The sequence below is a fragment of the Pseudoalteromonas sp. '520P1 No. 423' genome (assembly GCF_001269985.1).
Taxonomy (GTDB): domain Bacteria; phylum Pseudomonadota; class Gammaproteobacteria; order Enterobacterales; family Alteromonadaceae; genus Pseudoalteromonas.
Genome location: NZ_BBZB01000001.1, coordinates 2,652,891 through 2,768,233, shown reverse-complemented (window position 1 = coordinate 2,768,233; position 115,343 = coordinate 2,652,891). Strand labels below are relative to the sequence as shown.

Annotated in this window: 115 protein-coding genes, 2 tRNA genes and 4 pseudogenes (2 of these 121 cut by a window edge); 66 read left to right on the top strand and 55 right to left on the bottom strand. The window is 35.2% G+C overall.

Annotated elements, in window-relative coordinates; all coding sequences use genetic code 11:
• The 6 genes from PSA_RS12625 to ccoN all read right to left on the bottom strand — a co-directional run.
• A protein-coding gene (locus tag PSA_RS12625; RefSeq protein WP_042144037.1) for a heavy metal translocating P-type ATPase crosses the window boundary here: on the bottom strand, positions 1-1,119 show its start. The gene continues 1,284 nt to the left of window position 1, outside the view; 1,119 of the gene's 2,403 nt are visible here — the first part of the coding sequence; the start codon lies at positions 1,117-1,119; the stop codon falls past the left edge of the window.
• 7 nt (positions 1,120-1,126) lie between these two features.
• Positions 1,127-1,627 carry a FixH family protein gene (locus PSA_RS12620; RefSeq protein WP_042144039.1) on the bottom strand — a complete coding sequence of 167 codons (501 nt, stop codon included), beginning with the start codon at positions 1,625-1,627 and terminating at the stop codon, positions 1,127-1,129.
• A 120-nt stretch (positions 1,628-1,747) separates the two neighbouring features.
• The gene (gene ccoP / locus PSA_RS12615) at positions 1,748-2,713 is read right to left on the bottom strand and encodes a cytochrome-c oxidase, cbb3-type subunit III (RefSeq protein WP_042144041.1); all 966 of its coding nucleotides are present in this window, start codon (positions 2,711-2,713) and stop codon (positions 1,748-1,750) included.
• On the bottom strand, positions 2,710-2,895 hold the full coding sequence (locus PSA_RS12610; protein WP_042144043.1) for a cbb3-type cytochrome c oxidase subunit 3: 186 nt from the start codon (positions 2,893-2,895) through the stop codon (positions 2,710-2,712). The genes ccoP and PSA_RS12610 overlap by 4 nt, the downstream gene beginning before the upstream one ends.
• A gap of 21 nt (positions 2,896-2,916) precedes the next feature.
• Positions 2,917-3,537 carry a cytochrome-c oxidase, cbb3-type subunit II gene (gene ccoO / locus PSA_RS12605; RefSeq protein ID WP_042144045.1) on the bottom strand — a complete coding sequence of 207 codons (621 nt, stop codon included), beginning with the start codon at positions 3,535-3,537 and terminating at the stop codon, positions 2,917-2,919.
• A 10-nt stretch (positions 3,538-3,547) separates the two neighbouring features.
• Entirely contained in the window at positions 3,548-4,972 is a 1,425-nt protein-coding gene (ccoN, locus tag PSA_RS12600) for a cytochrome-c oxidase, cbb3-type subunit I (RefSeq protein WP_042144047.1), read from the bottom strand.
• A gap of 301 nt (positions 4,973-5,273) precedes the next feature.
• Here ccoN and PSA_RS12595 point away from each other — a divergent pair, with 301 nt between their 5' ends.
• The 6 genes and pseudogenes from PSA_RS12595 to PSA_RS12575 all read left to right on the top strand — a co-directional run bounded on the left by PSA_RS12595 (position 5,274) and on the right by PSA_RS12575 (position 9,195).
• Entirely contained in the window at positions 5,274-5,699 is a 426-nt protein-coding gene (locus PSA_RS12595; protein WP_127924087.1) for a hypothetical protein, read from the top strand.
• Between the two features lie 352 nt (positions 5,700-6,051).
• Positions 6,052-6,286: pseudogene (locus PSA_RS27205) on the top strand (TonB-dependent receptor); the annotation flags it as partial.
• Positions 6,282-6,689: pseudogene (locus PSA_RS12590) on the top strand (ISAs1 family transposase); the annotation flags it as partial. The pseudogenes PSA_RS27205 and PSA_RS12590, both read left to right, overlap by 5 nt.
• Positions 6,690-6,908: 219 nt before the next feature.
• Positions 6,909-7,727 carry a glucosaminidase domain-containing protein gene (locus tag PSA_RS12585; protein ID WP_042144051.1) on the top strand — a complete coding sequence of 273 codons (819 nt, stop codon included), beginning with the start codon at positions 6,909-6,911 and terminating at the stop codon, positions 7,725-7,727.
• Positions 7,720-8,388: a DUF2987 domain-containing protein gene (locus tag PSA_RS12580; protein WP_042144054.1), complete on the top strand. Its 669-nt coding sequence runs from the start codon at positions 7,720-7,722 to the stop codon at positions 8,386-8,388. The genes PSA_RS12585 and PSA_RS12580 overlap by 8 nt, the downstream gene beginning before the upstream one ends.
• Positions 8,389-8,517: 129 nt before the next feature.
• Complete coding sequence (locus PSA_RS12575) at positions 8,518-9,195, top strand: UPF0149 family protein (RefSeq protein WP_042144056.1); 678 nt, start codon at positions 8,518-8,520, stop codon at positions 9,193-9,195.
• 3 nt (positions 9,196-9,198) lie between these two features.
• Here the strand turns inward: PSA_RS12575 and PSA_RS12570 are convergent.
• The 3 genes from PSA_RS12570 to PSA_RS12560 form a co-directional block, all read right to left on the bottom strand.
• Positions 9,199-9,274, bottom strand: a tRNA-Val gene (locus tag PSA_RS12570).
• Positions 9,275-9,316: 42 nt separating this feature from the next.
• Positions 9,317-9,392: transfer RNA gene (locus PSA_RS12565), tRNA-Val, on the bottom strand.
• Between the two features lie 161 nt (positions 9,393-9,553).
• On the bottom strand, positions 9,554-10,912 hold the full coding sequence (locus PSA_RS12560; RefSeq protein WP_042144057.1) for an MATE family efflux transporter: 1,359 nt from the start codon (positions 10,910-10,912) through the stop codon (positions 9,554-9,556).
• A 70-nt stretch (positions 10,913-10,982) separates the two neighbouring features.
• On the opposite strand from PSA_RS12560, the gene PSA_RS12555 reads away from it, so the two are divergent.
• Positions 10,983-11,609: a riboflavin synthase gene (locus PSA_RS12555; protein ID WP_042144059.1), complete on the top strand. Its 627-nt coding sequence runs from the start codon at positions 10,983-10,985 to the stop codon at positions 11,607-11,609.
• 25 nt (positions 11,610-11,634) lie between these two features.
• Here the strand turns inward: PSA_RS12555 and PSA_RS12550 are convergent, their stop codons facing one another.
• Together PSA_RS12550 and PSA_RS12545 are read right to left on the bottom strand one after the other, a co-directional pair.
• The gene (locus PSA_RS12550) at positions 11,635-11,829 is read right to left on the bottom strand and encodes a CPXCG motif-containing cysteine-rich protein (protein WP_042144062.1); all 195 of its coding nucleotides are present in this window, start codon (positions 11,827-11,829) and stop codon (positions 11,635-11,637) included.
• A gap of 94 nt (positions 11,830-11,923) precedes the next feature.
• Positions 11,924-12,793: a fructosamine kinase family protein gene (locus PSA_RS12545; protein ID WP_042144063.1), complete on the bottom strand. Its 870-nt coding sequence runs from the start codon at positions 12,791-12,793 to the stop codon at positions 11,924-11,926.
• Between the two features lie 169 nt (positions 12,794-12,962).
• Between PSA_RS12545 and PSA_RS12540 the strand changes: the two genes are divergently transcribed.
• Entirely contained in the window at positions 12,963-13,664 is a 702-nt protein-coding gene (locus PSA_RS12540) for a hypothetical protein (protein ID WP_042144065.1), read from the top strand.
• An 89-nt stretch (positions 13,665-13,753) separates the two neighbouring features.
• Here PSA_RS12540 and cobO read toward each other — a convergent pair whose 3' ends face one another.
• Genes cobO through cobT form a run of 3 tightly spaced genes read right to left on the bottom strand, consistent with a single transcriptional unit; the run spans position 13,754 to position 16,146 of the window.
• Positions 13,754-14,350, bottom strand: a complete 597-nt coding sequence (cobO, locus tag PSA_RS12535; RefSeq protein ID WP_042144067.1) for a cob(I)yrinic acid a,c-diamide adenosyltransferase — start codon at positions 14,348-14,350, stop codon at positions 13,754-13,756.
• A 12-nt stretch (positions 14,351-14,362) separates the two neighbouring features.
• Positions 14,363-15,151: an adenosylcobinamide-GDP ribazoletransferase gene (locus PSA_RS12530; RefSeq protein WP_042144069.1), complete on the bottom strand. Its 789-nt coding sequence runs from the start codon at positions 15,149-15,151 to the stop codon at positions 14,363-14,365.
• Positions 15,148-16,146, bottom strand: coding sequence for a nicotinate-nucleotide--dimethylbenzimidazole phosphoribosyltransferase (gene cobT / locus PSA_RS12525; protein ID WP_042144072.1), 999 nt, complete (start codon positions 16,144-16,146; stop codon positions 15,148-15,150). Before cobT ends, PSA_RS12530 begins: the two co-directional genes overlap by 4 nt.
• 126 nt (positions 16,147-16,272) lie before the next feature.
• Here cobT and cobU point away from each other — a divergent pair, with 126 nt between their 5' ends.
• The 4 genes from cobU (at position 16,273) to PSA_RS12505 (ending at position 20,134) form a co-directional block, all read left to right on the top strand.
• A complete protein-coding gene (cobU, locus tag PSA_RS12520; protein WP_042144075.1) occupies positions 16,273-16,785 on the top strand; it encodes a bifunctional adenosylcobinamide kinase/adenosylcobinamide-phosphate guanylyltransferase in 513 nt (170 codons plus the stop codon).
• Positions 16,778-17,371 carry a histidine phosphatase family protein gene (locus PSA_RS12515; protein WP_042144077.1) on the top strand — a complete coding sequence of 198 codons (594 nt, stop codon included), beginning with the start codon at positions 16,778-16,780 and terminating at the stop codon, positions 17,369-17,371. Before cobU ends, PSA_RS12515 begins: the two co-directional genes overlap by 8 nt.
• A gap of 96 nt (positions 17,372-17,467) precedes the next feature.
• Positions 17,468-18,868 carry an amidohydrolase gene (locus tag PSA_RS12510; protein ID WP_042144078.1) on the top strand — a complete coding sequence of 467 codons (1,401 nt, stop codon included), beginning with the start codon at positions 17,468-17,470 and terminating at the stop codon, positions 18,866-18,868.
• Positions 18,869-18,880: 12 nt separating this feature from the next.
• Positions 18,881-20,134: an amidohydrolase family protein gene (locus PSA_RS12505; protein WP_042144080.1), complete on the top strand. Its 1,254-nt coding sequence runs from the start codon at positions 18,881-18,883 to the stop codon at positions 20,132-20,134.
• Positions 20,135-20,207: 73 nt separating this feature from the next.
• On the opposite strand, the gene PSA_RS12500 is transcribed toward PSA_RS12505, so the two are convergent.
• The 4 genes from PSA_RS12500 to PSA_RS12485 form a co-directional block, all read right to left on the bottom strand.
• Positions 20,208-20,654 (bottom strand): DUF3010 family protein, encoded by a 447-nt coding sequence (locus PSA_RS12500; protein WP_042144082.1) that lies wholly within the window; start codon positions 20,652-20,654, stop codon positions 20,208-20,210.
• 63 nt (positions 20,655-20,717) lie between these two features.
• Positions 20,718-21,737 carry an endonuclease/exonuclease/phosphatase family protein gene (locus tag PSA_RS12495; protein WP_052379892.1) on the bottom strand — a complete coding sequence of 340 codons (1,020 nt, stop codon included), beginning with the start codon at positions 21,735-21,737 and terminating at the stop codon, positions 20,718-20,720.
• 129 nt (positions 21,738-21,866) lie between these two features.
• On the bottom strand, positions 21,867-22,124 hold the full coding sequence (locus PSA_RS12490; RefSeq protein ID WP_052379893.1) for a superinfection immunity protein: 258 nt from the start codon (positions 22,122-22,124) through the stop codon (positions 21,867-21,869).
• 188 nt (positions 22,125-22,312) lie between these two features.
• The gene (locus PSA_RS12485) at positions 22,313-22,720 is read right to left on the bottom strand and encodes a DUF2750 domain-containing protein (RefSeq protein ID WP_059364919.1); all 408 of its coding nucleotides are present in this window, start codon (positions 22,718-22,720) and stop codon (positions 22,313-22,315) included.
• A 171-nt stretch (positions 22,721-22,891) separates the two neighbouring features.
• Between PSA_RS12485 and PSA_RS12480 the strand changes: the two genes are divergently transcribed.
• The 5 genes from PSA_RS12480 to rplT all read left to right on the top strand — a co-directional run bounded on the left by PSA_RS12480 (position 22,892) and on the right by rplT (position 26,713).
• A complete protein-coding gene (locus tag PSA_RS12480; RefSeq protein ID WP_042144084.1) occupies positions 22,892-23,152 on the top strand; it encodes a DUF5062 family protein in 261 nt (86 codons plus the stop codon).
• A gap of 220 nt (positions 23,153-23,372) precedes the next feature.
• Positions 23,373-25,283: a threonine--tRNA ligase gene (thrS, locus tag PSA_RS12475; protein WP_042144086.1), complete on the top strand. Its 1,911-nt coding sequence runs from the start codon at positions 23,373-23,375 to the stop codon at positions 25,281-25,283.
• Positions 25,284-25,348: 65 nt separating this feature from the next.
• Positions 25,349-25,909 carry a translation initiation factor IF-3 gene (gene infC, locus PSA_RS12470; RefSeq protein ID WP_082305722.1) on the top strand — a complete coding sequence of 187 codons (561 nt, stop codon included), beginning with the start codon at positions 25,349-25,351 and terminating at the stop codon, positions 25,907-25,909.
• A gap of 228 nt (positions 25,910-26,137) precedes the next feature.
• Entirely contained in the window at positions 26,138-26,338 is a 201-nt protein-coding gene (gene rpmI / locus PSA_RS12465) for a 50S ribosomal protein L35 (RefSeq protein WP_042144088.1), read from the top strand.
• Positions 26,339-26,353: 15 nt separating this feature from the next.
• Positions 26,354-26,713: a 50S ribosomal protein L20 gene (gene rplT / locus PSA_RS12460; RefSeq protein ID WP_042144090.1), complete on the top strand. Its 360-nt coding sequence runs from the start codon at positions 26,354-26,356 to the stop codon at positions 26,711-26,713.
• Between the two features lie 78 nt (positions 26,714-26,791).
• Here rplT and PSA_RS12455 read toward each other — a convergent pair whose 3' ends face one another.
• Positions 26,792-27,619 carry an SDR family oxidoreductase gene (locus PSA_RS12455; protein ID WP_042144092.1) on the bottom strand — a complete coding sequence of 276 codons (828 nt, stop codon included), beginning with the start codon at positions 27,617-27,619 and terminating at the stop codon, positions 26,792-26,794.
• A gap of 126 nt (positions 27,620-27,745) precedes the next feature.
• On the opposite strand from PSA_RS12455, the gene PSA_RS12450 reads away from it, so the two are divergent.
• The 3 genes from PSA_RS12450 to PSA_RS12440 all read left to right on the top strand — a co-directional run bounded on the left by PSA_RS12450 (position 27,746) and on the right by PSA_RS12440 (position 30,857).
• Positions 27,746-28,471, top strand: a complete 726-nt coding sequence (locus tag PSA_RS12450) for an ABC transporter substrate-binding protein (RefSeq protein ID WP_042144094.1) — start codon at positions 27,746-27,748, stop codon at positions 28,469-28,471.
• Positions 28,472-28,474: 3 nt separating this feature from the next.
• Positions 28,475-30,280, top strand: coding sequence for a M14 family zinc carboxypeptidase (locus PSA_RS12445; RefSeq protein ID WP_042144096.1), 1,806 nt, complete (start codon positions 28,475-28,477; stop codon positions 30,278-30,280).
• A gap of 118 nt (positions 30,281-30,398) precedes the next feature.
• Positions 30,399-30,857, top strand: a complete 459-nt coding sequence (locus tag PSA_RS12440; protein WP_042144098.1) for an Lrp/AsnC family transcriptional regulator — start codon at positions 30,399-30,401, stop codon at positions 30,855-30,857.
• A 48-nt stretch (positions 30,858-30,905) separates the two neighbouring features.
• On the opposite strand, the gene PSA_RS12435 is transcribed toward PSA_RS12440, so the two are convergent.
• Both PSA_RS12435 and PSA_RS12430 read right to left on the bottom strand, forming a co-directional pair.
• Entirely contained in the window at positions 30,906-31,472 is a 567-nt protein-coding gene (locus tag PSA_RS12435; RefSeq protein ID WP_231665250.1) for a peroxiredoxin family protein, read from the bottom strand.
• Between the two features lie 344 nt (positions 31,473-31,816).
• Entirely contained in the window at positions 31,817-32,110 is a 294-nt protein-coding gene (locus PSA_RS12430) for a hypothetical protein (protein WP_042144100.1), read from the bottom strand.
• Between the two features lie 357 nt (positions 32,111-32,467).
• Here PSA_RS12430 and PSA_RS12425 point away from each other — a divergent pair, with 357 nt between their 5' ends.
• The 6 genes and pseudogenes from PSA_RS12425 (at position 32,468) to PSA_RS12400 (ending at position 38,472) form a co-directional block, all read left to right on the top strand.
• Positions 32,468-34,024, top strand: a complete 1,557-nt coding sequence (locus PSA_RS12425) for a SulP family inorganic anion transporter (RefSeq protein ID WP_042144101.1) — start codon at positions 32,468-32,470, stop codon at positions 34,022-34,024.
• 240 nt (positions 34,025-34,264) lie between these two features.
• The gene (locus PSA_RS12420) at positions 34,265-35,353 is read left to right on the top strand and encodes a sensor histidine kinase (RefSeq protein WP_042144103.1); all 1,089 of its coding nucleotides are present in this window, start codon (positions 34,265-34,267) and stop codon (positions 35,351-35,353) included.
• The gene (locus tag PSA_RS12415; protein ID WP_042144105.1) at positions 35,346-36,170 is read left to right on the top strand and encodes a LytTR family DNA-binding domain-containing protein; all 825 of its coding nucleotides are present in this window, start codon (positions 35,346-35,348) and stop codon (positions 36,168-36,170) included. Before PSA_RS12420 ends, PSA_RS12415 begins: the two co-directional genes overlap by 8 nt.
• Positions 36,171-36,246: 76 nt before the next feature.
• A pseudogene (gene zapE / locus PSA_RS12410) lies at positions 36,247-37,346 on the top strand (cell division protein ZapE).
• A gap of 102 nt (positions 37,347-37,448) precedes the next feature.
• Positions 37,449-37,694: a hypothetical protein gene (locus PSA_RS12405; protein ID WP_042144106.1), complete on the top strand. Its 246-nt coding sequence runs from the start codon at positions 37,449-37,451 to the stop codon at positions 37,692-37,694.
• Positions 37,695-38,028: 334 nt separating this feature from the next.
• Positions 38,029-38,472 (top strand): YaiI/YqxD family protein, encoded by a 444-nt coding sequence (locus PSA_RS12400; protein WP_042144108.1) that lies wholly within the window; start codon positions 38,029-38,031, stop codon positions 38,470-38,472.
• 5 nt (positions 38,473-38,477) lie between these two features.
• On the opposite strand, the gene ltaE is transcribed toward PSA_RS12400, so the two are convergent.
• Positions 38,478-39,491 (bottom strand): low-specificity L-threonine aldolase, encoded by a 1,014-nt coding sequence (gene ltaE, locus PSA_RS12395; RefSeq protein ID WP_042144111.1) that lies wholly within the window; start codon positions 39,489-39,491, stop codon positions 38,478-38,480.
• Between the two features lie 2 nt (positions 39,492-39,493).
• On the bottom strand, positions 39,494-40,204 hold the full coding sequence (locus tag PSA_RS12390) for a FadR/GntR family transcriptional regulator (RefSeq protein ID WP_042144440.1): 711 nt from the start codon (positions 40,202-40,204) through the stop codon (positions 39,494-39,496).
• A 387-nt stretch (positions 40,205-40,591) separates the two neighbouring features.
• Here PSA_RS12390 and PSA_RS12385 point away from each other — a divergent pair, with 387 nt between their 5' ends.
• From PSA_RS12385 to PSA_RS12375, 3 genes are all read left to right on the top strand, one after another.
• The gene (locus PSA_RS12385) at positions 40,592-40,882 is read left to right on the top strand and encodes a hypothetical protein (protein WP_052379894.1); all 291 of its coding nucleotides are present in this window, start codon (positions 40,592-40,594) and stop codon (positions 40,880-40,882) included.
• Between the two features lie 21 nt (positions 40,883-40,903).
• A complete protein-coding gene (locus PSA_RS12380) occupies positions 40,904-41,359 on the top strand; it encodes a hypothetical protein (RefSeq protein ID WP_052379895.1) in 456 nt (151 codons plus the stop codon).
• A gap of 69 nt (positions 41,360-41,428) precedes the next feature.
• Positions 41,429-42,139: a TonB-dependent receptor domain-containing protein gene (locus PSA_RS12375; RefSeq protein ID WP_371257858.1), complete on the top strand. Its 711-nt coding sequence runs from the start codon at positions 41,429-41,431 to the stop codon at positions 42,137-42,139.
• Between the two features lie 234 nt (positions 42,140-42,373).
• Here PSA_RS12375 and PSA_RS12370 read toward each other — a convergent pair whose 3' ends face one another.
• Together PSA_RS12370 and PSA_RS12365 are read right to left on the bottom strand one after the other, a co-directional pair.
• The gene (locus tag PSA_RS12370) at positions 42,374-42,751 is read right to left on the bottom strand and encodes an MmcQ/YjbR family DNA-binding protein (protein ID WP_042144114.1); all 378 of its coding nucleotides are present in this window, start codon (positions 42,749-42,751) and stop codon (positions 42,374-42,376) included.
• Between the two features lie 11 nt (positions 42,752-42,762).
• Positions 42,763-44,106 carry a carboxylesterase gene (locus tag PSA_RS12365; RefSeq protein ID WP_042144116.1) on the bottom strand — a complete coding sequence of 448 codons (1,344 nt, stop codon included), beginning with the start codon at positions 44,104-44,106 and terminating at the stop codon, positions 42,763-42,765.
• A 55-nt stretch (positions 44,107-44,161) separates the two neighbouring features.
• On the opposite strand from PSA_RS12365, the gene PSA_RS12360 reads away from it, so the two are divergent.
• Positions 44,162-44,557: a hypothetical protein gene (locus PSA_RS12360; protein ID WP_059364917.1), complete on the top strand. Its 396-nt coding sequence runs from the start codon at positions 44,162-44,164 to the stop codon at positions 44,555-44,557.
• Between the two features lie 21 nt (positions 44,558-44,578).
• Here the strand turns inward: PSA_RS12360 and PSA_RS12355 are convergent, their stop codons facing one another.
• The 3 genes from PSA_RS12355 to PSA_RS12345 all read right to left on the bottom strand — a co-directional run bounded on the left by PSA_RS12355 (position 44,579) and on the right by PSA_RS12345 (position 49,282).
• Complete coding sequence (locus PSA_RS12355; protein WP_042144121.1) at positions 44,579-45,685, bottom strand: acyl-CoA desaturase; 1,107 nt, start codon at positions 45,683-45,685, stop codon at positions 44,579-44,581.
• 2 nt (positions 45,686-45,687) lie between these two features.
• Complete coding sequence (locus tag PSA_RS12350; RefSeq protein WP_042144123.1) at positions 45,688-46,770, bottom strand: flavin reductase family protein; 1,083 nt, start codon at positions 46,768-46,770, stop codon at positions 45,688-45,690.
• A 745-nt stretch (positions 46,771-47,515) separates the two neighbouring features.
• The gene (locus PSA_RS12345; protein WP_042144125.1) at positions 47,516-49,282 is read right to left on the bottom strand and encodes an ABC transporter transmembrane domain-containing protein; all 1,767 of its coding nucleotides are present in this window, start codon (positions 49,280-49,282) and stop codon (positions 47,516-47,518) included.
• Between the two features lie 269 nt (positions 49,283-49,551).
• On the opposite strand from PSA_RS12345, the gene PSA_RS26855 reads away from it, so the two are divergent.
• From PSA_RS26855 to PSA_RS12335, 3 genes are all read left to right on the top strand, one after another.
• A complete protein-coding gene (locus tag PSA_RS26855; RefSeq protein ID WP_269432794.1) occupies positions 49,552-49,686 on the top strand; it encodes a hypothetical protein in 135 nt (44 codons plus the stop codon).
• A gap of 55 nt (positions 49,687-49,741) precedes the next feature.
• Positions 49,742-50,185, top strand: a complete 444-nt coding sequence (locus PSA_RS26330; protein WP_269432831.1) for an enoyl-CoA hydratase-related protein — start codon at positions 49,742-49,744, stop codon at positions 50,183-50,185.
• 86 nt (positions 50,186-50,271) lie between these two features.
• A complete protein-coding gene (locus PSA_RS12335) occupies positions 50,272-52,311 on the top strand; it encodes a sodium:proton antiporter (protein ID WP_042144128.1) in 2,040 nt (679 codons plus the stop codon).
• A gap of 180 nt (positions 52,312-52,491) precedes the next feature.
• Here PSA_RS12335 and PSA_RS12330 read toward each other — a convergent pair whose 3' ends face one another.
• The 4 genes from PSA_RS12330 to PSA_RS12320 all read right to left on the bottom strand — a co-directional run bounded on the left by PSA_RS12330 (position 52,492) and on the right by PSA_RS12320 (position 54,927).
• A complete protein-coding gene (locus PSA_RS12330) occupies positions 52,492-52,977 on the bottom strand; it encodes a GNAT family N-acetyltransferase (protein ID WP_052379897.1) in 486 nt (161 codons plus the stop codon).
• A 675-nt stretch (positions 52,978-53,652) separates the two neighbouring features.
• Positions 53,653-54,096 carry a hypothetical protein gene (locus PSA_RS27200; RefSeq protein ID WP_371257857.1) on the bottom strand — a complete coding sequence of 148 codons (444 nt, stop codon included), beginning with the start codon at positions 54,094-54,096 and terminating at the stop codon, positions 53,653-53,655.
• A 38-nt stretch (positions 54,097-54,134) separates the two neighbouring features.
• Complete coding sequence (locus PSA_RS12325) at positions 54,135-54,557, bottom strand: hypothetical protein (RefSeq protein WP_082305720.1); 423 nt, start codon at positions 54,555-54,557, stop codon at positions 54,135-54,137.
• Between the two features lie 91 nt (positions 54,558-54,648).
• Positions 54,649-54,927, bottom strand: a complete 279-nt coding sequence (locus PSA_RS12320) for a hypothetical protein (RefSeq protein ID WP_042144131.1) — start codon at positions 54,925-54,927, stop codon at positions 54,649-54,651.
• Here PSA_RS12320 and arfA point away from each other — a divergent pair.
• Together arfA and PSA_RS12315 are read left to right on the top strand one after the other, a co-directional pair.
• Positions 54,896-55,069 carry an alternative ribosome rescue factor ArfA gene (gene arfA / locus PSA_RS24595; RefSeq protein WP_231665366.1) on the top strand — a complete coding sequence of 58 codons (174 nt, stop codon included), beginning with the start codon at positions 54,896-54,898 and terminating at the stop codon, positions 55,067-55,069. The genes PSA_RS12320 and arfA overlap by 32 nt on opposite strands.
• 161 nt (positions 55,070-55,230) lie before the next feature.
• Positions 55,231-55,710, top strand: coding sequence for an aminoacyl-tRNA deacylase (locus tag PSA_RS12315; RefSeq protein WP_042144133.1), 480 nt, complete (start codon positions 55,231-55,233; stop codon positions 55,708-55,710).
• Positions 55,711-55,712: 2 nt separating this feature from the next.
• Here PSA_RS12315 and PSA_RS12310 read toward each other — a convergent pair whose 3' ends face one another.
• Positions 55,713-56,426, bottom strand: a complete 714-nt coding sequence (locus tag PSA_RS12310; protein ID WP_042144135.1) for a DUF2982 domain-containing protein — start codon at positions 56,424-56,426, stop codon at positions 55,713-55,715.
• Between the two features lie 288 nt (positions 56,427-56,714).
• Here PSA_RS12310 and radA point away from each other — a divergent pair, with 288 nt between their 5' ends.
• Positions 56,715-58,109 (top strand): DNA repair protein RadA, encoded by a 1,395-nt coding sequence (radA, locus tag PSA_RS12305; protein WP_042144136.1) that lies wholly within the window; start codon positions 56,715-56,717, stop codon positions 58,107-58,109.
• A 28-nt stretch (positions 58,110-58,137) separates the two neighbouring features.
• Here radA and PSA_RS12300 read toward each other — a convergent pair whose 3' ends face one another.
• Positions 58,138-58,827 carry a rhomboid family intramembrane serine protease gene (locus PSA_RS12300; RefSeq protein WP_042144138.1) on the bottom strand — a complete coding sequence of 230 codons (690 nt, stop codon included), beginning with the start codon at positions 58,825-58,827 and terminating at the stop codon, positions 58,138-58,140.
• Between the two features lie 69 nt (positions 58,828-58,896).
• Between PSA_RS12300 and PSA_RS12295 the strand changes: the two genes are divergently transcribed.
• Entirely contained in the window at positions 58,897-59,487 is a 591-nt protein-coding gene (locus tag PSA_RS12295) for a DUF3750 domain-containing protein (RefSeq protein WP_052379898.1), read from the top strand.
• Positions 59,488-59,602: 115 nt separating this feature from the next.
• Here the strand turns inward: PSA_RS12295 and PSA_RS12290 are convergent, their stop codons facing one another.
• Positions 59,603-60,070: a hypothetical protein gene (locus PSA_RS12290; RefSeq protein ID WP_042144142.1), complete on the bottom strand. Its 468-nt coding sequence runs from the start codon at positions 60,068-60,070 to the stop codon at positions 59,603-59,605.
• 352 nt (positions 60,071-60,422) lie between these two features.
• Between PSA_RS12290 and PSA_RS12285 the strand changes: the two genes are divergently transcribed.
• The 9 genes and pseudogenes from PSA_RS12285 to PSA_RS12245 all read left to right on the top strand — a co-directional run bounded on the left by PSA_RS12285 (position 60,423) and on the right by PSA_RS12245 (position 70,583).
• The gene (locus PSA_RS12285) at positions 60,423-62,024 is read left to right on the top strand and encodes a SulP family inorganic anion transporter (RefSeq protein WP_042144144.1); all 1,602 of its coding nucleotides are present in this window, start codon (positions 60,423-60,425) and stop codon (positions 62,022-62,024) included.
• Between the two features lie 153 nt (positions 62,025-62,177).
• Positions 62,178-64,763, top strand: a complete 2,586-nt coding sequence (locus tag PSA_RS12280) for a reprolysin-like metallopeptidase (RefSeq protein WP_052379899.1) — start codon at positions 62,178-62,180, stop codon at positions 64,761-64,763.
• The gene (locus tag PSA_RS12275; RefSeq protein ID WP_127924088.1) at positions 64,760-65,128 is read left to right on the top strand and encodes a hypothetical protein; all 369 of its coding nucleotides are present in this window, start codon (positions 64,760-64,762) and stop codon (positions 65,126-65,128) included. The genes PSA_RS12280 and PSA_RS12275 overlap by 4 nt, the downstream gene beginning before the upstream one ends.
• A 56-nt stretch (positions 65,129-65,184) precedes the next feature.
• Positions 65,185-65,415, top strand: a complete 231-nt coding sequence (locus PSA_RS26325) for a response regulator (RefSeq protein ID WP_231665248.1) — start codon at positions 65,185-65,187, stop codon at positions 65,413-65,415.
• Between the two features lie 194 nt (positions 65,416-65,609).
• Positions 65,610-65,903, top strand: coding sequence for a winged helix-turn-helix domain-containing protein (locus PSA_RS26320; protein ID WP_231665247.1), 294 nt, complete (start codon positions 65,610-65,612; stop codon positions 65,901-65,903).
• 259 nt (positions 65,904-66,162) lie between these two features.
• Positions 66,163-66,465, top strand: coding sequence for a hypothetical protein (locus PSA_RS12265; RefSeq protein ID WP_042144148.1), 303 nt, complete (start codon positions 66,163-66,165; stop codon positions 66,463-66,465).
• A gap of 177 nt (positions 66,466-66,642) precedes the next feature.
• Positions 66,643-67,338 (top strand): DUF4097 family beta strand repeat-containing protein, encoded by a 696-nt coding sequence (locus PSA_RS12260; protein WP_052379900.1) that lies wholly within the window; start codon positions 66,643-66,645, stop codon positions 67,336-67,338.
• A gap of 116 nt (positions 67,339-67,454) precedes the next feature.
• A pseudogene (locus PSA_RS24590) lies at positions 67,455-67,873 on the top strand (alanine:cation symporter family protein); the annotation flags it as partial.
• A gap of 229 nt (positions 67,874-68,102) precedes the next feature.
• Positions 68,103-70,583: a prolyl oligopeptidase family serine peptidase gene (locus tag PSA_RS12245; RefSeq protein WP_042144154.1), complete on the top strand. Its 2,481-nt coding sequence runs from the start codon at positions 68,103-68,105 to the stop codon at positions 70,581-70,583.
• A gap of 59 nt (positions 70,584-70,642) precedes the next feature.
• Here PSA_RS12245 and rrtA read toward each other — a convergent pair whose 3' ends face one another.
• Positions 70,643-71,230 (bottom strand): rhombosortase, encoded by a 588-nt coding sequence (gene rrtA / locus PSA_RS12240; protein ID WP_042144157.1) that lies wholly within the window; start codon positions 71,228-71,230, stop codon positions 70,643-70,645.
• 107 nt (positions 71,231-71,337) lie between these two features.
• Here rrtA and ggt point away from each other — a divergent pair, with 107 nt between their 5' ends.
• On the top strand, positions 71,338-73,089 hold the full coding sequence (gene ggt / locus PSA_RS12235) for a gamma-glutamyltransferase (RefSeq protein WP_052379901.1): 1,752 nt from the start codon (positions 71,338-71,340) through the stop codon (positions 73,087-73,089).
• A 150-nt stretch (positions 73,090-73,239) separates the two neighbouring features.
• Here the strand turns inward: ggt and PSA_RS27195 are convergent, their stop codons facing one another.
• Together PSA_RS27195 and PSA_RS12230 are read right to left on the bottom strand one after the other, a co-directional pair.
• Positions 73,240-73,512, bottom strand: a complete 273-nt coding sequence (locus PSA_RS27195) for an EAL domain-containing protein (protein ID WP_371257856.1) — start codon at positions 73,510-73,512, stop codon at positions 73,240-73,242.
• A 99-nt stretch (positions 73,513-73,611) separates the two neighbouring features.
• A complete protein-coding gene (locus PSA_RS12230; protein WP_157575775.1) occupies positions 73,612-73,782 on the bottom strand; it encodes a hypothetical protein in 171 nt (56 codons plus the stop codon).
• Positions 73,783-74,108: 326 nt separating this feature from the next.
• Here PSA_RS12230 and PSA_RS12225 point away from each other — a divergent pair, with 326 nt between their 5' ends.
• Entirely contained in the window at positions 74,109-75,794 is a 1,686-nt protein-coding gene (locus PSA_RS12225) for an NAD-dependent malic enzyme (protein ID WP_042144162.1), read from the top strand.
• A gap of 71 nt (positions 75,795-75,865) precedes the next feature.
• On the opposite strand, the gene PSA_RS12220 is transcribed toward PSA_RS12225, so the two are convergent.
• The 3 genes from PSA_RS12220 to cspD all read right to left on the bottom strand — a co-directional run bounded on the left by PSA_RS12220 (position 75,866) and on the right by cspD (position 79,376).
• Complete coding sequence (locus PSA_RS12220; protein ID WP_042144164.1) at positions 75,866-76,519, bottom strand: pseudouridine synthase; 654 nt, start codon at positions 76,517-76,519, stop codon at positions 75,866-75,868.
• A 93-nt stretch (positions 76,520-76,612) separates the two neighbouring features.
• Positions 76,613-78,841: an NADP-dependent isocitrate dehydrogenase gene (locus PSA_RS12215; RefSeq protein ID WP_042144166.1), complete on the bottom strand. Its 2,229-nt coding sequence runs from the start codon at positions 78,839-78,841 to the stop codon at positions 76,613-76,615.
• Positions 78,842-79,163: 322 nt separating this feature from the next.
• A complete protein-coding gene (gene cspD, locus PSA_RS12210; protein WP_042144168.1) occupies positions 79,164-79,376 on the bottom strand; it encodes a cold shock domain-containing protein CspD in 213 nt (70 codons plus the stop codon).
• A 356-nt stretch (positions 79,377-79,732) separates the two neighbouring features.
• Here cspD and clpS point away from each other — a divergent pair, with 356 nt between their 5' ends.
• A complete protein-coding gene (clpS, locus tag PSA_RS12205) occupies positions 79,733-80,050 on the top strand; it encodes an ATP-dependent Clp protease adapter ClpS (RefSeq protein ID WP_042144170.1) in 318 nt (105 codons plus the stop codon).
• A gap of 22 nt (positions 80,051-80,072) precedes the next feature.
• Positions 80,073-82,337 (top strand): ATP-dependent Clp protease ATP-binding subunit ClpA, encoded by a 2,265-nt coding sequence (gene clpA, locus PSA_RS12200; RefSeq protein WP_042144172.1) that lies wholly within the window; start codon positions 80,073-80,075, stop codon positions 82,335-82,337.
• A gap of 111 nt (positions 82,338-82,448) precedes the next feature.
• On the opposite strand, the gene infA is transcribed toward clpA, so the two are convergent.
• From infA to PSA_RS12175, 5 genes are all read right to left on the bottom strand, one after another.
• Positions 82,449-82,667 (bottom strand): translation initiation factor IF-1, encoded by a 219-nt coding sequence (gene infA, locus PSA_RS12195; RefSeq protein WP_042144174.1) that lies wholly within the window; start codon positions 82,665-82,667, stop codon positions 82,449-82,451.
• 89 nt (positions 82,668-82,756) lie between these two features.
• Positions 82,757-83,461, bottom strand: coding sequence for an arginyltransferase (locus PSA_RS12190; RefSeq protein WP_042144176.1), 705 nt, complete (start codon positions 83,459-83,461; stop codon positions 82,757-82,759).
• Positions 83,454-84,170: a leucyl/phenylalanyl-tRNA--protein transferase gene (gene aat / locus PSA_RS12185; RefSeq protein ID WP_042144178.1), complete on the bottom strand. Its 717-nt coding sequence runs from the start codon at positions 84,168-84,170 to the stop codon at positions 83,454-83,456. The genes PSA_RS12190 and aat overlap by 8 nt, the downstream gene beginning before the upstream one ends.
• A gap of 65 nt (positions 84,171-84,235) precedes the next feature.
• Complete coding sequence (gene trxB, locus PSA_RS12180) at positions 84,236-85,186, bottom strand: thioredoxin-disulfide reductase (RefSeq protein WP_042144180.1); 951 nt, start codon at positions 85,184-85,186, stop codon at positions 84,236-84,238.
• 159 nt (positions 85,187-85,345) lie between these two features.
• A complete protein-coding gene (locus PSA_RS12175; protein WP_052379902.1) occupies positions 85,346-85,780 on the bottom strand; it encodes a response regulator in 435 nt (144 codons plus the stop codon).
• A 234-nt stretch (positions 85,781-86,014) separates the two neighbouring features.
• Here PSA_RS12175 and PSA_RS12170 point away from each other — a divergent pair, with 234 nt between their 5' ends.
• Complete coding sequence (locus tag PSA_RS12170) at positions 86,015-88,045, top strand: NADPH-dependent 2,4-dienoyl-CoA reductase (RefSeq protein ID WP_042144182.1); 2,031 nt, start codon at positions 86,015-86,017, stop codon at positions 88,043-88,045.
• Between the two features lie 244 nt (positions 88,046-88,289).
• Here the strand turns inward: PSA_RS12170 and PSA_RS12165 are convergent, their stop codons facing one another.
• Positions 88,290-88,895 carry a Crp/Fnr family transcriptional regulator gene (locus PSA_RS12165; protein ID WP_052379903.1) on the bottom strand — a complete coding sequence of 202 codons (606 nt, stop codon included), beginning with the start codon at positions 88,893-88,895 and terminating at the stop codon, positions 88,290-88,292.
• A gap of 140 nt (positions 88,896-89,035) precedes the next feature.
• Here PSA_RS12165 and PSA_RS12160 point away from each other — a divergent pair, with 140 nt between their 5' ends.
• Positions 89,036-89,389: a peptidoglycan-binding protein gene (locus PSA_RS12160; RefSeq protein WP_042144184.1), complete on the top strand. Its 354-nt coding sequence runs from the start codon at positions 89,036-89,038 to the stop codon at positions 89,387-89,389.
• Positions 89,390-89,592: 203 nt separating this feature from the next.
• On the opposite strand, the gene PSA_RS12155 is transcribed toward PSA_RS12160, so the two are convergent.
• From PSA_RS12155 to bioA, 4 genes are all read right to left on the bottom strand, one after another.
• On the bottom strand, positions 89,593-91,314 hold the full coding sequence (locus PSA_RS12155) for a proline--tRNA ligase (protein ID WP_042144186.1): 1,722 nt from the start codon (positions 91,312-91,314) through the stop codon (positions 89,593-89,595).
• 92 nt (positions 91,315-91,406) lie between these two features.
• Complete coding sequence (tsaA, locus tag PSA_RS12150; RefSeq protein WP_042144187.1) at positions 91,407-92,114, bottom strand: tRNA (N6-threonylcarbamoyladenosine(37)-N6)-methyltransferase TrmO; 708 nt, start codon at positions 92,112-92,114, stop codon at positions 91,407-91,409.
• 158 nt (positions 92,115-92,272) lie between these two features.
• A complete protein-coding gene (gene asnS / locus PSA_RS12145) occupies positions 92,273-93,670 on the bottom strand; it encodes an asparagine--tRNA ligase (protein ID WP_042144190.1) in 1,398 nt (465 codons plus the stop codon).
• Positions 93,671-94,246: 576 nt separating this feature from the next.
• Complete coding sequence (bioA, locus tag PSA_RS12140) at positions 94,247-95,539, bottom strand: adenosylmethionine--8-amino-7-oxononanoate transaminase (RefSeq protein WP_042144191.1); 1,293 nt, start codon at positions 95,537-95,539, stop codon at positions 94,247-94,249.
• A 96-nt stretch (positions 95,540-95,635) separates the two neighbouring features.
• Between bioA and bioB the strand changes: the two genes are divergently transcribed.
• The 6 genes from bioB to PSA_RS12110 all read left to right on the top strand — a co-directional run bounded on the left by bioB (position 95,636) and on the right by PSA_RS12110 (position 99,850).
• Complete coding sequence (gene bioB, locus PSA_RS12135; protein ID WP_042144193.1) at positions 95,636-96,667, top strand: biotin synthase BioB; 1,032 nt, start codon at positions 95,636-95,638, stop codon at positions 96,665-96,667.
• 75 nt (positions 96,668-96,742) lie between these two features.
• Entirely contained in the window at positions 96,743-97,891 is a 1,149-nt protein-coding gene (locus PSA_RS12130; protein ID WP_042144195.1) for an 8-amino-7-oxononanoate synthase, read from the top strand.
• Positions 97,888-98,670 carry a methyltransferase domain-containing protein gene (locus tag PSA_RS12125; protein ID WP_042144198.1) on the top strand — a complete coding sequence of 261 codons (783 nt, stop codon included), beginning with the start codon at positions 97,888-97,890 and terminating at the stop codon, positions 98,668-98,670. Before PSA_RS12130 ends, PSA_RS12125 begins: the two co-directional genes overlap by 4 nt.
• A 15-nt stretch (positions 98,671-98,685) precedes the next feature.
• Complete coding sequence (gene bioD, locus PSA_RS12120; protein WP_042144200.1) at positions 98,686-99,384, top strand: dethiobiotin synthase; 699 nt, start codon at positions 98,686-98,688, stop codon at positions 99,382-99,384.
• 17 nt (positions 99,385-99,401) lie between these two features.
• Positions 99,402-99,596 (top strand): YwbE family protein, encoded by a 195-nt coding sequence (locus tag PSA_RS12115; RefSeq protein WP_042144202.1) that lies wholly within the window; start codon positions 99,402-99,404, stop codon positions 99,594-99,596.
• A 74-nt stretch (positions 99,597-99,670) separates the two neighbouring features.
• Positions 99,671-99,850, top strand: a complete 180-nt coding sequence (locus tag PSA_RS12110) for a hypothetical protein (protein WP_042144204.1) — start codon at positions 99,671-99,673, stop codon at positions 99,848-99,850.
• 48 nt (positions 99,851-99,898) lie between these two features.
• On the opposite strand, the gene PSA_RS12105 is transcribed toward PSA_RS12110, so the two are convergent.
• The 4 genes from PSA_RS12105 to PSA_RS12090 form a co-directional block, all read right to left on the bottom strand.
• Positions 99,899-101,956 (bottom strand): TonB-dependent receptor domain-containing protein, encoded by a 2,058-nt coding sequence (locus PSA_RS12105; protein ID WP_042144206.1) that lies wholly within the window; start codon positions 101,954-101,956, stop codon positions 99,899-99,901.
• A gap of 100 nt (positions 101,957-102,056) precedes the next feature.
• Positions 102,057-102,473, bottom strand: coding sequence for a SufE family protein (locus tag PSA_RS12100; RefSeq protein ID WP_042144208.1), 417 nt, complete (start codon positions 102,471-102,473; stop codon positions 102,057-102,059).
• 15 nt (positions 102,474-102,488) lie between these two features.
• On the bottom strand, positions 102,489-103,706 hold the full coding sequence (locus tag PSA_RS12095) for an aminotransferase class V-fold PLP-dependent enzyme (protein ID WP_042144210.1): 1,218 nt from the start codon (positions 103,704-103,706) through the stop codon (positions 102,489-102,491).
• Between the two features lie 136 nt (positions 103,707-103,842).
• Positions 103,843-105,129 carry a citrate synthase gene (locus tag PSA_RS12090; RefSeq protein WP_042144211.1) on the bottom strand — a complete coding sequence of 429 codons (1,287 nt, stop codon included), beginning with the start codon at positions 105,127-105,129 and terminating at the stop codon, positions 103,843-103,845.
• Between the two features lie 417 nt (positions 105,130-105,546).
• Between PSA_RS12090 and sdhC the strand changes: the two genes are divergently transcribed.
• From sdhC to sucD, 8 genes are all read left to right on the top strand, one after another.
• Positions 105,547-105,924 carry a succinate dehydrogenase, cytochrome b556 subunit gene (gene sdhC / locus PSA_RS12085; protein ID WP_042144459.1) on the top strand — a complete coding sequence of 126 codons (378 nt, stop codon included), beginning with the start codon at positions 105,547-105,549 and terminating at the stop codon, positions 105,922-105,924.
• Positions 105,915-106,262 carry a succinate dehydrogenase, hydrophobic membrane anchor protein gene (sdhD, locus tag PSA_RS12080; RefSeq protein ID WP_042144213.1) on the top strand — a complete coding sequence of 116 codons (348 nt, stop codon included), beginning with the start codon at positions 105,915-105,917 and terminating at the stop codon, positions 106,260-106,262. Before sdhC ends, sdhD begins: the two co-directional genes overlap by 10 nt.
• On the top strand, positions 106,263-108,032 hold the full coding sequence (gene sdhA / locus PSA_RS12075) for a succinate dehydrogenase flavoprotein subunit (RefSeq protein ID WP_042144215.1): 1,770 nt from the start codon (positions 106,263-106,265) through the stop codon (positions 108,030-108,032). It begins immediately after the preceding gene.
• A gap of 10 nt (positions 108,033-108,042) precedes the next feature.
• Positions 108,043-108,759 (top strand): succinate dehydrogenase iron-sulfur subunit, encoded by a 717-nt coding sequence (locus PSA_RS12070; RefSeq protein ID WP_042144217.1) that lies wholly within the window; start codon positions 108,043-108,045, stop codon positions 108,757-108,759.
• A gap of 95 nt (positions 108,760-108,854) precedes the next feature.
• Entirely contained in the window at positions 108,855-111,668 is a 2,814-nt protein-coding gene (locus PSA_RS12065; RefSeq protein WP_042144219.1) for a 2-oxoglutarate dehydrogenase E1 component, read from the top strand.
• A 10-nt stretch (positions 111,669-111,678) separates the two neighbouring features.
• Positions 111,679-113,154 carry a 2-oxoglutarate dehydrogenase complex dihydrolipoyllysine-residue succinyltransferase gene (gene odhB, locus PSA_RS12060; RefSeq protein ID WP_042144221.1) on the top strand — a complete coding sequence of 492 codons (1,476 nt, stop codon included), beginning with the start codon at positions 111,679-111,681 and terminating at the stop codon, positions 113,152-113,154.
• Between the two features lie 240 nt (positions 113,155-113,394).
• A complete protein-coding gene (sucC, locus tag PSA_RS12055) occupies positions 113,395-114,561 on the top strand; it encodes an ADP-forming succinate--CoA ligase subunit beta (protein WP_042144224.1) in 1,167 nt (388 codons plus the stop codon).
• Positions 114,561-115,343, top strand: the 5' portion of a protein-coding gene (gene sucD / locus PSA_RS12050; protein ID WP_042144226.1) for a succinate--CoA ligase subunit alpha. The gene runs 90 nt beyond the window's last position; only the first 783 of its 873 coding nucleotides appear in the window; it begins with the start codon at positions 114,561-114,563; its stop codon lies off the right edge, out of view. Before sucC ends, sucD begins: the two co-directional genes overlap by 1 nt.

Here is a 115,343-nt window from a genome sequence, read left to right as displayed (position 1 = left end):
GCCTGTCATCATCGATTCATCAACTGTGGTCTCACCCTCAATCACTACACCATCAGCTGGAATGATTTCACCAGGTTTAACTAAAATGATATCTTTAAGTTTTAGCTTTTTTGCTGCGATTATTTGTTCTTTAAAATTATCTACAATACGTGCTGTTAGTGGTAATAGCTTTTGTAAGTTAGAAGTGAATTCACTGGCTTTTAAACGTGCTCTAAACTCTAAATACTTGCCTAATAATAAAAGGAAAGTGAACATACAAATTGATTCAAAGTAGACTTCACCAGTATTAAAAACTGTTGCCCAAGTGCTTGCAATATATGCCCCAAAAATAGCTAAGGAAACAGGCAAGTCCATATTGAGTTGTTTTACTTTTAGTGCGCGCATGGCACTGGTTAAAAAGGGTAGGGCAGAATAAAGAATTACTGGAGAGGCTAAAACGAAGCTGATCCATCTAAAATATTGCTCAAAGTCATCTTCCATATCGGAAAAAATATCAAAATATAAAGCAAAGGCAAACATCATAACTTGCATTGTCATAATACCTGCAACACCAAGTCGGCGTACATATGACTTGGCAACTTGTTGTTTTTGAGCTTCTTCTACATCTGGCTGAAAAGGGTATACTTTATATCCAATACGCGCCAAACCTTCAATAATAGTACTTAATTTAAGTTGTGATTTATCCCACAAGATCATTGCACGGTGTGTCGATGTATTTACATCGACTCGCGTGATATGACCTAAAGATAATAATTTTTTTTCGATTAACCAAGCACAGGCGGCACAGCTAATGCCTTCAACGCTGAGTAAAACTTCTGATAACTCGCCCGAATGATGTATGAAATCTTCTTGAATATCGTCATCATCATAACTTTTGAACATTAATAATTGCTCAGGGATCAGTTCTTGTACTTTTCCAGCAGCAGTGGTCCTAAATTTATAATAATCAGTCATACCAGAAGAAATGATAGATTCAGCAACAGCTTGGCAACCGATACAGCAAACAGGTTGCGCTTGATTATCGTATTCTACAGTTTGAATAAACCCCAAAGGGATACTTTCAAGACAATGAAAACATTCAGATTGTGAAGAAAAGGCATGTTCTTTGGGGTGTGTCATAGATTACTTATTTTTTATTATATTGTGGTGAGATTTTAAACGCTTGCTCGTAAGGTAACTTAATGGTTTCTTTTAGTTTCCAAACACTGTCAAATGGTTCGATAAATATATTAAAACGACCATCAATAATTTTATCCGTTAAAGCGGTAAATTCACCATTACCATTTTTAGTTAGCATGACTGTAAAATCGTGCGCTTTAATCGTTGTATGGTAAAAAGAGACTTTTAAAGAAGGCACATTATTATTTTCACCTTTAGTGAATTTAAACGACACAGTATCATTATTTATTTTTAAATCGCCATGTAAGTAAAGTGCTTTTGCTTTATCAAATTTGGCTAAATCTAAATTGATTGCTTTACCTTTTTTGTAGTAATCATCAACTACCATATCCGGTGTATTTGAAAATGCGATATATGCAAAAATAGTACATGCAACAACAGTTGCTAATGGAATAAATAGTAAAAACCAAGGCCAGAATTGCTTATACCAGGGAAGAGTTTTTGTCATTTTCTGAAGCGTCTTAATCAAATAAATTTAGGTCGTATTTTACTTGAATTTACGACAAAAGCATAGATTTTAGGCATAAAAAAAGCCTCCAAAAGGAGGCTTTCATCCATTTAAAAATGTTTACTTAGAATTAGATAAACTGTAAACATAAGCACTGATGATATGTACTTTATCTTCACCTAATATATCTTTCCAAGCAGGCATTACACCGGCACGACCTTTAACTAAAGTTTCTTCTACAGCGCGTTGTGAGCCACCATATAACCAAACTTTATCTGTTAAATTTGGTGCGCCAAATGGTAAATTATGAGCGAGTGACCCTTTACCATCTGCACCGTGACAAGCAGAACACATAGCAAACTTAGCTTCGCCTGCTTTAGCGTCTTTTTGATTAACTTTACGACCAGATAAGCTTAAAACAAATGCTGTCATTTCTTTTACGCCTTGTTCGCCAAGTGCATCACCCCAAGGTGGCATTTGAGCGATACGCCCGTTCATTAAAGTCTCTTTTATTTGTGCAGGAGAACCACCATATAACCAATCGTTATCAGTAAGATCTGGAAAACCTTGGTAACCACGTGCATCTGAACCATGACATTGAGCACAGTTTTGCGAAAATAAACGCTGACCGATTTCTAACGCTTGTTCATCAGTTGCAAGATCTTTGATGTCACGTTTAGCGAAAGATTCGAATAAAGGACCAAACTTTTCTTCTGCTTTACGCATTTCAACATCAAGTTGAACCGTTTTACCTGCTGCTTTGGCATCAATTACCGCTTGCTTTGATTCTGCAAGAGATTTAATACCCTGATTTGAACTTGTCCAATTACCTAAACCTTCCCAGTTACCTAAACCTGGGTAAGCAGCTAGATAATAAACAGCCCATATAAATGTTGCGAAGAACATATAAGTCCACCACTTAGGGAGTGGATTATTTAATTCTTCAATGCCATCAAATTCATGGCCACAACTTTCGCCTTCTTCAACCCCAGCATAGTTCGTTAAGTTCCAAACTAATAAGCCAAAAACAATAGCTAAACATGCTAGTGTTAAAACGACGACCCAAATGCTCCAAAAGCTAGTCATTTCTCAGACTCCTTTTCTTTATCGTTGATTGTCGTTTCGTGCTTTTTTTCGTCTTCGAAAATCGCATTAGCAGCTTCGTCAAACTTTGACTTAGTACGCTTGCTAAATGCCCACCAAACGATAACAATAAAAAGTACCATTAAAACCAGAGTAAATATGCCTCTGAATGTTCCGTAATCCATAATTCTTTAACCTATAAAAAATTATTTCAGATGAGTACCAAGCTGTTGTAAATATGCAATCAAGGCTTCCATTTCTGTTTTACCTTTAACTGCAGCTTTAGCACCAGCAATATCTTCATCTGTGTATGGCACACCAAAACCTTTAAAAACTTCTAGTTTTTTAGCGATTAGTTCACCATCAAGTACATTTTCATCTAACCACGGGAAAGCTGGCATATTAGACTCAGGTACTACTGAACGCGGATCCATTAGATGTGCATATTGCCAATCGTCAGAATAGCGACCACCAACACGAGCTAAATCAGGACCTGTACGCTTAGAACCCCATTGGAAAGGGTGGTTCCATACGCTTTCACCTGCAACAGAGTAATGGCCGTAGCGCTCAACTTCATCACGGAATGGTCGGATCATTTGTGAGTGACAGTTATAACAACCTTCGCGCACATAAATATCACGGCCTTCCATTTCTAAAGCTGTTAACGGACGTAATCCATCTACAGGTTCAGTCGTATCTTTTTGGAACATAAGTGGAGTAATTTCAACTAACGCACCAAAACTAATTGCAAAAATCGTTAATATTGCGAATAAACCAACATTTTTTTCAACGATCTCATGCTTATTTTGTGAATTTTTTTGACTCATTATCTACCCCTTATGCCGGATGTACTTCAGCTTCAAGCGAGTCGTTTTTCGCAGAAACTGTTTTAAGTACGTTGTAAAGCATGATCACCATACCTGTAACGATGAATACACCGCCAACAAAACGCATGAAGTAGAACGGGTATGAAGCTTCTAATGACTGTACAAAGCTATACATTAAAGTACCGTCAGAATTAACTGCACGCCACATTAGACCTTGCATTACACCTGAAATCCACATTGCTACGATGTAAAGTACTACACCGATTGTATGTAACCAGAAATGTGTATTGAGTAGCTTAGTGCTATACATACGACCTTGGCTAAATAAATTAGGAACTAAATGATAAACAGCACCAATAGATACCATTGCAACCCAGCCTAAAGCACCTGAATGTACGTGACCAACAGTCCAATCAGTGTAATGCGATAATGCATTTACAGATTTTATTGCCATCATCGGACCTTCAAACGTAGACATACCGTAGAATGAAAGAGATACAACTAAGAAACGTAATACTGGGTCATGACGAAGTTTATGCCATGCACCTGAAAGCGTCATAATACCATTGATCATACCGCCCCAAGATGGAACGAATAAGATAATTGACATAACCATACCTAAAGATTGAGTCCAATCAGGTAAAGCCGTGTAATGTAGATGGTGAGGACCAGCCCAGATGTATAAAGACACAAGTGCCCAAAAGTGAACTACAGATAAACGGTAAGAATAAACTGGACGACCTGCTTGCTTAGGAACAAAGTAATACATCATGCCTAAGAAACCCGCTGTTAATAAAAAACCAACAGCATTATGACCGTACCACCACTGTACCATAGCATCTACTGCACCAGCATAAATCGAGTAAGACTTAGTCAGTGATACAGGGATTGCCATGCTGTTTACAAGATGTAATACAGCAACAGTTAAGATGAAACCACCGTAGAACCAGTTTGCTACATATATATGAGATACTTTACGTTTAATTAAAGTCCCAAAAAATACAACTGCAAATGTAACCCATACTATTGTGATCAATAAATCTATTGGCCATTCAAGTTCTGCGTATTCTTTACCTTGTGTCATACCCAAAGGTAATGTAATAACAGCGAGTACAATAACAAGTTGCCAACCCCAAAAGGTAAATGCAGCTAATTTGTCAGAGAAAAGACGCGTTTGACAAGTACGTTGTACCACATAATATGCGGTAGCAAACAATGCACTAGTACCAAATGCGAATATAACGGCGTTCGTATGTAACGGACGCAGTCGGGAGTATGTTAGCCATGGTGTGTCGAAGTTCAATGCAGGCCAAACTAACTGGGCTGCAATAAGAACACCAACACTCATACCAATAAGGCCCCAAATCACAGTCATGATTGTGAATTGTCGTACAACTTTATAGTTGTATTCTGTTTGTGATGCTACTTGGCTCATTTTCCGGCTTCCGATGCAATAAATTGCATTAAGAAATCAACTTCCTATTCTAAAAGAATAGGCCCTACTTATTTTCATCTAGTTTATTTTTTAAATATTGTAACGTATTTAAGAAACAAACCAGACAAACCCTTATTTTTGCGGGTGAATGATAAATATTTTAGCGATAAAAAGATACCTCAATTGTTCAAAATAATGACCTTAATCAAACTATGGGTATTAACTAGTTATTTTAATCTTAAATTTGTTGTATATTTTGCTATATCATTATAATCACTAGATTAAAAAGTGACCATTTAAATTGAAGATGTTAAAATATAGTACGATTTTAGTATTAGCTAGCTTGCTCTTAGCATGTAACTCTGAGTCAGAAAACAATGCCCTAGATTCTAGCTGCAATGAAAATAAGCCCTGTAATTATAGTGGGGGATATGAAATATCGCTAGCAAATGAATTAATTACCCCTGAAGATGAATTTATTATACAATTTAAAGCGCCTAAACACATTAAAATCAATCAAGCTAAGCTTGAAGGTCTTAATATGTATATGGGTAGTATTCCTTTATTGTTTGAATATAAAAATGGTAATTGGCAAAGTAAAGCGATGGTGGGGGCATGTGCTGAACCTATTATGCAATGGCAATTATCATTAGATTTTATTGACCAAACCTCACCTGAGCATAAAAAGCCTATCACATTAATTTATAATTTAACTTCTCAATATTAATTAGATGTTTTATTTCAATTTAACATGCTGTTGTAGGTATTATTAAATATCTACACGTTAATTCTTTCTAAAACATGACTACATGCCTAGGGTTACATTTAATCACAAAGTACCTGGTTAAATTACATTTTGATAAAAATGCCGTAACTTATTGTTATTTGGTCTTTAATTCAATTTTGAACTGTGTGTTCTTCTTGAGAATAACCTAAATATAACTATAAAATTTCGATTTTCATGATTCAATTTTTTAGGTTCAATTTCTATTCAGTTAAATAATCATAACCTTGCTTTATCGAATTGAAAGGTAACAGTTTCCTTTTGATTTTACATATAAATAAAATAGGGTTTATAAATGAAAAAAACACAATTGAATTTAGCTGTAATTACAACATTTTCTGCTTTGTTGTACCTAACGTTTTTGCACAAAAAGCATTAGTACCACAAGTGGGGACGCACATTGAAAAAATCCAAGTTACAGGTTCTCGCATAAATAGAACTGATATGGAAACTGCAAGCCCAATGACGATAATCTTTCTGACTTTATCGCGAAAAGTGGTTATACACCTGTTCAAGATATTTTAACGACGTTCATTTACTACAAAAGATAGAAAAAGTGCATTACATACAGTCAGTGCATGGCGCTGCCAACATCAATTAGTGCTAGGGCAAACCGCCGTTGATAGCAAAACAAATGAAATCACAGCAATACCTGAGTTACTAACCATGCTGGATATTGAAAACAGTATCATTACGCTTGATGCAATGGGATGCCAACAAGAAATAGCCAAACAAATAATTAAGCAAAAAGCCGATTATATTCTTGCGCTCAAAAGCAACCATTGTGGTATGCAGAGCGAATTAAAAGCTTGGTGGCACAAGAGTGAGCGAAATGGGTTATCCAATAATAATTATAACAAACATACCGAAATAAACTCAGGGCATGGGCGCATTGAAACTAGGACTTGTCAGCAGTTATTTATTAATAAAACCTAGTTAGGCAAAACTTACCAGTGGGCATAGAGCGACGCTTTAACCGCTTAATTCGCATTTTTATACAGATCAGGTATAATATCGCGAAATTTGGTGGGGTTGTGTGATAAAAGGACTTTTTATTTAAGCACGTCTTTGTGATTTTTACATCATAAAGCATAAATAACAACCCTGTATTCGTATCATTATTAACTTGGTACAAACAAAGAGGAATTTTTAATGCTTAAAAACACATTACGTCTTATCGTGATTAGTTTAACTTTGTACGGGATTGTATATCCATTTTTAATTAACCCGCCTGAAAAAACAGAAATAGTAACAGTCACATCTGTTAAAGAAACAAAAGTTGTAAAAGTTAAAGTTGAACAACCTTTACATTCAGTAAAATTACCTGATTTTGCTGTAATAAGGGATATTAAATTAAAAAAGAAAACATTTTTTAATTACATAAAGCCACATGTTAAAGCGGCAAATAAACAAATTCTACAGCAGCGCGCACAATTAGAAATTGCATTAATGATGCTGCAATTTGATGATGTTTTGGAAGATAAACAGTTAAATCAAATGATTGCTATTTTTAAGCAGTACAAAGTTAAACATATTGTTGATGCTGCGGGTATTCGTTTAGCGCTTGAACGTGTTGATATTGTGCCAAGTGAACTTGCATTAATGCAAGCCGCAAATGAGTCTGCTTGGGGAACGTCACGCTTTGCTCGAATAGGCCTGAACTTCTTTGGTCAATGGTGTTATAAAAAAGGCTGTGGCATGGTACCTAAAAGTAGAAATACAGGCGCAAACCATGAAGTCGCGGCTTATAAATCTGTTCGTGCAGCAGTAAATGCATATTTTTATAATATCAATACCAATCGTGCTTATAAATCACTTCGTGATATTAGATCTCAGCAAAGACAGCTTCAACAAACGCCTTCAGCAGAAGGTTTAGCACAAGGTTTACTTGCTTACTCTGAGCGAGGAGAGGCTTATGTTGATGAAATCAGCCATATGATACGTTTAAACCAGGAATATTTTAGTGAATAATTGTTTTTCTACATTCGCATTGAGTGTTGCATTAGTTAGTACCAGTTTTATCACAACAGCTAAAGAGTTTGTTGCATCTTACGATGGTTTTTATGATCGTATGAAAGTTGTAAATAAAGGTGAATTTATCCAAGCAAAGGTAGGCTTTTACTTAAAGGAATTTTCTAGCGGCGAAAGCTGTATCTTATCTAAAGGGCATATTATTACTGAAAAACAAGAGTTCCCTTTGAATTTCTCCCAGAATATGGAATTGTTACTACCATTTGATGAGAAATTAGATAAAGACAAAGCGATGGTTATCGCTTACCCAAAAAATCCTGAACATGAATGTCAATTAGTGATGCAGATTGAAGCACCAACCAACCATCAAACACGCTTTACTAAGTCAGAGCTGTATACGAGCTACACTGAATTAGATGATTTAATTGATGATTTATCTGGTTTTGTCTTAAGCACTATTTTTGGTTTTTTAATGCCTGATATAGTTGGTGTCACTTTAGTATTTGATCAGCGCGTTAATTTGATATCTCAAAGTAATAACGCAGTAAAATGTAGTGATATGAGATGTACAATTACAATGAATTCTGATTGGAAAGACAATTCTGATGAATTGAACTTCTCTATCGCACCTACTAAAATTATTCCTTATATAGAAAAGTAATATTGATATTGGCGGCAAGATAGTGTCGCCAATATTAGCTTGCCCTATTTATCCTAGATATATCTTATATTCTGCAAACTTTATTATCCCAACTATAATTTACATAACTTAATTAATATCTAGATAAGTATGTTAAATAAAAAATCACTATTAACTATGGAATCTTTCTTAACGAGTTCACTGTGCACAAGCCAATTAACGCTAAACCAAATGCTAGGTGCCATGACAAGTTTTATTTCTTGTCCTGAATATATAGAAGAAGCAAACTTAGAAGAATTAATTGTTGGCAATACAGATGAAGGGTTTATTAAAGTGATTGAGCCTGGACCTGTGCATCATGCGTGGATTGATATTTTTAATCAAATTGATTCTGCATTAGAGCATGAGCATTTTTCTTTAACTCGCCATTATCAGATAACTGATTGTATGAATCAGCCTCCTGACCAATTGTCACAATGGTGTGAAGGTTACTTAAAAGGTTCACAGCTTACTCAGAGTATCTGGCAAGAAGACTTTAATTTATTAGATACCATTCCTGATTTTAAAAAAGGACACAATTTAATTTTAGAATGTGATGCGTGTTTAAACTTAATTTCGATGTTTGCTGATTGGGATAGAGCATTAAAGGTCAATAATGACCCAGAACTTTTAAAGTCACAGGTATTAAATATTTGTAGTTCTATAGATCAGGGGGTTGCTTTATTTTATCAGTTAGGGGTTTCATTAAATGAAATTAAAATTGATGCAATTGATTTTGATCTATTGAATATAGAAAATCTGAAAGAGATAGATATGTTGACTAAATAGAAATGGTGCTCGCTACTGGACTTGAACCAGTGACCTACGCCATGTCATGGCGGCACTCTACCAACTGAGTTAAGCGAGCATATAATGCATTTGATGAAAATATTTCGTATAAATTTTAAAATGGTGCTCGCTACTGGACTTGAACCAGTGACCTACGCCATGTCATGGCGGCACTCTACCAACTGAGTTAAGCGAGCAATATATTTTAAGGTAGTAACCTCTCAACAAGCCGCTAATATATAGCGACTTTTAGTTGTGATCAAGTAACATTTGATTTAAATAGTTTGTTTGCTGTTTTTTTATTCGTTACATATACAAACCAGCTAATATTTAAACAAATATTAGTTTTTATATTATTTCAGCTATTTTTATTAAATGGAGCAATCGAAAGACGCCTTTTAACTGTATATAACATCAACAATGAAGCAACTGTTAAGCCAATAATTATACCAAGCCAAAAACCCTGAGCGCCCATTGCTGGGACAATATAATCCGTTTTAGCTAATACATAACCAATACTAAAACCGATTAACCAATATGAAATAAAAGTGATATATGAAATCGGGGCTGTGTACTTTAAGCCTCTTAATACACCATTTGCGGCTACCTGAAGTGCGTCAGGTAATTGATAAAAACAAGCCAGAACTAAAATAGCAGATGCTAAAGCAATAACCTCTGGTACATCAGAATACAAATCGCTGATCCAATTTCTGCCAATAAAAGTAACAGAAGCAACAATGCAGGCAATACCAATAGCTAATAAGAAACTGGTTAAAATCGTACTTCTCAACTTTTCATATTGTGCTTGTCCGTATAAATTACCAACACGGATACAAATTGCCATTGAAAGGCTCAAAGGCATCATAAATAGGACCGTAGAGACACTCGCCGCCACCTGATGGCCCGATACGACAACGGCACCTAAATTAGCAATAAATAATGGGATGCAGGCAAATAGTGTCACTTCAAAAAAGGTTGCTAGCGAAATTGGAATGCCCATTTTAAAAATACTGTATATTTGTGAAAATTTAGGAGGACTAAATTGGCTGAGCAAAAATTTACCATTGAGTTTTTTACTACAATAAGTGTAGATAACTTGGCTAACTGCCATGCACCAAAATACAATGGCTGTTGCGATACCACAGCCTGCACCACCTAAGGCTGGCATACTAAATTCACCATGTATAAATATATAGTTCGTGGGAATATTAACTGCCAAACCAATAATACTGATATAGAGTGCCGGCTTAGTAAGCGTCATGCCTTCAGATACATTTCTAAAAGTACAATAAATTAAAAATGCGGGTAAGCCCCATTTTACGAAATTCAAATAATCAAGTGTCAGTTTTGATACTTGAGGCTCCATTTTTATATAATTAACAGCATAATGGAGTTGGTTGATCAAAAATAATCCGACTACAGATAAAATAAGCGCTAAATAGGATGCTTGATGTAACTGAGTTCTGATTTTAGTGGTTTTTTTTGCGCCATAATGATGTGCAACAATGCCTGTAAGTGCGAGCAGGATCCCTTGTAAACTGAGCAGAATTGGGTTCCATAATCCAGATGCAATAGATAATGCCGCTAAATCATACTGGCTAATTTGACCTGCCATTATAGTATCAACAACACCCATCAGAACGAGTATTACTTGTGCAAAAAAAACGGGAATAGCGAGTCGAAGCAAATATTTTGCTTCCCACGTACAAAATTTCATGCTTGCCTATCGAGTAAAAAATAAGGAGAATCGGATTATATTCTAATTTTATATGTATTAGGGAAATAAAATGTTTACGGGTATTGTTCAAACACAAGCAACTGTGATTTCAGTCAGTGAAGTAGAAGGTATAAAAAGGCTTGTGCTATCAGTTCCGGGTCAATACCTTCAACGATTAGACTTAGGAGCAAGTATATCTATTAATGGCTGTTGCCTTACTGTTGTTCATTTTGAATTGGGAATACGGGATGTCGTTGGGCAAGTTTACTTTGATGTGATTGATGAAACATTACGATTAACTAATTTAGGTGATTTAGTTCAAGGCAAGAAAGTAAACTTTGAACGTTCAGTTTGTTTTGGTACTGAGCTAGGCGGGCATATTGTTTCAGGTCATATTCATACAACAGCGGTATTAAGTGATATAGATTTCAATGGCGATAATTGCAGCTTTAAATTTAAGTTAGCGCCTAAGTGGTTAAAATATGTCATGCATAAAGGATTCATTAGTATTAACGGCGCTAGTTTAACTGTAGGTGACGTAGATGATTCGGGCTTTTATGTACATTTAATCCCTGAAACCTTAAAAATTACAAACTTAGGGGTTTCAAAAATTAACGACTTAATAAACATAGAAGTTGATCAGCAAACTTATACAATAATAGATACGGTTGAACGTTATATGAAAAATAATACTTAACTAAATAGATGACTATGAATAAACTCTATTCATTGTCATTATCTATATGTAACTCTACTTTGTTATATGCGTGATCAATATGCATGTTCAAGTGAATAGGGTTACAACATGCAGCACAATCTTCATAATAGTCCTGATCGCCACTTGTCGTATCAACTTCAACCAAAACATGATAACCACAATGTGGGCAACTGATCCTCTGCATTTTATGGTCTTTCATAACTTACTCACTTAGTTGCTTTTAACGCAATGATTAAAGTATAGTTTGCTATTACATATAAATAAAATAAACATAATTATTTTTGATTACTGATTTATCCTAGATCAAAAATATATTCTATACGTTCCTTAACATCAATAAGATAGCGGCCTTGGAATAAATTTGCATGATTGAGTAAATGATAAAGCTGATAGATATCTTTTCTTAAATGGTAGTCTTTTTGTAATGGATAATGGGATTCATAGGCGGTATAAAAGGCTTCAGGAAATTGACCAAAAAGTTCGGTAAATGCGATATCTGTTTCACGATCTCCATAATAACAAGCAGGATCAAAAATAGCGGGTTGATTATTCACAAATCCAATATTTCCACGCCAAAGATCGCCATGTAATAAACTTGGTAGTACAGTATTATGTCGATGCAGTTTGGTTTTGACCAAAGCTATCACTTCCTCAATATTACAAAAGATAAAGCCTTTTTCTTGTAATAACTGCAATTGCCAACCAATTCTTTGCTCTGAAAAAAAATAACACCAATTTTTGTGCCATTGATTTGGTTGTATTGTATGGCCAATAAAGTTGTCATGTTGCCAACCAAACATAGCTTGATCATGCTTTTTATGCATCTTTGCAAGTAAATCGCCTAGCTTAGACCAATCGTTTGTTACATCTGAGTGTAAATCTAACCATTCTAATACAATATAGCTATGGGATAAGGTTTTACCTGAGCAGATACAATCAGGTATGAAAAACACACTTTCGTTTGTAAGCTCTTTTAAATTGTACGCTTCGCAATCGAAATTATCTTCATTTGATAGAGGTGCTAATTTAATAAAATAATGGTGGGTGCCGTCACTGATCTTAAAATTGGGGTAGTTGATATTTGAACTAATTTGTTGTTTGTTTTGAATTACAAAATTGAAATGTAATTTTTCACTAATATGTTTTGATATTGCGTGCCACATTATTCGCTCACTTTATCAGTTAAAGTTTAAAGTCAGGTCATTTCTTTTATGAGTATGGCAAATAAATATAAATTAAGCATAGTTTTTAAAAATAACAAATTGATAGCTTGTGGCATGCTAAGCATATGATTAAAATCACACAAAAGATTTTATATTTTGGAGTGTGATCTTGAATAAGAGTGTAGTAACTAATTCGTTAGCATTAATTTTAGCATTAGTGGGATTTTTCTCAGGGCAAGCAATCATTTTGTCTGTTGGATTATTTGCATTGTCAGGTGCATTCACTAATTGGTTAGCTGTGCATATGCTTTTTGAAAAAGTACCACTTCTATATGGTTCAGGTGTGATCCCTGCTAATTTTGAACAATTTAAGTCAGCAATTAAAGTGATGATGATGGAGCAGTTTTTCACTAAAGAAAATATTGATAACTTTATGTCAGAGAAAGGTGGTAAAGCGCATCAATTTAAATTATCGCCTATTATAGAAAAAGTTGATTTAGCGCCTGCATTTGATACTTTAGTTGATGTTGTAGAAAAATCGTCTTTTGGCAGTATGCTTGCTATGTTTGGTGGTACTGAAGCATTAATGCCTTTAAAAGATCCTTTTATCGAAAAAATGAAAGGGTCTATGATAGATATCACAGAATCTCAAGCGTTTAGTGAGTTATTACGAGAACAATTAGAACAACCTAGTGTAATCGCTGATATGCAAGACAAAGTATCTGAAATTATAGATATTCGCTTAGCAGAATTAACACCTAAAATGGTTAAAGAGATTATCCAAACCATGATCAAAAAGCATTTAGGCTGGCTAGTTGTATGGGGCGGGGTATTTGGTGGCTTATTTGGTTTAGCCGCAGCGCTTATTTAAGTTGTTTTTGATGTAAACCCTATAATTTATTTATAGGGTTTTATAATGGCTTTAATAGAGAGTAAGCTTTCTATTCAACCCGAGGTTACTTACCAATCAACGCCTTTTAATACTTTAACGCCAGAATCAAAAGCATGTTTAACATTTTTTACTTCTGATACCGTATCAGCTAGCTCAATTAACGCACGGTGTGCTGAGCGACCTGTGATCACAACGCTTTGCATTTTTGGTCTATTTTCAATTGCTTCTATTACTTCATCCAATTCAATGTAGTTATACGACACCATATAAGTAATTTCATCTAATAAAACAACATCTATAGCGTCATCTTTAAGCATGCGCTTACATTCTTGCCAAATAATTTGAGCAGCTGCGGTATCAGTCTCTTTGTTTTGAGTTTCCCAAGTAAAACCCGTTTTCATTACTTGAAATTCAACATCATGTTGCTCTAAAAGGTTACGTTCTCCACAGTCCCATGTCCCTTTAATAAACTGAGCAACGGCACATTTTAAGCCATGCCCTACAGCACGTGCTACGGTACCAAAACCGGCAGTTGATTTACCCTTACCATTGCCTGTAATAACTAATACTAACCCTTTTACTGTTTGTGCATTAGCGATTTTAGTATCGACGGTTTCTTTTAATTTTTGTTGTCTTTCACTATGACGTTCATTTTTATCTGTCATGTTTATCCTTTATTATAAAGCAAGTAGCGTAGCTGATAGTGTGATGTAACCCATAATCTCGGTCGTTTGCTGAGCAAAACCTAAACAGTCACCTGTATAACCTTTTAAATGTTTATAAAACCATTTAATAAGTATGAGACGTGTTAAAGCTAATATAATCATTAATGTCACTGTAGTTTTAAAACTAATATAAAAGATAGCGAAGCCAAATAGTATTAAAACACTGAAACCTAGAATAAATATTAAATCTTTTAAGTTTAAATGTTTGGCTAAAGGTTTAGTTTTTGTGACCGCATCAGAGGTTGCATAATTTAAACTGTAAATAATGCTGGTGGCGACTGCTCTGCTCAGTGTATGCATTAAAATCATCGCATATATAGGCTCATCTAGTGCTGATAATAATGAAAACTTTAATAGTAAAACACTAAATAGGCCCAAACCACCAAAAGTGCCAATAGTTGAATCTTTCATTATTGATAGTTTTTTGTGTATTTGATTATCACCGATACTGGCACCACCAAAACCATCACAGACATCGGCAAGCCCATCTTCATGAAATCCACCTGTGACATAAAATCCAAATATCATGCTTAAAATTATTGCGATATCTTTAGAGAGAAATTGAATCGTAATAAAATACACTAGTGCGCATAAGCAACCAACAAGCATGCCGACTGCAGGAAAGTATCTGGCAGCTTTATTCAGTCTACTTTTTGTAAAATTGACATGGGCTATGGGAATACGCGTTAAAAAACCAATAGCGATAATAAATATAATAAATTGCTCGCGCAGGAAACTCATATTTCTATGCCTAAATCGCTTAAGCTTGCCATATCGTTATAAAAACTGACAGATGATTGTAGTAAAGGTAATACTATTGCGGCGCCACTACCTTCACCTAATCTTAAATTAAGATCTAATAAAGCTGTTACATTAAGGTATTCGAGCACTTTTTTATGGGCTTGCTCTTGTGAGCAATGTGCAAATACCAGAAATTGTTTAATATTTGGATTTATCTTTAAAGCAACTAAAGCAGCTGATGTCACAATAAAACCATCTATGACAATCAGCATGTTGTTTTTTGCAGCAGCTAAAATTGCGCCAACTAATTGCACAATTTCAAATCCACCTAAATTTTGGAGTATTTCAATCACATCTTGGCTGTTAATTCTATCTAATGCCTTTTGAATTAAATTGGACTTTAATATTAATTGTTTATCATTAATACCTGTACCTGTGCCAACGAGTTCAGATGCTGGCTTTTGAAGTATCGCGGCGCAAATCGCAGCGGCAGCTGATGTATTGCCTATTCCCATTTCACCTAAACCAATAGTATTACATCCATCTGAGTGTAATTTATTAATTAAGTTCTCACTATATTTTATTCCAGTTTCAACTTGTTCAAGTGTCATTGCAGGTGAGGTTGAAATATCATGCGTACAATTGCCTAATCGTTGGTTTATTAAATCAGAGTGGGAGAGTTTTGTTAAAATACCGCAGTCAATGATATTTAAATGCCAACCTAAAGTTCGACTTAAACAATTAATAGCTGCGCCACCATGTAAAAAATTTTGCACCATTTGAGTAGTCACTTCACTTGGCGCTATGCTAATACCATGTTTTGCAATACCGTGATCACCAGCGAAAATAAGCATGCTTGCTTTGTTTATTGATATTTTGTCTGTCTGTTGAACTAATGCGATTTGTTTGGCAAGTGATTCAAGTTGTCCTAAAGCGCCAATTGGTTTGGTTTTTAGGTCAATTTTGTTCTGGATTTGTTCATCGGTAAAAAGCATAAAGTCGCAACTGATAAATAATTTTGGCTTATAGTAGTGATAATTTAAATTATCTCAAGTGATCAATTTTAAAGTCCTTTAATTATTTGCTAGGCTTCACTTCATTGATATTAACAAAAATAGTATATGAAACAATTAATTTTGGGTGGTGTGCGTTCTGGAAAAAGTTCCCATGCCGAAAAAGTAGTAAATCAATTGTCAAAAAATGTGATTTACGTTGCAACGGCACAGGAATTTGACGATGAAATGAAAAATCGAATTTCACGTCACCAAACTGATCGCCCCGATCATTGGCAATTGATAGAAGAGCCTTTAGATTTGGAGAGAATCTTGTTAACACACAATCAATTACACCATACTTTATTAATTGATTGTTTAACTTTATGGTTAAATAATTGTTTGTATTATAAAGCGAATGAATGGCAACAGTTTAAAACTAACTTTTTGCATGCTTTATCTCAATCTAAAGCCACTATTATTTTAGTAAGTAACGAAGTTGGCTTTTCAATCACCCCTGATAATGCCCTTGCAAGAGTATTTTGTGATGAGCAAGGTTGGTTAAATCAAGATATTGCGAAAGTATGTGATAGGGTAACCTTAACCGTCGCAGGTATTGCTTTAGAGCTTAAAAATGAATAGTCAACTGTACTTAATGAGACACGGTTTACCTGAAGGAGGTCAAAAGCTCAGAGGTAAAACCGATGACCCTTTAAGCTCTGAGGGCAGGTCACAGATGCAAAAAAGTGCAAGTGAGCTAGATGTTGATATTGTGTTCTCTTCACCACTAAAACGTTGTGCTGAATTTGCATTAGAATTCTCCCAAAGCAAAAAAATTCAATTTATATCTGATGATAAGATAGCAGAAATTGACTTTGGTGATTGGGATGGAAAACCCTATTCTGAACTTTTTAAGCACAGAAATTCGCAGGCTGAGCAGTATTTAAGCGACCCTTGGAATAATTCAATTCCTAATGGAGAATCTCTTAAAGATTTTTCAAACAGAGTAAATACGGCATTGATTGATATTTTATCAAAACATAAGGGGAAAAATATACTTATAGTGACCCATAGCGGCGTGATCAGGCAAATGATAGCTAATATTTTAAATATAAAAAGTCCTAATGCTAACTGCCAGCAAAATATCAAAATTAATTACGCGAGCACTGTAAAATTTTCTATTTTTACTGATATTAAAAATACGCATTTCATCAATTTAGAATTATGACAGTTATCGTTATTCCATGTCGAATTATCGCTTAACAGTTACATTGTAAAACACATTTAGATAAAGTATTGCAAAATCAATCGGAGAATAACAAAAATGCAAAGACTTGCTCCTTCTGTATTAGTGCTAGCTGTGACTGCTTCATTAGTCGGATGTCAAGATTCAGGCCCTCAAGATGCTAAAGTATCTTTTAATAAAAACCCTTACCCAAGCTCTTACCAAGCTATGCCATCAGAAAAAACACTGATTAAAAACGCAACTGTACTTACGGGGACAGGCGAGCGTTTAGATGGAGCCGATGTATTATTGGTTGACGGTAAAATTGATTCAATTGGTAAAAATTTATCAGCATCAGGCGTAAAAACAATTGATGCAAATGGTAAGTGGGTAACACCAGGGATCATTGATGTACATTCACATCTAGGTGCTTATCCAAGCCCATCTGTTGAATCACATCAAGATGGTAATGAGATGACTAACCCTGTGACTGCAGAAGTTTGGGTTGAGCATTCAGTTTGGCCACAAGACCCAGGTTTTAATGCTGCACGTGCTGGTGGTATTACTTCTTTACAAATTTTACCAGGTTCAGGTAATTTAATTGGTGGTCGAGGCGTAACGCTTAAAAATGTACCTTCTCCAACAATGCAAGGTATGAAATATCCAGAAGCACCGTATGGTCTAAAAATGGCATGTGGTGAAAATCCGAAACGCGTTTATGGTAGCCGCAAGGTAACGCCTTCTACCCGTATGGGTAATATGGCTGGTTACAGAAATGCTTGGATTGAAGCAACAGAATATAAGCGCGCTTGGGAAAAATACGAATCTGAGTATGCACAAGGTAAAAACCCTGCTGCACCAGAACGTGATTTAACGCTTGATACCCTAAAAGGTGTATTAGATGGTGATATTAAAATTCACAATCACTGTTATAAAGCTGAAGAAATGGCAATGATGATAGATTTAGGTAAAGAGTTTAACTACGACTCAGGTACCTTCCATCATGCAATTGAAGCATATAAAATTTCTGATTTATTAGCACAAAATGGTAACTGTGCTGCTATGTGGCCAGATTGGTGGGGCTTCAAAATGGAAGCGTATGACATGATCCAAGAGAATGTTGCTGTTGTAAATGCAGTTAAAAACTCTTGTGCTGTTGTGCATTCTGATTCAGATACGACGATTCAGCGTTTAAACCAAGAAGCAGGCAAGGTTATGTATCGTGCTAATGAAAACGGTTTTGAGCTAAAAGAAGAAGATGCCATTGTTTGGATCACTCAAAATGCTGCAAAATCTTTAGGTATTGAAGATAAAACAGGTTCATTAGTAAAAGGTAAACAAGCTGATGTGGTTATTTGGAATCAAAGCCCATTTAGTGTTTATGCTAAAGCTGAACAAGTATTTATAGATGGTGCAAAAGTTTACGATCGTTTTGATGAAAAATATCAAGCAAAAAGTGATTTTATGTTAGGTCAATCAACCGCAGTTAAAACCCATTAAGAGGAGAATATAATGAAAAGATTTAATAAATCAGTACTTAAAAAATCACTTCTAGCGATTGCGTTAACAAGTTGTTCTTCTGCATGGGCTGCATCAACTGCAATTACCAATGCAACAATTTATACAGCAACAGAGCAGGGCGTTTTAGAGAACGCTACGGTTGTTTTTGAAGACGGTAAAATTACGGCTATCAATCCAAATACTGTAAACGCTGATAACCGTTTTGATGCAAAAGGTAAAATTTTAACACCCGGTTTTATTGGTTCTATGAATCAATTAGGGTTAGTTGAAGTTGGTGCAGTATCTCGATCTCGTGATGCGGGTTTTAAAAAAGCAGATATTACTTTTGATCCTAGTCTTGCATTTAATCCAAAATCATCACTTATACCATATGCGCGTAAAGGTGGTATCACCCGAGATGTAATCGTACCAAGTGGTGGCGATAGCATTTTTGCAGGTCTTGCTTCTGTTGTTGATTTGAGCGGTGAATTTAATAGTGTTCAAACAAGCAAAGTGGCTGTTCTAGTTAACTTAGGCTCAGAAAGCAAAGGCTCTCGAGCACATACTTTAAAGCAACTAATAGATAAACTTGAAGGTCAGCAAAAGAAATTAGTAAAAGCAAAGTCGGCTAAAAAAGCAGATGAAAAAGATCCACCTAAAGAAGAAAAGATATTAACTGCCCTATTAAAAGGTGAAAAACCGTTAATTATACGTGCTTCACGTGCTCAAGAGTTATTACAGCTTATTAAGCTTAAAAAGCAATTCTCTTTAAATTTAATCATTGCTGATGCTGGCGATGCGGTAGCTGTTAAAGCGCAACTTGCACAAGCGAAAGTACCTGTAATCATTAGTGCTATGGATAACTTGCCTGGAAGCTTTGATTCTTTAAATGCATCACTTGAAAATGCGGGCATTTTAGAAAAAGCAGGCGTGACAGTTGGTTTAACCATTTCTGGTGATAGCAGCCATAACTTATATCAACTTCGTTTTGATGCAGGTAATGCAGTATCAAATGGTATGAGTAAATCTGGTGCTGTTAAAGCTGTATCTGCAAATATCGCGAATATGTTTGGTATTAATGCAGGTGAAATTGCAGTTGGTAAAGCCGCTGATTTATCTTTATGGAGTGCAGACCCATTTGAGCTAAGTTCAAATGTACAAACACTTTGGATTGGTGGTGAAAAAGTGACTACTGATTCGCGCCAAGATAAACTTCGTGAACGTTATATGAAAAAGTCAGATATGCCGAAAGCATACTCTAAATAATTTCATTTTGATGTAAAAAAGCAGTGATTTAAATCACTGCTTTTTTTCAAAACTAACGATATTTAAAAGAAATTTATTCTTCGTCTTTGTGGTAAGTTTTAATTGTTAAGTCAATATATGCACTAATGAAAGCAGGTTCTTGGAATTTTTTCAAACCCGTTTCTTCAAATTCGATAGGCATAGGATTACGCTTAAGTTGTTCCTTGATTTCAGTTGGGTTTAAAAGGTTTACTTCTAAATCTTGGATCAGCTGGATTGCAGTTTCTAGTTTAAAACCAACAGCACCGCCTGCAAATTTACCTTTATGTGGTCTTTGCTTAATAGCAACGGTATCAACTTGATAATCATGCATTAATTTTGCGAAATCAAACTGAAATTTGCGTACTTCTTCAGTATCATTTGCATTGCTTAATACAAAGCGTGTTTGGCGTACATCTCTGATATCAAAAACGTCATTATCTTTACTTAATAAACATAAAAGGACTTCACTTCCTTTTATTTCAACACCGCATGTTCTCATTGTCGACCCTAATTAATAAATTTCAAGCGCTATTATAAGCTAAAATTATCTGGTCGCACAGTTTTAGCCATCATTTACTGAAAATTGAATATAAATAAAGCCATGATCGCTATTTGTTTTATGTTTATCTAGAGGTGTCGTTTGAATATGTTGATTTAACGTGTGATAACTTAACTCATTGATTTTACAGTCTTTAATAGAGGGGTTGAATTCATTTGACACTAAGATGTAATCTAATACTTTACCATTCCCTTCATAAAATAACGTAAAAGGTTTTTCTGATGTATCAGGGTTACTTGAAATATCAAAAGCATCATTGAAATTTAAATGTGTTGTTTTAGGGTTGTCTTCAGAACTATCAAAAATAACAGATAAGGCGCTGGTATGAAGCTCATCATTAAAGTCACCTAAGATAATACTAGGTAAGGGGTTATTAGCTTGTTCATGAAGCGCATCATGAAAAATTAACATGCCTTCTAAGCACCTTTGCTCTTGTGATACAAAGCGGCCAACAGTATCAGTTAGGGCTTCGCCGTAAAAATCATTTTCAGGTATTTTGTTATTTGCGAAATCAGTTAAATTAGTTGCACGTTTGGATTTTAAATGTAAAACATAGATGCGAATATAACCTAAATTAGGCAGCTTTATCAAAGCCTTGATTGGTTTACGACTAAAAGAAAAGTCTTCAGGTAAACCTAAATGTTTTAATAACGTAATATCTGGTGAAACAGCCTCAACTTGGCTAATAGGATACTTAGATGCCAATGCAACAATAGGTGCGATATAAGTAAACTCACAATTTTTTGCTTTCGTAGCATCATCTACTTTACAAATATGTTGATAACCTAATAAGGCAGTAAACTCAGTTAATGCATCGAAACTAAAAACTTCCTGAAATGCGATAACATCAGCAGATATATGTAATAACTGTGCTTTTAACCAAGCATTTTTGGCTTGCCATTGAGTGCCTGAGTAGTTTTCATCTAATTGATAATAACTATAAGGAGGGCACGCATAGTTAAGTAAGTTAAGCGTTGCAATTTTAAATTGCTTTAATGGACCAGCTTGTTTTTGCGTTGGCATTTGATTCCAATATAGCTTGGTTTTATTCAAGTATGGAACTAAATGATAGCTTGTCAAAAAATATTCTATTAAAGCAATGAAATAATCAAGCTTAATTAACCCATAAATAGATTAATTAAGCTTTAAAACTTAGGCTTGTTTTGTTATTTTTAATTTTTTTAGCAGCTTATCGGATGCATTACCCGTAATAGAAAATATAATGAGCGCAAACCAAATTAACATTGAAAATCCAGCAGGAACATTAGCTATCGCAATTATTTTAAGATTTTGCCTATTGAAGAAATAAGCCAAAATTGTTGGAATAAAATATATGATTAAAAATAACGGTATAAATGTGGCGTATTGAATAAAAGTTAAGTTTTGCAATGTTGTTAGAAATTGTTCCATTTTGAATATCTCCTTAATTGAAGTGGACAAATAATAGGTGCATTCTTTACCTTCAAACTAATAATGTGTTGAACGGTGCAATAAAATGATAAAAGGTGGCAGGGTTTATTAAAAATAAGTATTCGTTATCTTGAACCTATGGCATTTGAATACCATAGGTTAAGTAATAAGCGATATATGCTCTAAAACTAACGTCTTTGATGTTGTTTATTTTTTTTGTTTTGTGATTTAAGCTCAAAGTCTAATTCGTCAGGGAATACAACTAAGCCGTCTTCTTCGAGGTTTGGAAATACAACAATCGCTAAATCATCATCTTCTAAACCATGAGTCCAACGAGAATGCCATGTTTTTAAATCAATTTCTTTTGCTTTACATTCATCCCAATCGCCTGTAGCCCATGCTTGTGCAAATGCTTGATTTGGCCATATTGGTACACAGTCTTCATCGTCAGTATTTAACATCACGCAGCCATGTTCATCAGTTAAAATCCAAATAGATTGGTTTTTAACGACTTCTTTGATCAGATATTTATAACGTTTTTCAATATCATATTGGCTGATAGTGGTAATCATTTCAGGTGTTAAAGCTGTGCTCATAGGGGATCCGTGGTTAACTTTATAAAAACATTGCAATGATAACACGATATATAGGGGGTTCAGGCAGTTTTTTTAACTTGAATGAGTATAAGTATTTACATAGATAATGACATTGAATAAGCTTGAGTGGAAATTAATATTTCCAATCATAATCGACGTAAAGGAATTAAAATGAAAAAGCTTAAAAATGAAACAGCCCTGCTAAAACAAGCGATTATTATTGGTGAAGTATATGCAAATAATCGTGGGTTTAAAAAGTTCTCAGGTACTAATTCTGCTAAAGAAAAAATCGAAAGCCTATATCGCTTACTAGTCAGTGATAAGTTAATACAGCCGCTTAAAGAAGAAGATGAAAATCAACTTAATATGAAGCATAGGCTTGCAGTTTGGATATCTAAACAGCTGCCTAAAGATCATGAACTATTAAAATAGCGTCAGATAACCAAGGTAAACTATTGTATTTTTGTCTCAGGTTTAAGACAATAGGCTTCCTGTGATTTTCACAGACAAATAATAAATAACATAACATAACATTACTTTAATAATGATCTTCATCGTAAGAAAGTTTCACTATTTGAGTTATAAAATCTATTTCAAGTAAAAATTATATGTGATGCATTGTAGGTGTCACCACTGTAATAAAGGATATAAAATGCCAGTAATTACACTTCCAGATGGTAGTCAAAGAACTTTTGAAAACCCAGTTTCAGTTTTAGATGTTGCAAATGATATAGGTCCAGGCCTAGCTAAAGCAACCATCGCAGGTCGTATTGATGGCGAGCGTGTTGACGCTTGTGAAGTTATGACCCAAGATAGCCGTTTGGAAATTATCACCGCTAAAGATGATGATGGTTTAGAAATTATTCGTCACTCATGTGCGCATTTACTTGGACATGCTATTAAGCAAATGTTCCCAGATGTAAAAATGGCGATTGGTCCAACTATTGATAATGGTTTTTACTACGATATCGATCTTGAGCATTCAATCACACAAGACGATTTAGATGAATTACAAAAACGCATGACTAAGCTTGCTAAAACTGGCTATCAAGTAGTTAAGAAAACAGGCACTTGGCAAGATGCGTATGATGCATTTTCAGGGCGTGGCGAAAGTTATAAACTTGAGATCTTAGATGAGAATATCTCTAAAGATGATACGCCAGCACTTTATCATCATGAAGAATATATCGATATGTGTCGTGGTCCTCACGTACCAAACATGAAATTCTGTCAGCACTTTAAAATAATGAAAGTTGCAGGCGCATATTGGCGTGGCGACTCAGATAACAAAATGCTACAACGTGTTTACGGCACAGCATGGGCTGATAAAAAACAATTAAAAGCATATATCCAGCGTTTAGAAGAAGCTGAAAAGCGAGATCACCGTAAAATTGGTAAAGCACTTGATTTATGGCACTGGCAAGAAGAAGCGCCGGGCATGGTATTTTGGCATAACGATGGTTGGAATCTTTACCTAGAGCTTGAAAACTTTGTTCGAGAAAAACTACGTCATTATGATTACGAAGAAGTAAAAGGTCCATTAATGATGGATCGCTCTCTTTGGGAAAAATCAGGTCACTGGGATAAATACTCAGATGCAATGTTTACAACGACATCTGAAAAACGCGAATATGCGATTAAACCTATGAACTGCCCAGGTCATGTTCAGATATTTAATCAAGGTTTAAAATCGTATCGTGATTTACCATTACGTATGGCTGAGTTTGGTTGTTGCCATCGTAACGAGCCATCAGGTGCCTTACATGGACTAATGCGTGTGCGTGGCTTTACGCAAGATGATGCACATGTTTTCTGTACTGAAGAGCAAGTAATGGATGAAGTGTCTACATGTATCAAAATGGTTTACGACACTTATGAAACTTTTGGTTTTGATAATGTAGTCGTTAAATTATCAACTCGCCCTGAAAAGCGTATTGGTGATGATGAAACTTGGGATAAATCAGAAAAAGCACTTGCTGATGCATTAGAAGCAAATGATATTGAATTTGAATATCTACCAGGTGAAGGTGCTTTCTACGGTCCTAAAATTGAATTCACACTTTATGACTGTTTAGGTCGTGCTTGGCAGTGTGGTACTGTACAATTAGATTTTGCATTACCGGGTCGTTTAGGCGCAACCTATGTTGATGAAAATAACGAACGTCAAACACCAGTAATGATCCACAGAGCAATTTTAGGCTCATTAGAGCGTTTTATTGGTATATTAACAGAAGAGTATTCTGGTAAATTCCCGACTTGGTTAGCGCCAAAACAAGTTGTTGTGATGAATATTACCGATAAACAAGCTGATTTTGTGCACGAAACAGTAAAAAAATTGAATAAAATGGGCTTTAGAGCAAAATCGGACTTGAGAAATGAGAAGATAGGCTTTAAAATCCGCGAGCACACTTTAAAACGTATTCCTTACCTGCTTGTTGTTGGTAACAAAGAAGTAGAAGAAAACGAAGTTGCTGTAAGAACTCGTTCAGGTGAAGACTTAGGTAAATTTAAAGTTGACGAATTTATTAATAAATTAAGCGAAGAAGTTAAAAATCGCGCTTAATGCAGTATAATTAGAAAAGTGATGCGGTATCAAAAATAAACATACCGCATTTATTTATATATTTTTTGGAGGAAGGTCCCATTAGAGGCGGCAAAAAAAATCAACAAGCAGCTCAAAAGCATAAGCTAAACGATGATATCACAGCTAGAGAAGTTCGATTAATCGGTTTAGACAACGAAAAAATTGGCATTGTAACGCTTGCAGAAGCATTTGCAAAAGCAGATGAAAGCGGCGTTGATTTAGTTGAAATTAGCCCTAATGCCGAACCACCAGTATGTAGGGTGATGGATTACGGCAAATTCTTGTTCGAAGAGAGCAAAGCTCAAAAAGAACAAAAGAAAAAGCAAAAACAAGTTCAAATAAAAGAAATCAAATTCCGTCCAGGTACTGACGAAGGCGATTACCAGATAAAACTTCGTAACTTAACTAAGTTCCTAGAAGCTGGTGATAAAGCTAAAATTACAATTCGTTTCCGTGGACGTGAAATGGCTCACCAAGACATTGGTATCACTTTATTAAATCGTATTAAAGACGATTTACAAGAGATAGCACAAGTTGAATCATTCCCAAGACGTGCCGAAGGCCGTCAAATGGTCATGATGATGTCTCCAGTAGCTAAAAAGTAATTTTTAAATGTGCAAGCATTTAAACCTAAATTTAAATTAGGTATACAAGTTAAGGTACATTTTTAATGTACCCTCACCTGATTTAACCGGCAACTAAAAGTAATATTGTATCTAGCTTGCTAGATAAATATTCGCCGGAATTCGTAGTAAGTTTGGCCATACAAGTGATGATCTTCGCATTATCCGCCTGCTTACTTTATATAACGCAATACATTTGGAGTTATTGCAATGGGCTATAAGCTTAAAAGCCACAGTGGCGCTGCTAAGCGTTTTAAAAAGACTGCTTCTGGCGGTTTTAAACGTAAACAATCGCATCTTCGTCATATTTTGACTAAGAAATCTTCTAAGCGTAAGGCTCACTTACGTCCTAAGACAATGGTTCATAAAAATGACCATGGTCTTGTTTCACGTATGTTACCATTCGCTTAATAGAGGTTTTTTAAAATGGCAAGAGTTAAACGCGGTGTTATCGCACGTCAACGTCACAAGAAAGTATTAAAACAAGCTAAAGGTTATTACGGAGCACGTTCACGTGTTTACCGCGTAGCTTTTCAGGCAGTAACTAAAGCGGGTCAATACGCTTACCGCGATCGTCGCGCTAAGAAACGTACTTTCCGTCGTCTTTGGATTGCACGTATCAATGCTGCTGCACGTCAAAATGGTCTTTCTTACAGCCGTTTCATCAACGGTCTTAAGAAAACTTCTGTAGAAATCGATCGTAAGATCCTTGCAGATATCGCTGTTTATGACCAAGTTGCTTTCACTGCTTTAGTAAATAAAGCAAAAGAAGGTTTAGCTGCTTAATCTTTTTTGATTAAAAGCTGTTAAAAGGGAGCCTAGGCTCCCTTTTTGTTTTTTAGAATCTGATAAGCCCCTAGCACCTTATTTACTCTTATATAATAATTTATCTAGCATATTGGTTGAAATGAATCGTTTTAAATAACCAAATAAATATGTTGGGAATGTCACATAATATCTGGGTTTCGCCTTTTTATGCTCAATTGCATGATATAAACATTTATAAACCGCTTCTGGCTCTAAGGTAAAAGCACTGCTCTTAGTCTGTTTTTCTAATCTTTGTTGCTGTAATAAATAATTGTCTTTGTGATAGCTATTGGCTACGTCTATATGTTCATTGAATGCTTTTAACGCATTGACTCGAAATTGAGATTTTATTGGGCCAGGCTCTATTAAACTAATTTGTATATTAGTCTCTTTCAGCTCCATTCTTAATGTATCGGTTAAGCCTTCTAATGCGAATTTACTGGCATTATAAGCGCCGCGATAGGGCAGAGCGATTAAACCTAACACGGATGAGTTTTGAATAATGCGACCAGAGTTTGATTGCCTCATATGTTTAAGCGCTAATAATGTCAATTCGTGCCAGCCAAATAAGTTTGTTTCAAACTGGTGCCTTAGTGCATCAGTTGATAAGTCCTCAACAGCACCAGGTTGTCCATATGCACCGTTGTTAAATAATATGTCTAGTTTACCGTTAAGCAGGCTTAAAGCATGTTTGAAACCTTGATTGATACTCTCACTATTGGCCAAATCTAATTGGATACAGGTTAAACCTAGGCTTTTTAACTTATCAACATCACTTTGTTTTCTGCAGCTAGCAATTACATTATAGCCCTGCTCATGGAGTTTTTGAGCACAATATAAACCAATACCCGAAGAGCAGCCTGTAATTAAAATAGATTTTTTCATATGAGCCTTATATTAAAATCAAAATACATCTTTAAACATGAACGAGTATACTCAAAATAAGAAACAAATTCGTATTCATTCTTAATTTGGGTATAGTGAGTTTATTCAGAGCATGAGGTTGTTTATATGTTTAAAAATTTATTATATATTTTTTTACTTTCATCTTTGTCTATTTCAATGAAAGTGCATGCTAAAGATAAGATTACTTTAAGTGTTGATAATTATCCGCCTTATATAGATGGGCGCAAAAATAACAAAGGAAAATTAGCTAAAATAGTCACTGAAATATTTAAGATGCAAGGGTATAAAGTAAAGTATCAATTTATGAGTTGGCCAGAGACTGAGCTTGCTATCACGCAAGGTAATAGTTTTTCATTTATGTGGTATAAAACAGAGCAACGGACAAAGAACTGGATATTCTCCGTTCCCATTACCTCACTCAATACCAGTTTGTTGTATCGTAAAAATACAAAACTTAAACTAGAGCGTATAGATCAACTTCGTCGCTATTCAATTGGTATAACAAAAGGGTACAGCTACGGCGACTATTTTGATGATTACAAATCGCAATTAAAATTAGTTTCGAGTATTTCTGATTATGAAGGGATAAAGAAACTATTAGCGGGAGAAACAGATCTCTTATTAATTGAGCCACTGGTCGCGAAAAGTTTGCTTGAAGACTGGTTTTCTGATGAAGTTGATAATACAAAATTAAGTTATGTTAATTATTTATCGAATCAACCAATCTATTTGGTTTGTAGTCAACAATATGTATCTTGTGGCTATTTAATGCAAAAATTCAATTTTGCGTTGAGAGAATTAAAAGCCAGTAATACATTAATTATAGAGTAGTTTATGTTTTCGTCTTTATTAAAAACACCTTCAGTTGTATTTTCTACCTGTGCACTCGTTTCGTCATTTTCGGCTATCAGTGCTGTTTCAACTGATGCACATTTACCGCCTCTTATAAAATGGCAAGGCCAAAGCGAAAGTCTGATGACAACAAGCGGTGATCTTTTAACAGATTTTGAAAAATCTTTAGGTAAAGTGTCACCTAACTATCAACAAACGATGGTTTATCTAGATAAGCTGGCATTAAGTAACAAAAAACAGTTTTCAATTACAACAATTGGTTTGAGCTCTCAAAACCGCGACATAAAAATGTTGATAGCAAGTGAAAATGGTGATCTTGATAATGATAAACCAACGGTACTATTACAGGCAGGTATTCATTCAGGTGAAATAGACGGTAAAGACGCAAGTTTTATGCTGCTTAGAGATATCAGTGAAGGTAAAAGACATGATATATTAAAGCGCGTTAATATCCTATTTATCCCAATATTGAATGTTGATGGTCATGAGCGTAGTAGTCGGTTTAACCGTATAAACCAAAGAGGCCCAGTTGAAATGGGCTTTAGAACAAATAGCAAAAACCTTAATTTAAACCGAGATTACACTAAACTAGATACCCCAGGTGTCAAAGCGATTGCTGAAGTTGTTAATAAATACAATCCAAATTTATATGTCGATATACACGTCACTGACGGTGCTGATTATCAATACGACATCACGTATGGCTATATGCCAACTTCCGCTAGCGAATCACCGCTTATTTCAAAAGTGTTAGAAGAAAAATTCAAACCATTATTAGATAACAAACTTGCTAAATCAGGTCATATTCCAGGCCCGTTAGTGTTTGTAATGAACAAACGCGATTTTAAACAAGGTTTAGCGGGTTGGGTTGCAACACCAAGATATTCAAACGGTTGGGGCGACTTAAGAAACTTACCGACTATTCTTGTTGAAAATCACTCTTTAAAGCCATACAAACAACGTGTTTTAGGCACATATATATTTATTGATGGCATTATTGATGCCTTATCAAAATATGATACTGAGCTCGCAAGTGCAGTAAAATATGAACAAACACATTTACCTGAACAACTTGTTGTACAAAGAGGTTATAGCAAACAAGCCGATTTAATGTCATTTAAAGGTATTAAATATGAAACATTCCACAGTGAATTAAGTGATCATAAAGAAGTGAGATATATCGGCGAAAAAATTCAATACGATAATTTACCGATTTATTGGCAAAAGGAAGTAAAAGCTAAAGTAAAAGTACCAAAGGCATATTACATTCCATCACAGTACAAAAATATAGTGACTAAACTGAAACTTCAGGGTATTGAAGTAACACAAGTTAACGCTAAACTTGAAGGTTTAAAACAAGCAAGCGTAACAGAGTTTGAATTTGATAAATTGCCATTTGAAGGCAGAATGCGTGTATCTGCCAGTTTTGAATATAAAAAATTGCCGCAAACTCATTTAGATAATTGGTATAAAGTTGAAACAGCACAAGCCTTAGGTAAATTGGCTGTACACTTATTACAACCTGAAGCACCTGACTCATTTTTTCAGTGGGGAGATTTTAATACTATATTTCAACGCACTGAATATGTTGAAAATTATGCTTTAGTACCTTTTGCTAATGATATGCTGGAAGCTAACCCTGAGATAGCTAAAGCGTTTAAGCATAAATTAGCAACAGATAGCGACTTTAATAAAAGTGAAAAAGCACGACTTAATTGGCTTTATCAACAAACGCCTTTTTACGATAAAGGTTATTTAAAATATCCTGTTTTAATACAAAGTAATTAACGGAAATAAATTTAACAAATATTTCTCTTTATACTGAGGTTAATCTGTTTCAGATACTGGTATAAAGAGAAAACTTATGTATAATTTCACCTATTAAAAGTGAAAATAAGAAAAAATCATGTCATTAAATCAAGTGGATCGCCAAATCCTTTCTTTGTTACAACAAGATGCAAGCTTATCTACAGCTGAAATTGCCGACAAAGTAGGTCTATCACAATCACCTTGTTGGCGCCGTATTTCAAGGTTAGAGCAAGAAGGTTTTATTAACGGCAAAGTCGCTTTGCTAGACCCTAAAATGCTTGGTTTTGATATGTTAGTGTATGCCCATGTGCGTTTGTCAGATCATAGCAGCGATAAACTCGCAGAGTTCGAACGCTTGATCATGAGCTACGAGCAAGTAACTGAATGTTACTCTATGGCAGGCACTATGGATTTCATGCTGAGAATAATTTCAAAAGGTATAGAAGGCTATGAGCATTTTGTTCGTGATAATTTATTATGCTTAGACTATGTGCAAGAAGTACATTCGAATGTCACTATGACATGTGTGAAACGTACTACTTCATTACCATTGTAAATACAGTTTATAAAACAAGCGCTATCAGCGCTTGTTGTTTTTATAACATTATAACGTCTTTAAACTGTTATATAATTTAGTAAATTTAACCCGCTTTTTATAACCTTCAAAAAAATGTTTATGTGTTACTTTTCCCTGACTATCGATTACAACAACACCAGGATATGGAATACCGTAATGTGAGCTTCCGGCCTGATATTGCTTATTTAAAATATCGTAATTCTTCATGGTTTTAGCATCAATATCTGATAATAGAGGATAACTAATCTTATGCTCTTTTGAGAAAGTATTAAGCACTCGTGCATTATCGTAAGAAATTGCGGCTAATCCATAGCCTAGACTTTTAAGGTTTTTAGCTTGCTCATTAAATTCTATTAAATGTTTTTGACAAAATGGACACCAATCTGCTGAACGAAAAAATAAGATTATAAGCCCGTTTTCACCAGTTAAAGATTTAGTTGAAACGTGTTGCCCTTTTTTATCTAAAGCGACTAGTAATGGTGCTTTTAAACCAATGTCTGGCCCTATATCAATTGATTCAGCAAAGCTCAAATGCGTAAAAACAACTAAGCTAAGCAAAATGAGCTTTGATGCCATTGTTTGTAATAGTGTCATATAAGATGATCCCTGTATTCATTGTTTATTGAGCAAGTTGCTCATTCAGTGGGAAAAGACCTTGCTAGGGTGCAATAAATTTCAGTGTGGTTAAAAAATATAGGAATAGGCACTGACTTCGTGATTTTCCCTTAATATGATTTGTATAATTTTGAAAAGCTTGATTTGATTTTGTTATTCGGGGTGAATCGTTGTGCAATTAATTTTAAGCCTACTAGCTAGTTTGTGAAGTAGATACAAATAGCAAAAGATGCAGTTACTATTGTAACTCTTGAATTCAACAACTAAGTGCAATTAATAGTTGAATCCAAGAGTGGTATTTATAGATGTTTTTATATTTAAATTTAGTGTTTATTTCTACGTAATTTCAATAACCACGAAGAGTGATTTTTTTCAGCATCGTGGAATACAGCCATTGTGAAAAAAAACATCAAGAGTAAAATAATATGTGCGGCAACACTTATGCCGAAATATATGATGCTGCCGATGTATAACGCAAATGAAAAACTCCATAAAGATGCTAAAATTGTCATTATGTAAAAACGACTCACAGGATCTGGAATATGTCTAAGTGGGTTTTTATTTGAGTTAAATATATATTTGTAATAATCATATATTGAAAGTGCTAATTTTTTCATGATATTCGCTCTTATAAAAAAATAACTTCAAATTACAATACGGTTTTAAGCCTTGTTTAGATCTTTAAATTGGTCATTTAATCTTAATTAATACTTAAACCTTTGAGGTTTCGATAATTATATTTAAAAAAACTTATCTGTGCTTTTTCAGGAAACATCAATTAGTAATAATGTTTAATTAAAATATTATGTGGGTCTAAGTTAACAACTACCTTAATATATAAATCAGACTAAAATAAAGCAGCATAGTTGACTAATTCTATGTACTAAATAATAAATCAATTGTGAAAAGCACGTTAACTTGCTAAAATTCGCGCCCTTTTTTGTAATATATTATTAATGTCTTTGGGGACTTAAATGTTTAATTTGCTGTCAAAAGCTCCAAAATCAGCTAAAAACGATATTTTATCGGGTCTAACTGTTGCACTTGCATTGGTTCCAGAGGCTGTTGCCTTTGCCTTTGTTGCAGGTGTTGAACCTCTTGTAGGTCTATACGCTGCGTTTATCGTAGGTTTAATTGCTGCTATTGTTGGTGGCCGCCCAGGTATGATTTCAGGTGCAACAGGCGCACTTGCAGTAGTGATGGTGAGCTTAGTTGCTGTACATGGTGTTGAATATCTATTTGCGACCGTATTGCTCATGGGTTTATTACAAATTCTGGCTGGTATATTTAAACTCGGTAAGTTTATTCGCATGGTGCCGCATCCAGTTATGCTCGGCTTTGTAAATGGTCTTGCGATTGTCATCTTTTTAGCGCAGTTAGGTCAGTTTAAAGTCATGGATGAAGCAGGCACATTACAGTGGATGCAAGGTGAAGCTTTATACTTAATGTTAGGCTTAATTGCATTAACGATGGCAATTATCCATTTCTTACCAAAGTTAACGACAGCAATTCCATCAACACTTGTTGCCATTGTAGTGGTAACAGGTTTAGTGTTTGGTTTAGACCTTGAATCTCGTACTGTACTTGATTTCTTAAAAGACATGACTGGTGATATGAATGCGACAATCGCTGGTGGTTTACCAACATTCCATATTCCAGTAGTACCATTCACACTTGAAACTTTATATATCATTTTGCCTTATGCATTAATTTTAGCTGCAATTGGTTTAATTGAATCATTATTAACGCTTACTTTAATTGATGAAATTACACAAACACGTGGTAATGGCAACAGAGAATGTATTGGCCAAGGCGCTGCAAATGTAACATGTGGTATGTTTGGTGCGATGGGTGGTTGTGCCATGATTGGACAATCTATGATAAACATTAATTCAGGTGGACGTAGCCGTTTATCGGGTATTAGTGCTGCAATAATCTTACTTGCGTTTATTCTTGTAGGTTCTAGCCTAATTGAAATGATCCCATTAGCTGCGTTAGTGGGTGTAATGTTTATGGTTGTATTAGGCACATTTGAATGGTCAAGTCTCCGTATCATCAAGAAAGTACCAAAGTCAGATGCTTTCGTAATTATTCTAGTGTCAGCAGTGACTGTTGCAACTGATTTAGCCATTGCAGTATGTGTGGGTGTGATTGTATCTGCATTAGTATTTGCTTGGGAACACGCTAAGCACATTTACACAAATTCATATATAGATGAGAATGGTTCTAAAGTTTATGAATTACATGGTCCTATCTTTTTTGGTTCAGTTAATAACTTTTTAGAGCTTTTTGATGTTAAAAATGATCCAAAAGATATCATCATTGAATTCAAATATAGCCGCGTAACAGATCACAGCGCGATTGAAGCAATTGATACTTTAGTTGAACGCTATGCTGCAACAGGTAAAACTTTGCATTTACGCCACTTAAGTGAAGATTGTAAAGAGCTTTTAACAAAAGCGGCAGACTTAGTTGAAGTGAATGTAATTGAAGATCCTAAATATAAAGTGGCAGATAACCGTTTAGGCTAAAATCTTTGCTTCACATATATTTTTGAAAGCCACTATGTTGCCTAATAATAAAGGTATGAAGTTTAAAACTTCATACTTTTTTTTATCTTGAATTTAAAGCATATCTTGAGTTCGTCTTACTTTTCCACCAAGAAGTGGCTTGGGGAATGCGATTAATCGTAATAAAATTAGGATAGCTGACAGTGTTTTTTTTATTGCAGAATTTATAATAATGACAAATGGAATAATAAAATTAAGATTTTGAACTGGCAGCAATTAGTAGATAACCGACAACGATTTTTTTGGGTTTTACAAGTATCTGGTTGGATAGGATATGCCCTATTAAATTACATAGGCTCAAAAGTATTTGAGATGCGGGATATTTATATCTTTGTCATCATACTAAATGCTTATGCGGGCTGTCTGATGACGATTCCTCTTAGATATTTATATCGAAAAGTATGGAATGCCGGCCCTTGGGTATTGATAACAGTCGTATTCACCTCTTCATATATTACAGGAACGCTATGGTCGGTTCTGCAAAAATTCAATCTGTGGGAAATATATAGACATGGCTTTAGGCCTGATGAATGGTTTTATTATTTTCAACAAGGTTTAGACTCTGTATACATCATTCTATGTTGGAGTGGTTTATATTTTGGTATTAAGTACTATCAACTATTGCAAAGTGAAAGACAAAAATCACTTAAAGCATTAAATATGGCGCATGAAGCACAATTAAAGATGCTGCGTTACCAACTAAATCCTCATTTTTTATTTAATACATTAAATGCCATTTCGACTTTAATTTTGATTGAAGAAAACAAAAATGCCAATCAAATGGTATCAAAATTAAGTGGCTTTTTAAGATACACTTTAAATACCGATCCGATTAAAAAAGTACCGCTAGAAAAAGAGCTGTATGCACTGAAACTCTATTTAGAAATAGAAGAAGTCAGATTTGAAGATCGGCTTACCGTTAATGTTGAAATAAGTGATACAGCAAAAGAAGCATTAGTGCCAAGTATGATTTTGCAACCCATTATTGAGAACTCAATTAAATACGCCATTGCAAACACCATAAGCGGTGGCACGATAGAAATTAAAGCCCAAATTTTTGCAAATGAACTATTGTTAGAAGTTGTAGATAATGGTCCAGGTGCAGAAATAGAAGACGGACAATTGACTAAAATATCAGGAGTAGGGATAGCAAATACAAAAGATCGACTAAAGACTCTTTACGAGAACAACTATTCGTTTGTATTATCTAATAATGAACCTTCAGGTTTAAAAGTTAATATCCGTATTCCGTATGAAAGAATTTCTAAAAAGGCAATGCCAAATGAATAGTATCAAAACAATAATTGTTGATGATGAGCCACTTGCACGTAAAGGTTTGGCAGTAAGACTAAAAGATTTTAGCGAAATCGACATCATACAGTTATGTAAAAATGGCAACGAAGCAATTGAAGCTTGCCAATCACAGCAAGTAGATTTGATTTTTTTAGATATTCAAATGCCCGGGAAAAATGGCTTTGAGGTAGTTAAAGCGTTAGTTGAATTTTCAACAAATATGCCAGCAATTGTTTTTGTGACGGCATTTGATCAGTATGCAGTAAATGCATTTGAAAACCATGCTTTAGATTACCTACTAAAACCCGTGGATGATAACAGACTAAAACAGGCGGTAGATAAGGTGCAAAGTTTTTTTAAAACTCAGCAAGATAATGTTCATAAAAATAAATTAGCAAATTTTGTTGCTGGGTTAACTGGTAATAATTATGAAGAGATCTTAGAAAAACTAGCAACTGGAGCAAAAATTGAAGAAAAGCGCTTCCCAGAATCAATTGCTGTAAAAGAGCAAGGTGAAATAGTACGAGTACCCACTGGCACCATACAATGGGTTGATGCCGCAGGTGATTATATGTGTTTACATACCAATGATGGTAAAACACATATCTTACGTAAAACGATGAAAGAACTTGAAGCTGAGCTAGATCCTAAGCTATTCGTACGTGTGCACAGAAGCGCAATCGTTAATACTAAGCAAATTAGCAAGCTAGTGACCCAAGTCAGCGGAGAGTACCAGATAGTTTTAGATAATGGTCAAGAACTAAAGGTAAGTCGAAGCTATCGAGATAAAGTAAAAGCGGCTTTAGCGAGCTAGTTAAAGACAATAAAGTTTTAGCTTTATTAATAAGGGTGATAATATCACCCTTTTTTATTGTCTATTAAAAAATACTATGCGTTTGTCTCCCCAGCAAAAATATCAAGAACAATTAAAACAGCCAAACTATATAATAGATGAACAACAGAGTCTTGCTGTTACAAAATTAGACTTGTTATATCAAGAATTAAATAATTCTCACATACAACAGTCACAAGGTATTTATATTTGGGGTGATGTTGGTCGAGGTAAAACATTTTTAATGGATATGTTTTTTAATAGTTTAGAAAATGAAAAAAAGTTACGTCTGCATTTTCATCATTTTATGGCCAAAATTCATAAAGCCTTATTCCAACAATCCGGCTATAAAAACCCGTTAAAACGCATTGCGCGTGATATTGCAAAAGAATGTCGCGTTATATGCTTTGATGAGTTTTTTGTATCGGATATTGGCGATGCAATGATTTTGGGTCGTTTGTTCGAAGCGCTATTTGATCAAGGCGTCACTTTAGTTGCTACTTCAAATATTCCTATTAATAAACTCTATGAAAATGGCCTGCAGCGTGAGCAGTTTTTACCAACAATCGCCTTATTAAATAAATATACGTCAGAGCTTCATTTAAATGGTAAACAAGATCATAGACTAAGGCATTTGGAATTTTCACAAACATATTTTTTAAATCATGATGACTTTAAAAATATGTATTATCAGATCATAGACAAAAATGAAGAATTAGAGAATATAATAAAGATATTAGGGCGTGATATTAAAGCCGAGTCACATTCAGGCAATACAGCTTGGTTTACTTTTGATGCGTTATGTAATGGACCCCGTTCGCAATTAGACTATATAGAACTGGCATCTAAATATAAAAATATATTTTTAAGTAAAGTGCCTTTACTTGGAGGCCAATGTAGAAGTTGGATCAAAGCCAGAGGCACCGAAGATGGTGCTATGGCCACTGTAACAGATTAAGTTATGCAACACAAGATGACGCAGCTAGGCGCTTTATAAGCCTTGTAGATGAGCTTTACGACCAAAACTCTAACCTTTACATTGCCGCTGAAGTACCTCTTGATGATTTATATGGGGGTGGGGCACTTGATTTTGAGTTTAAGCGTACTTTTAGTCGATTAACTGAAATGCAATCTGTTGAATATTTAGAACAGAAGTGAAAACTGTAAAAAATTAATTCTCTACTATACTGAAAAACATTATCAAAATCAGAACGCTAAATAAAAGTGTTCAGGATATTAAGTTAACAGAGGAATTGATTCATGGTATCAATAAATAAACTTTCAGTTTTAATTATCGCAATTGCAACATTAACTGCTTGCAGTAAGGCTGACCCCGTACCTGTGAGTGAGTGTAAAAAAGTAGTTAGTCATGCTAAAAAAGTGCTCGGTGAGCAAGCACCAAGTAGCAGTAAAATGCTTAAACAATGTAAAGCGGCATCAGATGAAGCCAGAGGCTGTGTTTTAGCTGCTGATAAACCCATGAAAATTTTAAAATGTGACTTTTAAACAAAAAATCTGCTCCGCAGATTTTTTAAGGTCACTTCGTAGCTGCAATTTATACTTTCGAATAGGTGGGGCATATTAAAACCCACCTAACGATATTAATCTCCTTATTTATAAACGATTTATCTTCGCTACAGTACTCTGCATGGTAAAGCATATTTTTAGTGATATAATCCCAGTTCCGGGTCAAGGTAAACCTAAATAATCGTTATTCCCGTAGTGTATTTATCTGGAATCTATTTTAAATTGTACTTAAAAGCATAAATTGAAGAAGATTCTCTGGGTAAAGTTCTTCGAGATAACAAAGAAATATTCAAATAAAAAGTAGAGTAAACACATGAAAATTTGGGTTGATGCAGATGCATGCCCTGTGGTTATTAAAGATATATTATTTAGAGCCGCAGATAGGAAACAAATACAAGTCACTTTAGTTGCAAATCAATATATTAAAACACCCCCATCTCGTTTTATTAATCAAATTCAAGTTTCTTCTGGTTTTGATGTTGCTGATGATGAAATCGTTAAAAGAATGCAAGCCAATGATCTCGTGATCACAGGTGATATTCCATTAGCAGCTGAAGTTATCGAAAAAGAGGGTATTGCACTTAATCCAAGAGGCGAGCTTTATACCACCGAGAATATTAAACAGCGATTAAACATTCGTGATTTTATGGATACTATGCGTTCAAGTGGTATACAAACTGGTGGTCAAGCACCACTTAGTCAAACAGACAGACAAAACTTTGCCAATAATTTAGATAGAATATTGGCAAAGGCTTAATTTAATTAATTTTCTAACAATGTTTTTAATTCTTTAATAAAAATATCTATATCTTGTTTAGTGATATCTAAGTGCGTCACAAGGCGCACTGGATTACCTGTAGTAATTAAAATATTCTTTTCTTTAAGTGTTTGTACAATATTGTTGATAGCTTCTGGTTTATCTAGTTTAAAAAAAACCATATTGGTTTGCACATGTTTTGTATTAACATTTATCCCTTCAATATCTGCTAAAGAATGAGCTAAATACAACGCATTAGCATGATCTTGTTTTAACTTTTCGACATTTTGTATCAAAGCGACTTTAGCCGCAGCAGCTAAAATACCGGCTTGGCGCATGCCACCACCGAGCACTTTTCTCCATCTTCTGGCTTTTGATATGAGTTCTTTTGAACCTAGTAATAATGAACCAATTGGCGCACCTAAACCTTTAGATAAACAAATTGTCATTGAATCAAAATGTTTCGATATTTCAGTAATATTCACATCAAGCGCGATCTTAGCGTTGTAAACTCTCGCACCATCTAGATGTAATTGCAGTTGATGTTTAGTGGTAAACTCACGTGCTTGTGCAAGATAACTAAGCGGAAGTACTTTACCATTAATGGTATTTTCTAAGCTCAGAAGCTTAGTTCTGGCAAAATGGGGATCTAACGGTTTAATATAACTTTCAAGTTTTTTAAAGCATAATGTACCATCGTTTTCATTTTCAACGGGTTGTGGTTGAATTGAACCTAAAACTGCAGCACCACCGCCTTCAAATTTATAATTATGGGCTTGTTGACCACATAAGTATTCATCACCTCGCTCACAATGTGACATTAAAGCGAGTAAATTTGCTTGTGTGCCTGAACTACAAAAAATAGCCGATTCAAATTCATGGGTTGTAGCTGTCCATCGCTCTAACGCATTAACAGTCGGATCATCGCTATAAACATCATCACCCAATTGGGCATCAAACATAGCTTGCTTCATGGAAGTACAAGGGCGAGTAACAGTGTCAGAGCGAAAATCTATCATGATTAATCCTTTAATAGTGCAATTTTTTCATTAATGAGTCTGATGGTTTCTTTTTGTGTTTTCATCGCACAGTCAAAAGCGGCTTGTGCATCTTTATTTTTAATATGGTTTAGAATATCAGCATGGGTTTGATACTCATCTTCAGTGACCGCTCTTAAACGTTGTGTAAAACGAATATTGATTTTAAGTGCAATTTCGATGAAATGTGTTAGCTGACTAAAAAATGGATTATTACTGGCAACTAATACACTTTTATGAAAATCAATATCTGCTTCATGGGTATCATCATAACCTTCATGTGCTTGTTTCATTCTTTTTAAAGCGTTTTCAATCAGTATGATATCGTCAGAAGTTGCATGTTCAGCAGCTAAAAATGCGGCTTCTGGCTCGATTGCCAAACGTAATTGCTGAAAATGTCTCAGCATATATAAATCAGGTTTACCAAGTAAAATCCACTGTAAAATATCAGCATCAAATAGATTCCACTGTTTTATATCCAGTACAGTAATACCTTTTCTGGGTCTAGAGCTAATCAAACCTTTAGCTGTAAGCATCTTAACCGCTTCACGTGTTGCAGTTCTGCTTATATCAAATTCTACACTCAGTTCAGCTTCAGATGGAAAACTACCTCCCACGCTATATTTACCTTGAAGAATTGATTTACCTAATTCTTGTACTAATTGTTGCGTTAAATTGCGATGAGGCTGCTGCATTTTATTATGATTATCTCGGTACAAATAAATAAATGATGATAGAGTTTACCATAAAAAATACTCACTAACGGAGAGTAAAAAGTATATTTTTACAGAAGGGTCTTAATACCTTGAATATATCATTTTCCATCAAACCATATTTAACCATAAAAGTAACAAGTATATAGAAAACCAACCAAAACATCCTCAATTACATTAGATGAAAATGGTACTGTGGTTAAACTTTCTATGGGCAAAGGCAGTAATAGCGACTTTATGGAACGCCAGTCTGAGACTTCAAATACTTTAAAAGCGTTTGGCTTGAATATGGATTAGGATTTCAATGATGATTTAAATTTAAACTTTGATATCAGTTACTCTCAAACAGATTCGGATCCTAAAGCGGGTATGACGGATACGATTGCGTCACGACCAAGTGATTATACATATGATCGTAGTTCTGGATCACAATTACCGGTTTTATCATTTGATCGTTATAATTCAACATCAGGTTTAAAAGCAGGTTGGGGCGATCGTTCTGGTACGATTGTTGAAGACGAAGTATTTGAATATAAAATTGATGGTATTTGGTTATTAGATCAAGGTGTATTAGAAAAAGTTGGCTTTGGTGCAATGATTTCAGATAGAACATTATCTAGCAGATATCAAAGAACAACACGTCCGCTACCTTGGTTATAGGGCGATAATAGTAATGCGATTATGTTACCAGAAAGTCTATTTAATAATTTTGATGCCAATGGATTTTTATCTGGTGCCAGTGGCAATCCTGAACAAAACTGGTTAAGTTTTGATTCTGAGGACTTTTTTGATTACATCACTTCTGATGAAGTTATTGATATGATGGATGACCCTGAACAAGTGCATAAACTATTGGCTGATAACGATGGTCATACTATGCACCAGGTGCCTTGGACTTATGAAGTAAATGAACAACTTAAAGCGATATATGCTGATATTTACCTTGATGGCGAAATAGCTCAAATGCCATGGTCAGTTACAACTGGCTTAAGATATGTTCAAACGACAAGTAAATCGATCGGTTTTGCGATCCCATTGTTAGATTTAGAACCTTCAGAAACAGAAGCAGGTGTTGTTATAGCAATTGAAGGCGATGATTACACCGAATTAACTGTAAAAAATACTTATGATAATTGATTACCAAGCTTGAATGCAAAGCTAGAGTTAACAGATGATATTGTGGCACGTTTTGTGTACTGAACAAGTATCACACGCCCAGAGCTGGATGAAATGTCACCAGAATCTGGTTATGGTGGTGGTCGAGTAGATAATCTAACTGACTGGGGTTCTAATCCTAACCTTGGCCCATTTGAGTCTAAAAATTTAGATTTAGCGCTAGAATGGTATTATGAAGAGGGCAATTATGCTGCTGCAGCCATGTTTAAAAAAGATGTTGATGGCTATTTAGCAACTGAAGAAGTGGATGAAAAAGTAACAGTACCAAGTGGTACTTATGATTATCGTATTTCTCGCCCTGTTAATTCAGAACAAGCTAATATTGAAGGTTATGAAATAGCAGTTCAGCATAAGTTTACAAACTTACCTGAACCACTTGATGGCTTAGGTGTAACCGTAAATAAAACTTTTGTTGATAGGGAATCCACTGCAGATGACCTATCACAACCTCTTCCATTAGTTGGTTTAGGCGATGCATCTAACTTAATTTTATTCTATGAAAAAGATGCTTATCAATTTCGTATCGCACATAACAAACGAGATAGATTTATACAATCTAAACCACGCTCATGGCCTGATGGTCATTACGTAAATGATTATGCGCAAGTGGATATAAGCGGTAGTTATGATGTGAATGAAAATTTAACTGTATTTTTTAAAGGTATAAATATCACAAATGAGTTAACAGTTAAAACTGCACAATACTCTAATCAAAATTTAGGGGATGGCTATGATAACTAAAATCGTTTTTATAATATTACTTTTCCAATAAATGAAAAAAGTATTTATAGATTATTACCCGCCATTTCAAATGTTAAGCCCTAAACCATCAGGCTAAAATATATCTGTTAGCTAAAATACTTAAACGTGAAATAACATATGTTGAAGGTTATAGCTTCTCTATCTTTAATTGAAACCATATTGTTTAAAGTTGAAGTGCTATCGCTTCTCTTTCTTTAATTGAAACCATGTTGTTTAAAGTTGAAGTGCTATTGCTTCTCTATCCTTTGTAGGCATATTATTAACAACGAGCATATAAGAATTATCCATCATACGCTCAATTTCACCTTGTGGGATTGAGCCATTAAGAATTACTGTGTTCCATAACCTTTTATTCATATGATAGCCTGGGATCACAGCATCAAATATATCACGAAGGGCAAGGGCTTCATCAGGGTCACATTTTAAATTAACCCACCAGTCTTGATTTTCACCACTGCCTGCTTTACCAATTGATAGGGTTGCAAACATTTTGTTGCGTACTTTAAAAACAGTCACATCTTCGCCAAAAGGTGTATCAATTTTAGCTTCCGGTTTAGATAGTAAGTAGTTTTTTATAATTTCCATAGTCATAGTCGATATCCCTAATTAAGCAGCGCATTATTTTGTAAAAATTGTTTGATGTCACTGAACATTTGATCAAAATGTGGATTAAATGTAAGTCTAGCCATAGTTTTATTAATTGTCGCAAAATCATGTAGATTCTTTTTATGATTTTCTCCAAAAGTATCTGTTTTTAAACATGATGCGTATAATTTTGGCTCACCTAAGTAATGAACACAATTACGATATACAGAACTTAGCCCATATAAAGGGTTATTGTAAGAGTTCATGATCCCTGTATGTGAAATATCGAGCACCCTTTTGCAATTTATTGCACTAGCGCAAACAGTCCCTTTCGAATTTGTTGTCGAATTTGTATCATATCTTGTTATAACAGATTTTTTTGCGTTACTTTGTTGCTGCCATTTGGCAAATAACTTATAAGAGGTTTCACTGTTTATTGTGTTATCTACATCGCTACTGACTGCATAAAATGGGATGTCAAAAGCCGAATTTAATGGTTCATCTAATAATTCAGTTACATGTTCACTTAAGTTATAAAACTGCGCTGCTGCATTCATTGGAAATGACTCATATTTAGCGAAATCAGTATCAGCGGCTTTATCAACCCAAGTTAAAAATGGCACATAAATAAGATAAGGCGTGTATTTCGCGATTGAAGATTTTGCTTCACTGCCTAATGACCAAAACAATGCCGCTTTTATTTTGTCATTCTTTTTATTGTTTTTTAGATAATCAAAAATAAGTGCGCCACCAGTAGAAAAACCCCCTAATAAAACTTCACTGTATTTATTTTTACTATTTTCAATAATGTATCGTGTTGCAAGCTGCCAATCTTTATAGCTGATTTTAGATAACTCATGTGCTGTTGTAGCATGGCCTGGTAACAATAGTGTTCTCACATCAAATCCCATGTCATAAAATTTTTCAGATAAGTCATGAAAATGATAAGGCGTATCGGTTAAACCGTGTATCAGTACAATCACTTTATCATTACCTTTATGCGATAACTCATAGGGTGCAATTAGATTGACAACATTAGGCTCAAGTGGCGCGGATAAATTATTAAACATTGAAGTTTTATATTTATCACATTTAATAAGCGCTCTAGGATTTGATTGTATTATATGTTTTTTGGCAAATGTAAGGTAATCAGCAAAAGGTGTCTGAGCATCATAATCAAAATTTAAATCTGTGTTTTTATTACGCGTAAAGTGCGCTCTAAAAGTGCCTTTATCTATTAAATTTTGATTGTTGGAAACATTAGCAATAATATTAACACAGCTTTCATTTGCGTGATTAGAATTAGAAAAAGTGAATAATAGGAAATAAAAGCTAAATATAATTGATATTTTAAATTTCATTTTATGTAATAATATTTTGTGATTTCAGTATTTATAACATAAAAGCGAAGTAAAAATGATGAAATCAATGCTATTTTTTATATTACTATTCGTATCAGGCTGCCAAACAACCACTAATAATAAATTAGAAGTCGCACGGTTAGCATTTTATAATGATACTGACTTTGAAATTTATAAGGTGTCTTTGAAAGTTAAAGCTACCGGAGGCATTGTAGCATGCACATTAGTTGAGCCTAAAAGTTATTGTGGTACGGGGTTTCCAATTAAGCATTATCAAGCGGGCGAACTTATAGTAGCTTGGCAAAATCATGCTGGTATAACGCATGCACAAGAGGTAATGCTGCCTTACCCTGATAATTTCAAAGAGCATATTGCATATGTCGCTGTGATTAAATTTGAAAAAAATGTTGGTTTTAAAGGCTTCTTCAGGCAAAAGAAGCCTTTGAGTTAAAAATAAATAATTAAAATATTATTATTCTAACTCATTGTACTTAGGATAAAGTGTTTTGTTGCCCCTTACAGGGAATGAAAAATAAAAAACACGTTTTAAGACTGAAAAATATTGTTTAGCAAATCCACCCGTATTGTAAGGGATACCATATTTTTCTGCGATTTCTTTAACCTCTTTAGACATCGCTACATACCTATGAGCGGGTACATCTGGGAATAAATGATGCTCAACCTGAAAACTTAAATGCCCAGTCAATATATGAAAAACTTTACCACCTGTGATATTCGCTGAACCTAACATCTGACGATAATACCAATGACCCTTGCTTTCATTTTCGCATTCTTTTTCAGTAAAGGTAAAAGAGCCTGAGGTGAAGTGACCGCAGAATATGATCGTTGAAGTCCATAAATTACGAATAATGTTTGCGGCTAAATTTCCAGCAAATACCCAAAGAAAAAATGGGCCGGCTAAAGCGGGGAATAGAATATAGTCTTTTACTATTTGTCGACCGCCTTTACTAAAAAAAGCTTTTTTTAGTTGTTCATCAGATGTTTTGCTTTCTCTGTTATCTTTCTTTTTACCAAAAAATACACGCTCACCTGCCAACTCATGAAAAGAAACACCCCATTGAAATAATACACTTAAAATAAAGTAAATAACTGATTGCCAAAGATTCTTTAAGCGCCAAGGGTAATCATTGCTTAAACGTAATAAACCATAACCAAAATCACGATCTTTGCTAATAATATTTGTATATGTATGGTGTTCATAGTTATGTACTCTGCGCCATGACGCGGCATCACAGGCAATATCCCATTCAAATTTTTGAGAGTTAATATAGGGGTCGTTCATCCAATCATATTGACCATGTAAAACATTATGACCAATCTCCATATTATCTAAAATTTTTGATAATGAGAGAGATATAACACCAAAAACCCAAAGAATAGGGGTAATAAAACCAAGTACAATCAATATACGACCTATAATCTCAGCACTTCTTTGCACTTTAATTAAATTTCGAATGTAATTAGCATCTGTTTGTCCTACTTCAGATAGTTGTTTATCGCGTACCGTATTTAATTCTAATGCTAAGCTGGCCATCTGCTCTTCATTTATTTTGTTCATTGTTACAGTCCTAACGATACATGTGTGACAGGAATACTGATGCACAGTTGAATGTCTTCTTCGCCATTATCTGAATATGTTTGCGTTTTGGTATTAAAAACAATACCAGAGTGTTTTTTACATTTACACTCATGACAGATCCCAATGCCGCAACCATAATTTGCTTTTATATCGTTGCTTTGCGACACAGATAATAAGTTATTTTGCTCTTCTTTAACTTGAGATACAGTTTTATTACTTTTTAGATAATTAATTATGCGATCTTGTTTAAGATTTAAATCAGCGACCTGAATACTCGTGAATTGCTCACTGAATATTTGTGTTCTAGCGACTGAGCTATTAAGTAATAATTGCGTATTGACTGTGATCATGTTTGCAGATCCACATAAATATATATTTCTATTTGTAAAATCATCACAGAATTTATTTAACAGAGCGACAGATAGACGACCTTGCTTGGCTGTGTTTACTTTAACGAGTTTAAAATTCGGATAATTTTGTGCTAATTGCTCAAACTCTTTTACAAATATATGTTTTTCACCACGCTCAAAATACATCAAATTGACTTGTTTAAGCTCTCCTGATGCTAAATGGCTCATAAGTAAGCTTTTAAAAGGTGTAATACCGCTACCAGATGCAATAAACAACATGTCTTTAGCTTTACTCTTTAAAATAAATTCGCCTTTTGCTTGAGAGATTGCGACTGGCGTATTTAATGCAAGGTTTTGTCTTAGCCAAGGCGTCACTTTGCCCGATACTTGCTTTTTAATGGTTAAGTCAATTGTATTGTGCTTTTTAAACTGCTCGATTGATGATGAAATACTAAAGCAACGTTTAATAAAACGGCCATTAATTTCTACTAATAATTCGACGTATTGACCAGGATAAAAATAAAACTTTGAATCAACTTTTAAAGATAAAGTGAATATTTCATCATTATTATCAGAAATATGAGTCACTTTAGCTGCGTGAAAGTCATCAGAACTAGTGTGAGGTAGCGCTTTATTAAATGGGGCAATAAAAGCAGAAAAACTTTCTGTATTGAAGAGTGTTTTAGAGAGTGTTTTTAAAATCGAGCGAGACATTGAGATCTTTGAGTTATGAAATTAAAATTAGCTTACACGTGTTCTCTGAAAATATCAATAAATAGCGAAAAATTGAAATCAACTTTTTAAGTTACTGTTTATTAGGGTTATATCTTTTATTGTAAATTATTTTAAGCGAACAAGTGTTTTTAAAAAGGACGTAACTTTAAGGTGATTATAGAAATTTGTTATGAAAATGGATTATAGAAAATAAAATGAGCTACTAAAGTAGTTCTTGTAAAAATGAGACTAGTTTGAATTAATTATTGTTATTAAGTTGATTGGTAGCTTTCATGGATTCTTCAACAGGCCGAGCAAGGGAGGCTTTTGTCACTTTAAAAATTCCTGGGCATACAATGCGCTACATATTATTTAAATTTGATTCATCTTGTGCTTAATCAGCATCTACTAGTATCACTCCCTAATTATCAGAAGTAATATCAAACCGTATAATATCTATATTACCTTGGTAGGAAATGCCAACTAGAAATAAGCATATCAGCTGCTTTTAATCTCTCCTTTACCGATATGTTTCATTGAGTTCCCAGTACATTATAAAGAGCATGATAGATCCTCCATTTTAATTTTTATATTTTGCAACTTAATTATAGGATTAATTTAGATATTAGATGTGTAGATATATAAATAAAGCTGTGATTGGTGAATTTAAATTTGAATTAATGATGCACGCGCACTTATAAGTACCGAACCCTAACTCATTGTAGGAGTTAGGGTTGAATGTTATTTAACTGGCTGCTTTATCAAATTGAAGTTCGCATAAGCGATTATAAAGAGGCGAGGACTGTAAAAGAGAATTATGAGTACCTGTACCTACAATTTCACCTTTATCCATAACAACAATTAAATCTGCATGTAATACGGTTGCTAATCTGTGCGCTATTATGACTGTGGTTTTATTTTCCATTAACTGATCAAGTGCAGCTTGAACATGGTGTTCGCTTTGTGCATCTAGGGCGCTGGTGGCTTCATCTAATAATAGCACCTCAGGGTCTTTTAATATCGCTCTTGCTAGGGCAATTCTTTGTTTTTGGCCACCAGATAAACGGACACCTTGTTCACCTAAAAAGCTGTCATATCCTTGTGCTAAGTTTTCGATGAATTCATGTGCGTGAGCTTGTTTTGCTGCATTGATCACCTCATCATCTGTCGCATCCGGTTTACCATATCGTATGTTATGCCAAACATCAGTGCTAAATAAAATAGGGTGTTGTGGCACCATGCCCATTGTATGCCTAAGCTCTGTTAATGAAATTTGGGTAATATTTGAATTTTTAAGTTTAATTTCACCTGATTGCGGGTCATAAAACCTTTGTAATAATTCAAACATGGTTGTTTTACCTGCACCTGATGGCCCAACAAGTGCAACGGTTTTACCATTAGGGATCATCAAATTAATATTTTTAAGTGCGGGCGCATCAGGACGTGATGGGTAACTAAAGTTAACATTTTCAAATTCTATATCGGTATGAACAGTTTTACTCACGGTTAATGGCGCTTCGACTATTGAGATATCGCTTTTGACTTTTAATAACTCTAATAAACGCGTTGCAGAGCCTGCCGCACGCTGTAACTCACCATATACTTCAGCAATAGTAGCTACCGACATAGCGACCATTATTGCATAAAATACAAATGCACCTAATTCTCCCCCAGACATTTTGCCTGATAATACATCCATACCGCCAATCCATAACATAAAGCTAATGGCAGAAAATGTAAGGAAAATCACTACGGCTATCAAAAATGAGCGCTGTTTTACGCGTTGCTTTGCAACATTAAAGGCTTTTTCAACTTCTGAACCAAATGCATTTTTTTCTTTTTCTTCATGGTTATAGCTTTGAACAACTTTGATATTTTGAATTATTTCACCCGCATAGGTGCCTATATCAGCTATCGCATCTTGGCTACTAGCTGCGAGTTTTCTTACTTTTTTGCCAAAAATCATCATAGGGATCAAAATTAATGGTACACAGGCTAATACAATTAAAGTGAGTTTTAAATTTGTGAACAGCAACATAATAATGCCACCAATCAGCATTAAAAAACTACGTAATGCCATTGAAAAAGATGAACCAACAATCGATTGTAATAGCGCAGTATCAGTTGTAAGGCGAGACATGATTTCGCCGCTGCGATTTTCTTCAAAATAGCTGGGGTGTAAACTCACAATTTTATTAAATACCGCTTTTCTAATATCTCCGCTAACACGTTCACCCAGCAATGAAATTAAAAAGAATCGGCAAAAGGTGCCTACGGCTAATAAGCTGATCATTGCAATTAAAATCAATATTGCGGAGCTGAGTTGTTCTTGAGAGCCGGCAATAAAACCATTATCTATAACAAACTTTACACCTTGTCCTAAGGATAAATTAACTGCCGCAGTAAGCAGTAAGGCAATCAGTGCACTTGCAACCATTATTTTATATGGTTTTACAAATGCAAAGATCGGCAATAAGCTTGTAAAAGCTTTATCATTTTTTTTGTGTGTCATTATTAAATTCAATTATTGAGCTTTATATATAAATGGATGTGAAAAATATAAATTCAAGTGATAATTACTATGTCGGATTATATGTATCTAAATGTAAATAGAATATGGGAAATTTACCAAAACTGATCGACTGTAATATTTCACTAAATAACAATATCGCACTATTAAGCTTTAACCGGGATGATGTTAAGAAAGCCTTAACAGGCATTGAAATCGTAAATGATATTGTTAAAACGGTTCACTGAATCAATAAAAATCATCAAGTCGCTGTGTTAGTAATTATAGGTGAGGGGGCTGCGTTTTCATCTGAAGGTAATATAAAAGATATGGCAGAGCGTTCAGGCGATTTTGCTGGGTATGTGCAAACCCTAGAAAAAAATACAGAGAAGGCATTCAACAAATGACATTGGCAATAAATAAACTGGAAGTACCAGTAATTGCAGCAATAAATGGCCAGCTATCGGTGCGGGTTTTGATTTAGCTAATATGTGCGATATAAGACTCGCATCCACTAAAGCTAAATTTGGAGAAACTTTTGCTAACTTAGGATTGATACCTAGTGACAGTGGCGCTTGGTTTATGCAACGTATTATTAGTTATCAAAAAGCGGCAGAATTAACATTTACAGGGCGTGTGATAAATGCGAATGAAGCAAAGGAAATTGGCATTGTATTAGACACAGTAGAACCGCTAGATTTAATGATTAAAGCAATGGAATTAGCCTCTGAAATCGCAAACAAACCGATAGCTTGTTTAAGGTTAACAAAAATGTTGATGAAAATGGCTCAGCGAATCGAGTTTAGTGACTTTTTAGGTATATGTGCAGTATTTCAAGGTGTGTGTCATAACAACCCAGAACATTTAGATGCAGTTAATGTACTAATGGAAAAGTTAGCAAAATAAAATGTTTTTATGATTAAAAATAAGTCGATTAAATCGTGATTAACGACTACTTTTAAAAGACTTAACAAGCGTGTTTAGGTGAATTTATGCATACAATCTTACTTTTATTAATGTTTTTTGTGATTTCGATATTATTAGGCATTTTATTAAGGCGACTGTTGCGAAATACAGCCATACCTTATTCGGTTGCTTTGTTATTATTAGGCATGCTTATTGGTAGCATGCTTGATTTCGAATTAACAACTCCTATATTCAATGAAGTAAAAGCATCTTTTTCGCTAGCAAGTCAGTTAGATGCCAACCTGATCATGTTTATTTTCTTGCCAGCTTTGGTTTTTGAGTCTGCTTTTTCTCTTGAAGTACATTTATTTAAACGTATGTTATCGCAAATTGCATTATTGGCTATTCCAGGCTTAATTATTTGTACTTTATTCACTGCAATATTAAGTATGTGGGTATTGCCTTGGGAGTGGACTATTCCAACAGCCTTAATGTTTGGTGCCATTGTTAGTGCTACTGATCCAGTTGCTGTTGTCGCACTTTTAAAGGAGATGTGCTCAAGGGCAAGGTTACAAACATTATTAGAAGGAGAGTCTTTGCTTAATGATGGTACTGCAATTGTTTTATTTACGTTATTTCTCACACTTGCAACGCAAATAAAGCCAGAATTTAATACGTTAGCCGTCATAGTTGAATTTTTTAGAGTGGTAATAATTGGAGTGGTCATAGGTGCTGTTGTTGCTGGTATTAGTTTGGCTTTTATAGGCTCTTTATTTAATGATAGCTTAATAGAAATTGCATTAACTTTAGTGCTACCTTATGTTGTTTTTTATTTATCAGAACACGTATTTCATGCGTCAGGTGTTGTAAGTGTTGTCACTTTAGCATTAATTTATGCGGGACCTGGACGTACGCGTTTTTCACCTGAAGTGATGGAACATATGCATCATTTTTGGCATACCTTATCGTTTTTATTCAATACATTAATTTTCATCTTAGTTGGTTTAGTTATATCAACAAGACTCGGTGTAGCTGATTTAGCAAATTGGGAATACTTAGCAATCATATTCATGGGGATCTTAATTATTAGAACCGTAGTTATCGTTGGCTTAATGCCAATTCTGGCGCGCATCGGTATTGGCCTAACTAAAGAAAAATCAATCGTGCTTATTTGGGGGGGCTTAAGAGGTGCTGTTTCGCTAGCTCTTGCATTAATTGTGGCAACTAATGAGTCTTTAGACATACAACTCAGAGATCAAATCTTATTTTTAACAGCTGGTATTGTGGTTTTAACGATTATTGTTAATGGCTCATCTATGCGTTTTGTTATGGCTAAATTAGGATTAGATAAGTTACCCGTTGCAAAACAAAAAACATTAGCAAAAGTACAAGTTAAAGTTTCAGATGAGATCATAAAAGTAAGAGAGCAATTACAAGGCGACACAAACTTAAAAGCTGTGAATTGGCCTTTAGTTGATTCAAAAGTACATTCTATTAATGTCCCATATGTCGATGAACAAGAAATAGATACTCAAGTGGAGTATCTTCGAAAATTACTTGAATCAGAGCGGCAATTTTATTGGAATCAATTTGCTAAAGGCTTATTAAGTACAGATGCTACTCAGATTTTAGTTCAAGCAATAGAGGAGTCCCTTGATGGTAAACCTAAAATATGGCCTCGGCCTTATATTGTACGGAAGTGGCAAATGCCTAAATGGATAATTAGAAGTCAATCATTACCCATAATGAGTACGTATGCAAAATCTGCAAGTTATAAACAACACGTAATTATTTTTGAAAGCGCGAGAGGATTATTTGAAGCGAGTAGTTATATTTTAAAAATAGCACCTAGTCTATCTCTGGAAGTTGCACAATTAGAGCAAGCCATGATGCAAATGAAAGCTGTAAATGATTTCTCTATTGAAACTTTAAAAAACTTTAGAGAAACATCTCCCCATTTAGTGAAACAGGTTGAATCTTATTTAGCATTACGGATTTTACTCAATACAGAACGTAAAAAGATACAAGAATTATCTCATGAAGGCATGATTTCAGAAATAGATGCCGAAAAATTAATCGAGGAAGTAGAATTTAAAATGCATGAGTGTAAAAAGTTAAATAGTTAATTTATATTTGTATAAACCAAAAAACCGAATTTAATAAGCCTTTTTATTTATAAGGTGATTGATACGGGTATTGGCGCTATTGTTGAGCTAAGTCATACGACGTAGACTCTGGCTGGTTCAACATCCAGATAAGGTGTCGGCTACGCGACACCTCCTTTATTTGTTATGTCTCTAACTCCATTAATTGTGCGTTTTCACCATAACTTGAGCAAACTTCTTTACTAGGGGCATATTTATAAAACCAAATTTAGCCCAAAATTCAGTTGAGTTTTGAACCGCTACTAATTGTATTTTTAAAAAACTCTGAACTTGGGCATTTTCAATTAGGTTCTGCACTAACGCTTTAGCAATATTTTTTCCTCTTCCTTCTAGCACTAATGCGAGATCATGAATAAATAAAGTTGAGCTATGAGTTACAGATATTTTTTCATTTAACTTTGGGGTAATTTCACTTGCCCATGGGTGCGCTAATAAGTAAGCTATCGCTTTACCTTTATGGTTTAAATATACCGCACAGGTTTGAGGTGATGAGTGCCATTTATTTTTTAGAATATTTAGATCTTCAGGGGCGATATCGTTATAGGCTTCTTTCTGTATTTTTACGATATCTGCCCAATAGTTTTCAGTAATGAGACTAATTGAAATGGTATAATCTCCTTGAAACATAGCTAGCTTGTATAGTTATCTAAACGCTATAATAGGGAACTGAGTGAAAGCTTATTGTGTTTTATCTATGCTGAGTCCCTTGCATGCAACTTATTCTACAGGCTCACTTTCAGCTATGATTTCTATAAGGTCTTTGATTACATCATCGCCAATTGAGAAATTTATATTCATGAATTCAGTTGCAGTGTTTTTCATTAAATAATTGCAGAATTCTTTACCCTCTTGTGTCCCATTATTTTCACAGCTCTTTGAGTATTTACCCCAATAATTAATATTAATAAAATTTGAAGATTAAACCTAAATAGGAAAATTGTATTTATTCAAGTAGAAGTCTAATAATTTTAATAGAATACGAGGTTAGTTATTTAAAAACACCATAATAGCGAGGGCCATCATAACTTAACTGGTATGAAAAAAGATAAATCGGTGTATGGCAGGTCACAAAACAGTTCATACACAAATATTGTGTAAATTAACATCTATAAATTACATCAATTTCAAAAATACTGCGTTTTAACCCATAAAATTAATCGTGAATGAAAGCGATATTTAACCCTTAACATCTATCGAGCTTATTTAAATTGATATTAGCTCACTCACTTAACTAATTGATATAAAACAACCGACTAATAAGTCGGTTTTTATTTAAAAAAGTTAAATCAATAATCGTTGAAATTATTTATTCAGGAAAAATCCCTTAATTGCAGAATACATTGAGTAAATATCTACTTTAGAGGCAACCGCATAAGGAGAGTGCATTCCAATAACTGGCACACCAAAATCAATTACATCCATGTTGTTTTCAGATAGTGCACTTGCGATAGTACCGCCAGATGCTTTACCTTTATATGTGCTTGTTTGCCATAAAATATCTGCGTTATCTAAATAGTTATGCGTCCAAGCTATGTATTCAGAGTTGGTATTAAAACCACCCCCATATAGTTTGATATTAATGCCTTCACCTAATTTAGGTGCATTGCCTAATTCCCAAACGCCAGGCCAGTTAGGGTTTACACTAGGGGTAACATCTACTGAGATTACTTTAGTTTTACGTAATGTTTTACGTAATATGTAATCATTATATGTTGTTGGTGATTGTTGATAAAGTAATTGGCTAATTGTATCAACTAGGGCGCTTGAATCTGCGCCTGTATTATTTAAATTACCGACATCTTTGGTTTAACAGCTAGTACTAAAGCAAGTTCAGCAGACACTAAATCAGCGATGTCGATATCATAATTATTTTTTAAGAAATTTGTCACTTCTTGTTTAACCGTTGAGTCTTTACCCGGTTTTGAAGCAATGATAATATCTAATTCTTCTTTTTTGATAACATCTCTGTTAGTACGTTTGCGGTAATCACGGACAACATGTGGTGCTAAATCAGGAATAATTAATATTGGATCGTTTTCATTTAGACCGATATTGATATTAACATGCGTGCCATCTTTTTTATCAACACGACCAATTAAGGCTAATGGAATATTAACCCATTGGTAATTATTCATATCGCCATGAGTATAAGTTTGAAAAAGCGCAAAACCATTTTTTTCATAAAGTGGGCGGCCTTTTAATTCAATAGACGGTTAATCAATATGCGCACCTGCAATGCTAACGCCATCAGATACTGGTTTAGTATCAATAACCATTAATGTCATAGCCCGGTCACGGTTATATGCTATATAACTTAGCACCAGGAACAATTTGACTATAGTCAGTTAGTTGCTTAAAACCTGATTTTTCAACAAGTTTTTTAGTTTCTGTTACAAAAGTCAGCTCAGTGCGGCCTTTATCTATAAGTGATTTATATTCTTCATTATAAGATTGAACTTGTTTTAACTCTGATTGAGATAAGGCTAACCAAGAATTTTTAATCTCTTTTTTGGCTATAGCACTTGAGGTTGTCAGCATTGCTGCGATAGATGCAGCTAATAAAATTTTATTTCGCATTGTCCATTTCAATTATTATTTAGTAGCCTTGGTAACATCTAAAGTGTTTAGAACACAAGTTGTAAAAGCGAAAAAAGGAAAAGGTTCATTTAATAGAAAAGAAAAATATAAAGGGCGAGAGTCCAATTTAATAGCTGCTTAATAGCACTTATCAAATAGGACTTTTGATTGAAAAATTCAGCCTCTGTAAATGTCATTACATACAAATTAAATTACCAATAGCAAGCGTCAAATTCTGAATATCTGTTGAGGTAATGTTTACCTTAACTATACTTAAAGTGATAAACTTTATGGGAGTTGACCATGGCTATTTCACGTAAATTAGAAGACTACTTCAGTAAACAAAATATTTCATTTCAAACTGTTTCTCACTTTTATAGTAATAGTTCAATTGGCAGTGCGATGGCAACCAGCATTCCACCAAAAAATATCGCAAAAGCAGTATTGTTAGTCGACCATGATGGTCATCGGCTTATGGCGGTGTTACCTGCAGATCAAAAAATAAATATAACATCAATTAATGAAAAGCTTCACGCGAGTTTTGAGTTATTAAAAGAAAGAGATGTTTTTAATTTATTTACGGATTGTGCCAAAGGGGCTATTCCACCCGTTGGCGAAGCATTTAATATGTCTATGGTATGTGATGAATCTTTAGATATGTTAGATAATGTATTTATTGAAGCGGGCGATCATGAAACATTATTGAAATTAACGCACCAAGATTTTGAAAATATCATGGGTAGTAGTAAACATTTGAAAATTTGTAAAAATATGCTTCATTAGTTCTAGTCATTAATATTGTTCTGATATAATTTTATATCATTAATGCTCGAAATTGCGCGCTGTTGGTTTTTCTTAAACAAAGAGATTATTTGATCAGCAGGGGAGTTAAAACAATTTATGGGTATGTATAAATCATATCCATAAATTCTACGGAGTATTTTCATCTGGTGAAGCCAAGCTGCTATGGGACCTGTGATTTCTTGGCCACTCGATGTTTTAAAAGGTGCTAAATTAATTTGGGTTTGCTCTACTTCGATTTCATTATTTTGAAAGGCTAAAATTAATAAATTGTTTTGTTCATGCAATAAGTGATTAGCAAGTCTAGGCGATATTGTATTTGTTTCGCAATCATAACTACGTAATTTTATACCGATAAAATTAATATCCCTTTGCTCTAATCCATCATTTCCTTTGGGGTGATGTACTAGCTGAATATTGCTCCAACTAATACTCCATTTTCCCTGTCGATGATAATAAAACAATTTATCATCTGTTAAACCTAGGCAATATTGCGGCTCAAAGTATTTAAAAATACTAATGCTAATTGTTAATACAGAAATCATGCTGAAAATCATGATGTAAATTTGATATTGCTGCCACAAGTAAAATGATGAAATGAAACATGCGAGCCCAATAAACATACCAAAAAGCAACGTAACAAATTGATTACGATGTGCTTGGGATTTGATTAAAATAGGATATTCAATTTCATTCATAAACTAAGTATAGACAAAAATATAAAATAGCTAATTGAATTTACGACAATAATCCGCCATCAATATGAATTGATTGGCCGGTAATATATTTACTTTTATAAATTAATAAATACTGAGCTAAATTTGAATGGTTATGTAAAACAATTTATACATTTTAACGTGAAAAGCACAATTGAATATTTTATACCAAAATAAATAATTCTCCGTTAGTGTTAATTTAAAGTAGGGCGTAAGCCGTTACCTTGGTAGAATTAAATTAGAATCGAACGATAACGATGGAAATAATCAGTGGCTAAAGCAACAAAAGAAAAAATAAAATTCGTATGTTCTGAATGTGGTAATGATCATCCTAGATGGCAAGGCCAATGTGCTAGTTGTAAAGCCTGGAATACGTTAGCCGAATTTAAAGAAGCTAAATTACCAAGTCAGCAAAGAGCGCAAGCAATTCAAGGTGGTTATGCGGGTACTTTAGGTAATGTTGTTAAAAAAATGGATGATGTATCAAGTATTGCACTTGATAAAACAGAGACTGGTATCGGTGAATTAGACCGAGTTTTAGGAAATGGTTTAACGATAGGGTCAATTATTCTTATTTCGGGTGATCCTGGTGCGGGTAAAACAACAATATTAACGCAACTTGCTGCAAACATGAGTCATAAAACAACAGCAATGTACTGTACTGCTGAAGAAAGTTTAGAGCAGTTTAAGGCGCGCGCCACTGAGCGATTAAAAATTAATTATGTACCAGACCAACTACTGTTAATGTCTGAGTATATTATTTCTAATATCATGGAAAAAGCCCTTGAAGCTAAGGTGAAATTTTTAATTATTGACTCAGTTCAAGCACTAGAAAGTGAGCATTCAAATGGCAGTGCGGGTTCTATTGGTCAAGTAAAAGGCTGTGCACAAGAGCTAAGCCGATTTGCGAAAACCCATGGCATAACGCTTATTTTAGTTGGTCATGTAACTAAAGGCAGTGATTTAGCAGGCCCTAAAACATTAGAGCATATTGTAGATACTTTATTACATATTGAAGTAAACGATAGTATTATTCGTACTATGAGGGCAAGTAAAAACCGATTTGGTGATGTTGATCAGGTTGGTATTTTTCAAATGAACTCAAGAGGCATGATTTCGGTTGATAATCCAAGTAAATTATTTTTATCTGGGGCTGATGAAAGAGCTGTAGGCTCAGCGATAACTTGTATACGTGATGGCAGCCGAAACTTATTATTAGAAGTACAAAGCTTAGTATCTGAATGTGAAGGCGAGCATCCGCAAAGAGTGAGTATAGGCCTTAATTTTAACCGTTTAAAGATGATCACTGCGGTATTACGTAAACATGGCAGGATCCAGTTATTTCATGATGTTTATGTTAACTTAGTTGGTGGTTTAAAGTTACCTGATACGGATACCAGTGCTGATTTAGCCCTAGCTGCTGCTTTGGTTAGCTCACTCAATGATATTGAAATGTCGCGTAAATATTGTTTTATGGGTGAAATATCATTGAGTGGTGAAGTAAGACCGATCAGTGGTGGTGTACCTAGAGTAAATGAGGCAATTAAACACGGTTTTGAGCAAATATATATTCCAAAGGCGAATTATCATAAATCTATGGAAGAAGGTAATGCTAAGATTATCGTTATTGAACATATCACTGATTTATTAGAGGCATTAAAATAGCTTTAATGGCGATATTAGATATAAAGACTCAATCATTTGAGTCTTTATTTTCATCACTGCTTAATTCTTTTGAGTCATTTAAGTTTTCACTTTGCCATTCATCGCCAATTAAATCTTCAGAGTCATCGGTTTGCTGCCAGGAATATGTTTTTTCTTTTAATTTTGGGTCCCAATGCCTAAATAAAATTGCTGATAATAGCCCTGCAATTGCGCCAAATAGGTGATACTCAAATGAAATACCTTGTTCTCTGGGTAAGATGGTCATTACCATAGACCCATACATATAAAAGGCTATCATTAACAATACACTTGAGCGCTTATCTCTGCGTAATATGCCTGCGATAAATAAATAGAAAAATAAGCCATGGGTTAACCCGCTTGCACCAAAATGGTAGCTGTCGCGGCCAAATAACCACACACCTAAGCCCGATAATAGCCAAATAATTGCAATTGCCCACCAGTGTGATCTTGGATATCCGTATTTTAGAAAGCCTCCCAGCAAAACTAAGGGTAACGAATTACCTAATACGTGCTCCCAAGAACCATGAATAAGTGGTCCAGTGAACACACCAATCAAGCCTGATAATGTCTGTGGTTTGACACCTAGTTGATAAAGGTCAATTGAATAGTAAGTTTGCCACGCTTTAATGAGCCATAATAAAATGACAAAGAGGCTAACTGTGTAAAAACTTTTATGTAGAGAAGTATTTTTATTCATAATAAAGATATTGGGATATATTATGAGTTAACAACTCAAATTTGATATTTTGTAAATCGTAAAATAAAAATGATAAAAAATAATGCATTAAAAGTTGAACTCAGATCTGTAAAAATTCCATATTTAGGCTTGGTAGCAGACCATTTTTGGTTTGTGATAATAACGGATACTAAAAAAGAACGTTGGGAAGTATGGCAAAACCCAAACTGTTGTAAAACAAGTTGGGGGCATTTACATCTAAATTTATTACCATTCGATAGTGCTGTTGGAAGTGGTCAGAGTAGAGTGGAGTATGTATTTTCAGGGCTGAAGGCACGTGTATTAGCAAAAACAATACAGCACTCAATAACTGAATATAAAAACCTTTTTTGTTACCGCTATTGGCCTGGCCCGAATAGTAATACCTATGTTCAAAATATGTTAGATAAAGCGAATATTGATTTTTGTTTAGCTGCTACCGCTATTGGAAAAGACTTTTACGGTTGGTTTGATTATTCAAAAAAGATAAAGATTACCAGAGTATCAACGCCGCTATTGGGTTTTAAATTAAGCTATCAGAACTTTTATGAATTCAATATTTTATCTTTTACTTTTGGCATTCATTTAAAGCCAATTAAAATTATCCATCCATTTAGTCGATATACGGCTTTATATAAATAATTCATCAGTTATTGTTATAATTTTTCTTCTCTGGCTCAAGATTGTTGATGATCTGATAGGAAGCAGTTATTTGTGAATTATATCACTTTGTTATATTAGCAGATTGCGTTTTATATTACTTCGGATCATTCGCTATTTCAGATTGTCTTTTTAGGCGAGCCAAATCGTTGTTTAAATTCACTTGATATAAACGTAAGTCATCTCGATGCTTTCTGATTTTAGTATTAATTTTATGTGATTGGAGGATGCTATTTATTAGTTGAACTTGCGTATTACCATTAAATTGCTGATCAAATTTAAGGATATTGTTTTGCATGCTTATTTTATGCATCAGATCTGATTTTGCTGTTATTAAGTTGTCTAACATATCCTGAGAATTATTGATTTTTTGAGTGTAGCCTGCGGTGATATTTGCCTTATTATCATCAAGTTCTTGGTGGTTAAATTTACTTAATGATTTATTCGCTTTGGAATTGAGCGCTAATATCTCGGTTTTAAGTTGATTCTTAAAGTGTCGTTTTTGAAGCTTAACTTCTTGTATTTTCATAAGTACTAAACGTAGCTTTGTTAAAGCATCTATCACTGTTTCACTATATAAATCATGTTTATTTAAATCACTTTCATAAGTGGAAGTTGAATTGTTGACTATAATTTCAACAGCATCGTCACTGCAAGGAAACTGTCTGAAGCTTAATATGCCGTCGAGTTCACACTTATAAATTCAAGCCTGTGATAATGAAGAAAATATAAATAGACTTAAAGTTAATAAAATACGAAATATCATAGTGCTACATTTTAGAATGAATTAAGTATAGTAAGCTTAGCAGTTGATTATAAATTTGTGAGTCTAGGCTAAAAAACTCAAAAGAGTTTTTCAAATTATAACTTTTAATGTAAACTTATCACTTGTGTCAATTAATGTTTTGTATGTCATTATGCTCTCGATTTCACACTTTAATCGAAAGACCATCAAAGGGGATATCTTTGGTGCTCTAACATCTACAATTGTAGCGCTTCCTTTTGCGCTAGCATTTGGTGTTACCTCAGGTGCAGGGGCAAGTGCAGGTATTTATTGTGCGATATTAACTGGATTTTTTGCTTCTCTTTTTGGTGGTACTAATCAACAAATAACAGGTCCAAATACCGGTTTAACTGTTGCTATGGCAGCAATCTTAACGCACTTTGTATCTTTATCACCTCAGAATGGTTTAGGCGCTGCATTTACTGTAGTGACTTTGGCTGGTTTATTCCAGATGTTGTTTGGTCTATTAAAGTTAGGTAAATACTTTATTTTGGTATCTTATCCGGTGATCTCAGGCTTTACATCAGGAATTGGCATATTAATTATTTTATCTCAAATAGAACCTATGTTTGGTTTACCTTTATCGGATTTGTCTTACTCAATTGATACTTTTTCTGATACAAATGTTTTATTAGGAGGCGCGTGCTTATTATTGTTGATGTTATGGCCTCAAAAGTTTAATCAAGTGATACCAGGCAGCATCGTTGCATTATTAATCGCAGTTATGTTTTTTATAATTTCGGATAGCCCATTACCTGTTGTTGGTGCTATTTCCAGTGAACTTCCTTCTTTTTCATTACCTGTTTGGGAAAGCGCATTAGCAGGTGAAATGGTTAAATCTGCATTACTTATTGCCACATTAAGTACGCTGGATTCTTTAATGACATCATTAACGGTTGATAGTATTAGTAAAGATTTACATGACTCAGATAAAGAGCTGGTGGGTCAAGGTATTGGTAACATGATTGCTGGTTTCTTTGGCGCTTTACCTGGTGGTGGGGCTACTATGCGTACAGTAACTAATATAAGAGCAGGTGGTACAACGCCGTTATCTGGTATGTTACATGCCTTGTTTATATTGGCCATCGTCTTGTGGGCGGGTGAATATACAGCGTTTATTCCTGTTGCTGTGTTGTCTGCAATTTTACTTAATGTAGGAATCAACATAATTGATTGGAATTTCTTAAAACGTTTACATCAAATTCCAGTATTCAGTGTCGGTTTAATGATATCGACTATGATACTGTCGGTTGCTGTAGACCTTGTTACTGCGGTATTAATAGGTGTATTTATTGCAAATATAGTGACAATTCGCAGGCTATCAGAAATACAATTAGATAATTTGAGTATCTTTACAGATAAAGAAGTCGCCCAGTTACCTTCGGATGAAAAAGCATTATTTGAAGTAGTATCCAATGAGGTTTTATTGTTAAATATTTCTGGTCCTATCGGCTTTGGTGTTGCGCGAGGCTTAAAACAAAGTGTGTCGCAATTAGATCAAAATAAAACTATATTGGTTGATTTTACCCATGCGAGATTTGTTGGTATTACAAGTACAATAGCCATAGAAGAAATTATTTTAAGTTACCAAAATCAAGGTAAAGATATTTTATTGGTGTGTTTATGCGAGCGTGTACGTCAAGACTTCGACAAAATAAAACTATTAGATAAAATTGATGAAAAATATATTTTTAAAACCAGAAAAGATGCACTGCTATATATGAATAAAAGATAAAAATCTTAATATAAATTCAAATGGATACAAATCTTTATTTTTATTGCTTTGTATCAAGTTAGATACAAAGCGCAAACAAACTATTACCCCAATAGAATAGTCCTAATGCTAAATTAGAATATAATATTAATCGTCATATTTTCGGAGTGTTATATGCAGAATATTTATCGTTTATTAGTCCTCATTATTTTCTCTATTGCTGGTAATTCAGCATCTGCTAATAATCATTCGTTTTGGACTCAGATATTTAATAATCAAATTAATAAAAGTGACAAGTTGAACAGTAAAGCATCGCATTCATCTTTATACCGCTTAGATTTAAATTCATTTTCAGATAATCTAAATTTAGATGCTTCGAATAATGTAGTACTACCATTACCAAATGGTGATTTTTCAGCATTTATTTTATCTCGCTCTCACGTTATGGCGCAAAGCTTATCGAATAAATATCCAAACATACAAACATTTACTGGGTATGAGATTGGTAACCCACAACATAAAGGTCGCTTTGATATTACGATGCATGGGTTTCACGGTGTATTTAATTATAATGGCGATAAAGTCTTTATTGAGCCTGTCAACCGAGATAATAATAAGATTTATCATAGCTATTTTAGAAGCGACTCCCAACCTATATCAAAAGATGCCTTAGGTCATAGGTCTGAACCTATGAAAGATATGTTTAGATTAGAACAATTAAAACAATCTTTAAAAGCAAAAAATGTTAGTAAAGTGCCTCAAATTAAAACTTATCGAATAGCAATAGCCACGACAGGCGAATATAGTGAATTTCATGGTGGTAATAAAGAGAGCTCTTTAGCTTCATTAGTCACTTTGTTAAATCGTGTAAATGAAATTTATCAAAGTGAACTCGGTATTAAATTAGAATTGGTTGCTAATAATGATGCCATTATATTTACAGATAAAGATACCGACCCGTTTAAAAATACAGATGAAGATATCGATGTGATTTCTGAGACTATTAATAATACGATAGGTGTAGATAATTATGATATTGGTCATATTGTTGGTACAGGGGGCGGTGGTTTAGCTGGTTTTGCAGTAGTATGTTCTCAATCTAAAGCTGAAGGTGTAACTGGTAGTAATAGTCCAACGGGAGATGCTTTTCATGTTGATTATTTTGCTCATGAAATTGGTCATCAGTTTGGCGCTGATCATACGTTTAACGGCTCTTTAGGTGCATGTGAAGGCAATAGAGAAGCGCTTAGTGCTTATGAACCTGGTAGCGCCTCAACCATTATGGGTTATGCTGGCATTTGTGATGAACAAAACTTACAAAATAATTCAGACCCTTATTTTCATATTCGTTCTATTGATCAAATTAGCCAATTTTCATCACAAGCATCTTGTGGTGCAAGTGTTGTACAAAGTAATCAAACGCCCACAATCGAAGCCTTAGCTGAATTTACCATTCCTGCTAAAACACCATTTATGTTAAGTGGTGAAGCGAGTGATGCTGAAAATGATTCTTTATCATATAGTTGGGAACAATATGATTTAGGTGTTCAAACTAATAGTAAACTAGATGACCAAACAGATGATGGTACTAAACCTCTGTTTAGAAACTTTACACCAAAAAGTACAGGAGTCAGAGTTTTTCCGAAAATAGATGGCATTCTTTCAGGTAATATTGCTTTTGGAGAAACCTTACCTACAACAACAAGGACTTTAAATTTTAGGTTAACAGTAAGAGACGGCCAAGGAAATATCTCAGATAAAGCTGTTAAATTGAATGTGATTCAAAGTGCTGCAGGTTTTAAAATTAATGAACCAACAAATACTTCTCGTTGGAACAACACGGTCAACTTAGTTACTTGGGATACTGCAAATAGCCAACAAGCGCCTATTTCATGTAGTCATGTGAATATTTTACTTTCTACTGATAGTGGAATTAATTTCAACCAAACACTAGCGTTAAACACATTAAATGATGGTTCTCAAGAAGTTGAAATTTCAGGTGTAAATACCGACAAAGCGAGAGTAAAAGTTAAATGTAATAATAATATTTTCTTTGCTATCAATAGCGGCAATTTTGAAATTAATGGGGGCACTATAGTTGATAGTAAACCTATATTTTCTAGTCAAAAAACCTTACAAACAAATGAAGATACAAGTTTAGAAATCAGTCTATCTGATTTGATTTTTGAAGGAAATCAATCGGTAGACTCAGTTACTTTATCTGGTGGAAGTAATTATACGTTTAGTGGGCTAAAGATAATACCTAATGCCAATTTTAATGGTATTTTGAATATCAATGCCACAGCTAAAAAAGGGGAATTATTAAGTGACGTATTTAATATAAAAGTAACTGTGAATTCAGTGAATGATTTCCCTATTGCTCAAGCTGATTTTGAAAATGTAGATAAAGGTTCTTCAGAGAATAGTATTGATGTTTTAGCAAATGATTCTGATGTAGATAGTGATACGTTAGAGTTAAATAGTTTTGAGTACGCAGGCGCTGGAAGTGTTGTAATATCAGATAATAAAATTTTATATACGCCAGCTGCAGATTTTACTGGAGTCGAATTAATTGGATATACCCTAAGTGATGGTAATTTCGGCATAGGTGTTGGCGTATTGACTATCACTGTTGTTGATAAAACTGTCGTTGAAGAAGTATTAATAGAAGAAGCTAAAAGGTCTTCAGGTGGTAATCTAAGTTATATATTATGTCTCGGACTTATATTTTTAATTAGAAGAAAATGGGTATTAAAATGAAAAAATATATAGTTGCATCAGTATGTGCATTAGCGGCATGTGGTAATAATGACGTCACAAAATCACAGCAAGAGCAGGAAATGCAAAAGCCGCTTAATAAAGTAATGCAAGCAGTTGATATGGCGAAATCTCAATCAGATTATCGGCTATATATGGCACTTGGACGAAAACTAACGATCCTAGGCTTTGAAAATGAGAACTTTGAAAAAATAAAATCTCAATGTGGACTTAAGCCAATGAAGGGCACAGGTGATGTTTTTAAGTCTACAGATGCTAAAAAAGAAAGACGTTTAAAATATCAATTTGCAAAGCAATTCAACCAGATTATGTATCCATTATGCTTGAAAAATAATAATGGAAGTTAACAATATCTAAAATGTGTATTTTTGAGTATTTATAATAATTAATAAGATAAAGATATATGTCAGAAAATGAAAAAATGTTATTAAGAGATGATGATGATGATGATGATGATGATGATGATGATGTTGAATTAACATCTTTAATAAAGCAGTTCTTAGTCATGAATGGCTATGAAGTTGAACACCACGGTGAAAAAACAGTATTAAGTATACTTAAGCATAAACCTGATTTAATAGTGCTAGATTTAATGCTACCAGGCGTTGATGGTTTAACGATTTGTAGCAAGTGAGAGTTGATTTTACAGGTCCTATTATTATGTTAGCGGCATTAATTGATGATATTGATGAGGTTACGGGTTTAGAAGTGGGCGCAGATGATTATTGATGTAAACCAATAAAACCTAGAGTATTATTAGCGCACATAAGAGCAAAACTAAGACGGCAAACTAATTTAGCTAAGCAAAATCAGCAAGATATTAAAACCGTGAATTCAGGTGAGTTAATTATTGATGCTAGAAAGCGGATCGTTTCATATCATGACAAAGAAATTGCACTTACAAGCGCTGAATTTGATTTACTTTGGGTATTGGCATTAAATGCCGTTAATATTATTTCTAGAGAACAACTTCATTTAGAAATATTTAGACTTGAATTTGATGGATTTGATCGTTCAATTGATTTAAGAATATCTCGATTACGGAAAAAACTGGGTGATGCTTCCAAGGAACCTCAGTTCATTAAAACAATTAGAAATAAAGGCTACTTATTAGCGAATTAGAAATAAAAATCAAACCTAAGTTGAAGATTATTATATAAATTTCACCTTAGGTTTGATAAAAATGGATACACAGCAGAATGAATAAATTTGTTAATCTGTTACCAAATTAGACACTTTTAAGATAACTAAAAGGCAAATTCAAAACCTAACACATATCTCCGCTATATCAAGTACTAATCAAACAAATAACCAAGACATTAAGCCAGTAAATCAGGTAACACATACGAATGATACTTTAAACATTTCTGATTTAGGCAAATTGACTCAAGAAATCGATTCTTTATTTGATAACATTTATATGACACACTTATCTGCAGAGCAAAAACAAGAGTTCGAAACGAGTTATCAGCAATTAGATACCTTATTCGAGAGCGAGCAACCTAACGAAGCGCAATATAAAAAAATTAACGCGTTATTTGACAAGATAGACAGTATTTTTACTTCAGCCGAAAAATCACTTAGCCCAAATGAACAAGACACTTTATCTAAATTAGAAGTGAAATTGATAATATTTTACAATCTAGCTATAACAAACTCAGTGAAAGAGATAAAAATAAAGTAGATGAATTAGATAGTAATATTAACAACTTATTTCAAGATTTAGACAAAACGATAGAAGAAAACATAACTTATTAAAATTTATTTTAAATTCGTTTAAACCTTTTCCCTATTAGTTTGCGACTTATTTAATAATTACTTATAAAAGTCAAAAATAAAAATAAACACAAGGAATAGCGATATGAAATTTTATAAATCGATTTTAGCAAGTACATTACTTCTTACGATGAGCCAAGGAGCTTTTGCGCAGAGTAACTCGAGCGATGAACTCATTTTACAAAAAACTGAAAACTTGAAATTATCGACTGATAAGATAAATGATTTTGTGATTGAAGCGGGCTCCGGAAAGTTAAAAGTGATTGCTTCAGATGTTGATTCAATTGAAGTTGTTGCTGAGATATATCAACGTAAAGCACACAATGATTACTGCTTAGATTTAAAAAAGCTGGGTAATAAAGCTAAGTTGGAATCAGCAAGCTGTAATCATAATAGAGATACAAGAATTGATTTAACAATTGAGGTACCAGAGAATTTAAACTTAGATGTTGAGGATGGTTCTGGCTCAATTAACATCTCTGGTGTTGCAAGTTTAAAATTAAAAGATGGTTCTGGTTCCATTAATATCAGGAATGTGAATGGTAAAGTGGAAATTGATGATGGTTCAGGCTCAATAGATATTAAACATGTAGAAAATGATGTATCAATAGATGATGGTTCAGGTTCAATCCACGTACGTAATGTTTCAGGAAAAGTGACTGTATCAGATGGTTCTGGCAGTATCAATGTCAACAAAGCTGATAGCTTTGAATTATTGAGCGATGGCTCAGGATCGGTCAATGTAGATAACATTGCAGGTAAAGTGATTATGGATGACTAATTAACGATAAATCAACTATAAAATATCAAAAATAAGAAGCTACAAAAAACCATTAAATGTTAATATTGATGGTTTTTTTGTTAATTAGCAGTTGTTGTTTTCAAGGTTTATGCCTGGTTTCATTGACGATTATTGCGCTGCAATCACATGTAGGTCAATGGGCGGGTGCTTTTATCGCGGGCTCTATTTTACTATTTTGTTTTACTTCTATCATTGCAAATTACTCTTATGCTGAATCAAATATTTTATTTTAAGTAAAAATAAAACCCACTTTTTAACTCCATTTAGGTTATGTGCTGTGGGTATGGTGATGTTTGGTGCGATTGCTAAAATTGATATTGTTTGGAATTTGGCTGATGCTTCTATGGGTTTAATGGCTTTGGTAAACTTAGTAGCATTAGTATTATTATCTAATCTTGCAATTAAAGTGATTAAACATTATTTAGCTCAAAAACGTGCTGGTGAAGAACCGAGTTTTAAAGCCAGTGACTTCCCTCAGCTTAAAGGAAAAGTAGAAAAAGGAATTTGGGAATAATTTGATGGTATTACCAACTTAGCTTAATTGTAGGGTTGGTAATACTTACCACTCCTGCTAGGTAAGTTATATCAATGTAAAATATTTGATATGCAAGTATTACGAATGAATAAGCGTTAAAATCTCTTTCGTCCAAGTAACAATTCTTTACGATTAAAACCATTGCTATTTTATACAGTGAGTTTAAATTACTAGCAGATAATTCCAATATAAGAATACTGAATACGCTATGGTTAATAAAACGCTAATTGCACTTGCCGTTTCTGCTACTTTTGCATTAACAGGTTGTCAAACACTATCAAATGAATCTACCACTACAACAGTTGCGCCTGTTGCTAAAGTTATTGAAGCACCAGTTAAAGCTGGTGAAACTTCAATTACATTAAAGCAAGCAATGGCCCACCCTGATTGGCTAGGTCGCCAACCACTTTCTTCATATTGGGCAGCCGATTCAAGCTCTGTATTTTATACGCGTAAACAAGCAGGTAACGAGCTTAAAGATTTATTTAATCAAAATCTAACAGCAAATAACAATGGTGACAAAGTAGCGGTTGAAGCACTGCACCAAACGGGTTCTAAATATGCTGTTTACTCTAAAGATGGAAAATTACAAGCATATGTATTTAAGGGCGATGTATTTGTTCAGAATGTAAAAACGGGTGCTTTAACGCAAATTACACGTTCATCTGCAAATGAATCACAAGTACAATTTTTAAATGATGGTAGTTTAGTTTACCGTGAAGGTTCAAAGTTAAATAAAGTTGATCTTAAAACCGGTTTAACAGTTGAGATCGCTAATTTAAAAATGGCAGATAAACCTAAAGGTGTTGTTGAGCCAAAAGATTACATCGCACAAGAGCAACATAAATTAATTGATTATATAGCTCTGACACATAAAAATAAAAAAGATAAAGAAAATTTAAAAAATGAAATTAACGCTAATAACCCTAGCCGCGTTGATGAAGCATTTTACTTAGGTAAAGGCATGCGTTTGATTGATGCACAACTGTCACCTAACGGCACTCATATCATTGCTGTTGTTACTAAAAAAACATCCTGGCGTGCAGATGGCGATATTATGCCAAATTACATTGCAGATGATGGTCGTGTTAAAGCAGAAAAAGTACGTCGCCGTGTTGCTGATGCAAAACCACAAACTTCGATTGTTTATTCCTTAGATTTAACGACAGGTGTACAAACAGAATTAACGTTTGATAAATTACCTGGCTTCGATGAAGATGTACTAGCAGATGTTAAAAAAGAAAACTACGCCAGAGATGGTAAAAAATACAAATCAGAAAAATCGCCTCGCTCTATTAATTTAATGAGTGATTGGACTTGGTCACAAAGTGCCATTCAATGGAATCAACAAGGTACACAGGCTGCTGTGATGCTTGAAGCTTGGGATAACAAAGATAGATGGATTGCATCAGTAGATTTTGATAAATCAGAGTTTGTACCACAACACAGATTACATGATGATGCTTGGGTAAATTATGCTTACAATGATTTTGGTTGGTTAAATAACTCAGAAACATTATATTTCTTATCTGAAGAATCAGGTTATAGCCAACTTTATAAAAAGCCAGTAAATGGTGAAGTATCAGCTTTAACACAAGGTAAATTTGTTATTTCGCATTTAGTTTTAACAAAAGATGATAGCCATATTTATTATAAAGCTAACGAAAAGCACCCAGGAATTTACGAAGTTTACCGTGTTAATGTTCAAACGGGTAACCGTGAAGCTATCACTGATTTAAATGGTATGACAGATTTCTCATTGAGCCCTGATGAATCTAAATTATTATTATCTCATTCAAAATTAGCATTACCGACAGAGTTATACATGACAGATGCGACAGCTGGCGCAGAGGTGACTCGTTTAACTAATACAGTTTCAGAGCAATTTTTAAATACATCTCTTATTACACCTAAAGTAATTGCTGTTGAATCTTCTCATTCTGAACAGCCAATATATGCAAAAGTATATTACCCAGCAGACTATAAAGAAGGCGAAACAGGCAAAAATCGTAAAGCTGTTATCTTTAATCATGGTGCTGGCTATTTACAAAACTCACATCTAGGTTGGTCTGGATATTTCCGTGAATTTATGTTCCATTCACTACTTGCTGAGCAAGGTTATGTTGTAATGGATATGGATTACCGTGCATCTAAAGGCTACGGTCGTGATTGGCGTACAGCGATTTACCGAAATATGGGCACACCTGAAATTCAAGATTTAGCTGATGGTGTTAAATGGATGGAAAAAAATGCGAATGTTAACGATCAAAGAGTAGGCACATATGGTGGCTCTTACGGTGGTTTCATGACATTTATGGCATTATTAACACGTCCTGAATTATTCCAAGCAGGTGCAGCACTTCGCCCTGTAAGTGATTGGGCTCATTATAATGATGGTTATACATCTAATATCTTAAATCGTCCTGACGTTGATCCAATTGCTTACGAGCGTAGTTCACCTATCTATTTTGCTGAAGGTTTAGAGAAAAACTTATTGATCAACGCGCCTATGGTTGATGATAATGTATTTTTTCAAGATGTAGTACGTTTAGTACAGCGTTTCATCGAACTTGAAAAAGAAGACTTTGAAACGGCAATTTACCCTGTTGAACCACATGGATTTCGCCAGCCTTCAAGCTGGTTAGATGAATACCGTAGAATACATAAGTTGTTTGAAGAAAAGCTTTAATTAGTGCTTTTTTAAAACTAGATAGAAGCCTAGGAATTCCCTAGGCTTTTTTAATTGTATTACCTTCTGTTAGCGCTTAATTTTAAAAGTGGTTTTTCAAGTAAAAACAAGCTACCACCAATCGCACCAATTAAATGTGCTTCAATAGCAACCCTTGCATCAATCAATGCGCCTACATCGGCATTAGGCCCAGAATATTGCTCCCATAATACTTTTGCCCATACGCCTAGCAATAAAAGATAACCAGATTTCATGCCACTATTAATATCTTTAATAGCACCAAAAACAATCACACCATGTAATAAACCACTTAACCCGGTATAAATATGTGTTTGAGGGTAAAAAGCATATAAGCCTAAACCACAAAATAAAGCTAAAAACAGAATATTAAAAGCATACCTGTTAGGAGATGTATGCTCTGCGTGTAATGCCCATATCAAGATAATTCCACCACAGTTTAGCGCTAAGTGATACCAGTTTGAATGCACAAATTGACCCGTTAGCAACCGCCAAAACTCGCCTTGCTGTATTAATGAACGATTAAATTCAAGTATTGGATTTAAAGACAATAATTCAAAAGAAAAACTGCAAAAGATTAGAAGTAACGGCGGAAAAATATATTTTTTACTTAAAGGTAAATCGATCATCTGTATCCATAAAACGGTTAGGTAAAACAAAAAGAACTGCTAATGCTTTGCTTATTTTGCTGTTTTAACATTAAAATGCAAATATTGAGTTAATAAAAAATACAATTATGAAAAAAATAATTACTTATTTATTTGTAGCAACCTTGCCATTATCTGTTGTTGCCCACGATGTTGCACAAAAACCAAAAAGAGAAGATAGAGAACCTGAAGCTGCAACTGGCTTTGATTTAAAAAAAGCTTCTATAGGTAATAAGTTCATGGTTGCCGCTGCCAATCCATATGCAGTTAAAGCGGGCCAAGCTATTTTGGCAAAAGGTGGCAGTGCGATTGATGCCGCAATTGCTGTACAAGCTGTATTAACGTTAGTTGAACCGCAATCATCAGGTATTGGCGGTGGTGCTTTTATTATGCACTTCGATAAAAAAATGGATCACTTAACGACCTTTGATGGTCGGGAAACTGCGCCTAGTAAAGCTAATTCCGAATTATTCTTAGATAAAAACGGTAATGCTGTGAGATGGATTGATGCGGTTGTGGGCGGGCGTTCAGTTGGTGTACCCGGCGTACTTGCTGCATTAGCAAAGGCACATAAAACAAAAGGCAATTTACCTTGGAATATGTTATTTGATGATGCAATTGCATTGGCTGAAAATGGCTTTATAGTATCTCCTCGACTAGAAATGTTGTTAAGCAAGAAATTTAATCCGGGTGTACATCAAATGCCGGGAACAAAAGAATACTTTTTTCCAAATGATCAAGTAATAAAAGCAGGTACTAATAAAAAAAATCCAGAATTATCGAAGTTTTACAAACAGCTTGCGAAAGAAGGCGTAACAGCATTTTATTCAGGGGAAAATGCAAAAAAAATAGCAGCAACAGTTCAAAATTCAAAAGTTGCACCCGGTATATTAACTGTTGAGGATATTAAGCAATATCAAGCCAAAGAACGACAGGCAGTTTGTGCACCATATCATGAGTATAAAGTCTGCTCCATGGGGCCCCCAAGTTCAGGCGGCGTTGCATTATTACAAATATTAAGATTATTAGAAGATAAAAATCTATCACAATATGAAGTTAATAATGTGAAAGCACTACATTATTTTACCCAAGCTTCTCGTTTAGCTTTTGCTGATAGAGATGTGTATATGGCAGATCCTGATTTTGCATCAATCCCTGTAAATGAATTATTAGCGCCTAGATATATTACTAAACGCGCTGCTTTAATCACTCGAAATGATATGGGTAAAGTAAACGCGGGCGAGCCGGTACAAAATTTAGCTTATGCGATTGATGACGCATATGAAATGCCATCAACCAGTCATATTTCGATTGTAGATGCAAAAGGCAATGCGATTTCGATGACAACCTCGATAGAAATGGCATTTGGTTCAACTTTAATGGTGAACGGGTATCTATTAAATAATCAGTTAACAGATTTTGCATTATCTCCTAAGAAAAATGGTCTAGAGGTTATAAATCGGGTTGAGCCAAATAAGCGCCCAAGAAGCTCTATGTCTCCAGTGATGGTATTTAATAAAGATGGGAGCTTAAGACTTGTTATAGGCTCACCAGGTGGCAGTCGCATTATAAATTATGTGGCACAAGCTGTTATTGGTGTTTTAGACTGGGGCCTTAGTGCACAAGAGGCGATTAATATGCCGAGGATCACAAATCGTAATCGTTATACTAGCCTCGAAAATAATACTCAACTCGCCTTAAAAGCGGCTGATTTTGAAAATTTAGGGCATACAGTTAAAATTGTTGATTTAAATTCAGGTATTCATGCTGTTGAATTGATTAATAGCAAACTATATGGTGCAGCTGATCCAAGGCGAGAGGGTATAGCGCTGTCAGAATAATTTCAATATTCTTTAGAAACAGGGAGGAGAAAATTCCCTCCCTGATCCAAATACACTTATAAAGTTAATTTATTACGGACTTTTGCCATACATGATGCGATTTTAACAATTCCTGAATTGGTTTTGGTTTACTAATTAAATATTCTTGCATCAAAATGTTTTGTTATAATATTGTAAAAACTCTAGTTCTTCAAAAAGCTCTATTCCTTTAGCGACTAAATCGATCTTTTGTTTTTTAGATAAATCAACCAGAGCATTTACAATCGTTTGTTCAAAAGGGTCATTATGGATCCCTGAGATTAAACTGCGGTCTATCTTTATCTCAGTAAAAGGTAACGTTCTAAGCTGATTTAATTTTGTAAACCCAGTGCCAAAATCATCTAAAGAAAGGCCAAACCCTCCATATTTTTGAGCGACAGGGATAAACGCAGAAGGCGCAATTGGGTGAAGATCTTGTGGCCTAACTATACGCGCTAGCGCTTCTATACTTGATACTCTATTGGCCTTACTATCAACTTTAGGTTAGTAAAAAGGCGTGATCTGGTTTTCAGTTATTGCATTTAATAACTCGTCTTCGGTGAGCTCAAGATTTGATTGCACACCTTCTTGTAAAAACAAGTGAAGCTTATCCATAATAGCAGTTAGATTTTCAATAAAAATTGGCTTAGGTAAATTACCGATCAGATGTTTCATTCCTTTTCTTGCAAGATCTGAGGCCAAAGATATAACGCGTTTATCCATTTCAGAAACAATGACGATGCCACATTGATAGGTCTGATCTAATACTAGCTTTGCTTTGTAATTTATCCGGTAAAACGAGATATTTTGGAATAATAGCTAAAAAATAATGGCTATAAATAAATTGATCTCATCCGAGCTGTAACTTTTTTGTATAAATAGCGTTAATTCATGTTTTTATGTCAAGTTTTTGCTGTATACAAGTGAATATTCATTGCAATTTTTTATATAACCATAATAATTAGCTATTGTATTGAACACATTAAAACGCTAGAGAGACAATGAATAATCAAAGCTACTTATATATCCCTTATTCGGGGCCAAGCCTACTAGAAACACCTTTATTAAATAAAGGCAGTGCATTTACAGAACGAGAAAGAGAAAGCTTTAATTTAACTGGTTTATTGCCTCCGCGTTATGAAACAATCGAAGAACAAGTTGAACGTTGTTACCAACAATATACAAAATTTGATGAAGACCTGAATAAGCATATTTATCTACGCGCAATTCATGATAATAATGAAACACTTTTTTACCGTTTGGTACGCGAACATTTAGAAGAAATGATGCCAATTATATATACACCAACGGTAGGTGATGCATGTGAGCAATTCTCCGATATTTACCGTAGTTCTCGTGGTTTATTTATATCATATGAAGAACGCCATCAAATTGATGACATTTTACGTAATGCGACAAAAAATAGCGTCAAAGTAATTGTTGTAACAGATGGAGAAAGAATATTAGGCCTTGGCGATCAGGGCATAGGCGGTATGGGCATTCCAATAGGTAAGTTATCTTTGTATACAGCATGTGGAGGCATAAGCCCAGCCTATACTTTACCTGTAATGCTGGATGTAGGTACTAATAATGAAAAATTATTAAACGATCCTATGTATATGGGTGCACGCCATAAACGAATCAATCAAGATGAATACGATGAGTTTGTATATTTATTTATAAATGCAATCAAGCGCCGCTGGCCAAATGTATTATTGCAGTTTGAAGATTTTGCACAACCTAATGCAATGCCATTACTTAAACGTTACAGAGATGAAATTTGTTGTTTTAATGATGATATTCAGGGCACAGCTTCAGTTACTGTAGGTTCATTGTTAGCTGCTTGTCGTGTTAAAGAGGTAAAACTATCAGAACAAAAAGTTGTTTTTGTGGGTTCTGGTTCTGCTGGTTGTGGTATTGCTGAGCAAATCATCAGCCAAATGGTCACTGAAGGGATCAGTGAAGCACAAGCGCGCAGGCAAATTTTCATGGTTGACCGTTTTGGTTTATTAAGTGAAGGCATGGGTGGCTTACGTGATTTTCAAGCAGCACTCGTACAAAGTAAAGATGCACTAAAAGAGTGGAGCTATAGCGGCGAATTTGCATCATTATTAGATGTAATGCACTGTGCTAAACCCGATATCTTAATTGGTGTTTCAGGTCAGCCTGGTTTATTTACAGAACAAGTTATTAAAACGATGTACCAAGGATGTGATAGACCTATCATATTCCCATTAAGTAATCCTTCTAAGCAAGTAGAAGCAACACCACAAGATGTGATTACTTGGACACAAGGTCAAGCAATTGTTGCTACAGGCAGCCCATTTGCACCATTTGAGTTTGAAGGTAAAGAGTTTAAAATACCACAATGTAATAACAGTTATATTTTCCCTGGTATTGGTCTGGGTGTGATTGCAGCTAACGCAACGCGTGTTACTGAAAGCATGTTAATGATCACCAGTGAAACACTTGCTGAAAACTCTCCACTTGCTAATACCGGCGAGGGGAGTTTACTGCCAGCACTAACAGACATCGAATCTTTAAGTAAAAAGATAGCCTTTAAACTAGCTAAAAAAGCAATTGAAGAAGGTGTAGCATTAGAAATTTCAGATGATGCAATTAGAGCCGCGATAGAAAAAAATTACTGGTTACCGGAATACAGAAACTACAAACGCTGTAGTTTATAAGATATAAGTGATTAGTCGTTAAATAAAAAAACCTTACACAAATTTGTAAGGTTTGTTTAATAAATCATAAGCTACTTTTTAACTTCTTTATATTCACCATTATCAATATCGTCAATAGACCACTTGCCAATACTGTATCTGATCAGCCTTAATGTCGGGTGTCCAATATGTGCGGTCATTCTTCTTACTTGCCTATTTCGCCCTTCAGTTATTTTTATTTCTAACCAAGTTGTTGGGATATTTTTACGCTCACGTATCGGTGGATCACGTTGCCAAACCTCAGGATCATCTATAACACGTACTTTAGCAGGCAATGTCATGCCATCTTTTAATTTTACGCCTTGGCATAAGTCTAATATAGACAGCTCGGCTGGCGAACCTTCAACTTGAACCCAATAGGTTTTTTCTGTTTTATGTTTTGGCGAGGCGAGCTTATTTTGTAATTTACCATTATTGGTTAAAATAAGTAGTCCTTCACTATCTCTATCTAGCCTGCCTGCAGGATATACATCTTTTACATTAATATAGTCAGCTAAGGTTTTTCGTGGTTTTTGTTCATTTTTCTCATCGGTAAATTGGCAAAGGACATCAAAAGGTTTGTTGAATAATACAACTTTAGTTGGACCTTTTGGCTTTTGTTCTACTGATTTATGCGATTTATATTTATTTGTAGGTTTTGTGGGATTAAAACGAGGCTTGCTTGGTTTTATTTTAATTTTTGACATTTCGCATAAAATTTAAAGTTATCTTAAATTAATTATACTAAAAAAGGGCATCATGTGATGCCCTTTTATTAATTAAATCAGTATTAGCAAATATTAAATATTGCTGATGATCTCATTTAATGTCGTGCTTGGACGCATTTCTTTACTTACAAGTGCTGCATCTGCTTTGAAGTAACCTTTAACGTCAACTGATACACCTTGTGCATCATTAAGCTCTGCAACAATCTTAGCTTCATTTTCAGTTAGAAGCGCAGCTGGTGTAGCAAATTTAGCTTTAAGGTCAGCATCATCATTTTGTGCAGCAAGTTCTTGCGCCCAGAATAATGTTAAGTAGAAATGGCTTCCACGGTTATCAAGTTCGTTTACACGACGAGAAGGAGATTTATTCTCTTGTAGGAATTTAGCAGTCGCTAAATCTAACGTATCGCCTAAAACTTTTGCTTTAGCATTATCAGTTGTCACACTTAAGTGTTCAAATGATGCAGCTAGTGCTAAAAACTCACCTAAAGAATCCCAACGTAAATGATTTTCTTTTTCGAACTGTTGAACATGCTTAGGCGCTGAACCACCTGCACCAGTTTCAAATAAACCACCACCGTTCATAAGTGGCACGATAGAAAGCATTTTAGCACTTGTACCAAGTTCTAAAATTGGGAATAAATCAGTATTGTAGTCACGTAATACGTTACCAGTTACTGAAATAGTATCTAAACCTTGCTTGATGCGAACTAAAGAGAATTTAGTTGCTTCAATAGGAGACATGATTTGAATATCTAGACCTGTTGTATCATGCTGTGGTAAATATGCATTTACTTTTTTGATGATTTCACGGTCATGTGCACGTTCTTCATTTAACCAGAAGATGGCAGGTGTTTGAGATGCACGAGCACGGTTAACAGCTAATTTAACCCAATCTTGGATTGGTAAATCTTTAGCTTGACACATGCGCCAGATATCACCTTGCTCAACAGAATGCTCAAGTAAAGTATTATCGTTAGAATCAACAACTCTTACAGTACCTGCTTCTGCGATTTCAAATGTTTTATCATGAGAACCGTATTCTTCAGCTTTTTGAGCCATTAAACCAACGTTAGGTACACTACCCATCGTTGTTGGATCAAACGCACCGTTTTCTTTACAGAATTCAATAGTAGTTTGGAAAACACCAGCATAACAACGATCAGGGATTGTTGCCTTAGTATCTTGTAGTTGACCTTCAGCATTCCACATTTGACCAGAAGAACGGATACATGCAGGCATAGATGCATCAACGATCACGTCACTTGGTACGTGTAAGTTTGTGATACCTTTATCAGAATCAACCATTGCAAGTGCAGGACGTGTATCATAAACAGCTAGTATATCAGCTTCAATTTCTGCTTTTTGTTCTGCAGGAAGATTTGCGATTTTAGCATAAACATCACCAAGACCATTTTTAACATCAACACCTAGCTCAGCAAATAATGTAGCGTGTTTTTCAAATACGTCTTTATAGTAAACAGTAACAACGTGGCCAAAGATGATTGGATCTGATACTTTCATCATTGTTGCTTTTAAGTGAAGCGAGAATAAAACGCCTTGCTCTTTTGCTTCAACCATTTGCGCTTCTAAGAAAGTGCGTAATGCAGCAACACTCATTTTAGATGCATCAATCACTTCGCCATCTAATAATGGTTGGCTAGCTTTTAGTACTGTAACAGTACCATTTTGTGCAACGTGCTCAATGCGCGTATCCGTTGCTTTTTCAACAGTTACAGATTGCTCTGAACCAAAGAAGTCACCTTCAGACATAGCAGCAACATGGGACTTTGAATCACTTGCCCAAGCACCCATTGAGTGTGGGTTAATTCTAGCATATTGCTTAACAGAAGCAGGTGCACGACGATCTGAGTTACCTTCACGTAAAACAGGGTTTACCGCACTACCTTTAATTTTGTCGTAAGTCGCTTTTACTTTTTCTTGTTCTTCAGTAGATGCATCTTCTGGGTAATCAGGTAATGCATAACCTTGAGATTGTAATTCTGCAATAACAGCTTGTAATTGTGGAACAGACGCACTGATGTTTGGTAATTTAATGATATTTGCTTCTGGTAATTTAGCTAATTCACCTAGTTCAGCAAGCGCATCAGCAATGCGTTGTTCTTCTTTTAAATATTCTGGAAAGTTTGCAATTACACGACCTGCTAAAGAGATATCTCGTGTTTCAACAGCAACATCAGATGCATTAGCAAATGCTTGGATAATTGGTAGCAATGAATGTGTTGCTAACGCTGGTGCTTCATCTGTTTCTGTATAAATGATTTTAGATGTTTTTGTAGTCATCATATTTCCTAATATTCCCAGGCCATTAAGCCTATTCTCAACAATGCAATCATGGATGCTAAATTAGAATTATTACGTTTTTAACGCCTTAATAGGTAATTTAGCGCCGGGTAGTATAGCAAAAAAGAGTAAAAATAAATAGCTTACAGAGAAGAGTTTATTAAGAAAGTGAAACGCTTTGTTTACAGTTAATAGATAGTTATTTACACCAAAGGAAGTATATATACTTTAGTCTAGTGGGGAGGGAGGATTTTTAAAGGAAATATGTGGTAACAGGAAATGCGTAACTAAAAAGCTCCAAAATATGGAGCCAACTATATTTTTAAGCTAAGTTTTCATCTGTAGGTGCTATATTAGTTGCATGCAAACCCTTAGGACCTGCTTGCAACTCAAAGGTGACATCTTGACCTGCTTTAAGTGTTTTATATCCATCCATGACAATTGTTGAGTAATGAGCAAATATATCTTCATCATCTGCAACAATAAATCCGAAACCTTTTGCATTATTAAACCATTTAACTTTACCGCAAGCCATACTGCTAATCCTTCTGTAAGTTGACTAATTAATTTTTATATTTAATTTATACGTTGTGTTGTCAATTTTTATATATCAATGTTCTTCAGTTGTTCCTGTACAATGCTGATGTATACTTACAAATAGTTATTTATGTTTTATAAATGGCTATTTGAGTAGATATATTCATTATATTTCAAATGATATATCTCAAAGTTTCAGGTTAAACTGTTTATTGATTAACCAAACTTAATTCTGACTGTAGTTTATTTAGTCAAACAGTCAAGTTTTTTGATTAATTTTTAATGGTTTATTTTTTTTTACACTTTTTTGCAATCAAGTTTGCTTGACTGCATGAGAAATGACTATATTTAATTATGAGTGGTTTAAAACAAGCTGACGTGATTGATACGGTACGTGATAGTGAAAAGCAAAAATTGCAGCCACCACGTAAGTATCAAGTGATTTTAAATAATGATGACTTTACCCCTATGGACTTTGTTGTTGAGGTTTTAATTCAATTTTTCAACAAAAATAGTGACCAAGCAGCGGAAATTATGCTCAAAGTTCATTACGATGGTAAAGCAATTTGTGGTATTTATTCAGCAGATATTGCCCAAACAAAAGTTGAACAAGTGAATCAGTATGCCAGAGATCATGAACATCCTCTGTTGTGCCGATGTGAACAAGTTTGATCTTCCATCTTAGGAGTTGCCTATGCTAAATAAAGATCTAGAAATGACACTAAATTCAGCTTTTAGAGAAGCGCGGTCTCATCGCCATGAATTTATGACAGTTGAACATTTATTATTAGCCTTAATCGATAACCCTTCTGCGGCAGAAGCGTTAGGTGCATGTGGTAGTGATACCCTTGCATTAAAAACATCGTTATCTGAATTTATTAATGAAACAACGCCGCTCATTCCTGAGATCGATCAAGATAGAGAAACTCAACCTACGTTAGGGTTTCAACGTGTATTGCAAAGAGCTGTTTTTCATGTACAGTCTTCAGGAAAGAATGAAGTAACAGGTGCCAATGTACTTGTTGCCATTTTTAGTGAGCAAGAAAGCCAAGCCGTTTACTTATTGAAAAAAAGTGATATTAGTCGCTTAGACATAGTGAACTTTATTTCTCACGGAATTTCAAAACTCGATTCATCAGATGAACAAGTTAACAATGATGAAATGATCGATGAGCCTATTGAAGCGCCGAACGATGAAAATAATATGCTTGAGAGCTTTACCAGTAACCTCAATCAACAAGCTGAACAAGGAAATATAGATCCTTTAATTGGCAGAGATTCTGAAGTTGAGCGTGTTGTACAAGTTTTATGTCGTCGTAAAAAAAATAACCCATTACTTGTTGGTGAAGCAGGTGTTGGTAAAACGGCAATAGCTGAAGGCCTCGCTTATAGAATTGTAAACGATGATGTACCAGATGTAATAAAAGATGCCGTTGTTTTTTCATTGGATATGGGCTCTTTGTTAGCAGGTACAAAATACCGAGGTGATTTTGAAAAACGTTTTAAATCACTATTAAAGCAATTACAAAAAGAACCAGACGCTATTTTATTTATAGATGAAATTCATACTATTATTGGTGCCGGTGCGGCCTCTGGTGGGGTGATGGATGCTTCTAACTTAATTAAGCCATTATTATCTAGTGGTAAATTACGTTGTATGGGCTCAACTACTTACGGTGAATTTAAAAACATTTTCGAAAAAGATCGTGCGCTAGTAAGACGTTTTCAAAAAATTGATGTTTTAGAACCCAGTGTGTCTGATACCACTAAAATACTCAATGGATTAAAAGACAGATACGAGCAACATCACGGGATTCGTTATACGCAAAAAGCGCTACGCGCAGCTTCAGAGCTAAGTGCAAAGTACATTAATGAGCGTCAGTTACCTGATAAAGCGATTGATGTCATAGATGAAGCAGGTGCAAATCAAAGATTATTACCTGTATCAAAGCGTAAAAAGACCATAGGTGTCGCTGACATTGAGCAAATTATTGCAAAAATGGCCCGTATACCACAACAAAGTGTATCTTCGTCAGATAAAGATACCCTTAAAAATTTAGATCGTAACTTAAAACTACTTGTATTTGGACAAGATGAATCTATTGATGCTTTAACATCCGCAATTCGTTTATCTCGCTCAGGTCTTTCAAGTGAAGATAAACCAATTGGTTCTTTCTTATTCGCTGGACCTACAGGTGTTGGTAAAACCGAAGTCACTAAGCAGCTAGCTAAATGCATGGGTATAGAGCTTGTTCGCTTTGATATGTCTGAATACATGGAACGTCATGCAATCAGTCGCTTGATTGGTGCGCCCCCAGGTTATGTGGGTTTTGATCAAGGTGGTTTATTAACAGAAGCCGTTATTAAGCAGCCCCATTGTGTCATTTTACTTGATGAAATAGAAAAAGCGCATTCTGATATTTATAATATTTTATTACAAGTAATGGACCACGGTACCTTAACTGATAATAATGGTCGTAAAGCTGATTTTAGAAATGTTGTAGTTGTTATGACTACCAATGCAGGTGTGACTGAAACAACACGCTCTACGATTGGTTTTAAACAACAAGATCATAGTTTTGATGCAATGGGCGAAATAAATAAAACCTTCTCACCTGAGTTTAGAAATAGACTTGATAACATTATTTGGTTTAACCACTTAGATGAAGAAGTTATTCTACATGTTGTTGATAAATTTATTGTAGAACTGCAAACACAGCTAGATAAAAAGTCTGTATGTCTAGAAATGACAGATCAAGCACGTCAATGGTTGGCTAAAGAGGGTTATGATAAGACTATGGGTGCCCGGCCTATGGCACGATTAATTCAAGACAAGCTTAAAAAGCCATTAGCAAATGAAATTTTATTTGGTGCGTTAACTGAAGGGGGTGTTGTTAAAATAAAAGTGAAAGCTAAAAAGCTTCATTTTGAATTTGAGAAAGAATTAACACCAGCTTAATTTTATAATCTTTTGCCAACTTATACTTGTGGAGAGTTGGCTAGACACAAAAAAGCTCAGTTAAAACTGAGCTTTTTTATTTATCAAAAACTATTTTGATTCTTCTGGTGCTTAGCGGGCACGGAAAACGATACGTCCTTTTGATAGATCGTAAGGTGTTAATTCAACCGTTACTTTATCACCTGTCAGTATACGAATGTAGTTCTTACGCATTTTGCCAGAAATATGAGCTATAACAACATGACCATTCTCAAGCTCTACTTTGAACATAGTATTTGGTAAAGTGTCAAGGATTGTACCTTGCATTTCAATTACGTCTTCTTTCGCCATCTTAAGCGCATCACCTCTAGAATATTTTAAGGTGCAGATTTTGCCCAAAAGAAGACGATAAGTAAAGGAGGATAAGTGATATTTGTAAATTAAATACTAATCCAGCGGTCAAATTCTAAAATTTGATGGTTTTTAAACTGATTTTTATAATTCATCTTTTTACATTCGTCAATTTGGTAGCCTAAATATACAAAGGGTTTGTTTTGGCTCTTTGCTAATTTAATCTGCTCGATTACCATAACAGTACCTAAACTGAAGTGCTCAAAATCAGGATCAAAAAAAGTATAAATAGCAGATAACGAATTTGAAAGTTGATCTGTGACAGCAACAGCAATCAGTTTTTCTTCTTTATAAAGCTCAATATAAGTAATAGGAAGCCAAGTACATAGCAAAAAACCTTTATATTGTTCTTCATTTGCTGGAAACATACTGCTATCACTATGACGTTGATTGATGTATTTTTCGTATAAAGAATAATACTCACTCGAGGCCGCATTGCTATATTTTACAGTAAACTGTTTTTGTGCATTTTTTAATTTTCTTTTTTGAGAGCGACTAGGTATAAACTCATCAACCACAATTCGTATTGCCTTACATTTAAAACACGGTGCACAATGCGGCCGATAGATTTGATCGCCGCTGCGGCGAAAACCTAAAGACAATAAATGTTCATAACCAAACTCGGTATAGCATGATGGTTCAAGTATCACTAACAGTTGCTCTTCTTCATCGGCTAAGTAATTACAAGGAAAACTTTGACTAAGTCCTAATTTAGTTGGCAAATGCTTATTCATATATATTTTCTAATTGTTGTGGTTTCCACATATCTGATGGCATTGTAAATTTGTTTGATAATATAAGTTTAGCTAAAAAATCAGATCGTGTGATCTCTGTTGCACCTAAAGATGTTAAATAAGGGTTTGTGAGCTGACAATCAATAAAATGGGCATCATGTTTTTTAAGCCAATTGACTAATGCCCAACTTGCAAGTTTTGAAGTGTTTGTCATTGTATGAAACATTGACTCTCCACAAAAAGTACCATTTTGCATGATGCCATATAAACCACCAACTAGATTATTCTCAAAAGTGACTTCAATGCTATGAGCAATTCCTGAGCGATGCAGCGATAAATAAGCGTGTTTCATCTCATCCGTTATCCAAGTACCTTCTTGATCTATGCGTTGCTGCTGACAGCCTTCTATAACAGATTCAAATTGGGTATTAATACTGATTTTAAAATTATTCTTTTTCTGATATTTTTTTAAACTTTTACTGATATGGAAGTTATCTAGCTCAATAACCGCACGTGTAGATGGCGACCACCACATAATTGGTTCGTCTTCACTAAACCAAGGGAAAATTCCCGACTTGTAAGCAAGCTTTAGTCTTTGTGTAGTTAAATCTCCACCAAAGGCTAATAGCCCGTCAGGATCCCTTAAGGCAAGTTCTGGATCAGGGAATCCATGTTTTGTAGGATCTAATTGATAAATTTGTTTAGACATAATTCTTCAAATAAAAAAACCGAACATTCATAAAATGTTCGGTTTTAAAAAAGTTTAGTTAATAATTATAGGTTATCTAAAAACTTTTCAGCATCAAGTGCAGCCATACAACCCGTACCAGCAGATGTAATTGCTTGGCGGTAAATATGATCAGATACATCACCTGCGGCATAAACACCTTCAACACTTGTTTGAGTAGCATTCCCGTGAGAACCGGTTTGCACAGCTAAGTAACCATCGTTCATATCTAATTGACCAACAAACATATCTGTATTTGGTTTATGGCCAATCGCGATGAATACACCCATTACTGCAACTTCTTTTGTATCGTCAGATTTAGTAGATTTAAGACGTACACCAGTTACGCCCATATCATCACCTAATACTTCATCAAGCGTGCTATCTGTGTGTAATACGATATTACCGTTTTCAACTTTTTCCATTAAACGGTCGATTAAGATTTTTTCACTTCTGAAAGTATCTCTACGATGCACTAAATGTACTTTTGAAGCGATGTTTGAAAGATATAACGCTTCTTCAACAGCTGTATTACCACCGCCAACAACAGCAACTTCTTGGTTACGGTAGAAGAAACCATCACATGTTGCACATGCTGATACACCACGGCCTTTGAATGCTTCTTCAGATTCCATGCCTAAGTACTTGGCAGAGGCGCCTGTTGCTATGATTAATGCATCACACGTATATGTGCCTGAATCACCTGTTAATGTGAAAGGGCGGTTTTTAACATCAACAGTATTGATATGGTCAAAAATAATTTCTGTTTCAAAACGCTCAGCATGTTCTTTCATTTGTTCCATTAAACCTGGCCCTGTCATGTCTGCGCTGCCGCCTGGCCAGTTTTCAACTTCTGTCGTCGTAGTTAATTGTCCACCTTGTTGCATACCTGTAATTAAAACAGGGTTTAAATTTGCTCTCGCTGCATATACAGCAGCTGTATAGCCTGCAGGGCCTGAACCTAAGATAAGTAATTTACTATGTTTTGCTGATGTCATGAAATATTCCAGATACTTTAAATATAAATTTATTTATTGTTTTTTAGATGGTGGTTGATTCTAAGAAAAACAAGCAGCAAGTAAACAAATTTGTAAAATGTTTGAGAATTACTTTTTTTGAAAAAATGCAACTTGTGCATTTTTCTGTACTGTTGTTGTTTACTGTTCGGGCAATAAGTTATGTTCGCGGGCAAGTTCTGATAGAAAATGGTTCTCAGTAAGAACACGGTGATATTCAAGTGCCTGCTCGATAGCGGCAATAAATTCTAAGTTATGCCAAGGTTTATTTATAAAACGGTATATTTGCACATTATTGATTGCGTCAACAACAGTATTTAAATCAGCGCAGCCAGATAAAATAATGCGTTGTGATCTTGGGTGAATTTCTTTTGTTTTTGATAAAAAGGTCACACCGTCCATTAATGGCATATTAAAATCAGAAATGAATAATTCAAACAATCCACTTTCAGCTCTTTCTAATGCTTTACTTGGCTCAGAAAAGTATTCAACTTGTAGATGTTTTTTCCGAGCCAGCAGCCTTTTTAGTGACTCTAAAATATTTAAATCATCATCTAGTATCAATATTCTAGCCATTTAAACTCCTACAAAGTGATATTAGAAAATTTATATGTATTAACTTAAACAATATGCATTAACTTAAAGATAGTACAGCTTTGTAAAACTGTAAGTATATTCGTTTAAATCTATGATTTATTGAAATAAGAATAAATTTAAGTAGAAGTTATCAAATGATAACGACACATGTAAATGACTCGGTGATACTGAACATCAGAATTAAAAATAATTATTGAAAATATGGAGCACTATATGTCACCGTCAACTATTCATTATCCAAAATTATTTACGCCATTAAGTTTAGGTTTTACACAATTAAAGAACCGCATCATTATGGGATCGATGCATACAGGCTTAGAGGAGCAAGAAGATGGTATTGAACGCATGGCGACATTTTTTTCTGAAAGGGCAAAGGGCGGTGTTGCTTTAATTGTAACCGGAGGTTTTGGGCCAAACCAAGAAGGCGCAACTCATCCGCATACTAACCTTATAGAATCCGATGTCCAAGCACTCAAACATAAAACAATCACAGATGCAGTACATAAAGAAGATGCAAAAATTTGCATGCAAATATTGCATACAGGTCGATATGCTTTTAATAAAAATTTAGTCGCGCCCTCAGCTGTTCAAGCACCTATCAACCCTTTTACACCTATAGAACTCGATCACCAAGGTATAGAAAAACAAATATCAGATATCGTACAAATGGCTAAATACGCCAAAGTAGGTGGCTACGATGGTGTAGAAATTATGGGGTCAGAGGGTTATTTTATAAATCAGTTCCTAGTCAAAAGAACCAATAAGCGTGAAGATGAGTGGGGTGGCGATTATGAAAATAGAATGAAACTGGCAGTTGAAGTTGTAAAAAGAACAAGGGAAGCTGTAGGGCATAATTTTATAATCATCTATCGTTTATCAATGCTTGACCTGGTTGAAGGTGGTAGTACTTTCGAAGAAGTTGTTCAGCTTGGAAAAGCGATTGAAAAAGCAGGTGCAACAATCATTAATACTGGTATCGGCTGGCATGAGGCAAGAGTGCCAACTATCGCAACAAAAGTACCTCGAGCTGCATTTACTTGGGTGACTGCTAAGTTTAAAAAAGAATTATCAATACCATTAATCACATCTAATCGTATTAATATGCCAGATGTAGCAGAGCAGGTACTTGAGCGAGCAGATGCTGATTTAATTTCCATGGCTCGCCCTTTTTTAGCTGATCCAGATTTTGTTGTAAAGGCCGAATTAGGACAGTCTAATCAAATTAATACATGCATAGGGTGTAACCAAGCATGTTTAGATCATGTATTTAATGGGAAAATGACAAGCTGTTTAGTTAATCCAAGAGCATGTCATGAATCAGAAATACAAATCGAGGAAACAAAAAGTAAAAAACATTTAGCTGTCATTGGCGCCGGTCCTGCTGGTTTGGCGTTCGCGACAACTGCGGCTAAAAGAGGTCATAAAGTAACTTTAATTGATGCGGAATCTAAAATTGGTGGCCAGTTTAATGTTGCAAATCAGGTCCCTGGTAAAGAAGAGTTCAATGAGACCATTCGCTATTTTGACTCACAAATAAAAGAACATGATGTGAATTTACTATTAAATCATAGAGTAAATACAGAGGATCTAAATAATCAAGATTTTGATGAGATTATTATTGCGACAGGTATAAAGCCAAGAAAGGTTAATATTGAAGGTTTAGATCATGCAAAGGTTTTAAATTATTTAGATGTATTGAAACATAAAAAAGAAGTAGGCAAAAAAGTAGCGGTAATAGGCGCTGGTGGTATTGGTTTTGATGTGAGTGAGTTTTTATGTCATCAAGGAGAGTCAACCAGCCAAGATATACCTGCATTTATGGCACTGTGGGGCGTGGACATGTCGTTAAAAGCAAGAGGCGGAATTGAAGGTGTGAAAGAGAAACAAATACCTTCTGGCAGAGAGGTTTACTTATTACAACGTAAATCTACAAAAGTAGGTGCGGGGTTAGGTAAAACTACGGGCTGGATCCATAGATCAGGGCTTCATAAAAAAGGTGTAAAGATGCTTTCATCTTGTGAGTATGTAAGAGTTGATGATAAAGGTTTACATATTAAAGTTGATGGCAAGAACCAATTGTTAGAGGTCGATAATATCATTATGTGCGCAGGACAAGAGCCTTTAGATGAATTAACACAAGGCTTAATCAAACCTCATCATTTAATTGGCGGTGCTTTTGAAGCAGCAGAGCTGGATGCTAAACGCGCAATTGATCAAGGTGTTAGGTTAGCAGCTGTTATTTAGTCTTTATAAAAGAATAGAAGTATTAAAAATCGTTAAGGTGTAAATTTTGACCTAATAGCCATTTTGATTAGGTCAAATATAGATATAGTCAAATTGGAAATACCTGAAGACCATATTCATATGGTGGTAAGAAGGTAAATGTCCGGCGATCTGCGTCTAACAAATATTTATCAGTCTCGTAAAGTTAAAACCAATTAACCTTTGGAGTAACTTACGAGAATTATGCGCAGCCAAGAAGAGCCTGTTAATACCTTGTATCCATTTTTCTTTTTAATCTTGATAAAGAAACCGCTGTGATCCCCAGAAAAGAAGCGATGTGATATTGAGTTAACTTATCGTTAAGGTTAGGAAACTCCTTTAAAAACCATTTATACCTTTGCTCTGCATTACCTAATAATAACTGAGCTTCTCGCTTTGCACTTTTTATAAAAACAGTTTGTAACAACTTAACTTCTAGTTGTAACCATTGAGTATTTTTAGAGTGTGTATTATTTAAGTCTCTATAATTAGAAAGCATTAAATCGACTGGTTCAATTGCTTGAATATAATATTCACAAGGCTGAGCTGAAACTAATGCACTGATGGGCGCTAATGCTTCATTGGCTTGATAAAAATGTTGATTCACTTCATTGCCATTATGATCAATATAATAAACACGTAATAGGCCACTTAAGATAAAGCCGATATCTTCACAAAAATCGCCCGCTTTAATCCAATGCTGATTTTCAGTGAGTTGTTTATGTTTGAATTTTTCAGAAAAAGATAACCAATTATCAAATGGCTGGCTAATTTGCTTTTCAAAATTGATTTTTAACTGATGATTTAAATCAGCTTGAGTGAATGAAGTCATTTAACTAAAATTTATAATATTTTAACAAATTTTAAAATTGAATATTAATAAAGTCTATAAAAGATTTCATCTAACTTTGATTTAGCCTACTTAGTCGCCATACATAAATTTAAATTCAAGTTAAATGATGGGGTCTAGTAATGATCCAAAAAAGCTTGTTTGTGATAGTGTTTTATTATCTGTGTTGTAGTCAGGCAATAGCATCTCAAGACGCGCCATCATTAGAAAAACGATTAATATCAAGTCATAGTATGCCCACAAGCGTTATTAAATTGAATAATGAGAGGCCTTTAGAAAATAATTTTGAAACATTTTTAAATTTAGGTGATAGGCACCCGATGTTAAGTGAAGTAAAACATAGGTTATATCTGTTAGGTTATTTAAAACAAGACCGCAGTGCTAAAAATACATTTTCAAAGGGTTTATTTAACGCATTGAGTCAATTTCAAAAACATCATGGCTTAAATCCCGATGGGGTTATTGGCATAAAGTGATAAAAAATAATGAAGGAAATAAATGGTTTAAGCTCAAACAGCCATTAGCAATTCACTTAGTTTATTGGACCACCTAGGCTGATGAATATAATCAAGTACAGTACAGGAGTGATATTTATGATAAAGAAAATGTGCTTTATAAAAACAAAAAACCCAATTTATATTAAATTGGGTTTTTATTATCTATCAATAGATATTATAAATTACTTGTTAAAAAATGTTTTGAAGTGTTCAATCACAGTATCTAATTCAAGCATCGTTTTTTCACCAGTACGGCGGTTTTTTAACTCAACCTTGTTTTCATCAAGGTTACGTTCACCAATAACAAGTGTGTAAGGTACACCCATTAATTCCATATCATTGAACATCACACCTGGGCGCTCTTTTCTATCATCAAATAATACTTCAATACCAGCTTGTGTAAGCTTGTGGTAAATACCATTTGCGATATCAGGAATACGATGCGACTTGTGCATATTCATTGGCACGATAGCTAACTGGAAAGGCGCAAGCGCTTCTGGCCAGATGATACCGTATTTATCATTATTTTGTTCAATTGCTGCTGCAACAATACGTGATACACCAACACCGTAACAACCCATAGCCATCGGCTGGTTTTTACCTTGTTCGTTTAACACACCGGCATTCATCGCTTCAGAATACTTAGTGCCTAACTGGAAGATATGGCCAACTTCAACACCACGTTTGATATTAACGACGCCTTGTCCACATGGACTCGGATCGCCTTCAACAACATTACGAATATCAGCCACAGTGTAATTAGTTACATCTCTATCCCAGTTAACACCACTGTAATGAACTTGGTTTTTATTTGCACCAGCTACAAAGTCAGCCATAACAGCTGCACTGCTATCAACGATCACTGGTATTTCAAGACCGACAGGACCTAAAGAACCAGCAGCAGCGCCAATTGTACTGACAATGTCTTCGTCTTTAGCAAGCTCTAATGGGCTATCAACTAATTCAAGTTTTTCAGCTTTTAATTCGTTAAGTTCGTGGTCACCACGAACAACTAATGCTACTAAACCACGGTTACCTTCTTCATCAGCAGCACCATAAGCAATTAAAGTTTTAACGCCTCTATGGGGCTTAACACCGTGCTTAGCTTTTAGTTCAGCTATTGTTTTAGCATCTGGTGTATCAAAAGTATTTAATTCTTTTGACGCTTCAGGACGCGTATCTGTTGTAATCGCTTCTGCTTTTTCAATATTTGCAGCGTAATCACTTTGTGAGCTAAATGCGATAGCATCTTCACCAGACTCGGCTAATACATGAAATTCATGCGATACACTGCCACCAATAGAACCTGTGTCAGCAATAACTGGGCGAAACTCCAAATCCATACGTTTAAAGATATTACAGTAAGCTGTATGCATTTTTTGATATGTAGTATCTAAACACTCATCACTTAAATGAAATGAGTAAGCATCTTTCATCGTAAATTCGCGGGCACGCATGACACCAAAACGAGGACGAACTTCGTCACGTACTTTAGTTTGTACTTGATATAGTGCTAAAGGAAGTTGTTTGTAACTTTTGATTTCTTTACGAACAAAATCAGTGATCACTTCTTCATGTGTTGGACCTAATGCAAACTCACGATTATGACGGTCTTTAATACGAAGTAATTCTGGACCAAACTCTTCAAAGCGGCCTGATTCGCGCCATAGATCCGCAGGTTGGATGACAGGCATTAACATTTCAATTGCACCAGCTTTGTTCATTTCTTCACGAACAATGTTTTCAACTTTACGTAAAACACGTAAACCTGTGGGTAACCAAGTATATAAACCCGATGCAAGACGGCGGATCATGCCAGCTCTTAGCATTAATTGGTGACTGATGATTTCAGCATCAGCAGGCGTTTCTTTTAGTGTCGCGAGTATATATTGACTAGTACGCATGTTTTTTCCGTTATAAATTGGGGTATTAAATTTTTTATTTCGTTTAGTGCTCTAGTGTAGCAGTGCAAAGGGCTGCAAAAAAGCTTAACTTATCATTGGTGTCTAATTTCTAGCACAGTATTAAGATTATTTTCAATTTTCCACTTAATATTAAAGTCATAAAGGCACATACCGTAATCTTGTACGCCACCTTTACTCTTTTTATATGCAGGGCGAGGATCTTGCTTTAAAACTTTAGCAATAAATTGATATAAGTGTGGGTGTGTGTTTTGCTGCTTCATACAAAATTCGATTGCTTGCTCACTAAAACATACTTCAAGTTCAGTTTCAGGCCGCGTATCGGCAAAACCTGCTGTGGCATCAGGTAAACTATCGGAGTAGGGTAAGTAAGGTTTGATATCAATGATAGGTGTGCCATCTAATAAATCAATACCTGAAAGCTCCAGCCAAAGTTTGCCGTTTTTGTAGCAGATATCTTCTAACTTTACCGCACTCATACCAATCGCATTAGGCCTAAAAGTTGCTCGTGTCGCAAATACACCTTTTTTTTCATTGCCACCTAATCGAGGAGGGCGAACCAAAGGGGACCAACCTTTATCAGCTGTTTCATGAAATCTGAATAATAACCAAATATGACTAAAATCAGCTAAACCACGAACAAACTCTTCACGGTTAAATTCACCAGAAAATTCTAATTGCGCACGTGCCTCAGGTATTAACCTTGGTTGTCGTGGAATTGCAAATTTTTGTTTATAAGGTGAGCGTATAGTCCCAAGAGGACTAATTTGGTAAGTTTCCATGAGATCATTTTTCAAAAAATTGATAATCAGATCATATCAAGGCAAGTGTCATCTAGCTAGTGGTTGATTTTAGATTATGGGAATTTTAATTTAAAAGAAGGGGTATTTAGAAATACCAGTTAGCGAGAGACTAACTGGTATATTCATTAGATTTGATATTAGTAAGTTGCATTACCTTTAGTACGTGGGAATGCAATTACATCACGTACATTGCCCATACCTGTAACATAAGCAACTAAACGCTCGAAACCTAAACCAAAACCAGAATGAGGCACAGTACCGAATTTACGTAAATCACGGTACCAGCTGTAATCTTCTTTATCTAAGCCCATTTCTTCAAGACGTGCATCAAGTACATCTAAACGCTCTTCACGTTGTGCACCACCAATGATTTCACCAATACCTGGTGCAACAACATCCATTGCAGCAACAGTTTTGCCATCTTCATTGGCACGCATGTAGAAAGCTTTGATATCTTTAGGGTAGTTTTTAATTACGACAGGTGCGTTAAAGTGTACTTCTGCTAAATAACGCTCATGTTCAGACTGTAAATCTACACCCCACTCAACTGCGTACTCAAATTTCTTGCCACAGGCTTTTAGGATTTCTACCGCTTCAGTGTAATCAACTTGTGCAAAGTCTTTGTCTACAAAGTTTTCTAAACGTTCAATTGCAGTCTTTTCTACACGTTGCGCAAAGAACTCCATATCATCACGACGTTCATCTAAAACTGCTTTGAAAACATATTTAAGCATATCTTCAGCAAGTTTTGCGATATCTTCTAAATCTGCAAAGGCGACTTCAGGTTCAACCATCCAGAATTCAGCTAAATGACGTGACGTATTTGAATTTTCAGCTCTAAAAGTAGGACCAAAAGTATAAATATTTGACATAGCTGAACAGTAAGTCTCACCATTTAACTGACCAGATACTGTTAAGAAAGCTTCTTTACCAAAGAAATCTTCAGCATAATCGACTTCGCCTTTATCAGTGCGCGGTAAGTTCTCCATATCTAACGTTGATACCTTAAACATTTCGCCAGCGCCTTCACAGTCACTTGCTGTGATGATAGGTGTGCTGATCCAAACAAAACCACGATCGTTGTAAAAACGGTGGATTGCTTGGGCTAAACAGTTACGAACACGTGTTACAGCACCAATCATATTCGTACGTGGGCGAAGATGTGCATGCTCACGTAAATACTCAATGCTATGACGTTTTGCTGACATAGGGTAAGTATCTGGGTTATCAATCCAACCAACAACGTTAACAGTATCAGCTTGAATTTCAAAAGACTGACCTTTACCTTGAGATTTAACTAGCGTACCAGTTACTTCAACAGAACAACCCGCTGTTAAGCGTGTGATTTCTTCATAATTATTAAGTGAATTAGGAACCACAGCTTGGATCGGATCAAAACAAGAACCGTCATGGACGGCTAAGAAAGAAATACCGGCTTTAGAATCACGACGTGTACGGATCCAGCCTTTAACTGTAACCGTAGACTCTGCTTCTACTTTGCCTGCTAATAATGCTGTGATAGCTGTGTGGCTCATTTTCACTCCAATGATTCTGTAATATACTTTTGTATATACATTACAGATGTAAATATAATTTTAATTTTTCAGGCGGCTATATTACCTGTGTAAAACAAATAAAAAAAGTACATTGGGCTATTTTAATCAGTATTTTATTGTATTAGATATTGATATATTGAATTGAAATTCAATATAAGAGATTTATGAGTTGCAAATAAAGCGAAGTAATAAACCTTTGTTGATACAAAGTTAATATTGGGACTCAATATATTATCTTGTTTAGCATTTGTGGCTGCTTTAATTATGTTTCATTATGCAAGTCTAGAAATCGATTATGGCATTGTAAAATATTTTGGTTAACAGGTTAGCGCAACCTAAAAATATAATAATGTTATTACTGTATGCATGCGCTGGTTTATCATTCGTTGGTATGATGCTTGGTCGTATAAGAAGTAGAAAGCAAAGTGATAACCAAAGATATAATTTAATTCTGCTATTGTTAGTGAGTCTCGGGTTTATTTTAGTTTTAATATTGTGATGTAAAATAAACAATCAGCTTTAAGGTATCAATCTGAGTGTTTATTTTATGCTGGATTATCTATCTAATATGTTGAAAATAACATCTGCTAGTTTTTTGATATCACCCTCAGGGGTAATATAAGGCGGCATAAGGTATATTAACTTACCAAAAGGCCTGATCCAAACACCCTGTTCGATGCATTGTTTTTGAAACAGTGCAACGTCAACGATTTCATTCACCTCAACAACACCAATCGCTCCTAAAACCCGGACATTTTTTACAGCGTTTAATTGACTACATGGTAAGAGATATTGGGAGAGCCAAATATTGAGGTCAACTATTGTTTTTTTCCAATTAGTTGCAAGCAATAAATCTATGCTGGCACATGCAACAGCACAGGCAAGTGGGTTACCCATAAAAGTAGGACCATGCATCATTACACCTGCAGCACCTTCACTAATTCCTTTTGCAATTTTATCACTGGTAAGTGTGGCTGAAAGTGTCATATAGCCGCCAGTAATTGCTTTACCTATGCACATGATGTCAGGGCTGATATTGGCATGTTCTACGGCAAACATTTTTCCAGTACGTCCAAAGCCTGTCGCAATTTCGTCACAGATCAATAAAACGTCATATTTATCACAAAGCTGTCGTAAACCGGCCAAATAATCAGGATGATAGAAATTCATACCTCCCGCATTTTGCACGACAGGCTCAATGATAAAAGCAGCCACTTCCTTATGATTATTAATGAAGTGTGTTTCTAATGTATCTAGCTCTGTATTATCAAACTCTCCATCAAAAGGTGATATTGGTGCAGGAGAAAATATATGTTCAGGTAAAAAACCTTGATATAACGAATGCATAGAATTAATAGGATCGCATACGCTCATAGCCGCAAAAGTATCACCATGGTAGCCTTTAGCAACTGTCATAAGTTTGGTTTTATTTTGAATTCCCTGACTTTGCCAGTATTGCAATGCCATTTTTATTGCAACTTCAACCGATACAGAGCCACTGTCGGCTAAAAATACCTTAGTAAGTGGCTTTGGTGTGATTTCAACTAATTTTTTACATAAATTAACTGCTGGGGCATGGGTAATGCCACCAAACATAATGTGGCTCATTTTAGAGACTTGGTTGTTAACAGCTTCATTTAATAGACTATGGTTATAGCCGTGTATGGCACTCCACCACGAAGCCATGCCATCTATAAGTTCTTCACCACTTTCTAAGGTAATTATATTTTTATTGGCGGATACGACAGGGTAAACAGGTAAAGGCTCAGTCATAGAAGTATAAGGGTGCCAAATATGATTTTTATCAAATTCAATATCTATTTTATTTATTGTGTGTTTAGTGTTCACTTGTAAACCTTGAGATGTTTTTTAATGTTGACAATCAATCTATGCTCCGTAGACTAACCCATCAGTATGTAGTGAGACAATATAAAAGAGAATAATATGCAAGTACGTCATGACTGGACGCATCAACAAGTAAAAGCATTGTTTGAAATGCCATTTAACGATTTATTATTTCAAGCAGCGACGGTTCACCGTACAAACTTCAAACCTAATGAAGTTCAAATATCAACTTTATTATCAATTAAAACAGGTGCATGTCCTGAAGATTGTGCTTACTGTCCGCAGTCAGCGCGTCATAAAACAGATTTAGAAAAAGAAAGGCTACTTGAAGTTGAAAAAGTAGTAGAGCAAGCCAAACTTGCAAAAGATAAAGGTGCGACACGTTTTTGTATGGGTGCAGCATGGTCTGATCCTAAAGATAGAGACATGCCTTATATTGAAAAAATGGTAAAAGAAGTTAAAGAATTAGGTCTAGAAACTTGTATGACTTTAGGTATGCTAACAAATGAAAAAGCGCATACTTTACGTGACGCAGGTTTAGATTATTACAACCATAATCTTGATACTTCAGAAGAGTTTTATGACCAAATAATTACAACACGTACATTTCAAGATAGATTAAATACCATAGATCACGTTCGTGATGCTGGCATGAAAGTATGTTCTGGCGGTATTGTTGGTATGGGTGAAAAAGCACAAGACCGCTATGGTCTATTAATGCAACTTGCAAACCTTGAAAAGCAACCTGAAAGTGTACCGATAAACATGCTTGTAAAAGTAAAAGGCACACCGCTTGAAAATGTAGATGATTTAGATGATTTTGAATTTATTCGTACAATTGCTGCAGCACGTATTATGATGCCACATAGTTATGTACGTTTATCAGCCGGTCGCACAGAAATGAATCCGCAGATGCAGTCTATGTGTTTTTTTGCAGGTGCAAATTCTATTTTCTATGGTGCTAAATTATTAACAACAGAAAATCCTGATGCCGATACTGATATGGAACTGTTGAAAAAATTAGGCATTAAGCCAGAGCAAAGACATGGGTGTTCAGATGAGGCACATGAAGCGACAATAAACAAAGCAATAGATGATAAAGCAACAGAGCATTTATTTTACCCTGCATAACCTAGTAGCTATAAATAGGATTTAGAGTGTCATCTAAGTCCTATTTTTAATGTTTTTTGGTGCTTAAGGCTTTTTATGGCTTTTGAATATATATCTGAACAAATTAATCAACGTAAACGACAGTCTTTGTTTCGTAAACGTTTTGCTATTCAATCCAGTAGCGATCGCTGTATAGAAGTTGGAAATCAGCAATACCTCAATTTTGCAAGTAATGATTATCTTTCAATTAATTCGTGTTTATCACAAACCTACAGCCAAACAAAATTAGGCAGTACAAGTTCCGCCTTAGTCACAGGTTTTCATCAAGAGCATGTTAATTTAGAAAGCTATTTATCTGAGCTTATGGGTTATGAGGCATGTTTATTGTTCAGTAGTGGCTTTAGTGCTAATGCAAGCGTATTAAAAACCTTAATGAGTCATGCTGATTCAGAGATATTTCAAGATAAACTTAACCATGCAAGTTTGATTGATGGTGGATTAGCTAGTAATGCAAAAATGTCACGTTTTAGACATAATGATTTAGCACACTTAGCTCAAAAGCTAAAAAAGTCGACAAGTCGAGATAAACTAATCGTGACTGAAGGCATATTTTCTATGGATGGCGATAGTGCACCTCTGGCAGAACTGAAACAATTAGCAAGCCAATATCAGGCTTGGGTAATGGTAGATGATGCCCATGGTTTTGGTGTATTAGGTGATAATGGTTTAGGAAGTTGTGAACAGATCAAACCTGAGTTATTAATTTTAACCTTTGGCAAAGCTGTCGCAAGTTCTGGCGCGTGTATTTTGTGTACTAATGAAGTCAAAGATTATTTATTACAATTTAATCGAGAATATATATTTTCAACAGCTATGCCACCATTAATGGCAAAAATGACACAAGATGCCATTATTCAAATGGTTAATGCAACAGAGCAAAGAAAGGCGCTCAAGCGCAATATATTTGAATTTAAACGTCAGTTTAATGAAAAATGTAGCGAGTTAAATATGCAGCTATTGGATTCATCTAGCCCGATCCAGCCAATTATTGTCAAAGACTCGCAACTAGCAGTCGATATATCAAATAAATTGAAACATGATAAAATTTGGCTAACAGCAATTAGACCACCAACAGTACCAAAAAATACCGCTAGGTTAAGAATAACAATTACAGCAGCGCATAAAGAAAATGATATCACGCATTTGATTAACTCGCTTGCTGGCGCATTTGAAAATAATATATGAGTCCAGTAAATCCACAGCAAAAAAATAAATGTGCAACACAAAGAAAGTTTTCGCAAGCGGCTGTTAATTATCATGAACATGCTTGCGTTCAAAGCCAAAGTGCAAAAATATTATTAGCAGACATCCCGGATAATAACTTAGGTCTATGCCTTGATTTAGGAGCCGGGCCCGGCGTAAATACTAAAGTACTTAGCCAAAAATATGAGCAAGTTATTTCTCTTGATTTAAGTATATCTATGTTAGAAGAAATAAATACATTAAGCACAAAGCCTGCCTATAAAATATGTGCTGATATGGACTATCTACCTTTTAAAGCTAAGAGTTTTGATTCGGTATTTAGTAATTTTGCAACGCAATGGTCACAAAATTTACCTTTATTACTCAAAAATATAAATCGCGTTTTAAAGCCTGGTGCAAAGTTTTATTTAACGATTGTTTGTGATGGTACTTTAAAAGAAATAGCACACGCTTGGGAGGAGGTTGATCAGCAAAAACATATCAATGATTTTGTTAAACCTACTGACTTATTAAAATATATTAAACAAGCAAATTTTAAACTGCAAAGTTATCGTTTGAATTGCCATAAAGATAATTATAAAGATCCACTATCTGCGATAAAATCAATAAAAGAGATTGGTGCATCCAATATGGTACAAGCAAAAGTAAACAAAGGTTTGATGGGGAAAAATAGACTTAAAACTTTGCTTAATGCTTATCCAAAAAGTAACAATGGATTTGATGTAAGTTATCAAGTTGCTTATCTCACATTAGAAAAATAGTTAAGAGTAAACACTATGAATCATTATTTTATCACAGGAACTGATACCGATGTCGGTAAAACATTTATCACTAGTTTACTGATGAAGTTTATCAAGCAACATAAACACCAGGTTCTGGGCTTTAAGCCGATTGCTGCCGGCGCTGAATATGCATTTGATGAATTGGTAAATGAAGACGCACTGACCTTATTGGAAAGTGGAAATGTTTCAATGCCATATAAGCTGATCAATCCATATATATATGAACAACCAATCGCACCACATATTGCTGCCAAGTTATCAAATGAAAAGATATCTGTCTCTGGGTTAAATTCAGCTTACTCAAAGATCAGTAAAGAAATTCAAAAAGAGGGATATTTAATCACAGAAGGTGCAGGTGGTTGGGCATTGCCAATAAACGACGAAGAATATTTATATGATTGGGTGAAAGAAAAAGACATGCCAGTTATTTTAGTTGTTGGTCTAAAGCTTGGGTGTTTAAATCATGCCTTACTAACCCAAGCACATATGAAAGCTTTAGGAGTAAATTGCATCGGTTGGGTTGCAAATCATATTGATCCGAATATGGATGTACAACAAGAAAATGTAGATGCACTTAAACAAAGACTGACTATGCCACTATTAGCAGTTGCACCATTTCATAATGAAGATTCGCATGCTAAACCTAAGCTACAAATTTATAAAGCGCTAAAAAACGTTTTGAATTTAGATTGATAATGAAGAGAATATAAATGAGTGGAACACAGCGTTCAAATATTAAGCCTGGAATGGAAGTTAAAATTGTTTTAAAACAAGACCAAAGAACAGGAAAAGTAACCCAAGGAATTGTTGAAAAATTATTAACAAACTCAGCAAATCACCCTCATGGCATAAAAGTAAGATTAGAGACTGGTGAAGTAGGGCGAGTAAAAGAAATTATTAGTTAATTTTTTAGTTTTATACTGGACAAAATGAGGTTTTGAGCCATATTTAATATTCATTTATTTATAAGGATATTAAGATGACAGAACTGGAATTCAAAGATATAAACAGTATTACAAAAGAACTTATTGATAATAAATCGGCTGCTGAGCACTTTGAACAATATGATAAATTGTTCAAAAATATGTTTGATAAAGCACAAAGTGAAACAGATGACGCTATGTATGAAATTGCTAGGCTTAACAAATTAAGAGCCTAAAATAAAAAAGCTTATTGATTTCAATAGGCTTTTTTATTTAATAAGGTTTTAAAAAGTGCCCCATACAGAGAGTTTTATTTCAGGCTCTCTCTTTCTTTTAGCAATTTGACTACCTTCAAAGTTACCTGAACGATTATCTTCATACATGAACCTTGAGCGTGTATATTCTCCAGTATTGAGATGTTCAACAAGCAATTGAACTTTAAGCCCATCAAAATAGGTTGTTTCAATAAATGCCTCAATACGGTTATTACCTTCAAAAGTATGAATTTCATCAACAAGATAGTAGGTATCGGTAAAGTAACTGATTAATTCGACACCCCAAGCAATTTTATGCTCAGTTAAATCTTGTCTGAACTCTATATTAAACTGCTCAGGAGTATAATCATTAATAATACGATCTTGATTGATAATAGAATCAAAGTATTCAGATCGGTTATACTCATATGAAATTTCAAGTAAACCGTTAGGGATGAAACTATCTAAAGGTAAATTAAGATCTGTTTCAAAACCCCAAAAAGTGGCATCACCTGCATTTCCTAAACCATGGCTTATATTACCGTTATCAGAGGGTAATATAATGTATTCTAATATATCTGTATGCCATTCATAAAATAGGTTTATGGATAAACTGCCTTTTTCACTAAAACCCCAATCAAGTTTTGTACTTAATTCGGTATACTGGTTTGGAGCGAGATTTGGATTTCCGGCTGTATTTCTATCATCAGTCGTATCAGTGCTTGCGGCAAAATCATTAAAATTAAGCTGGCCCACGTTGTGTTGAGCTTGAATATTTAGTTGCAAATCAGCATTAAAGCTATAATTTGCAGCAAGTCTTGGTTTTAAAAATTTAAAAGTTTGATCATTGGTTGCATCACCGGATACTTCAATTTGTGAAATTTCACCCGTTAAGCCACCCTCGATTGATAAATCCTCTGTTGCTGAATATACAAAAGTAACAAATGCTTCGCCTCTAAACTCTTCAACAACTACGTTTGCTGACTCGAGATTTTGCGGCTGATTATTTTCAGAATATTCAAGTTCGGTATCTAGTTTGTTATTGGCAATTTCAAAACCATACTCAGGTTTAAATCTATCAGTTCCTATTTTTCCATATGTATTTCTAAAAATATATTCAGTTTTTATTCTGTCTTGTTTAAATTGACTATTGTAGTTTTCATTTTGAGCAAAGTTTTTTTGGTTAAAAGCATTCTCATAATTTTGATGTTTTACTACGGCTAATCCTAAAATATGCCATTTCCAATCATCATCATTACCTAACCAATCTATACCCAGTTCAAATTCTTTATTTGTATTATTTTCGTTTAATAGCCAAAATTCATCAGGTTCGTGTGTTAATGAATCGCTGTGAATGATATTTCTTGTAATATCACCTTGCCACTTTTCACCACCAATACGTCCATTTAATGTGAGTTTACCGGTGATGTATTCTTTAGCACCTTGACCATTTATATAAACCCAATTGTTTTTTTCATCTAAAATTTCATCCGCAGTTTTATTTACATGATCATCGAGTTCTTTATCTTCAATGACTGCATCTCTATAACCCACCCAGCCACCGATATCAGTATCGAAAGCGGTATCCCATTGGCCTATTTGTGTTGTAATAGCGGCTTCTATATTAGGTCTTAAGTCTCCATCGGCTGCCCTTCTTGCTTTTAAAGCCCAAGTCCCTGAAGTAATATCTTTTTTTCTTATTATATTGGCTATGATCGATTGGCCTGCTACTTCACTGGAGCCTTTACCGCCACGGATTATTTCGATTTTTTCTACTTGCTCTACGGGAATACGGATCAGAGCACCTCTTAGGCCGCCAGATTTAGATGTAGGTCGTGACCCATCAATTAAAACATTGCCTGCGTTACCACCAAAGCCACGATCATTGGAGCCTCCGTCGAACGAAAACCCAGGTAACCTATCTATCATATCGTAGGCATTTTGAGGGTGATATTGCATGAAAAATGAAGAAGGGTAAGAAGATGAATTAACTAATACATTTGATTCATTTGCAACAGAATGCAAAGAAGGTAACATTAAGAGACTAATTAAACTTGATTTTAGTTTAAATGGGACTTTTAAATTCATGAGGTTGTATAAACTGCATAATTGAAACATATTTTACAATTGTAACTGATTTGTACATTCAGATTTAGGTAAAACTGTTTCAAATTATGTATAAATGATTTTATTTACTCATTAAGCGAGCTTGGCTTTGAATCGCATTTAAAATGGCTTTAATACCATTGCCTCTCGAAGGGCTTAAATGTTTTAAAAGAGACATGTCTTCGAACTCTTTATTTGCATCAATTGATATAATTTCAATGGGCGTTAAATCTAAATATAAATATAAAATAATGCTAACAAGCCCTTTTACAATTCTAGTATCAGAGTCTGCGATAATTAATAATTTGTTTTCTTCGTTATTAAAATCCATATATAGCCAGACATTACTCTCACAGCCATTAACTAATGCACTGTCTACTTTTAGTTCTGATGGCAACGCAGGTAATTTTTTACCTAATAGCATTATTTCACGGTATTTTTCTTGCCAAGAACCTGCTTGTATTATTTTGTTTTTAAACTGTATATAGGATTCATTCATTTTCTTGGAGGCCTGTTAATCTAATAAAGAAAGACATTGTTTTAGATGAGTTATAAATTGTTGTATTTCGTTTTTCGTATTGTAAAAAGCGAGACTAATACGCACTGTGCCATCTATATTTAAGCTCTTCATTAAAGGTTGTGTGCAATGACTACCAACTCTAACTGCAATACCGTATTGATCTAACAAAGTTGCAATGTCAAATGGGTGCTCATTTTTGTAATTAAAACTAATTGTGCCGATATTTTGTACTAGATCACCATATAACTCTATACCTGAAATATTTTCAAGTTGTTGCTGTAAATATACGAAAAGCTCATTTTCGTATGTTTTTTGTTCATTAAAATCTATTTTGTTCATATAATCTATGGCACAACCAAATGCAATAACACCTGAAATATTTGGTGTTCCTGCTTCAAATTTTCCTGGAGCTTGAGCAAAAACTGTTTCTTCAAAACTGACAGATTTAATCATTTCCCCGCCAGTTTGATACACGGGTAACGCGTTTAGCTGTTCATATTTACCATATAAACCACCTAAACCTGTCGGTCCAAGGGCTTTATGGGCTGAAAAAACATAAAAGTCACAGTCGAGTGTTATCATATCTGGCCTGAGATGCATAAAAGCTTGCGCACCATCAATAACCGTCACTGTTTTGTATTTTTTAGAATACTTAATTATATCTGTAATAGGCTGAATATTACCTAGCGCATTTGAAGCATGAGAAATGCTCAATATTTTTGGTTTATGAAGGTCAATAAGTTGCTGAGCTGTGTTTAGCTCTATAGCTTGAGATGACTCATCAAGGGGAATAACCTTTAAAATAGCGCCTGTATTGGCACATAATTGTTGCCAGGGAACAATATTAGCATGATGTTCTAACGCACTGATCAAGATAACATCACCTGGTTTTAAGATGTTTGATAAACCATGAGCTAATAAATTTAGAGACTCTGTTGCGCCTTTAGTCCATACAATCTCTTTAGCTTGCGCATTAATAAAATTGGCTAGCTTATTACGTGAATTTTCATAGGCTATTGTCGCACGATCGCCCAAGGTGTGAATGCCTCTATGCACATTAGAATTAGAATTAGTATAAAAATGTTTAAGAGAATCTATAACAACTTGGGGTTTTTGACTGGTTGCACCAGAATCAAAATATATAAGAGGTTTTTCATTAACTATTTGTTTTAAGATAGGAAATTCATTTCTTATATTATCTATATCAAACATTTTATAAAATCAAACTGCAAAAGGAGGGCGGCATTTTAAACGATTTGTAAAAAAAAAGCGAGGTGCATTACTGGTTTTGAGTGGAACAATAAATTAAGGTACATCTTGGATATACCTTAATAATTTTAACTAATAATTATCTATTAGCAGCATCAGTATAGTCACGTTTAGTATAACCAGTATACATTTGACGTGGACGACCAATTTTTTGACCTGGTTGAGATAACATCTCATCCCAATGTGAAATCCAACCAACAGTACGTGCCATCGCAAAGATAACAGTGAACATGCTTGTTGGGATACCGATTGCTTTTAAGATGATACCTGAGTAGAAATCTACGTTAGGGTAAAGTTTCTTTTCAATGAAGTAAGGGTCTTCTAAAGCAATTTTCTCTAGGCCCATTGCTACTTCTAGTAAAGGATCTTGGATATTTAGCTCTTTTAAAACTTCATGACATGTTTGACGCATTACTGTTGCACGTGGATCGAAGTTTTTGTAAACACGATGACCAAAGCCCATTAGGCGGAAAGGGTCATTTTTATCTTTCGCTTTAGCAACATATTCTTCTATGCGATCAGCTGTACCAATTTCTTCAAGCATCGTTAAACATGCTTCATTTGCACCACCATGAGCTGGACCCCAAAGTGAAGCAACACCAGCAGCAATACATGCATAAGGGTTAGCACCAGAAGAACCAGCGATACGTACTGTAGAAGTTGATGCATTTTGTTCGTGATCAGCATGAAGCATGAAGATTCGGTCCATTGCTTTTGCAAGAACTGGGCTTACTTTGTATTCTTCAGCAGGTACAGAGAACATCATATGTAAGAAGTTTTCTGCGTAGCTTAAATCATTTTTAGGGTAAACAAATGGTTGGCCAATTGTGTACTTGTATGCCATTGCTGAAATAGTTGGTAATTTAGCAACTAACTTTACAGCACTACGTTTACGTTGCTCTGGATCAGTAATGTCTAAATCATCATGATAAAATGAAGATAAAGCACCAACAACACCACATAGCATAGCCATTGGATGAGCATCTACGCGGAAACCTTGGAAAAATGCACCGATTTTTTCGTGCATCATTGTATTTGTTGTGATTTCGTTTTCAAAGCTATCCATTTGCTCTTTGCTTGGTAACTCGCCTTCTAAAAGCAAGTAACAAAGTTCTAGGTAGTTTGATTGTTCAGCAAGTTGATCAATTGGGTAACCACGGTGTAATAGCACACCTTTAGCGCCGTCGATGAAAGTGATAGCTGATTCACAAGAACCTGTAGACATGAAGCCTGGGTCATATGTGAAATGGTTGTGAGCACCTAATGAGCGTACGTCGATTACATCTTGACCAGCTGTGCCTGAATAAATTGGTAAATCAATTGGTTCTTGGCCATCGATATGAAGTACTGCTTTTTTGTCTGCCATCTAAATCATCTCCTGTTATAACAAATCAATTGTTATGATTTTAAGTCTATTGTTAAGCAAATTAGTTTCATTTTAACGTATAAATGGGGATAAAAGTCAATATTAATGAAAATTAATGCAAAAAAATATGATATCTATTCTGAAAAGATTAAATAGTATACTAACGGCCAATTTGCAAGGCATTCTAATTAAACAAAAATTGTAAAATCTTCAGGGGGAATATATACTATGTAAGGTTTATTCAAATGAATTAAACCTACTGCGTCTGAAGTAAACGTGTAGTACCTATTTTGGCTCGTCATCATAATAGGTTTGTTTATTTTGATAGTTCCATTTAAATTTATTAAATCAAATAAAATTAGATGGGTGTATAAAAACAATAGTTGGGTCCTAAATGGGCCAGATGGGCAAGTAACTGTGAAAAAACAAAGACCTGTAAATCTCGATCTATCGACTATTTCTATGCCAGCAACTGCTATAGCGTCAATCTTACACCGTATCACAGGTGTAGCATTGTTTTTTGCTTTAACATTTGTAATTTGGGCTTGGTCAGAGTCTCTTTCATCACCAGAAGGTTTTGAATTCGTCAAGAGCCTATTTAGTGGGGTCGTTGCCAAATTCATTGCGTGGGGTACTGTCACAGTGTTGGCATATCACATCATTGGTGGTATCCGTCATATCATTATGGATATGGGATACTGGGAAGAACTTGAATCAGGCAATAGTAGCGCAACAATCTCAATTTTATTTTGGGTTGTAGCAGCAGCAATGGCAGGGGTATGGATATGGTTGTAAATCAAGCATCTCTAAAACGTAATGGCGTACAAGATTATGTATCTTTACGTGCAACGGCATTAATCTTAACGGCTTATTCGTTATTCATTATTGGCTATTTCTTAACAACTCCGCAAGTCACATTTGAGGCTTGGCAGGGATTATTTTCAAACTTAGCGGTAAAAGTTTTTACACTTGCAGCTTTAGTTAGCATGATGATCCATACACAAATTGGTTTATGGCAAGTGCTTACTGATTACGTTAAATGTGCAAAATTACGTTCATTATTAGGTTTCGTTTTAAATATGATGTCTTTTGTGTATGTTGCAGTTGGTTTATTTGTATTGTGGGGTGTGTAAGTGAAATATTCTGTTCGTGAATTTGACTCGGTTGTAATTGGTGCTGGTGGTGCGGGTATGCGCGCAGCGCTTGCAATCACAGAATCAGGTAAAAGTTGTGCATTGATTTCTAAAGTTTTCCCTACACGTTCTCATACAGTTTCAGCTCAAGGTGGTATCACTGTTGCTTTAGGTAACAGCCATGAAGATCATTGGGAACAGCATATGTATGATACAGTTAAAGGTTCAGATTATATCGGTGACCAAGACGCTATCGAATATATGTGTAAAACTGGTCCAGAAGCAATTATCGAATTAGATAAGATGGGTCTACCTTTTTCTCGTTTTGAAAATGGTACTATCTATCAACGTCCATTCGGTGGTCAATCAAGAAACTTTGGTGGCGAACAAGCGGCTCGTACAGCAGCCGCAGCTGACCGTACTGGTCATGCTTTACTTCATTGTTTGTACCAACAAAATGTAAAAAATAAAACAAACGTATTCTCTGAATGGTATGCACTTGATTTAGTTAAGAATCAAGAGGGTGCTGTTGTAGGTTGTACTGCAATTGATATTGAATCTGGAGAAGTTGTATTCTTCAAGTCTCGCGCAACTGTTCTTGCAACAGGTGGTGCAGGCCGAATATTTGCTTCTACGACTAATGCACACATTAATACTGGTGACGGTGTTGGGATGTCACTTCGTGCTGGCATTCAAATGCAAGATATGGAAATGTGGCAGTTTCACCCAACTGGTATCGCGGGTGCTGGAACACTTGTTACTGAAGGTTGTCGTGGTGAAGGTGGTTATCTTTTAAATAAAGATGGCGAACGCTTTATGGAGCGTTATGCTCCTAATGCAAAAGATCTTGCTGGCCGTGATGTTGTTGCACGTTCAATGATGACTGAGATCCGTGAAGGTCGTGGTTGTGATGGTCCTTGGGGTCCACATATTAAACTTAAACTTGATCATCTAGGTAAAGAAACACTAGAAAAACGTCTACCAGGTGTATGTGACTTATCTCGTACATTTGCACACGTTGATCCAGTTAAAGAACCAATTCCAGTAATACCAACATGTCATTACTTAATGGGCGGTATTCCATGTAATGTAAATGGCCAGGTTGTCTCTGTAGATAATAATAGTAATGAGAAAATCGTTGACGGTTTATTTGCTGTTGGTGAAATTGCATGTGTATCTGTACATGGTGCAAACCGCTTAGGTGGTAACTCATTACTTGATTTAGTTGTATTTGGCCGTGCTGCAGGTAACTTCTTAGGTGAATACCTAAATGATACTCAAGTATCTGATCATGCAGATTCAGACGTTGAAGCAGCATTAACACGCTTTAACCGTTGGGAGTCTTCTAAATCTGGTCAAGGTGAAGATCCAGTTCAAATCAAAAAAGACCTTCAGCAATGTATGCAATTAAACTTCTCGGTATTCCGTGAAGGTGATGCTATGGCACAAGGTATGAAAGAGCTAACTGAAATTCGTGAACGTTTACAACATGCACGTCTTGACGACAAGTCTACAGAATTTAACACGCAACGTATTGAGTGTCTTGAATTAGACAACCTAATGGAAACTGCATTTTGTACAGCTAAAGCTGCAAACTTCCGTACAGAATCTCGTGGTGCGCATGCCCGTCAAGATTTTACTGAGCGCGATGATAAAAACTGGTTATGCCACACAATTTACAGTCCAGATACAGAAGAAATGTCAACGCGAAATGTTAATATGACACCTTTACACCGTGAAGCTTTCCCACCGAAAGCACGTACTTACTAGGAGCTGTTCGATGAAATTAGCATTTTCGATCTATCGTTATAATCCTGATGTAGATACAGCGCCACGTATGCAGGAATACTTTCTTGAACTTCAAGATGGTAGCGATATCATGGTACTGGATGCATTAATCCAGTTAAAAGAACAAGATCCAACTTTATCTTTTAGACGTTCATGTCGTGAAGGTGTATGTGGTTCTGATGGTCTTAACATGAACGGTAAAAATGGTTTAGCATGTATCACACCTTTATCGACTCTAAAAAGAGGCAATAAAGCGATTGTGATCCGTCCATTACCAGGCTTACCTGTAGTACGTGATTTAGTAATTGATATGACTCAATTCTATACACAGTACGAAAAAGTAAAACCTTATTTGATCAATGATGAAAAGAACCCGCCAGCAAGAGAGCGTCTTCAATCTATTGAAGAACGTGACAAGCTAGATGGTTTGTACGAATGTATCTTATGTGCATGTTGTTCAACGTCTTGTCCATCATTTTGGTGGAACCCAGATAAGTTTATCGGACCTGCAGGTCTTCTTCATGCGTATCGTTTCCTTGTGGATTCTCGCGATACAGCAACTGAAGAACGTCTTTCAGATCTTGATGATGCATTCAGTGTTTTCCGTTGTCACGGGATCATGAATTGTGTCAGTGTTTGTCCAAAAGGCCTTAATCCAACAAAGGCTATTGGTAATATCAAATCTATGTTACTTAACCGTTCTATCTAAGTAACCAGATTTAACAATATTTAGATAGCCATATATCAATCTTATGGCTATCTTTGTGTTTAACTATTTCTGCGCTAGAAGAAAAGGGCTTATAAATGCACGAAGGTGTAATGAAGGCATGGTTAGATTCGTCTCACATGAATGGCGGCAACGTTGCTTATGTAGAAGACTTATATGAAGCGTATTTAGATGATGCGACTTCGGTGCCAAATGAATGGCGTGAAGTGTTCGACCATTTACCAAAAGTAGATGGTGTTGATGTTGAGACTAAACACTCAGATATCAGAACACAATTTGAAACGCTTGCAAAAAACAAGCATAAAGAAGTTGTTGTTGCGACAGGTGGAGCAGGTGATGCGAAGCAAGTTAAAGTACTTCAACTGATTAATGCATTCCGATTCAGAGGCCATCAAAGTGCCAATCTTGATCCACTAAACCTGTGGAAACGAGATAAAATTCGTGAGTTAGAACTTTCTCATCACGACCTATCAGAATCAGACCTTGACCGCGAATTTAATGTAGGTTCTTTTGCCATCGGCAAAGATACCATGCCTTTAGGTGAGCTATATAAAGCACTAAAAACTACTTACTGTGGTTCTATTGGTGTTGAATATATGCACATCACTTCGACAGAAGAAAAGCGTTGGTTACAACAGCGTTTTGAGTCGGTCCAGTCTACACCCAACTTTACTAAAGAAAATAAGCTACGTATCCTTCAAGGATTAACTGCAGCTGATGGTCTTGAAAAATATTTAGGTGCGAAGTTCCCAGGTGCTAAACGTTTCTCACTTGAAGGTGGTGATTCTTTAGTCCCAATGTTAAAAGAACTTGTTCACCGTGCTGGCGAAAGCGGTCAAAAAGAAGTTGTTATAGGTATGGCTCACCGTGGTCGACTTAATGTACTTCTTAACGTTTTAGGTAAAAATCCATCAGATTTATTTGATGAATTTGCCGGTAAAGCACAAGTAAATTCAGGTTCTGGTGACGTTAAATACCATATGGGTTACTCATGTGATTTTGCTACCAAAGGTGGCAACGTACATATGGCGTTATCATTTAACCCATCTCACTTAGAAATCGTAAATCCTGTAGTAATGGGTTCTGTTCGTGCTCGTCTTGACCGTTTAGGTTGTAAAGATGGCTCTAAAGCATTACCAATTACATTACATGGTGATTCTGCAATCGCAGGCCAAGGTGTAGTTCAAGAAACTTTCAATTTATCTCAGACTCGCGCATTTAGCGTAGGTGGTACAATTCGTATCGTGGTAAATAACCAAGTAGGTTTCACTACTTCTAAGCAAGAAGACGTACGTTCTACAGAATACTGTACAGATATTGCTAAAATGGTACAAGCACCAATCTTCCATGTTAATTCTGATGATCCAGAAGCTGTTACTTTAGTAACGCAAATCGCTTTAGATTACAGAAATAAATTTAAACGTGACATCGTAATTGACTTAGTTTGTTACCGTCGTCATGGCCATAATGAAGCTGATGAGCCAAATGCAACTCAGCCTATTATGTATCAAAAAATTAAAAAACATCCTGTTCCGCGTCAAATTTATGCAGAACAACTTAATTCTGAAAATGTTATTTCTCTTGAAGAATCAAAGAAAATTGCCAATGATTACCGCAATAGTTTAGATGCGGGAAAATGTGTTGTTGAAGAAAAACTTCCTGAAACATCACATTCATCAGATTGGAGTAGTTTTGTTGGTCATGATTGGGATGTTGAATATGATGCAAGTTTACCAGTTGATAAACTAAAAGCACTTACTTCAAGTCTGGCTACATATCCTGAAGGGCACAAAGCACAATCACGCGTCGCTAAAATATACGCTGACCGTAAATTGATGGCTACTGGTGAAAAACTATTAGATTGGGGCATGGCAGAGAACTTAGCATACGCGTCAATTGTTGATGAAGGCACTGACATTCGTATGACAGGCCAAGATTCTGGTCGTGGTACATTCTTCCACCGTCATGCTGTTGTTCATAACCAAGCTGATGCATCTACGTATTTACCACTTGAAAATGTTCGTGAAGGACAAGGTAAATTCGAAGTATACGATTCAGTTTTATCTGAAGTTGCGGTTCTTGCTTTTGAATACGGTTATGCTACTGCTGAGCCTACGACATTAGTTATGTGGGAAGCGCAGTTTGGTGACTTTGCAAATGGTGCACAAGTTGTTTTTGATCAATTTTTAAGCTCGGGTGAGCAAAAGTGGGGCCGTTTATGTGGTTTAACTTGTATGCTTCCACATGGTTATGAAGGTCAAGGTCCAGAGCATTCATCTGCGCGTCTTGAACGTTTCTTACAGTTATGTGCTGATCATAATATGCAAGTGGTTGTACCATCAACACCTGCGCAAGTTTATGCAATGCTACGTCGTCAAACTGTAAGACCGCTTCGTCGTCCTCTTATCGTTATGACACCTAAATCACTTTTACGTCACCCTCTTGCAGTTTCTTCTTTAGAAGAATTGTCTGAAGGTGTATTCCATAACGTAATTGATGAAATTGATGATATTAAGCCTGAAAATATTGAACGTGTTATATTTTGTAGTGGTAAAGTTTACTACGAATTATTACAAGAACGTCGTGCAAAAGAGCTAAACAATATTGCAATTGTTCGTATGGAGCAGCTATACCCATTCCCTCATGCGGAAATGGAAGCAATCGTACAACGTTATAGTCATGTAAAAGATTTTGTTTGGTGTCAAGAAGAACCACAAAACCAAGGTGCTTGGTATTGTTCACAACATCATTTCAGACAAGCAATTCCAGCAAATACGTATTTAGAATATGCTGGTCGTCCAGCTTCTGCAGCACCAGCATGTGGTTCTAAATCTTTACATGACATTGAACAAGCAACTTTAGTTGCTGACGCTCTAACAATTAATAAATAAAGGACAAGAGATGACAACCGAAATTAAGGTTCCAGTTCTTCCTGAATCTGTAGCAGATGCAACAATCGCAACTTGGCATGTAAAAGTTGGTGATACTGTTTGCCGCGATCAGAACTTAGTAGATATCGAAACAGATAAAGTTGTGCTTGAAGTTGTTTCACCAGATGATGGTGTTATAACTGAAATTAGCCAAGAAGAAGGTGCTACCGTATTAGGTGAGCAACTTATCGCATTAGTTGGTGCAGCAGGCGCTGTGGCAACTCCAGAAAATACTCAAGCGCCTGCTACTGCAGCGCCAGCATCAGAAGGTAACCCAGTGGATATTAACGTTCCAGTACTTCCAGAATCAGTTGCAGATGCAACAATCGCTACTTGGCATGTTCAGCCAGGTGAAGCTGTATCACGTGATCAAAATCTAGTTGATATTGAAACTGATAAAGTTGTTCTTGAAGTTGTAGCACCTGAAGATGGTGTAATGGGCGAGCTCATTTACGCTGAAGGCGATACCGTTCTTGGCGAACAGTTAATCGGTAAGATCATTGCTGGTGCAGCGCCTGCTGCAGCGTCAGCAGCACCTGCTAGCGCAGCTGCTTCAGACGAAAATTCTGATGTATTAACACCGTCGGTACGTCGTTTAATCGCTGAAAAAGGCCTTGATGCTTCAAAAATTAATGGTACTGGTAAAAATGGCCGTGTAACTAAAGAAGACGTTGATAACTTCTTAAAAGCACCAGCTCCAGCTGCAAAATCAGCACCAGTAGCTGCCGCACTAGCACCAGTTGGCGAGCGTACGCAAAAACGTGTTCCTATGACACGTTTACGTAAAACAATCGCGACACGTTTACTTGAAGCTAAAAACTCAACTGCAATGTTAACAACATTTAATGAAGTTAATATGAAGCCTATCATGGACCTTCGTAAGCAGTATAAAGATGCATTCGAAAAGCGTCATGATATCCGTTTAGGTTTCATGTCTTTTTATGTTAAAGCTGTTACTGAAGCGCTTAAGCGTTTCCCTGCAGTAAATGCATCAATTGATGGCGATGATATCGTATACCATAACTTCTTCGATATGAGCATAGCTGTATCTACACCACGTGGTCTAGTTACACCTGTATTACGTGATTGTGATAAAATGTCTTGTGCAGAAATTGAAAAGAATATTCGTGAATTAGCACTAAAAGGTCGTGATGGTAAATTAACTATCGATGATATGACTGGTGGTAACTTCACTATTACGAATGGCGGTGTATTTGGTTCATTACTTTCAACGCCTATCTTAAACTTACCACAAGCTGCGATCCTTGGAATGCATAAAATCCAAGACCGTCCTATGGCAGTGAACGGTAAAGTTGAAATCTTACCTATGATGTACTTAGCATTATCTTACGATCATAGATTAATTGATGGTAAAGAGTCTGTTGGTTTCTTAGTAGCGATTAAAGAATTGCTAGAAGATCCAACTCGTCTTTTACTAGATGTTTAATAAACTAGATTAATATTTAAGCTGCAACTTAGGTCGCAGCTTTTTTTTGGTTAATTTTTAACTTACATTTAGATTAAAAATTAGCAACTGCGAATAAATATCAATTCTATTGTAATTTTATTGGCAATTCTTGATACAGGGTATTTCTTTGTATCGTGCGGGGATCTATACTAACCGCGCAATTTGGGAAGCTGAATAAAAATTCAGCTTGATTAGCACTAAAAAATTGGATAAAGCATCATGAATTTGCATGAGTACCAGGCAAAACAACTTTTTGCCGAATATGGTTTACCAGTATCTGAGGGTTTCGCTTGTGATACTCCTCAAGAAGCTGCTGAAGCGGCTGATAAAATCGGCGGTGATATGTGGGTTGTTAAAACTCAGGTACACGCGGGTGGCCGTGGTAAAGCTGGCGGTGTTAAGCTAGTTAAAACTAAAGAAGAAATTAAAGATTTCGCACAACATTGGTTAGGTAAAAACTTAGTAACTTACCAAACTGATGAAAATGGTCAGCCAGTAGCTAAAATTTTAGTTGAAAGCTGTACAGACATCGCTAACGAGTTATATCTTGGCGCTGTTGTTGACCGTGCTTCACAAAAAATCGTTTTCATGGCATCTACCGAAGGCGGTGTTGACATTGAGAAGATTGCTGAAGAGACTCCTGAGTTAATTCACCAAGCTGAGATTGATCCACTTGTTGGCGCTCAACCTTACCAAGCACGTGAATTAGGTTTTAAATTAGATTTAAACCCAACTCAAATGAAGCAATTTGTTAAGATCTTTATGGGTCTTGCTAAAATGTTTGAAGATTTTGATTTCGCATTATTAGAAATCAACCCGTTAGTTATTACTGACGAAGGTAACCTTCACTGTTTAGATGGTAAAATTGGTATCGATGGTAACGCTTTATACCGTCAGCCTAAAATCCGTGCGTTCCACGATCCGTCTCAAGAAGATGAGCGTGAAGCACAAGCTGCACAGTGGGAACTAAACTATGTTGCTCTAGATGGTAATGTTGGTTGTATGGTTAACGGTGCAGGCCTAGCGATGGGTACTATGGACATCGTAAATCTGCACGGCGGCAAGCCAGCTAACTTCCTAGATGTTGGTGGCGGCGCAACTAAAGAACGTGTTGCTGAAGCATTTAAAATCATTCTTTCTGACGAAAACGTTAAAGCTGTTCTAGTAAACATCTTTGGTGGTATCGTTCGTTGTGACATGATCGCTGAAGGTATCATTGGCGCAGTTAAAGAAGTTGGTGTAAATGTACCTGTAGTTGTACGTTTAGAAGGTACTAACGCTGAAGCTGGTCGTGAAGTATTAGCAAACTCTGATGTTGACATCATTGCTGCTGCATCTTTAACTGATGCTGCTGAAAAAGTTGTTGCTGCTGCGGAGGGCAAATAATGTCTGTATTAATTAATAAAGATACAAAAGTAATCTGTCAAGGTTTCACTGGCGGCCAAGGTACTTTCCACTCAGAGCAAGCGCTTGAGTACGGTACACAAATGGTTGGTGGTGTTTCTCCTGGTAAAGGTGGACAAACTCACCTTGGCCTTCCAGTATTCAATACAGTTCGTGATGCTGTAGAAACGACAGGTGCAACTGCATCTGTAATCTATGTTCCAGCTCCTTTCTGTAAAGATGCAATCTTAGAAGCTATCGATGCTGGCATCGAGCTAATTGTTTGTATCACTGAAGGTATCCCTACACTAGATATGGTTGACGTAAAAGTTAAGCTTGATAATTCTGGTGTTCGTATGATCGGTCCTAACTGTCCAGGTGTTATCACTCCTGGCGAGACTAAGATTGGTATCATGCCTGGTCATATCCATAAGCCTGGTAAAGTAGGTATCGTATCACGTTCTGGTACTTTAACTTATGAAGCAGTTAAGCAAACTACTGATGCTGGTTTTGGTCAGTCTACGTGTGTTGGTATTGGTGGTGATCCAATTCCAGGTACTAACTTTATCGACGTTTTAGAAATGTTCGAAAAAGATCCACAAACTGAAGCAATCGTAATGATTGGTGAAATCGGTGGAACAGCAGAAGAAGAAGCTGCTGAGTACATTAAAGCTAACGTGACTAAACCTGTTGTATCTTACATTGCTGGTGTAACTGCTCCAGAAGGTAAGCGCATGGGTCACGCTGGTGCAATCATCGCAGGCGGTAAAGGTACTGCAGATGAG

What these genes read in the sequence shown, in the direction of transcription:
- PSA_RS12620 (WP_042144039.1), bottom strand. Translation starts at nt 1,627, where the DNA reads ATGACAAAAACTCTTCCCTGGTATAAGCAATTCTGGCCTTGGTTTTTA.
- ccoP (WP_042144041.1), bottom strand. Translation starts at nt 2,713, where the DNA reads ATGACTAGCTTTTGGAGCATTTGGGTCGTCGTTTTAACACTAGCATGT.
- PSA_RS12610 (WP_042144043.1), bottom strand. Translation starts at nt 2,895, where the DNA reads ATGGATTACGGAACATTCAGAGGCATATTTACTCTGGTTTTAATGGTA.
- ccoO (WP_042144045.1), bottom strand. Translation starts at nt 3,537, where the DNA reads ATGAGTCAAAAAAATTCACAAAATAAGCATGAGATCGTTGAAAAAAAT.
- ccoN (WP_042144047.1), bottom strand. Translation starts at nt 4,972, where the DNA reads ATGAGCCAAGTAGCATCACAAACAGAATACAACTATAAAGTTGTACGA.
- PSA_RS12585 (WP_042144051.1), top strand. Translation starts at nt 6,909, where the DNA reads ATGCTTAAAAACACATTACGTCTTATCGTGATTAGTTTAACTTTGTAC.
- PSA_RS12575 (WP_042144056.1), top strand. Translation starts at nt 8,518, where the DNA reads ATGTTAAATAAAAAATCACTATTAACTATGGAATCTTTCTTAACGAGT.
- PSA_RS12560 (WP_042144057.1), bottom strand. Translation starts at nt 10,912, where the DNA reads ATGAAATTTTGTACGTGGGAAGCAAAATATTTGCTTCGACTCGCTATT.
- PSA_RS12555 (WP_042144059.1), top strand. Translation starts at nt 10,983, where the DNA reads ATGTTTACGGGTATTGTTCAAACACAAGCAACTGTGATTTCAGTCAGT.
- PSA_RS12550 (WP_042144062.1), bottom strand. Translation starts at nt 11,829, where the DNA reads ATGAAAGACCATAAAATGCAGAGGATCAGTTGCCCACATTGTGGTTAT.
- PSA_RS12545 (WP_042144063.1), bottom strand. Translation starts at nt 12,793, where the DNA reads ATGTGGCACGCAATATCAAAACATATTAGTGAAAAATTACATTTCAAT.
- cobO (WP_042144067.1), bottom strand. Translation starts at nt 14,350, where the DNA reads ATGACAGATAAAAATGAACGTCATAGTGAAAGACAACAAAAATTAAAA.
- PSA_RS12530 (WP_042144069.1), bottom strand. Translation starts at nt 15,151, where the DNA reads ATGAGTTTCCTGCGCGAGCAATTTATTATATTTATTATCGCTATTGGT.
- cobT (WP_042144072.1), bottom strand. Translation starts at nt 16,146, where the DNA reads ATGCTTTTTACCGATGAACAAATCCAGAACAAAATTGACCTAAAAACC.
- cobU (WP_042144075.1), top strand. Translation starts at nt 16,273, where the DNA reads ATGAAACAATTAATTTTGGGTGGTGTGCGTTCTGGAAAAAGTTCCCAT.
- PSA_RS12515 (WP_042144077.1), top strand. Translation starts at nt 16,778, where the DNA reads ATGAATAGTCAACTGTACTTAATGAGACACGGTTTACCTGAAGGAGGT.
- PSA_RS12510 (WP_042144078.1), top strand. Translation starts at nt 17,468, where the DNA reads ATGCAAAGACTTGCTCCTTCTGTATTAGTGCTAGCTGTGACTGCTTCA.
- PSA_RS12505 (WP_042144080.1), top strand. Translation starts at nt 18,881, where the DNA reads ATGAAAAGATTTAATAAATCAGTACTTAAAAAATCACTTCTAGCGATT.
- PSA_RS12500 (WP_042144082.1), bottom strand. Translation starts at nt 20,654, where the DNA reads ATGAGAACATGCGGTGTTGAAATAAAAGGAAGTGAAGTCCTTTTATGT.
- PSA_RS12495 (WP_052379892.1), bottom strand. Translation starts at nt 21,737, where the DNA reads ATGCCAACGCAAAAACAAGCTGGTCCATTAAAGCAATTTAAAATTGCA.
- PSA_RS12490 (WP_052379893.1), bottom strand. Translation starts at nt 22,124, where the DNA reads ATGGAACAATTTCTAACAACATTGCAAAACTTAACTTTTATTCAATAC.
- PSA_RS12485 (WP_059364919.1), bottom strand. Translation starts at nt 22,720, where the DNA reads ATGAGCACAGCTTTAACACCTGAAATGATTACCACTATCAGCCAATAT.
- PSA_RS12480 (WP_042144084.1), top strand. Translation starts at nt 22,892, where the DNA reads ATGAAAAAGCTTAAAAATGAAACAGCCCTGCTAAAACAAGCGATTATT.
- thrS (WP_042144086.1), top strand. Translation starts at nt 23,373, where the DNA reads ATGCCAGTAATTACACTTCCAGATGGTAGTCAAAGAACTTTTGAAAAC.
- rpmI (WP_042144088.1), top strand. Translation starts at nt 26,138, where the DNA reads ATGGGCTATAAGCTTAAAAGCCACAGTGGCGCTGCTAAGCGTTTTAAA.
- rplT (WP_042144090.1), top strand. Translation starts at nt 26,354, where the DNA reads ATGGCAAGAGTTAAACGCGGTGTTATCGCACGTCAACGTCACAAGAAA.
- PSA_RS12455 (WP_042144092.1), bottom strand. Translation starts at nt 27,619, where the DNA reads ATGAAAAAATCTATTTTAATTACAGGCTGCTCTTCGGGTATTGGTTTA.
- PSA_RS12450 (WP_042144094.1), top strand. Translation starts at nt 27,746, where the DNA reads ATGTTTAAAAATTTATTATATATTTTTTTACTTTCATCTTTGTCTATT.
- PSA_RS12445 (WP_042144096.1), top strand. Translation starts at nt 28,475, where the DNA reads ATGTTTTCGTCTTTATTAAAAACACCTTCAGTTGTATTTTCTACCTGT.
- PSA_RS12440 (WP_042144098.1), top strand. Translation starts at nt 30,399, where the DNA reads ATGTCATTAAATCAAGTGGATCGCCAAATCCTTTCTTTGTTACAACAA.
- PSA_RS12435 (WP_231665250.1), bottom strand. Translation starts at nt 31,472, where the DNA reads ATGACACTATTACAAACAATGGCATCAAAGCTCATTTTGCTTAGCTTA.
- PSA_RS12430 (WP_042144100.1), bottom strand. Translation starts at nt 32,110, where the DNA reads ATGAAAAAATTAGCACTTTCAATATATGATTATTACAAATATATATTT.
- PSA_RS12425 (WP_042144101.1), top strand. Translation starts at nt 32,468, where the DNA reads ATGTTTAATTTGCTGTCAAAAGCTCCAAAATCAGCTAAAAACGATATT.
- PSA_RS12415 (WP_042144105.1), top strand. Translation starts at nt 35,346, where the DNA reads ATGAATAGTATCAAAACAATAATTGTTGATGATGAGCCACTTGCACGT.
- PSA_RS12405 (WP_042144106.1), top strand. Translation starts at nt 37,449, where the DNA reads ATGGTATCAATAAATAAACTTTCAGTTTTAATTATCGCAATTGCAACA.
- PSA_RS12400 (WP_042144108.1), top strand. Translation starts at nt 38,029, where the DNA reads ATGAAAATTTGGGTTGATGCAGATGCATGCCCTGTGGTTATTAAAGAT.
- ltaE (WP_042144111.1), bottom strand. Translation starts at nt 39,491, where the DNA reads ATGATAGATTTTCGCTCTGACACTGTTACTCGCCCTTGTACTTCCATG.
- PSA_RS12390 (WP_042144440.1), bottom strand. Translation starts at nt 40,204, where the DNA reads ATGCAGCAGCCTCATCGCAATTTAACGCAACAATTAGTACAAGAATTA.
- PSA_RS12385 (WP_052379894.1), top strand. Translation starts at nt 40,592, where the DNA reads ATGACGGATACGATTGCGTCACGACCAAGTGATTATACATATGATCGT.
- PSA_RS12380 (WP_052379895.1), top strand. Translation starts at nt 40,904, where the DNA reads ATGTTACCAGAAAGTCTATTTAATAATTTTGATGCCAATGGATTTTTA.
- PSA_RS12370 (WP_042144114.1), bottom strand. Translation starts at nt 42,751, where the DNA reads ATGACTATGGAAATTATAAAAAACTACTTACTATCTAAACCGGAAGCT.
- PSA_RS12365 (WP_042144116.1), bottom strand. Translation starts at nt 44,106, where the DNA reads ATGAAATTTAAAATATCAATTATATTTAGCTTTTATTTCCTATTATTC.
- PSA_RS12360 (WP_059364917.1), top strand. Translation starts at nt 44,162, where the DNA reads ATGATGAAATCAATGCTATTTTTTATATTACTATTCGTATCAGGCTGC.
- PSA_RS12355 (WP_042144121.1), bottom strand. Translation starts at nt 45,685, where the DNA reads ATGAACAAAATAAATGAAGAGCAGATGGCCAGCTTAGCATTAGAATTA.
- PSA_RS12350 (WP_042144123.1), bottom strand. Translation starts at nt 46,770, where the DNA reads ATGTCTCGCTCGATTTTAAAAACACTCTCTAAAACACTCTTCAATACA.
- PSA_RS12345 (WP_042144125.1), bottom strand. Translation starts at nt 49,282, where the DNA reads ATGACACACAAAAAAAATGATAAAGCTTTTACAAGCTTATTGCCGATC.
- PSA_RS12335 (WP_042144128.1), top strand. Translation starts at nt 50,272, where the DNA reads ATGCATACAATCTTACTTTTATTAATGTTTTTTGTGATTTCGATATTA.
- PSA_RS12330 (WP_052379897.1), bottom strand. Translation starts at nt 52,977, where the DNA reads ATGTTTCAAGGAGATTATACCATTTCAATTAGTCTCATTACTGAAAAC.
- PSA_RS12320 (WP_042144131.1), bottom strand. Translation starts at nt 54,927, where the DNA reads ATGCGAAATAAAATTTTATTAGCTGCATCTATCGCAGCAATGCTGACA.
- PSA_RS12315 (WP_042144133.1), top strand. Translation starts at nt 55,231, where the DNA reads ATGGCTATTTCACGTAAATTAGAAGACTACTTCAGTAAACAAAATATT.
- PSA_RS12310 (WP_042144135.1), bottom strand. Translation starts at nt 56,426, where the DNA reads ATGAATGAAATTGAATATCCTATTTTAATCAAATCCCAAGCACATCGT.
- PSA_RS12300 (WP_042144138.1), bottom strand. Translation starts at nt 58,827, where the DNA reads ATGAATAAAAATACTTCTCTACATAAAAGTTTTTACACAGTTAGCCTC.
- PSA_RS12295 (WP_052379898.1), top strand. Translation starts at nt 58,897, where the DNA reads ATGATAAAAAATAATGCATTAAAAGTTGAACTCAGATCTGTAAAAATT.
- PSA_RS12285 (WP_042144144.1), top strand. Translation starts at nt 60,423, where the DNA reads ATGCTCTCGATTTCACACTTTAATCGAAAGACCATCAAAGGGGATATC.
- PSA_RS12280 (WP_052379899.1), top strand. Translation starts at nt 62,178, where the DNA reads ATGCAGAATATTTATCGTTTATTAGTCCTCATTATTTTCTCTATTGCT.
- PSA_RS12275 (WP_127924088.1), top strand. Translation starts at nt 64,760, where the DNA reads ATGAAAAAATATATAGTTGCATCAGTATGTGCATTAGCGGCATGTGGT.
- PSA_RS26325 (WP_231665248.1), top strand. Translation starts at nt 65,185, where the DNA reads ATGTCAGAAAATGAAAAAATGTTATTAAGAGATGATGATGATGATGAT.
- PSA_RS12260 (WP_052379900.1), top strand. Translation starts at nt 66,643, where the DNA reads ATGAAATTTTATAAATCGATTTTAGCAAGTACATTACTTCTTACGATG.
- PSA_RS12245 (WP_042144154.1), top strand. Translation starts at nt 68,103, where the DNA reads ATGGTTAATAAAACGCTAATTGCACTTGCCGTTTCTGCTACTTTTGCA.
- rrtA (WP_042144157.1), bottom strand. Translation starts at nt 71,230, where the DNA reads ATGATCGATTTACCTTTAAGTAAAAAATATATTTTTCCGCCGTTACTT.
- ggt (WP_052379901.1), top strand. Translation starts at nt 71,338, where the DNA reads ATGAAAAAAATAATTACTTATTTATTTGTAGCAACCTTGCCATTATCT.
- PSA_RS12230 (WP_157575775.1), bottom strand. Translation starts at nt 73,782, where the DNA reads ATGAAACATCTGATCGGTAATTTACCTAAGCCAATTTTTATTGAAAAT.
- PSA_RS12225 (WP_042144162.1), top strand. Translation starts at nt 74,109, where the DNA reads ATGAATAATCAAAGCTACTTATATATCCCTTATTCGGGGCCAAGCCTA.
- PSA_RS12220 (WP_042144164.1), bottom strand. Translation starts at nt 76,519, where the DNA reads ATGTCAAAAATTAAAATAAAACCAAGCAAGCCTCGTTTTAATCCCACA.
- PSA_RS12215 (WP_042144166.1), bottom strand. Translation starts at nt 78,841, where the DNA reads ATGACTACAAAAACATCTAAAATCATTTATACAGAAACAGATGAAGCA.
- cspD (WP_042144168.1), bottom strand. Translation starts at nt 79,376, where the DNA reads ATGGCTTGCGGTAAAGTTAAATGGTTTAATAATGCAAAAGGTTTCGGA.
- clpS (WP_042144170.1), top strand. Translation starts at nt 79,733, where the DNA reads ATGAGTGGTTTAAAACAAGCTGACGTGATTGATACGGTACGTGATAGT.
- clpA (WP_042144172.1), top strand. Translation starts at nt 80,073, where the DNA reads ATGCTAAATAAAGATCTAGAAATGACACTAAATTCAGCTTTTAGAGAA.
- infA (WP_042144174.1), bottom strand. Translation starts at nt 82,667, where the DNA reads ATGGCGAAAGAAGACGTAATTGAAATGCAAGGTACAATCCTTGACACT.
- PSA_RS12190 (WP_042144176.1), bottom strand. Translation starts at nt 83,461, where the DNA reads ATGAATAAGCATTTGCCAACTAAATTAGGACTTAGTCAAAGTTTTCCT.
- aat (WP_042144178.1), bottom strand. Translation starts at nt 84,170, where the DNA reads ATGTCTAAACAAATTTATCAATTAGATCCTACAAAACATGGATTCCCT.
- trxB (WP_042144180.1), bottom strand. Translation starts at nt 85,186, where the DNA reads ATGACATCAGCAAAACATAGTAAATTACTTATCTTAGGTTCAGGCCCT.
- PSA_RS12175 (WP_052379902.1), bottom strand. Translation starts at nt 85,780, where the DNA reads ATGGCTAGAATATTGATACTAGATGATGATTTAAATATTTTAGAGTCA.
- PSA_RS12170 (WP_042144182.1), top strand. Translation starts at nt 86,015, where the DNA reads ATGTCACCGTCAACTATTCATTATCCAAAATTATTTACGCCATTAAGT.
- PSA_RS12165 (WP_052379903.1), bottom strand. Translation starts at nt 88,895, where the DNA reads ATGACTTCATTCACTCAAGCTGATTTAAATCATCAGTTAAAAATCAAT.
- PSA_RS12160 (WP_042144184.1), top strand. Translation starts at nt 89,036, where the DNA reads ATGATCCAAAAAAGCTTGTTTGTGATAGTGTTTTATTATCTGTGTTGT.
- PSA_RS12155 (WP_042144186.1), bottom strand. Translation starts at nt 91,314, where the DNA reads ATGCGTACTAGTCAATATATACTCGCGACACTAAAAGAAACGCCTGCT.
- tsaA (WP_042144187.1), bottom strand. Translation starts at nt 92,114, where the DNA reads ATGGAAACTTACCAAATTAGTCCTCTTGGGACTATACGCTCACCTTAT.
- asnS (WP_042144190.1), bottom strand. Translation starts at nt 93,670, where the DNA reads ATGAGCCACACAGCTATCACAGCATTATTAGCAGGCAAAGTAGAAGCA.
- bioB (WP_042144193.1), top strand. Translation starts at nt 95,636, where the DNA reads ATGCAAGTACGTCATGACTGGACGCATCAACAAGTAAAAGCATTGTTT.
- PSA_RS12130 (WP_042144195.1), top strand. Translation starts at nt 96,743, where the DNA reads ATGGCTTTTGAATATATATCTGAACAAATTAATCAACGTAAACGACAG.
- PSA_RS12125 (WP_042144198.1), top strand. Translation starts at nt 97,888, where the DNA reads ATGAGTCCAGTAAATCCACAGCAAAAAAATAAATGTGCAACACAAAGA.
- bioD (WP_042144200.1), top strand. Translation starts at nt 98,686, where the DNA reads ATGAATCATTATTTTATCACAGGAACTGATACCGATGTCGGTAAAACA.
- PSA_RS12115 (WP_042144202.1), top strand. Translation starts at nt 99,402, where the DNA reads ATGAGTGGAACACAGCGTTCAAATATTAAGCCTGGAATGGAAGTTAAA.
- PSA_RS12110 (WP_042144204.1), top strand. Translation starts at nt 99,671, where the DNA reads ATGACAGAACTGGAATTCAAAGATATAAACAGTATTACAAAAGAACTT.
- PSA_RS12105 (WP_042144206.1), bottom strand. Translation starts at nt 101,956, where the DNA reads ATGAATTTAAAAGTCCCATTTAAACTAAAATCAAGTTTAATTAGTCTC.
- PSA_RS12100 (WP_042144208.1), bottom strand. Translation starts at nt 102,473, where the DNA reads ATGAATGAATCCTATATACAGTTTAAAAACAAAATAATACAAGCAGGT.
- PSA_RS12095 (WP_042144210.1), bottom strand. Translation starts at nt 103,706, where the DNA reads ATGTTTGATATAGATAATATAAGAAATGAATTTCCTATCTTAAAACAA.
- PSA_RS12090 (WP_042144211.1), bottom strand. Translation starts at nt 105,129, where the DNA reads ATGGCAGACAAAAAAGCAGTACTTCATATCGATGGCCAAGAACCAATT.
- sdhD (WP_042144213.1), top strand. Translation starts at nt 105,915, where the DNA reads ATGGTTGTAAATCAAGCATCTCTAAAACGTAATGGCGTACAAGATTAT.
- PSA_RS12070 (WP_042144217.1), top strand. Translation starts at nt 108,043, where the DNA reads ATGAAATTAGCATTTTCGATCTATCGTTATAATCCTGATGTAGATACA.
- PSA_RS12065 (WP_042144219.1), top strand. Translation starts at nt 108,855, where the DNA reads ATGCACGAAGGTGTAATGAAGGCATGGTTAGATTCGTCTCACATGAAT.
- odhB (WP_042144221.1), top strand. Translation starts at nt 111,679, where the DNA reads ATGACAACCGAAATTAAGGTTCCAGTTCTTCCTGAATCTGTAGCAGAT.
- sucC (WP_042144224.1), top strand. Translation starts at nt 113,395, where the DNA reads ATGAATTTGCATGAGTACCAGGCAAAACAACTTTTTGCCGAATATGGT.